83 protein-coding genes, 4 tRNA genes and 3 pseudogenes (2 of these 90 cut by a window edge) are annotated in these 115343 nt (G+C 31.9%); 17 read left to right on the forward strand and 73 right to left on the reverse strand.

Annotated features, from left to right (window positions below; genetic code table 11):
- The 8 genes from HMPREF1252_RS02215 to HMPREF1252_RS02250 form a co-directional block, all read right to left on the reverse strand.
- A protein-coding gene (locus HMPREF1252_RS02215; protein ID WP_023059275.1) for a recombinase family protein crosses the window boundary here: on the reverse strand, positions 1–979 show its 5' portion. The gene continues 542 nt to the left of window position 1, outside the view; only the first 979 of its 1521 coding nucleotides appear in the window; the start codon lies at positions 977–979; the stop codon falls past the left edge of the window.
- Positions 972–2717 (reverse strand): recombinase family protein, encoded by a 1746-nt coding sequence (locus HMPREF1252_RS02220; RefSeq protein WP_023059418.1) that lies wholly within the window; start codon positions 2715–2717, stop codon positions 972–974. Before HMPREF1252_RS02220 ends, HMPREF1252_RS02215 begins: the two co-directional genes overlap by 8 nt.
- Positions 2710–4428 carry a recombinase family protein gene (locus HMPREF1252_RS02225; RefSeq protein WP_023059187.1) on the reverse strand — a complete coding sequence of 573 codons (1719 nt, stop codon included), beginning with the start codon at positions 4426–4428 and terminating at the stop codon, positions 2710–2712. Before HMPREF1252_RS02225 ends, HMPREF1252_RS02220 begins: the two co-directional genes overlap by 8 nt.
- Before the next feature lie 98 nt (positions 4429–4526).
- Positions 4527–4694, reverse strand: coding sequence for a hypothetical protein (locus HMPREF1252_RS02230; protein WP_000332792.1), 168 nt, complete (start codon positions 4692–4694; stop codon positions 4527–4529).
- Between the two features lie 471 nt (positions 4695–5165).
- On the reverse strand, positions 5166–5573 hold the full coding sequence (locus tag HMPREF1252_RS02235; RefSeq protein ID WP_023059185.1) for a sigma-70 family RNA polymerase sigma factor: 408 nt from the start codon (positions 5571–5573) through the stop codon (positions 5166–5168).
- A 799-nt stretch (positions 5574–6372) separates the two neighbouring features.
- The gene (locus HMPREF1252_RS02240) at positions 6373–7716 is read right to left on the reverse strand and encodes an MATE family efflux transporter (protein ID WP_036746758.1); all 1344 of its coding nucleotides are present in this window, start codon (positions 7714–7716) and stop codon (positions 6373–6375) included.
- Between the two features lie 11 nt (positions 7717–7727).
- Positions 7728–9446, reverse strand: coding sequence for an ABC transporter ATP-binding protein (locus tag HMPREF1252_RS02245; protein WP_202898853.1), 1719 nt, complete (start codon positions 9444–9446; stop codon positions 7728–7730).
- Positions 9430–11184, reverse strand: coding sequence for an ABC transporter ATP-binding protein (locus HMPREF1252_RS02250; RefSeq protein WP_023059288.1), 1755 nt, complete (start codon positions 11182–11184; stop codon positions 9430–9432). Before HMPREF1252_RS02250 ends, HMPREF1252_RS02245 begins: the two co-directional genes overlap by 17 nt.
- 148 nt (positions 11185–11332) lie before the next feature.
- On the opposite strand from HMPREF1252_RS02250, the gene HMPREF1252_RS02255 reads away from it, so the two are divergent.
- Together HMPREF1252_RS02255 and HMPREF1252_RS10055 are read left to right on the forward strand one after the other, a co-directional pair.
- Positions 11333–12292 (forward strand): AraC family transcriptional regulator, encoded by a 960-nt coding sequence (locus HMPREF1252_RS02255; protein ID WP_004837815.1) that lies wholly within the window; start codon positions 11333–11335, stop codon positions 12290–12292.
- Positions 12293–12586: 294 nt separating this feature from the next.
- Positions 12587–13327 (forward strand): annotated as a pseudogene (locus tag HMPREF1252_RS10055) (transposase).
- A 438-nt stretch (positions 13328–13765) separates the two neighbouring features.
- Here HMPREF1252_RS10055 and HMPREF1252_RS02270 read toward each other — a convergent pair.
- From HMPREF1252_RS02270 to HMPREF1252_RS02320, 11 genes are all read right to left on the reverse strand, one after another.
- A complete protein-coding gene (locus HMPREF1252_RS02270; protein WP_023059220.1) occupies positions 13766–15160 on the reverse strand; it encodes an ABC transporter ATP-binding protein in 1395 nt (464 codons plus the stop codon).
- Positions 15153–15869: an energy-coupling factor transporter transmembrane component T gene (locus HMPREF1252_RS02275; protein WP_023059298.1), complete on the reverse strand. Its 717-nt coding sequence runs from the start codon at positions 15867–15869 to the stop codon at positions 15153–15155. Before HMPREF1252_RS02275 ends, HMPREF1252_RS02270 begins: the two co-directional genes overlap by 8 nt.
- The gene (locus tag HMPREF1252_RS02280; protein WP_023059402.1) at positions 15866–16465 is read right to left on the reverse strand and encodes an MptD family putative ECF transporter S component; all 600 of its coding nucleotides are present in this window, start codon (positions 16463–16465) and stop codon (positions 15866–15868) included. The genes HMPREF1252_RS02275 and HMPREF1252_RS02280 overlap by 4 nt, the downstream gene beginning before the upstream one ends.
- Entirely contained in the window at positions 16458–17537 is a 1080-nt protein-coding gene (locus HMPREF1252_RS09465; RefSeq protein WP_002842344.1) for a Gfo/Idh/MocA family oxidoreductase, read from the reverse strand. The genes HMPREF1252_RS02280 and HMPREF1252_RS09465 overlap by 8 nt, the downstream gene beginning before the upstream one ends.
- Before the next feature lie 3 nt (positions 17538–17540).
- Entirely contained in the window at positions 17541–18662 is a 1122-nt protein-coding gene (locus HMPREF1252_RS02290) for a saccharopine dehydrogenase (RefSeq protein ID WP_023059352.1), read from the reverse strand.
- Entirely contained in the window at positions 18659–24094 is a 5436-nt protein-coding gene (locus HMPREF1252_RS02295) for a condensation domain-containing protein (protein ID WP_023059371.1), read from the reverse strand. Before HMPREF1252_RS02295 ends, HMPREF1252_RS02290 begins: the two co-directional genes overlap by 4 nt.
- Before the next feature lie 8 nt (positions 24095–24102).
- Positions 24103–30297 carry a non-ribosomal peptide synthetase gene (locus HMPREF1252_RS02300; protein ID WP_023059188.1) on the reverse strand — a complete coding sequence of 2065 codons (6195 nt, stop codon included), beginning with the start codon at positions 30295–30297 and terminating at the stop codon, positions 24103–24105.
- 12 nt (positions 30298–30309) lie between these two features.
- Positions 30310–31896 (reverse strand): (2,3-dihydroxybenzoyl)adenylate synthase, encoded by a 1587-nt coding sequence (locus tag HMPREF1252_RS02305; RefSeq protein WP_023059270.1) that lies wholly within the window; start codon positions 31894–31896, stop codon positions 30310–30312.
- Positions 31896–32588 carry a 4'-phosphopantetheinyl transferase superfamily protein gene (locus HMPREF1252_RS02310; protein WP_023059150.1) on the reverse strand — a complete coding sequence of 231 codons (693 nt, stop codon included), beginning with the start codon at positions 32586–32588 and terminating at the stop codon, positions 31896–31898. Before HMPREF1252_RS02310 ends, HMPREF1252_RS02305 begins: the two co-directional genes overlap by 1 nt.
- Positions 32578–33330, reverse strand: a complete 753-nt coding sequence (locus HMPREF1252_RS02315; protein ID WP_002838525.1) for a thioesterase II family protein — start codon at positions 33328–33330, stop codon at positions 32578–32580. Before HMPREF1252_RS02315 ends, HMPREF1252_RS02310 begins: the two co-directional genes overlap by 11 nt.
- A gap of 162 nt (positions 33331–33492) precedes the next feature.
- Complete coding sequence (locus tag HMPREF1252_RS02320; protein ID WP_081695902.1) at positions 33493–33864, reverse strand: metal-dependent transcriptional regulator; 372 nt, start codon at positions 33862–33864, stop codon at positions 33493–33495.
- 663 nt (positions 33865–34527) lie between these two features.
- Here HMPREF1252_RS02320 and mobC point away from each other — a divergent pair.
- Both mobC and HMPREF1252_RS02330 read left to right on the forward strand, forming a co-directional pair.
- Entirely contained in the window at positions 34528–34896 is a 369-nt protein-coding gene (mobC, locus tag HMPREF1252_RS02325; RefSeq protein WP_023059257.1) for a plasmid mobilization relaxosome protein MobC, read from the forward strand.
- On the forward strand, positions 34896–36266 hold the full coding sequence (locus HMPREF1252_RS02330) for a relaxase/mobilization nuclease domain-containing protein (protein WP_023059258.1): 1371 nt from the start codon (positions 34896–34898) through the stop codon (positions 36264–36266). The genes mobC and HMPREF1252_RS02330 overlap by 1 nt, the downstream gene beginning before the upstream one ends.
- 160 nt (positions 36267–36426) lie before the next feature.
- On the opposite strand, the gene HMPREF1252_RS02335 is transcribed toward HMPREF1252_RS02330, so the two are convergent.
- From HMPREF1252_RS02335 to uvrB, 33 genes and pseudogenes are all read right to left on the reverse strand, one after another.
- Positions 36427–37569 (reverse strand): hypothetical protein, encoded by a 1143-nt coding sequence (locus tag HMPREF1252_RS02335; protein ID WP_023059179.1) that lies wholly within the window; start codon positions 37567–37569, stop codon positions 36427–36429.
- A 33-nt stretch (positions 37570–37602) separates the two neighbouring features.
- Positions 37603–46326: an SNF2-related protein gene (locus HMPREF1252_RS02340; RefSeq protein WP_369756211.1), complete on the reverse strand. Its 8724-nt coding sequence runs from the start codon at positions 46324–46326 to the stop codon at positions 37603–37605.
- 383 nt (positions 46327–46709) lie between these two features.
- A complete protein-coding gene (locus HMPREF1252_RS10060; protein WP_369756144.1) occupies positions 46710–47168 on the reverse strand; it encodes a TnpV protein in 459 nt (152 codons plus the stop codon).
- 1029 nt (positions 47169–48197) lie between these two features.
- Positions 48198–48604, reverse strand: a pseudogene (locus tag HMPREF1252_RS02345) (type III toxin-antitoxin system ToxN/AbiQ family toxin); the annotation flags it as partial.
- Between the two features lie 261 nt (positions 48605–48865).
- Positions 48866–50572 (reverse strand): DNA topoisomerase 3, encoded by a 1707-nt coding sequence (locus tag HMPREF1252_RS02350; RefSeq protein ID WP_023059217.1) that lies wholly within the window; start codon positions 50570–50572, stop codon positions 48866–48868.
- A gap of 69 nt (positions 50573–50641) precedes the next feature.
- Positions 50642–51481 (reverse strand): nucleotidyl transferase AbiEii/AbiGii toxin family protein, encoded by an 840-nt coding sequence (locus tag HMPREF1252_RS02355; RefSeq protein WP_023059396.1) that lies wholly within the window; start codon positions 51479–51481, stop codon positions 50642–50644.
- Positions 51474–52067 carry a type IV toxin-antitoxin system AbiEi family antitoxin domain-containing protein gene (locus HMPREF1252_RS02360; protein ID WP_005956659.1) on the reverse strand — a complete coding sequence of 198 codons (594 nt, stop codon included), beginning with the start codon at positions 52065–52067 and terminating at the stop codon, positions 51474–51476. Before HMPREF1252_RS02360 ends, HMPREF1252_RS02355 begins: the two co-directional genes overlap by 8 nt.
- A 313-nt stretch (positions 52068–52380) precedes the next feature.
- Positions 52381–53259 (reverse strand): CD1107 family mobile element protein, encoded by an 879-nt coding sequence (locus HMPREF1252_RS02365; RefSeq protein WP_019132978.1) that lies wholly within the window; start codon positions 53257–53259, stop codon positions 52381–52383.
- Positions 53260–53274: 15 nt separating this feature from the next.
- Positions 53275–55629, reverse strand: coding sequence for a leucine-rich repeat protein (locus tag HMPREF1252_RS02370; protein ID WP_023059227.1), 2355 nt, complete (start codon positions 55627–55629; stop codon positions 53275–53277).
- Positions 55626–55883, reverse strand: a complete 258-nt coding sequence (locus HMPREF1252_RS02375; protein ID WP_023059274.1) for a hypothetical protein — start codon at positions 55881–55883, stop codon at positions 55626–55628. The genes HMPREF1252_RS02370 and HMPREF1252_RS02375 overlap by 4 nt, the downstream gene beginning before the upstream one ends.
- A gap of 19 nt (positions 55884–55902) precedes the next feature.
- Complete coding sequence (locus HMPREF1252_RS02380) at positions 55903–58866, reverse strand: C40 family peptidase (protein WP_023059351.1); 2964 nt, start codon at positions 58864–58866, stop codon at positions 55903–55905.
- A gap of 9 nt (positions 58867–58875) precedes the next feature.
- Positions 58876–59841: pseudogene (locus HMPREF1252_RS02385) on the reverse strand (site-specific DNA-methyltransferase).
- Entirely contained in the window at positions 59813–62308 is a 2496-nt protein-coding gene (locus tag HMPREF1252_RS02390; RefSeq protein ID WP_023059401.1) for a VirB4-like conjugal transfer ATPase, CD1110 family, read from the reverse strand. Before HMPREF1252_RS02390 ends, HMPREF1252_RS02385 begins: the two are co-directional and overlap by 29 nt.
- Positions 62305–62643 (reverse strand): PrgI family protein, encoded by a 339-nt coding sequence (locus tag HMPREF1252_RS02395; protein WP_002838958.1) that lies wholly within the window; start codon positions 62641–62643, stop codon positions 62305–62307. Before HMPREF1252_RS02395 ends, HMPREF1252_RS02390 begins: the two co-directional genes overlap by 4 nt.
- A complete protein-coding gene (locus HMPREF1252_RS02400) occupies positions 62643–62900 on the reverse strand; it encodes a hypothetical protein (protein WP_023059134.1) in 258 nt (85 codons plus the stop codon). The genes HMPREF1252_RS02395 and HMPREF1252_RS02400 overlap by 1 nt, the downstream gene beginning before the upstream one ends.
- A 17-nt stretch (positions 62901–62917) precedes the next feature.
- Positions 62918–63781 (reverse strand): VirB6/TrbL-like conjugal transfer protein, CD1112 family, encoded by an 864-nt coding sequence (locus HMPREF1252_RS02405; RefSeq protein WP_004838430.1) that lies wholly within the window; start codon positions 63779–63781, stop codon positions 62918–62920.
- A 1-nt stretch (position 63782) separates the two neighbouring features.
- Positions 63783–63998, reverse strand: a complete 216-nt coding sequence (locus HMPREF1252_RS02410) for a Maff2 family mobile element protein (protein ID WP_002838961.1) — start codon at positions 63996–63998, stop codon at positions 63783–63785.
- A gap of 18 nt (positions 63999–64016) precedes the next feature.
- Positions 64017–64322 carry a single-strand-binding family protein gene (locus tag HMPREF1252_RS02415; RefSeq protein ID WP_023059387.1) on the reverse strand — a complete coding sequence of 102 codons (306 nt, stop codon included), beginning with the start codon at positions 64320–64322 and terminating at the stop codon, positions 64017–64019.
- Between the two features lie 190 nt (positions 64323–64512).
- Positions 64513–65379 (reverse strand): Abi family protein, encoded by an 867-nt coding sequence (locus tag HMPREF1252_RS02420; RefSeq protein ID WP_023059175.1) that lies wholly within the window; start codon positions 65377–65379, stop codon positions 64513–64515.
- A 156-nt stretch (positions 65380–65535) separates the two neighbouring features.
- Positions 65536–67338 (reverse strand): VirD4-like conjugal transfer protein, CD1115 family, encoded by a 1803-nt coding sequence (locus HMPREF1252_RS02425; protein WP_023059168.1) that lies wholly within the window; start codon positions 67336–67338, stop codon positions 65536–65538.
- 44 nt (positions 67339–67382) lie between these two features.
- A complete protein-coding gene (locus HMPREF1252_RS02430; protein ID WP_023059225.1) occupies positions 67383–67589 on the reverse strand; it encodes a hypothetical protein in 207 nt (68 codons plus the stop codon).
- 197 nt (positions 67590–67786) lie between these two features.
- Positions 67787–68278: a PcfB family protein gene (locus HMPREF1252_RS02435; RefSeq protein WP_023059397.1), complete on the reverse strand. Its 492-nt coding sequence runs from the start codon at positions 68276–68278 to the stop codon at positions 67787–67789.
- A gap of 14 nt (positions 68279–68292) precedes the next feature.
- On the reverse strand, positions 68293–69150 hold the full coding sequence (locus HMPREF1252_RS02440) for an ATP-binding protein (protein ID WP_023059284.1): 858 nt from the start codon (positions 69148–69150) through the stop codon (positions 68293–68295).
- 14 nt (positions 69151–69164) lie between these two features.
- Positions 69165–70142, reverse strand: coding sequence for a replication initiator protein A (locus HMPREF1252_RS02445; protein WP_023059400.1), 978 nt, complete (start codon positions 70140–70142; stop codon positions 69165–69167).
- Positions 70143–70228: 86 nt separating this feature from the next.
- On the reverse strand, positions 70229–70519 hold the full coding sequence (locus HMPREF1252_RS02450; protein ID WP_036746764.1) for a CD1845 family protein: 291 nt from the start codon (positions 70517–70519) through the stop codon (positions 70229–70231).
- Positions 70520–70562: 43 nt separating this feature from the next.
- Entirely contained in the window at positions 70563–70763 is a 201-nt protein-coding gene (locus tag HMPREF1252_RS02455; protein ID WP_155804238.1) for a hypothetical protein, read from the reverse strand.
- Positions 70764–70813: 50 nt separating this feature from the next.
- A complete protein-coding gene (locus HMPREF1252_RS02460; RefSeq protein ID WP_023059297.1) occupies positions 70814–72100 on the reverse strand; it encodes a metal ABC transporter solute-binding protein, Zn/Mn family in 1287 nt (428 codons plus the stop codon).
- Between the two features lie 11 nt (positions 72101–72111).
- Positions 72112–72774, reverse strand: a complete 663-nt coding sequence (locus HMPREF1252_RS02465; protein ID WP_023059406.1) for a ZinT/AdcA family metal-binding protein — start codon at positions 72772–72774, stop codon at positions 72112–72114.
- A gap of 1414 nt (positions 72775–74188) precedes the next feature.
- Positions 74189–74866: a DUF6873 family GME fold protein gene (locus HMPREF1252_RS02470; RefSeq protein WP_023059253.1), complete on the reverse strand. Its 678-nt coding sequence runs from the start codon at positions 74864–74866 to the stop codon at positions 74189–74191.
- Entirely contained in the window at positions 74863–75606 is a 744-nt protein-coding gene (locus HMPREF1252_RS02475) for an RNA methyltransferase (RefSeq protein WP_023059281.1), read from the reverse strand. The genes HMPREF1252_RS02470 and HMPREF1252_RS02475 overlap by 4 nt, the downstream gene beginning before the upstream one ends.
- Before the next feature lie 1390 nt (positions 75607–76996).
- On the reverse strand, positions 76997–77770 hold the full coding sequence (locus HMPREF1252_RS09195) for a L,D-transpeptidase (RefSeq protein ID WP_023059350.1): 774 nt from the start codon (positions 77768–77770) through the stop codon (positions 76997–76999).
- Positions 77754–80588 (reverse strand): excinuclease ABC subunit UvrA, encoded by a 2835-nt coding sequence (gene uvrA / locus HMPREF1252_RS02485; RefSeq protein WP_023059191.1) that lies wholly within the window; start codon positions 80586–80588, stop codon positions 77754–77756. Before uvrA ends, HMPREF1252_RS09195 begins: the two co-directional genes overlap by 17 nt.
- Positions 80585–82555 (reverse strand): excinuclease ABC subunit UvrB, encoded by a 1971-nt coding sequence (gene uvrB / locus HMPREF1252_RS02490; protein WP_008901648.1) that lies wholly within the window; start codon positions 82553–82555, stop codon positions 80585–80587. Before uvrB ends, uvrA begins: the two co-directional genes overlap by 4 nt.
- 279 nt (positions 82556–82834) lie before the next feature.
- Between uvrB and HMPREF1252_RS02495 the strand changes: the two genes are divergently transcribed.
- The 3 genes from HMPREF1252_RS02495 (at position 82835) to HMPREF1252_RS02505 (ending at position 83096) form a co-directional block, all read left to right on the forward strand.
- A tRNA-Ser gene (locus HMPREF1252_RS02495) sits at positions 82835–82925 on the forward strand.
- A 15-nt stretch (positions 82926–82940) separates the two neighbouring features.
- Positions 82941–83017: transfer RNA gene (locus HMPREF1252_RS02500), tRNA-Ile, on the forward strand.
- Between the two features lie 3 nt (positions 83018–83020).
- Positions 83021–83096, forward strand: a tRNA-Phe gene (locus HMPREF1252_RS02505).
- Positions 83097–83588: 492 nt separating this feature from the next.
- Here the strand turns inward: HMPREF1252_RS02505 and HMPREF1252_RS02510 are convergent.
- Positions 83589–85028 carry an amidohydrolase gene (locus tag HMPREF1252_RS02510; RefSeq protein WP_023059239.1) on the reverse strand — a complete coding sequence of 480 codons (1440 nt, stop codon included), beginning with the start codon at positions 85026–85028 and terminating at the stop codon, positions 83589–83591.
- Positions 85029–85157: 129 nt separating this feature from the next.
- Between HMPREF1252_RS02510 and HMPREF1252_RS02515 the strand changes: the two genes are divergently transcribed.
- A complete protein-coding gene (locus HMPREF1252_RS02515; RefSeq protein WP_023059299.1) occupies positions 85158–86552 on the forward strand; it encodes a YfcC family protein in 1395 nt (464 codons plus the stop codon).
- A gap of 101 nt (positions 86553–86653) precedes the next feature.
- Here HMPREF1252_RS02515 and HMPREF1252_RS09200 read toward each other — a convergent pair whose 3' ends face one another.
- From HMPREF1252_RS09200 to pyk, 3 genes are all read right to left on the reverse strand, one after another.
- Entirely contained in the window at positions 86654–88168 is a 1515-nt protein-coding gene (locus HMPREF1252_RS09200) for an S-layer homology domain-containing protein (RefSeq protein ID WP_023059309.1), read from the reverse strand.
- A gap of 130 nt (positions 88169–88298) precedes the next feature.
- Positions 88299–89588, reverse strand: a complete 1290-nt coding sequence (locus tag HMPREF1252_RS02525) for a serine dehydratase subunit alpha family protein (protein ID WP_023059271.1) — start codon at positions 89586–89588, stop codon at positions 88299–88301.
- Complete coding sequence (gene pyk, locus HMPREF1252_RS02530) at positions 89589–91343, reverse strand: pyruvate kinase (protein ID WP_023059394.1); 1755 nt, start codon at positions 91341–91343, stop codon at positions 89589–89591.
- 163 nt (positions 91344–91506) lie between these two features.
- Here pyk and nrdD point away from each other — a divergent pair, with 163 nt between their 5' ends.
- The 3 genes from nrdD (at position 91507) to HMPREF1252_RS02545 (ending at position 95253) form a co-directional block, all read left to right on the forward strand.
- Complete coding sequence (gene nrdD / locus HMPREF1252_RS02535; protein ID WP_023059167.1) at positions 91507–93627, forward strand: anaerobic ribonucleoside-triphosphate reductase; 2121 nt, start codon at positions 91507–91509, stop codon at positions 93625–93627.
- A complete protein-coding gene (nrdG, locus tag HMPREF1252_RS02540) occupies positions 93627–94124 on the forward strand; it encodes an anaerobic ribonucleoside-triphosphate reductase activating protein (protein WP_008901638.1) in 498 nt (165 codons plus the stop codon). The genes nrdD and nrdG overlap by 1 nt, the downstream gene beginning before the upstream one ends.
- A gap of 115 nt (positions 94125–94239) precedes the next feature.
- The gene (locus tag HMPREF1252_RS02545) at positions 94240–95253 is read left to right on the forward strand and encodes a PTS transporter subunit IIC (protein ID WP_023059322.1); all 1014 of its coding nucleotides are present in this window, start codon (positions 94240–94242) and stop codon (positions 95251–95253) included.
- Between the two features lie 73 nt (positions 95254–95326).
- Here HMPREF1252_RS02545 and HMPREF1252_RS02550 read toward each other — a convergent pair whose 3' ends face one another.
- From HMPREF1252_RS02550 to HMPREF1252_RS02600, 11 genes are all read right to left on the reverse strand, one after another.
- The gene (locus HMPREF1252_RS02550) at positions 95327–96562 is read right to left on the reverse strand and encodes an MFS transporter (protein ID WP_023059405.1); all 1236 of its coding nucleotides are present in this window, start codon (positions 96560–96562) and stop codon (positions 95327–95329) included.
- A gap of 74 nt (positions 96563–96636) precedes the next feature.
- Positions 96637–97065, reverse strand: a complete 429-nt coding sequence (locus HMPREF1252_RS02555) for a winged helix-turn-helix domain-containing protein (RefSeq protein WP_023059407.1) — start codon at positions 97063–97065, stop codon at positions 96637–96639.
- A 172-nt stretch (positions 97066–97237) separates the two neighbouring features.
- Positions 97238–97651, reverse strand: a complete 414-nt coding sequence (locus HMPREF1252_RS02560) for a C-GCAxxG-C-C family (seleno)protein (protein WP_051338877.1) — start codon at positions 97649–97651, stop codon at positions 97238–97240.
- The gene (locus HMPREF1252_RS02565) at positions 97641–98825 is read right to left on the reverse strand and encodes a CapA family protein (protein ID WP_023059240.1); all 1185 of its coding nucleotides are present in this window, start codon (positions 98823–98825) and stop codon (positions 97641–97643) included. The genes HMPREF1252_RS02560 and HMPREF1252_RS02565 overlap by 11 nt, the downstream gene beginning before the upstream one ends.
- Complete coding sequence (locus HMPREF1252_RS02570; RefSeq protein ID WP_023059384.1) at positions 98822–99445, reverse strand: epoxyqueuosine reductase QueH; 624 nt, start codon at positions 99443–99445, stop codon at positions 98822–98824. The genes HMPREF1252_RS02565 and HMPREF1252_RS02570 overlap by 4 nt, the downstream gene beginning before the upstream one ends.
- Positions 99446–99522: 77 nt before the next feature.
- On the reverse strand, positions 99523–99861 hold the full coding sequence (locus tag HMPREF1252_RS02575) for a histidine triad nucleotide-binding protein (protein WP_008901633.1): 339 nt from the start codon (positions 99859–99861) through the stop codon (positions 99523–99525).
- Position 99862: 1 nt separating this feature from the next.
- A complete protein-coding gene (mtaB, locus tag HMPREF1252_RS02580; protein WP_023059273.1) occupies positions 99863–101164 on the reverse strand; it encodes a tRNA (N(6)-L-threonylcarbamoyladenosine(37)-C(2))-methylthiotransferase MtaB in 1302 nt (433 codons plus the stop codon).
- Positions 101161–101844: a 16S rRNA (uracil(1498)-N(3))-methyltransferase gene (locus HMPREF1252_RS02585; protein WP_023059348.1), complete on the reverse strand. Its 684-nt coding sequence runs from the start codon at positions 101842–101844 to the stop codon at positions 101161–101163. Before HMPREF1252_RS02585 ends, mtaB begins: the two co-directional genes overlap by 4 nt.
- Positions 101837–102751 (reverse strand): 50S ribosomal protein L11 methyltransferase, encoded by a 915-nt coding sequence (prmA, locus tag HMPREF1252_RS02590; protein WP_023059148.1) that lies wholly within the window; start codon positions 102749–102751, stop codon positions 101837–101839. Before prmA ends, HMPREF1252_RS02585 begins: the two co-directional genes overlap by 8 nt.
- Positions 102752–102932: 181 nt before the next feature.
- A complete protein-coding gene (locus HMPREF1252_RS02595; RefSeq protein ID WP_023059193.1) occupies positions 102933–104327 on the reverse strand; it encodes a S1C family serine protease in 1395 nt (464 codons plus the stop codon).
- A 96-nt stretch (positions 104328–104423) separates the two neighbouring features.
- Complete coding sequence (locus HMPREF1252_RS02600) at positions 104424–105407, reverse strand: P1 family peptidase (RefSeq protein ID WP_023059378.1); 984 nt, start codon at positions 105405–105407, stop codon at positions 104424–104426.
- A gap of 200 nt (positions 105408–105607) precedes the next feature.
- Here HMPREF1252_RS02600 and nhaC point away from each other — a divergent pair, with 200 nt between their 5' ends.
- On the forward strand, positions 105608–107026 hold the full coding sequence (nhaC, locus tag HMPREF1252_RS02605) for a Na+/H+ antiporter NhaC (protein ID WP_023059207.1): 1419 nt from the start codon (positions 105608–105610) through the stop codon (positions 107024–107026).
- A gap of 1 nt (position 107027) precedes the next feature.
- Positions 107028–108014: an asparaginase gene (locus HMPREF1252_RS02610; RefSeq protein ID WP_023059311.1), complete on the forward strand. Its 987-nt coding sequence runs from the start codon at positions 107028–107030 to the stop codon at positions 108012–108014.
- Between the two features lie 75 nt (positions 108015–108089).
- On the opposite strand, the gene HMPREF1252_RS02615 is transcribed toward HMPREF1252_RS02610, so the two are convergent.
- A complete protein-coding gene (locus HMPREF1252_RS02615; RefSeq protein WP_023059355.1) occupies positions 108090–109436 on the reverse strand; it encodes a hemolysin family protein in 1347 nt (448 codons plus the stop codon).
- 243 nt (positions 109437–109679) lie between these two features.
- On the opposite strand from HMPREF1252_RS02615, the gene HMPREF1252_RS02620 reads away from it, so the two are divergent.
- The 3 genes from HMPREF1252_RS02620 to HMPREF1252_RS02630 are packed head-to-tail and all read left to right on the forward strand — an operon-like array spanning position 109680 to position 111932.
- Positions 109680–110132 (forward strand): DUF4230 domain-containing protein, encoded by a 453-nt coding sequence (locus HMPREF1252_RS02620; protein WP_255324964.1) that lies wholly within the window; start codon positions 109680–109682, stop codon positions 110130–110132.
- A 7-nt stretch (positions 110133–110139) separates the two neighbouring features.
- Entirely contained in the window at positions 110140–111249 is a 1110-nt protein-coding gene (gene ald / locus HMPREF1252_RS02625; protein WP_023059301.1) for an alanine dehydrogenase, read from the forward strand.
- A complete protein-coding gene (locus HMPREF1252_RS02630) occupies positions 111246–111932 on the forward strand; it encodes a protein TraX (protein WP_023059338.1) in 687 nt (228 codons plus the stop codon). The genes ald and HMPREF1252_RS02630 overlap by 4 nt, the downstream gene beginning before the upstream one ends.
- 77 nt (positions 111933–112009) lie before the next feature.
- Here the strand turns inward: HMPREF1252_RS02630 and HMPREF1252_RS09480 are convergent, their stop codons facing one another.
- Together HMPREF1252_RS09480 and HMPREF1252_RS02640 are read right to left on the reverse strand one after the other, a co-directional pair.
- On the reverse strand, positions 112010–113170 hold the full coding sequence (locus tag HMPREF1252_RS09480) for an S-layer homology domain-containing protein (protein ID WP_023059153.1): 1161 nt from the start codon (positions 113168–113170) through the stop codon (positions 112010–112012).
- Positions 113171–113307: 137 nt separating this feature from the next.
- A tRNA-Arg gene (locus HMPREF1252_RS02640) sits at positions 113308–113384 on the reverse strand.
- 101 nt (positions 113385–113485) lie between these two features.
- On the opposite strand from HMPREF1252_RS02640, the gene HMPREF1252_RS02645 reads away from it, so the two are divergent.
- Complete coding sequence (locus HMPREF1252_RS02645; RefSeq protein WP_023059199.1) at positions 113486–113731, forward strand: GlsB/YeaQ/YmgE family stress response membrane protein; 246 nt, start codon at positions 113486–113488, stop codon at positions 113729–113731.
- Between the two features lie 61 nt (positions 113732–113792).
- Here HMPREF1252_RS02645 and HMPREF1252_RS02650 read toward each other — a convergent pair whose 3' ends face one another.
- The 3 genes in view from HMPREF1252_RS02650 to HMPREF1252_RS02660 are tightly spaced (at most 8 nt apart) and all read right to left on the reverse strand, a layout consistent with a single transcriptional unit that may run on beyond the window.
- Entirely contained in the window at positions 113793–114179 is a 387-nt protein-coding gene (locus HMPREF1252_RS02650) for a hypothetical protein (RefSeq protein WP_023059411.1), read from the reverse strand.
- Entirely contained in the window at positions 114179–114832 is a 654-nt protein-coding gene (locus HMPREF1252_RS02655) for an L-fuculose-phosphate aldolase (protein WP_023059360.1), read from the reverse strand. Before HMPREF1252_RS02655 ends, HMPREF1252_RS02650 begins: the two co-directional genes overlap by 1 nt.
- Positions 114833–114840: 8 nt before the next feature.
- Positions 114841–115343: the final stretch of an S-methyl-5-thioribose-1-phosphate isomerase gene (locus HMPREF1252_RS02660; RefSeq protein ID WP_023059398.1), read on the reverse strand. 550 nt of this gene lie beyond the right edge of the window; 503 of the gene's 1053 nt are visible here — the last part of the coding sequence; its start codon lies beyond the right edge, outside the window — the gene reads right to left on this strand; its stop codon occupies positions 114841–114843.

A 115343-nucleotide genomic window follows, 5' to 3' on the forward strand; every position in this document is an offset into this window, starting at 1 on the left:
AAAAAATAGAGCGATTTTTCTTTCCTGTATAAACATAAAATTTCCTTTTTTCTTTTATTGACTTAACCTCATCAAAAACCTCTCTTGAAATAATTGCTTCATGAGTATTATGGATTACTTTCCACTCTTCTTCAGGAAGTAATATCTTTTTTCGCCTACCAATTCTTGTTTCTTTATACTTGTTATATACATAATCTCCTGTATATAATTCATTTCTTGTAATTTGTGATATGCAAACACTTGTCCAAACTCTTTTCTTTACTCTACTTCCTGTAATTAAATTTCCAGTATAATCAGAAAGTTTCAGTTCTTCTTTTCGCTCAGAGCGAGTTATATAGCCTTTTTCATTAAAAATATTAGCAATTTGAGTACAAGAATACCCTCTTAAAATTAAATCAAATGCTTCTTTTACTATAAATGCTGTCTTTTTATCAATGATGATATGATATTTATTATTTGGATCTTTGATGTATCCAAAAGGTGCTGCCCAGTTTGTATTCTTCCCCTGTGATTTAATTTGTTTTAAAGAATTGCTTACCTTCTCAGATAATTCTTTACTGAACAAATCATAATACAAGGTCTTAAACTGCATATCCATATCTAAGCCATTTCCATTTTCGTTTATGGAATCATAACAATCATTTATAGCTATAAATCGTATTTTTAAAAATGGAAATATATTGCTCAAATAATCCCCAAGCAAGATATAATCTCTTGAAAACCTCGACATATCCTTTACTATGATAGTCTTTACTCTTCCTTCTTTTACATCATCAATAAGTCTTAAAAATGCAGGTCTGTTTGTATTCGTTCCCGAATACCCATCATCTACATATTCCTTTATTTCACAACTCTTTAAAGATGATTCATTTTCAATATAATTTCTTATATAATCTCTCTGATTTACTATGCTTATACTTTCATCCATTTTGTTATAATCTTCGTCTGAGAGTCTTAGATAAATAGCCACCTTATTCATACTCTACCTCCAACTGCTCTTTTATATCTTTATCAAGATTAAACTTAAAATTTATGGTTACTTTCTTATTATGTGAAATTTCTATATGGTTAATGAGAGTATCAACCAATCCTTTATCCACTTCTATACTCTTATCAGCATCTAAGCAGTAAAAGAGAGCTTCTATGAATTTTTTCAGTTCCCTTTTCCTTTTCTTTATATTTCTTATTCTTTCATCAAAAACTTTTAATTCATTTTTTAAGGTTTTTATTTGATTATTTATTTTTTTACTTTCTATTTTAAAATCACTTAAAAGAACATCTCCTTTAACATAGTTTTCATATTGTTCTTGTAGATTGATCCTAAGAGAAGCAATCTTTTTATTATTTACATCTGTTTTTATAGAAACTTGATTTATCTTTTCAGCACTTATATTTTCTAAATATATTTTTAGTTGTAATATTTTATCCTTTTTATAAAAGCTTGAAACCAGTCTTTTTAAGGTATCTACTAAAATTTTGTCAAGTTCTGTTTCATATATTCTGACATGAGATTTTTCTAATTTTAATCTATCTCCACCTTTACAATAATAGCAATAGCAAATCTCATCATGATATTTCAGTCCTCGTGGTCCATATTGTTTTTTCAAATTTCTACCACAAACACTGCATTGTATGAGGTCGTCATACTTTCCTTCTTTTTTATAATCTCTTTGAATTTTTACTCCAACATTTTCTTTTCCGTCTTTTATTATGTTTTTCAGTGAATGGTAAGGTAGATAGTTTTGTTTTTTCTCCTTTATCTCTCTGATATTTTCAAATGTAGTTTTGTCTATTAACCCTTCATGGGTGTTCTCTGTTATAATCCACTCTTCTTTATCACGAAACTTACTTTTCCTACTTGGATCATGTCTATTTGAGTATACTCTTTGAATCAAATTCCCAATATATACTTCATCAGAAAGCATTTTTGATATATAAGAAATATCCCATTGTTTTGTATCTTCTTTATCCTTAAAAATTTTACCTGTTCTTTTATATTCATCAGGTGTCGTATATGTTTTAGTCAATTCTCTTGCTATTTGCATATTGGATTTACCTTGACTTGCCATATAAAAGATAAGTCTTACTACATCTGCTGCCTTTTCGTCCATCACCAGAACTCTTTTTCCATCAATTTTATCAACCTTATAGCCATACGGAGCCATCGCTCCTATAAAAGACCCTTGTTTCATTTTTATTTCTTTAGAGGCTTTTATTTTCTTTGAAATATCTTTTGCGTATAAATCATTGAAGATATTTTTTATTGCTATTTCATAACTCTGATCTGATTTTATACCGTCTTTGGTATCCAGATTATCATTTACGGAAATAAATCGAATTCCCAAAAATGGAAATACTTTTTCGATATAGTTTGCGATTTCCAAATACTCTCTACCAAACCTTGACATATCTTTTACTATGATACAATTTATCCTACCTGTTCGGATATCTTCCATCATTTCAATAAATGCAGGTCTTTTAAAATTTGTTCCAGAATATTCATAGTCCTTGTATACTCTTAAAATCTTTATATCTTTTTCGTTTGCAGCATTTATACAAAGTTCTTCCTGCATTTCAAGTGAATTACTTTTATCCCTATAAGCTTCCTTTCTTTCCTGTGATAATCTAGCATAAATACCGGCAATGTATATTTTTTCAATCACTTTTCCAACTTCTGTTTCTGATTGTGATATATGCCTATTTTTTGTTCTAGCCATAGCATACCTCACTTTCAGCACTTACAAGACTTTTATTCATAACAGTGGGTATAGTTTTTGACTTCCTGCTTATATCGATACTTTTCTTTTTTATGGTGTTAGATTTAATGCCAGACTTATCCATTTTTGTCATTTCTTCAAGTAAAGACAATTCTTCGGTATGATTAAACCTAACATCTATCGTCTTATTTTCAGAAATAAAAATTTTATCAATAAGCATCACAACAGACAATCTATCTATTTCAGATAAATTTTTATACTTGTTAATGTCGATGATCCAACTCTTATTTTTGTCAATCTTCTCCTTAGTATATTCCTGTTTTTTCAATCTATACTCGATACTTTCATCTAATTTAGTCAATTTCTCTGTATAGTTTTTTCTAAAAAGTTGATATTCTTCTTTACTAATAACATCTTCTTTTAGGTCAAGGTATAGAGAAGATAAGAGTTCTTCTGTCATCACTTTTTCTCGTTTTAGCATAGGAATTTGATTGTCTTTCAAATTTTTATTTATATCTATACGCTGAACTTTAGAATATAGATTTTCATTAAATTCAATGTAGGACTTCATTATTTTAGATACTGCTTTTATCAAGGTTTCTTCTTTTATGCTGTGTCTTGTGCAAGATTTTTCCTTGTTGTACTTTGAACAGATATAGAATATCTCTTCTCTTTTTTTATACTTTACAGTCCTTCTAATCAAAGAACTTCCACATTCTTTACAAAAAAGCATTCCTGTAAAAATATCAATTTTGTCCTTTCCACGAGAATTATTCAAATCTCTTTTTAACATAGTATTTGCAATAGTAAAAACTTCTTTACTTATAATTGCTTCATGGGTATTTTCTACTCTTATCCATTCTTCTTTCTCTTTTTCTATCTGCTTTTTATTTTTGTAACTTAAAGTAACACTCTTTCCTTGTAAGGTATTTCCAATATATACTTCATTTTCTATAATTCTATTTACTGTCTTTGCTGACCAGGTTCCACCTTTTGTGTTTTGAAATCCATTACACTTAAATCCTTGACTTTCTTTATATTTTCTTGGAGTTAAAACTCCTAAATGATTTAGTTCATCTGCAATTGCCTTTGAGGAATATCCCAAGAGTTTCATATCAAATATATTTTTGATAATATCTGATATCTCTTTATCAATCACTAACTTGTTTTTATTCTCCTCAGACTTTTTATATCCATAAGGTGCAAAAGCACTGATAAAGTCTCCTTTTTCTCTTTTTATCTTTTGAGAGCTTTTTACCTTATTGGAAATATCTCGGCAATAACTATCATTGATGAAGTTTTTTATAGGAAGTATAAGGTGTGTATCGTTTATATCTGCACTTTTACTATCGTAATTGTCATTTACTGATATAAATCTTATACCGTTTTCCGGAAATATTCTTTGAATATATTTTCCAGCTTCTATATAATCTCTTCCGAATCTTGATAAGTCCTTTACAATAATTGTATTGAACTTTCTATCATAGGCAGCCTTTATCATTTCTTTAAAATTGGGACGATCAAAATTTGCACCTGAATACCCATCATCCACATACTCTTTGACAATTGTAATTTGATTTTTTCTTGCATAAGAGTTTATAATTTCTCTTTGATTAGATATAGAGTTACTTTCTGTTTTTTCGCCATCTTCTTTTGATAATCTTAAATACATAACTGCCAAATTTTCTTTTGCTAAATTGTTTTTAAACATAAAAAAGCCTCCTTTAATTCAATTTACATACAATAAATCGAACCAAGGCTAGGCTTCCACAAAAATATTATAACGCTCCTTATATTTTCTGTCAGCCCCTAATAGACAGAAAATTTTTCTTTGATGTATTCCTCTACTAAATTTTCTAAACTAAATCCATTTTCATTAAATTTAACTTCTATATTCCAACCATCAATTTGATTTATCATCTGTTTATCTTTTTTATCTGTTTTCATTTCTGTATTTATATTATGTTCATCACACATAATATCTTCTCCTTATCTTCAATATTTTTAAGTTTTTTGACATTAACAGGCGTGTAGGTCACGACATTGGAATTTCACCACCGCCCCTTTTCAAGATGAGCCGGCAACAACTGTAGAAGTATCATTATCCCCATTTGTTTCAATGCATCAGTTTCCTAGGCTGAATATATAATTTCTTTTTGTCGCTCGTTTTCTTTTATCCTTCTTTTAACTAGAGTATTTATTTAAACCGAAATCCTTATCAGCAGAAAAGTTATGGCGAAGAAATTATAAAGCTCCACAAATGGTTAATGTCCTGTCTTGGTCTATTCAGTTGTCAAGGTTCAAAATCTATATATAACGAGGTTTTAAAAGTCCCTCTATATATAAACCTTACTTTCAGGACAATTTTTAACTACTTTTTTGAATATTTTTTTGTAAATTTTTTAAAAAATAGAGGACAGAGAGATTTTCCCCTGCCCTCTATTTGATTTACCTATCCAAAAGTTTTCTCAGTTTCTCTAAAATCTTATTTCTTAATCTACTGATTTTCATTGGATTTGTATCTTCTTTCTTTGCAACTTCTGTGAGAGTTTTATCCTCAAAATACAGTGATTTAATTAGGTTTCTCTCTTCGTCATTTAGACTGTCTAATGCACGATACAAATCTTCTATACGCATTTTGGTTTCAATGATTTTTTCAACATCAACTGTATTATCTGCAATATCTACAACACTTGTATTAAAATCTCCAAAATGAAATACACCATGCTTTATATCCAGTCGATTCAAATGAGCTTCATGATTAATCTCTTTTTTATATGCTCTATACACTTCATCAGGTACATATATTTTTTTACCCTTAACATAAATGTATTTTTCTTTATCATTATCTGACATCCTTTGGTCCTCCTTTTTTTACTCGTTTTTCGATTTTTGAGCATAAAAAAGGAGGACTACGGCATTTAGGCATGTCGAGTCCTCTGAAAAATAGGAGTTTTAAAACTAAAAACTGTTTTCTGTTAAACCTAAAAAGTTAACATAAACATGATATTAAAATAGATAGGTATTCTTATCGTGGTTTTATTTATAGTTTTATTCATTGATATATCTACCTCCATCACATTTATATATATCACTAAAAGTAGATATATTTGCATTAATTCTGCTTCATATCTAAAAATTCTACAGAAAGTGTTAATAGCTCTAGATTCTCATAAAATTTATTTCCTTCCAAGCATATGAACTTATCCAAGTTTTTCTTGTTAAAATAATCTATAAACCTTAGTTTTATTTGTTTATTCAATTTTGATTAGCTTCAGATTCAACTAAAAATATGGCATATATAAACCTAAATTCATGACATTTGAACATCTTATCTATAATTTTTTTCTAATGTTTGTATTAAAAACTCTATCTACCTCATTCAATGTCAATTCTAGAAAATTTATAAGACTAAATCTTTCAAAAATCAATTCAGATAAAATATAATTCTTATTTTTCAATAGTTATACAAACATCCTGCGCTTATTCCTGCTTGTTTATATGTCTGTCTTTGTTGTCTATGCAAAACCTTTAGAAATAAATACTTCTACACTAGTTTCTTGTATTTGTAATTTTCTTTTATTAGCAGGTAATCTTTCAATTTTCTTTACTGATATATTATTTTTCCCATAAAAATATTATAAAAATCAAATCTTTAATTATTTACATTCATATTTGAAAGAGCCTTGGCTTGCATTACTAAACCTACCATTATCATAGTAAAATCTACAACCGGTTCTGTCCACCAAACAGCCCCTGCTCCAAATATTCTTGGCAATATAAGTAAGGCTGGAACAAGTAGTATTAACTGTCTTAGCATTACAATCATTCCAGCTTTTTTTCCATCCCCTATCGCTTGGAAAAAAGTTATTGTCATAATCATAATTCCATAAAGAATAAATACTGAATAGAATATTCTGAAATTATTAACTCCACTTGAAATTATATCCTGACTTACTTTAAATAAACCAAGTAACTGTTTTGAAAATACTTGTGCTGGTAACCAAAAAATTGCTGCAAGTACTGTTCCTCCTATAGAAAATATCTTCATAGTTTCCTTTACTCTATCGTATTGTTTTGCTCCAAAGTTTGTACCAATAATCGGCTGTAACCCCTGACTCATTCCCCAAATTGGTATAAATGAAAATCCATAAAATCTCAAAGTTGCTGACATTAATATTGCATTTGGATCTCCTCCATATCTAAAAGCTTGTCTATAAAGCAATGTTTGCTGAACCATGAAAAATACTTGCATGATCATAGCTGATACTCCTACTCCAAACATTTCCTTTGATATATCTTTTTCTTTTTTTATTTTCCCTATTTTTACATTTTCACTTTTATTCTTAAAATAATAAAGAGTAATAACAGCTTGAATTATTTGTGCTGTTACAGTTGCTATAGCTGCTCCCTCAATGGCATAATCACCCATTAATTTCATTAGTATTGGATCAAGAACTATATTGATAAAGGCACCTAGTCCCATGATACTCATTGCTCTTTTCATAAGCCCTTCACCACGCATAACCATATTGGCTGACTGGGTAAAGTTTACAAAAATTGAGCCTAGAAATATTATTCTTAAATATCTTATACCTAATGCCTTTATTTCTCCTGTTGCTCCAATTAAATCTAAAAAATATGGTCCTAGAAGTATTCCTCCTATTGTTATAATCGTTGAAAAAAAGATAACCCAATAGATAAGATTTCCCATAAGTTTGTCTATAGTATCTTTATCACCTTTTCCCATGGCTCTTGATAAAATCGATGCCGAACCTATCCCTATAAGCGTTGCAATCCCATTATTAAAAAATGTAAGTGGCATGGCTATTGAACAAGCTGCCATGGCATTTTCCCCTATTATCTGTCCTGCAAATATTCCATCCATAAGTGGATATAGGCCTATAACTACCATCCCAATTACTGCTGGTATAGATAATTGAAACATTAAAGACAATGGCTTCTTGGTCAACAACTGTTCTTTCATGTTTTGTTTCATTTTTAATCCCCTCAATATATAAATTCTTCTGCTAATTTCGTTTTTTCTAATAAATTGTTATACAATTTTGATTCTTCTATCAGTTCTTTGTGATTGCCTTGGCTTTCCACATGTCCATTTTCTATGACTATGATTTTATCTACATTTTCAATAGATTTTAATCTATGGGAAATAATAATAACTGTTTTATCCTTTATTAATTTATTCAAACTTTCTTGAATTTTCTTTTCATTGTCCACATCAAGACTTGCTGATATTTCATCTAATATAAGAATTGGTGCATCCTTTAAAAAAGCTCTTGCAATAGAAAGCCTTTGTCTTTCACCACCAGAAAGCTCTGACCCATTTTCCCCTATAACTGTATCTAATCCATTAGGAAGTTTATTAATAAAATCCATACAATTTGCAAGGGTAGCTGCCTTGATAACTTCTTCATCGCTGGCATCTTTTTTACCTATACGAATATTTTCTAATATAGATGAGTTAAATAAAGTAACATCTTGAAAAACAATAGATATTTTCTTAAATAAAGAATCTGTGGAAATGTTTTTTATATCCTTTCCATCTATTAAAATTTGACCTTTATCATAATCATATAATCTTGATATTAATCTTAATATACTTGTCTTTCCAGAGCCAGAAGCTCCAACTAGAGCCGTTACCTCTCCCTGTTTCGCAGTAAAGCTAATGTCCTTTAAAACCTGATTATCATCATAAGAAAAAGCTACATTTTTAAAGACTATATCAAACATATTCAGTTCTACATCTTTACCCTCTTGAATTTTTGTTTCCTTAATCTCCCTAATCCTTTCAACACTTGGATCTATAGAGAACACTTCTAATAATCCTTCTTTTGATAAATCGAAAATATCTTTTATCTTTATGGCAGCCATTAAATAACCTAAGAGATATAAAATGTCAATCTCCCCAGATAGAATAAGGCTAATACCAACATAACTAACTACTGCTATACTTACGAAAGAAAACATAGTAGATAAACCTAATGTTATAATAGAACTCTCTTCCACTTTTAAATGTATTTTTTCACTTTCATCCATCTGTTTATAAAGTGATGTCTTCACTTCATCAGATAAGTTGAAACTATTTATTTCTTGTTGAAGTTCAATAGTTTCTTGGAATTTTTCTGAGTTTTCTCTAAGTACCTTGTGATATTTCTCGTTTCCTTTTACCTGCGACTTTTTAGCAATAGGTATTAGTATAAAACTTAAAATAGTTGGGATCATTACTGCTAGCCCCATCTTAAAATTGCCTATCATTAGCATAATTCCAATTAGTGGGAAAAATAAGACCATTCCTCCTACTTTAGGTATTGAATGACTCATAGCATGTTCTACTTTTTCCACATCAGCCATAATCGTTTGAGATATATCTGATAAATTATGTTTTGAAAAGTAGGATAGGGGAAGTTTTGATAGAGTTTCAGCAATATCTATTCTTAAATTAGCACTCTCTTCATAAGTTGTAGTATAAAGATCATCATATTCTTTGGCTAACAAAACATACATTATTACTAATGTAACAACAGAAACGCCAAAATATAAATAAGGGCTTTTAACATTTTTCAAAAGAAGCTGATCTGTTAACATCATTAAAATAAAGGCAGGAACCATATTAATACAGTAGACCAAGAAACTTGATATAGTAGATTTAGTAAGAGCTTTAGCCCCTTTATCAGTCAGACAAAAGCGTTTTTTATAAAATTTCCTCATCTTTAACCCTCCATTGATTTGCACTATCATAAAGCTCTAATAATTCCTTATATTTTCCACCTTTTGAAATAAGTTCTTGATCACTGCCTCTTTCAATTATTTCTCCATTCTCTAAAACTAAAATTTCATCAACAGAACGAATACTACTCATCCTATGGGCAATCATAATAACTGTTTTATCTTTCATAAGGTTTTTAAAGGCCTTTTGAAGCTCATACTCATTGTCTGGATCAATAGAAGCACTAGCTTCATCCATAATTACAATTTTAGATTTCTTGAGCATGGCTCTCGCAATAGCAATTCTCTGTTTTTCTCCTCCTGATAAATAGACTCCCTTTGAGCCAATCATGGTATTCTCCCTTTCAGGAAACTTATTTAAAATAACATTACAACCTGCAAGTTCCATAGCCTTCATAACTTCTTCCCTACTTGCCTTTCTATTAGCAAGAGCAACATTTTCGTAAATAGATGTCTTAAAAAGTTTGCTATCCTGAAAAACAAAAGAAATTGTGTTTATTAGAGCATCCTTACTATAAGATTCTAAGGGTCTCTCTCCAATCTTTATACTGCCACTATCTACTTTGTAAAAACCAGATAATAGCTTTACAATAGTCGATTTACCTGAACCTGAATGTCCAACTAATGCATATTTTTTTCCTTCTTCTAATTTAAAAGATAAATTTTCTAATACCTTATTTCCATTGTAGCCGAATGTTACATTATCAAACTCTATATTATAGTTTTTGAAATCACTAATCTCTCCATAATTTAATTTATCTTCATTCATTTTTTTATATAAGTCTTCTAAAGTATCTACAGCATACCTAGCGTTAAAGATGTTCATACTAGCCCACATAATTTTCATAAATGAAACCATCATTACTCCACTTAAAAACAAAATCATGAATAGTTCAACAATAAGCAAATTAGCATTATTAACTTTATTTATGGTAAAAACTAAAGGGATAGACAAAATTGCAATAATTCCAAAAAATATCCATTGATATAGTACATAAGGTTTTTTAGAACTAATTGAGTAATCAAGAGCATACTTAGAATAATCCTTAATCGCCTTATAAAGAGTTTTAAAAGACTCTACAGTAGCTCCGAATATTTTAACAACTTGCATGCCTCTGACATATTCAACTGTTTCACCACTTAAAATTTCTAAGGATTTTTGGTAGTATTCCATGAACTCTCCTCCACCCATCATGTTCTTTAAAATAAGAGCCCCTACTATTGTTAGTATAAGAATAACTATTCCCACTCTACTACTAATAGAAAAGGCAAGTATTAAAGATAAGACTGGAATTAAAAAAGCTTGTGAATTATCTGGTATCATATGTGCTACTGCCGTATGAGTTTTAGCTGCATTATCATCAATAGTTTTTCTTATAATTCCAGATGGATTTAAGTCATAAAAACGAAAACTTGCTCCTGTAAGTCCATCTATCCCTTTCTTTCTCAAATTAGTTTCTAAACGAAATCCGAGCTTATGGGAAAATAAACCTGATAGTAAATATACCAAAGCTCCCAACGTCAAACTCAAAACAGTTTGAATAGACATTGCTCTAGCAACTAATAAATCCTCCTCAACAATTGAACTTCTTAAAAATTTATACAACAATGAATATCCGTACACCATCAGAAACGCAGATAGTGCTGATAAGAAAACTGCTATATATCCATTATGTTTTCCCTCAGGCACATAGGAAAAAAGCCTTTTGTAAATTTTCATATTTACCCCCTTAATAATATTTTGATAAATTTCAAATAAAAAATACGACTTACTTGATAACTTTTATCATAAGTATATTGTAAAATATTTTCGTTTGTTTTACAATATATATAGGTTTATATGTCTAAACGTGTTATTGGAGGTTTGTATGGAAAATTTTGAAAGTTTAATAAATGCTTATGTTTCATCGGAATTAAAAGACGAGAATTATTTTCATCCTCTAGGGAGGTATTATATAGCTAATACGAAATTATATAATGGTTATTACTGGTATTACGAAAGTAGCGACTTTATAATAGACATTCATAATCTTTTCATAAAAGAAGATTTTGTAGAAGATGGCGTTGAATCAATGCAAAATTATGTTACATTAATTTCCAATTTTGTAATGTCTGGAAACGGAGAATGGTTTAATCCCTATCAGTCAATTGAACCTTTTTCTATGTTTGTTATGGATCCAAGCGACAAAAAGAATAGATATCTTATACATAAAAATTCTAGATTGTGTCTTGTAGGTGTAAAATTTAAAAAAAGTTTTTTAGAAAAATACTATCCACCATATTCTTACTCAAATAATGTAGATGATTTAAAAGATATGTTTTTTCAATCTAAAAATTCAATTATTAATCCAATAAGTAAGATTGCTAAAGATATTTTGACTTGTAAACTTGAAAATGCTGAAGCTAAACTTTTCTTTGAGGAAAAGGTAAAAGAGTGGTTTTATATAACTGTTGAGGCTAGTGAAGATTCGAAAAATTTTAAGCCTCTTTCAACCGAAGATGAAAAACTTATTGAGAATGTAGAAAGATATATTAGCGATCATTATTCTAACAACATACCTCAATCACTTCTAGAAAAAATCGCTTGTATGAGTGGAACAAAGTTAAAGGAAAGTTTTAAGAAAAAAAACAATTTGAGTATTACAGAATTTACCCAAAGAAAAAGAATGAATATAGCAGAACAATTATTAGTAACCACTGATCTTGAAATAAGACATATAGCTAAAACTGTTGGGTATACTTCAGCTAGCCGATTTAGCAAACTTTACAAAAGATATAAGGGAGTTTATCCTAATGAGGTTAAAATTATGATTAATTTAAATAAATAAATCTAAACCATATTCCTAAAAAGAGGACTAAGACGCCTCAATATGTCTAGTCCTCTTTTTAGAATTTTTAATACTATTAATTAACAATATAAATTTATATCTCATTGAAAATCATAGTGTAAAATATCTTGTGTAAACGTAAAGTTGTTCCTTGGATAGAAAAAGAGGATCCAATCTTGTAAGATTAAGTTAACACAACTAAATCACATGAATATTGGAGAACCTCATAACAAATTTTAACAAAGAATTGATTGAAGTGCTAGCCCAAGGAGTAGATGTTACAGAAATATTTCGCTGTCAACCGGAAGATGCGATGAATCTTCTTCTAGAAACAGAAAAAAACGTTTTTTAGGATTTGAGCCCTATGATACCAGTGAATACAACTCTGGGAATTCTAGAAATAGCTACTACACTAGAACCCTTAAAGGCAAATATGGTGTATTACATCTTAAGATGCCTATGGATAGGAAGGGGCTCTTTTCTCAAAAACCCCTATCTTTTTTTAACGAGTCAAATTCTACTCTTGAAGATAACATTAAATTGTTCCACCAAAATGGTCTAACAACCAGAGACCTATTGGAAATGATTGAGAAAATGTACGGTCAGCAAACCGTATCAAATAGTTCGAAGTCCACCCTAGAGGAACTATAGCTTTTTAAAAAGAACTCCAGACAGGCCGTTGTCTACTGCTATGTTACCTTTCTCTCTATAAGACGAGATTCGGTTAGCAAAGAAGCTGTTCATGATATTATAGGAATCACAAAAGAAGGCCACAAAGAGGGTCTAAGCTTTGCTATTTATCCCATAGAATCTGCTTCTAACTACAGAGAAATACTCCAAGATCTTAAATCCAGAGGACTAGAAGATATCGTTCTCTTTGTTAGCGATGAATTAACAAAACTAAAGCATACTCTCAATGATGAATGTCCCTTATCAAAACATCGATCCTACTGGATACATATCATAAGAAATATAGCCAATAAAGTAAGAGTCAATAATAAGTCACCCCTACTGGAAGACTTAAACTTCCCTTAGAAAATTTGTTTGATAAATGGGCAGACAAATATCCTAAAGTAAAAGAACAATTTCCACATGAAACATCTCTGGAAAAGTATGTGTATACCGATGTTTCAAAATACAACACGGCGTTTTCTTCTATGATCCATAAGGAATTTGGGATGGCACTATATGAACTAAGTAAACTGCTAAATAAAACATAAGGAAAGCGCCAAAGCAAAAATTTTTCATCCAATATATGGGATTAAGGTACAAAGCATGTAGCATTATCTAGTTAGGTACAATTTACTTAGTTTCACAAGAGGTTACACAATTTATTTAACACTACCTTGAAAACTCTATGCCTTAATAATTTTAAAGTGTAATACTGAACAATTATTAGTTAACTATAATAAAACAATTAAATTATCTTCTTATTAATGTGAATATTTTTTATAATTTCATTAAGATATCAAGTTAGACATATCTTATTTTTTCTAAATCCAATACACGATTGCAAATTAAACTTGCAAATTCAAAATCATGGGTAGCTATAAAAATAATTTTATCTTTTGAATGTGACTTTAATAATTCTACAGTTTTAATCATATTTTTATAATCAAGCCCACTTGTAGGCTCGTCTAAAATAAAAATTTCTTTGTTACACAATAGTCCACAAACTATGGCAAGTCTTTGCTTTTGTCCCCCAGACAAAGTGTTAGGGTGGCTATTTTTATAATTATATAAGTCAAAATCATTTAGCAGTTCATTAATTAAATCATCTTTTACGTTCTTTATTCCTAATTTACATTCAGCAAAGACACTATCGGCAAATAATTGATAATTTACGTCTTGCATAACCATATAAGATATTTGCTTTCTTGCTTTTTCATCAATTTCTTTAGATTTTAAAATAAACTCACCCTTATAATCAGTATAAAGTCCACAAAGAGTTCTTAAAAAAGTAGTTTTCCCTATGCCGTTAGATCCTAAAACAGCAATAATATCACCCTTGTTTGCAGAAAAACTAAGTCTATCTGTAAGGCATTTATCTTTCCTATAAATTGAAACATTATTTACCTGTAAATAGGACTTACCTATAATTGGTGATTTTTCTTTTATATTTAAACTAGGTTTGTTTCTTGTTCTTAAACCCATAGTCTTAATTTCATCTTCAGATAAACTTAAAAAATCTTTATTGGAAAAAATTTTATCAATTTTCCCATTCTTCATATAAATAATTCTATCAACTAAATCCATTATATAATAGATTCTGTGTTCAGATATAATAACTGTTTTACCACTCTCTTTCAACATGGATAAGTGTTTTTTTAATATATCTATTGTCGGTATGTCCAAATTAGAAGAAGGCTCATCAAGTAAATAAATATCTGGATTTGTTGCATAAACTGATGCAAAAGCAATTTTTTGTTTCTCTCCTCCAGATAAATGAAAAATATTTCTATTTTTTAGTTTATTTATTTCTAATTTATTGCAGGTTTCATCTAATTTCTTTTCTAAAATTTCTCTTTCTATTCCTTGGTTTTCTAATGCGAATACAATTTCACTATTTGTATCCACATTAAAGAATTGGGTTCTAGGATTTTGAAAAACACTTCCGACATTTTTTGAAAGTTCAAACATTTGATAGTTAGATAATAATTTATCATTTATTTTTACATCACCATTTAAATCTCCTTCATAATAATATGGTATCAACTTATTTATAAGCCTTGTAATAGAGGTTTTGCCAGATCCAGAAGAACCACATATTAAAATAAACTCTCCTTTTTTTATTTCTAGATTTATATTATCTAAGCTAATATCCTTAGTGTTTCTATATTTGAAACAAACTTCATTTAACTTAATCATAAAAATACCTCAAATATATTGTAAATGCAGTAATTATTACTCCAATTATTATAGATAAATAATCTAAAATTCCAAAATTAATTCTTATAATTGAAGTTCGTTTATTTGGTGATTCAATTCCTCTTGTGATGGAAGCTATAGTTAATTCATCTGCTGCTTTTGCTGCCATAATTATCATAGGAGAATAAATGCATTCTACGGTTAAAGAAGGGTTTTTTATAAATCCCAAAAAAGATGGAGAAATCCCTCTAAGCCCCATTGAATCTTTTATATATCGCCAATCTTCTTTTACTGTTGGCATATACCTAAGCATTACTGCTAGGGGAATAGAAATTTTTTTAGAAACATTAACATAATCCATAGCAGATAAAAATTCCCCCACTTTCGTTGTCCTTAGTATTGTCATAGAAAGCATACATACCGGATAAATTTTATTAACTAAACCCAAAAATGGCATAAATATGCTTCTAAAAGTATTACTTCCATATCTTACAGTTAAAATACTAAGAAAATATACTAATAGATATATTAATATCCCAGTAAAAGCAATTTTGATTTTTCTATTTATAAGACTAAAAATAGCAATTAATGCTACAAAAGCTAATTCATATTCTATTGAGGGCAAAATACTTGATATAATTATGCACAAAAATAGCAAAACTATTTTTGTGCATGGATTAATATGTGTATTCAATTCTCCTGAAATCATAAAATACCCGCCTTTTCAAATTGCTTTTTTAAAAGTTTAGAACCTATAAAAGCACTAAATAAAGCAACTAAAAAAGTTCCAATTACAATAACATAAATCATCCAATCAGCAGCTGCTGCATTCATAGACTCTATATATGTTATATCTGTCCCCTTTTCTATCATTGCATTTGACCAAGACTTAGGATCCATAAAATATACGACAAAAGTCCCTATATCTCCTAGTGCAAATACTCCAAAAGAAAGGATGTTTGTTTTTTTACTTTTATATGACTTGCTTCCTGCTATAAATTCAGCAATTATCCCCATAACTAAAGTTCCAAGACCCATAGCCCAATGCATGCCAGTTGCAAATCTCAAAATACAAATTATTATTGCCAAAATAGCAATAGTTCCTCTTTTAGCCACTTTCGAGATCAGAAACATAAATATTATTCCTGATAAAAGAGCACTACCCATTGGCTGATAAAAGGTTAATACAGGATTCATTCCAAAAGGCATTCCCCCAATCATATTAAATATAAAATAGAGAGCTGTAAAAACTCCTATAGTAATCAAATCCTTTGTTTTTAGACCATTCATATTATTTTTATTCATTTTTTCCTCCTTTTAAATCATTAATTTTAATTGCATTTTTTTTATACGGTTGAATTATTTTACTTTGTCCAAGCTCTCTAGATAATTCACCCCATGTCTCTATCGCTGAAATCAAGTATTGTTGCTCCACTATATTAGCCTTTTTACTATCTATACAATTTATAAATTCTATAATGGACTTTGAAATAGAATTAACCCAACTTAATTTCATCATACTACTATAAGTTTCTTCGTTATCTTCAGCTATTTCAAATGTTTTTAATTTCGAAAACTCATTGCTTTCTTCTAAATTAAATTTTCCATTTTTATCATGTGGCTTATCCAAACAGCTCTCCCATATTATAGGTCCATTTGTACCTGATAATGTCAAATTCCCTGAGTTCGTTATAAACATTATTTTATGCATTAATAACATGTAATTATCTGGATTTTTCGCAGTCATTTGATTTTGCACACTTATACATATAGGAATATCGTTTATATACCCTTCTATAATCTCAAAAGGTGATTCTATATTCTGCGTAGATATATTTCTAAATTCATAAGGTTTTAGTCCTCCCAAAGCTCTTCCCAAAATATCTATAAGAGGAAACAATACATGTACACTACATTGTGCAGAAATAAATCTAATTTTCGACAACTTATTTAGCTTTTTAGATAAACTCAAAAATGTATCTACACTTTTTAAATTTGGATAAAATGTGTTAAGTTTATAAAAACAAGAATTTTCTCTTGATAATTTCAAAAACTCTATATATTCTTTTAAATGAACTGGTTGTTCCTGAATTACATTTACTCCATTCTTTAACAGTTGCTTAACCAAATCACTGCCTGCCCCACCTATCAATGTTGACCCTATAACAACACAAGCCAAATCTATTTCATTAAGATTCACATCATTTAAGGTTGTATATATTGGTATTTTATACTTTTTAGCATAACTTTGAGACAATTCACTACCTTTTGACAAAATGCCTACTATCTGAAATTTTTCATTCATATTTTCGATAGCTTTTATATAAAACTGTCCAAATCCTACACCACAAACCAATACTCTATATTTGTTTTGCATAACTTATATTTCCCCCCTTTCTTGGCTAACACAAATTTCATCTCTTATTGATTTGCCATTTAATTTAATATCTAAAATAGCTTTTCTGTATAGCAACTCTTCTAAAACATCTTTACTATCCAAAATCTCAAACGCCCACATTGTTTTATTTATGTCATCTCTATCCAACAACTCTTTTACACACATTGCTGTTAAATAACCGTTTATAAGATAAGTATCTCCACATATAACTTCTAAAAACTCCTCATATTCCCCAAACCCATAGTCTAGAATTATAGAACATTGATACTTGTATTGAAATAAATTATCCTTAACTTTTCTTTTACTTGATATTTGCTCATTAATGTAATCGGCAACTTGATATACTTTCTCCAAGGAATATTCTTTCTGGATTTCTGAAACACCCTGTCGTAGAATCTTATCATGCTCTGGGTTGAGATACACATTATTCCAATAAACTTCATTATTAGGAAATTTTTCAGAAACATTTAATAACTCTTTAGAAATATATTTTATACATACAGAATTCAAAGGTAAAAAATCAACATTATTTTGTTCTTTTAAATCAACTTCTCTGCTTATTTTTTTCTTTTCTCCTTTAGAGATAAAACAATTGGTCTCAATATATCCATCTAATGAACTCATTAAAACATCAATTAATGCATTTAATGTCACTTTCTCATTTCCTCCAGCATACATGTAAATACGTTTTAAGTTTTTTGAATATTTTTCATTGAGCCACTTCAAAACAATTCCAGATAATCCTGGGAAATTTCCAGTACCTATTACAGATTTTGTATTTAAAATTATTTCATCATCCAATAAATTAACGCCAAATAAATCAACATATTTTAAATCAAGTTTTTTTATTGCATGTGCAATTTTAGGGCTTGTAACATATGAAGGTCCTGTCGCATTAACTATCAAGTCGCAATCCTTACAAAAAAGGTACAACTCTTTATCATTCAAAACATCAACGGATACGTGCTCAATATATTTATCTACGAGATCTTTTTTTATATATCTATGTCCACATTTTAACCTATACCCACTTTGCTTCAACTCCTCAAATACTATATTCCCGCAAAAGCCACTAGATCCCAATATACCTATCTTTTTTTTCATTGTTTTTTATCTCCAAAAATATTTTTAAATACTTCACTTGCCATTTCCCCATTTAAACATGTTAAGTGATTCCCTTTTATTTTTTGTAGCTTTATATCCCCTAAAGTTGCATTCTTCCAAAATTTTTCATTATCAATATTATCGAGCGGTAAAAAAGTAAATTTTTCATTATCACAATATAAAACTTTTACATCTCCTACATAATTTTCAGGCTCATATAGCATAGCAGCCTCAAAACTTTGAGAGAATATGTTGAATCTTTGCTTAATATTACTTAAAGTATTTATTTCATTAAGCTTTTCGTTTTCAATGCTATTTAACATCCTATTAAAACGCTCATTTTCATCTAATGTACTAAATTCTACATAACATTCTTTCACATTCTTAAATTTATCAATAGACTCTAAAAATAAATCATCCCTTTGCATTAATTTAAGATTATAATTCTTCGATAAGTATAGTAAGCTCTTTCTCACTTCTTCGTCTGAAACTGAATGACCAGCTTTATTAATATTCGCTCCTATGAGTTGTGCAAATGCCCTTTCTAATAGAAAATTATTTAGTATCATCTTTTTGCATATCATAGTATCTATTGTGGTCACCATATTTACCTTCAAACCTTTTTCTAATAGAACTTTACCAGTTTCAATAGCTATCAACCCACCCGTACAAAATCCTATTAATTCGAATTCTTTTTCTCCCGTCTGCTCTAATAGATTTGCATACTCGTATCCTAATGTTGATATCAAGTTATCTGGAGATATTGATAAAAAACTTTTTTCATCAATATTTCCTAATCCGTATAAATTATACTTATCACAATTTTCATTTATTAATGGTATCAAGCTCGAATATGGTCCCAAGCTTCCTAAACCATCATGAAATAAAACACATGCTGAATTCGTAGTCTTTTTCTCACTCAGTAAAATTATTTTTCCTATACTCTCATTATCTTCTTTTAGTTCTTCTTGCGAGTTAAATATAAAATTACTACACATTTCTCTTAAGGAATCTGATTGAATTAAGCCCAACATTATCTGATCCCAAGGGACTTCTTTAAACTCTGCTAAGTTTTGTTTCATTTTAGAGGCAATCTGTGCTGCTATTAAAGAATCACCTCCTAATTCGAAAAAGTTGTCATTAATGCTCAAACTTTCAACTTTCAATGTTTCTTTCCATATTTGAACTAAATTTTTTTCTAAATTAGTTGCAGGTCCAACTTCCTTCTTATTTATTTCTTTTATTTTTACTCTTTTATTAATTCTTTCCTTTAAATCATCTCTTAGTTTTCTTCTATTAATACAAGCTTCCCTTGTAAGAGGGATTGAATTAATAACATTAAATGTATTAACTCTAATAGGATAAGGCAAGAGTCTTAATATATTATTTAAAATTCTTTTTTTATCTAAATCAATAATACTTTCTCTAAATTTTACAATATATAAACATTGTCCCAAAATATCTCGTTCTCTGCTATTGTCTGGAAAACACTTCACCAAATCACCATTGCAATAATTTATGATTTTATTCATGTCATTCATTGATAAAAACACTTGATCCGTATCTTCTCTAAATCCTTTTATATGGTCTAAGCCTGCATGAAACTCCATTGAAGTTAATAACGCATAACTTCCGGGTAAACCTTCAAGAATTACTAGATGTCCATTTCTAGTAAGCATTCCCTTAAATTGTTCTAATACTTCAGATTCATCATTTGCATTATGAAATACATTATTGCAAATGATTAAATCAAACTCTGAATTATTCATTCCCTGTTCAAAATAATCTTTATTTATATCGTAAATTCCAAAATCTATATTATTATACTTTATAAAATTTTTTTCTGCTTCATTAATAAATGACTGAGAAATATCAGTAAATAAATACTTTATATTATAATTTTTAATTTGCTTCATTAAATCAATAGTGGTTCCTCCAACTCCTCCCCCTACTTCTAAAATCCTGAAATCCTTGTTAGGAAAGCGTTGATTGAAATCATCTATAATATCATTAATATATTTTATCGTTGCTTTATTCATTATGTTACTTATAGGATTGTTTTTATATGCTGCTAAAGCTACATCAAAAGAACCATTTGGGAAAAATAACTCAACTGGATTTATCTTTCCTTGTAGCAATTTAATTAGATTCACTCGTGATTCATAAAAATAATTCATCATTATATCGCTGTATTTAACGTGCAAATCTATCTCTTTCCATTTTTCCCATGCCTTTCCTATATTATCTACTCTACAACTATTTAATTTGTATCCTCTGTTTGCGTTGTATTTAATAATTCCCTCGGAAATAAGTGCATTAAGCCATCTTTTCAATAATCTTTTGTATATATCAACAACCTTTGTTTCATAATATATTTCTTTAATAGAATACCACTTGTTTTTATTAACAAATACTCCTAATTTTAAAAATGTTTGAAAAATATCCTCTATAGCCGTTTCGTTTGATGCCTGCATCCACCTTAAAAAATTATCCAAGTTAAAGTCATCCACATCTTTTATGTTGAACTCCGAAAATTTAATATTTCTGGTATCTTTGGTTGCTTCAGAAAAATTTGGTTGGACAAACACATCTACGCTACAATCATTTTTGTTGGGGACAATTGCAGACTTATGAATATCTTTTAAAGAATTAATTTTACTTTCAATTTCATAAACATTAATATCGTTACCCTCTAATTTTACATCACCAGTACTATCATGGGTTACTATTATACTATCTGATGTATACATTCCTCTAAATTTTGTTTTCGCAAGAACATTTTTTTGATCAGTACTGTTATATATGTCACTACTTGACTCATCGTTCGATTTTTTGTTGACGAATATATCACCTACAACCCATTCTGGGCACATAGACAAATGCTGATCCAAAATAGAAATTTCACCGCTCGATAGATTCTTGTTAAATGAAAGCAAATTATCTTCATGATCCATCTTTACATACTCTTTACATAAAATCATATACTGCTCATTATCTTGAATTGTAAAATCATCAATCATAAATATAATTCTAAAACTTTCTAATAACTCTGGAAATTGATTTATTAAGCTCATAGAGTCAATAGCAGTTATAACAATTAAAGTTTTAGAAATTATTGATTTTATTTTTGATTTACGAATATGATTTTTACATAACACTTCAAGTTGATGCATATTGACCTGTATGAATTCTGAGTCCATTATCATTTTATTATATTTTTGTTGTGAAATATTTTTGCACAGGTTTAATGTTGATTGAGATAATAAGCATATTAATAAATTCGTAATTAAAACACGGCTATTGTTATTTTCACAAACTAGTAATTCATCAGCTTTTCTTACTTTCAATAAATCAATTTGTTTTCTGACAAAAGAAAATATGTTTTTAACCTTGATAGGATAAAATCTCATTTCACCTAATTGATCCATCTCCTTTGAAATGAGTGTAGCCTTTGCTATATCAGTTATTTCAAATTTATCTGGTTTTTCATCATCAAAATCTTCTATCTGTTCCAAAGAAATAATTTTTAAATTTTTATAAATCTCTCCATCTAAGCAAAAATCGTCAATATCATTAATTAGAGCAAATTTAATATCATACTTCTTGTTTAGCGACTCTATTTCTTCTAAATCTTCCGTTTCATCAATAGGTAATGCTCCCCCTCCTATTGATAATATTGCTAAGATAGCTCCGACTTTTAAAAAAGCATCCGGTGAATTAATTAAAACAGTATCTCCAGATTTGCATTTATTTATAATTAATAAATCTCTAATATTTCTTACTAGCAAACCTAATTTTTTATACGTATATTTTTGATCATAATTATTCAATATTATTTTAGAAGCCATTTCTTCTAGATATAGATTTCCAATAAAAGATTCAAAATTCATATTGTCATTAAACTCCGATGACAATATATGACTCTGGCCAAATGTTCTTAACACTTCTTTATCTTTGCTAGAGTTTTCTTTACGTCTATTTAGTATAATATCAGAGAATCTTGTAAAAGCTGATTCAATCATACCTTTAGGGAATATATTATCTCTTACATCCCATGTAATCAATATTCCACCCTTGTCTCTCATTACCTGACAATCAAGTATTACTTGTGGGGTCTGTGTTATTTTATAAACCAATTCCCCAAAATTACTTATACTGTTACTTTTAATGTTCTCTTGAATGCCTAAAGCACTTGTAAAAACATATGGATATATTATATTCTGTTTTCTTGATTTTGATACTTCTCTAAGAACTTCAATACCTGAAAAACTTCTATTATCAATATCCTTCCAAAGTTGAAGCTGGATATTTTGTGCATTTTCCACAAATTCATTTTCGTTTAAATTGCTTATTTCTAGTAAATTGATATCAGTAAAATCCCCTACAATAGAACTAATATTAGGATGAATATCATCTCTCTCCGAAATTGTGACATTTATACAAAATCTTTTTTCGCTAGACCAACGGCTTAATACTTCTGCATATGCTGTTAATATAAACGCTGTTAGGGTTATTTTGTTTCTGCTACAAATATCTTGTATTTCTAATTCTCTCTTTTCAGTTATACGAAGATTAAATTGTTTTATTGATACATTTCCTTCACTTGATTTGGTTGTTAATGTTGGTCCTTCAGGTAAATCTTCAATTTTTTTCAACCAATAATCTTTCGCTTTATTATAGTTGATTCGATATTCACTTGTTTTTTTGAAGTTTTCATCGAATACTATAATATCTCTAAATGTTATTCCTTTGTTTTCTAACTTAATATCTTCAAAATATGAGTCCTCAAGATCTCTAATTATAACTCCAATGCTTGTAAAGTCTGCAATCAACATATCCAAAGACAAATGAATTATACTGTAATCATCAAATGATGTTATTTCTATGTCATATAGTGGCCATTTCCCTAACTCATAAGTCTTTGAAGATAATCTCTTTCTAACATTTTCCAAATGTTCGTCATTAAAATGGTATTTTGAACACCTTTTAGTATATCTTATATCTGGAATATTATAATCCTTTAAGATTTTTTGTTTTCCATCATTGTAAATTACAGCATGTAACATTTCATTTGCTATTATTACATCAGTCCAGGATTTCTTAAATTTAGCTATATCAATTACAGGATATTTTATTTCACAATAAATTTTACAGTTTGTTTGTCCATATTTATATAGCTCCCCTTTACCTACTGTATAAGCTAATTGCATATTTGTTAAATCAAATTCTTCATTTAAATTTTCCTTGTCAATTATTACAGGAGAGCAACTTTTTGCAAGAAAATCTATTAACTCATCTCTTATCTTAGAAAGTTCCTCTTGAATTGCTTTATTCATAACACCTTTTGGGGAATTATAGCATAGTTTTCCATTTTCTAAAAATAACCTTATGCCTTGCTTCTGATATTTTAGAATAGTTTTTTCTATCGACATATGCCCTCCTATATAAAACCTATTTCATTATCATTGTTATTGTTTTTATTCCTGTTATTTATTTCCTTAAAGACAGCATTAGAAAAATCTTGGAGCATAGGATTTTCTAATATTACAACCATAGATAAATTAATATTAAATGTTTCGTTTACTAAGTTTGTTAATTGCACAGCATTAAGCGAGTTGCCACCAGATTTGAAAAAATCATCTACCAACTCTAGTTTCTCTACTTTTAATACATTTTCTACAATCCTGACTATCTCATTTTCAAATGTTTGTATACTCTCTTCTGACTCACTATTGAGGTTTTTATCATTCCTGTTGTTTGAAATTGATTTTTTAATAAGGTCTTTTTTCTCAATATGGTTTATTGTCAAATCCATTTCTGTGTCATCATTTGAAATTCTTATTAATTCATCCACTTTTTTGTTGCTTGATTCTAAAAAATCATTTATTAATTCTACATATGCGTTGAAACATATATCTATCTCCTCATTTATGAATAAATTAGTTACATAATCCCATGTCAATATAAGGTCTTCATCTAATTCTATTACTTGATGATCTAACCATACTTGAGGCGTTTGGCTTATAGAGTAATTTAACTCACCGAGAAAATCTACATTTCTATTTCCTTTCATTCCTAAGCCACTTGTAAATATAATTGGAGCAATCATATCTGTATGTTTCTTCTCTCTTAAATCTCTTAAAAACTCTATTGAACTATATGATGAATGCATCATATCAGAAAGGAGTTGTTCCTGAATTTCCTTTGCATTTTCCAAAATAGTTTTGCTTTTATCAAGTTTTATTTCCAATAAACATAACTGAGTAAAGTCTCCCATAACTTTATGAATTTCAGGATGAATATCTTCCTTTATAAATTGTGTCACATTAACTACAAAATTATTGCTGTTACTATATTTGCATAATATTGTAGAAAATAATGATAAAAGTATAGTTGTTGGTGTTACCTCTACTTCAGTCGCTAATCTTTTAATTTCTATCCAATCGTCTCTCTTTATTCTAGCTTCTTTTCTTTTAAATCTTTGTTCAGAGTTATTTCCATCATTTTTCATAATGGATAATCTTGGCATGATAGGAAATGAGTCCAACCTGTTTATCCAATAATCTTTATCTCGTTCATAATGAAATCTGTCTTCTTGTTTTTTATATAAAACATAGTCTCGAAATGTTGGTTCAATAGTTTCCGAACTAAAATCTCCATCATATTTAAGCTTTATTTCTTTTAAAAACTCAAACATGCTCCAACCATCAAGTATTGCATTATCAATTCCTATAAATATTCGAAATAGAGTTTTAGTAATTTTAGTTACTTTAAAATCAAATGTAGGAAAATTACTCAAATCTATAATTCTATGCGAAAGTGATTCTCTCATTTGCAATAAAATATTTTCTTTAGCATCATCATCCAAAGTGCTTAAATCATTTATATTTAATAAATAGTATGGAACTTCTTTCAGAATTACTTGTTCTCCTGAATTTAATATTATTGTTCTTAAAGCAGGATTATATTCAATGATATCATTTAACGCTTTCTGTAGTTTATTGACATTTATATCCATACTATCGAATTCAAAATAACAATGTGTTGATACATTCCCTAAGTTATACGCCCCCTGTCTACCTATCCAATAAGCCATTTGTACATCAGTAAGTGGAAATGGCTCATATATGTTTTCTTTATCTGGCACTAAAGTTCGTATTTTGCTTCTATTGATAAACATTTTGTTTTTATCTATAAAATCCGACAAAGAAGCTACAGAGGCACTCTGAAAAATGTCTTTTATCGAAATTTCTATCCCCATTTTATTTTTGACTTTCCCGATAATGGATGCTGCTGTTAATGAGTCCCCTCCAACGATAAAATAATTATCATTAACTCCAATATTTTCATTGCATAAACATTCTTTCCAGATATTCAATAATATTTTTTCTGTATCTGATATGTCATTTGTTATTTCTTCTGAAATAACTCTAGAATGCTTGACATCCTTCAGTAAATCTTTTTTAAGCTTCTTTCTATCTGCTTTTCCATTCTTATTCAGTGGGATTTCATCCACATGATAAAAATAAGTTGGAATCATATAGCTTGGTATTTCATGTGACAAATAACTTCTTAATTTTTCAAAGGTAGGCTTGTTTTCTTTTAAATTAGCTATTGTAAAAGTTATAAAATTAGAGCATTCTGTCCTTTTTTCACTGTTTATATAGAGGACTTCACAATCATTATTGTCAAAATCAGCTGGTCTTACTTCGTTAAATGGCTGCTCATTTATTATATCTGCTGTAATTATAGGCAGTAGGTTATTATTTTTTAATTCATTACCAATAATAAGTCCTTTGACTTTCAACACTTTTAGCATTTCTTCTATAAGAGTCTTTTTGTCATTACTTCTGTGAATCGAGTTTAAAGCTATAACAATATCAAAATTATCTTCATCTAAAGAAGTTCCTAAGTTATCATTTATACAAACATATTTAAATTTACTATCATTCTCCAAGTCAGATAGATTATTTCTAAAGTAGATAGAACTATCAACATAAATATAATCACTAACAAACTCTTTAAGCTCTTTAAAAATAGTAGTAGTTAATTCGCTATTTCTAGTTCCATATTCTAAGATTTTTATATTTTTCTTATTATTTAATCTTGCATAAGCCTTTATTGAATTTATAATGCTATTAATTGATTCTTTATATCCTAAAAGTTCTTCTGTAAATTTTGACATATAGGATTTATTTGGATCCGAATAAAATGCTTCTATAGGATCTTTTTCTCCCGACAAAATCTTTATAAGCTCCAATTCTAAATTCATTAAATAATTACCTATTTCATTATTGCAATTATCCTCATTTATGAAAATCTCATCTTCTCTAAATGAATATTTTTCATTCTTAAATTCTAAATATTTTAAAGATAAAAGTTTATTTATCCAATTTTCAATTATAAATCTATTCCTTTTTGAATCCTTAATTTTATTATAAATATCAACAATTGAGTAGCTATTATTTACTAAATCAAGTTCAAAGCTTTTAAAGACATTTATAATAGTTTTGGCAACCAGATTATTTATTTTTTTATTTTGTGCCCCTATATCCTCATAACAGATTTCTTCTACTTCCTCAATAAAAGAAGTGTCTATTTTTTCTAAACATTTATTAGTATTAAAATTATCAGAATCCTTGTCAATTTTTACAAAGGCTACTAGATTTTTGCTGTTTACTTTTTCTATAAAATCAACTACTACTTTTTTAACACCATCAAATTTACTTATAGCATCTTCGATTTCCCCAAGTTCAATTCTATGACCTTTAATTTTTACTTGAGTGTCTTTTCTTCCAAGAAATTCAATAGTACCATCATTCCAAAATCTTCCATTATCTCCAGTTCTATACCATCTAAGTCCATCTTCTTCAAAATACTTTCTATTAGTTAGGTCTTCATCTCCATGGTAGCATTTAGCAACACCAACTCCACCAATTAGAAGTTCTCCCTTAACATAATTAGGGCATATTCTACCTAATTCATCTAATACTCTATAGACTTGGTTTTTAAGTGGTCTTCCATATGGAATTGATATCCAGTCTTTTGGTATTTCCCTTGGTACATTTAAATAATTTGACCATATAGATGCTTCTGTTGCTCCACCCATAGCAACAACTATAGAATTTTCTTTTTCGCTTATCTTATAAAATCTTCCTGGTAAGTCTTTTGCTATCCAATCTCCCGATAACATAACAATTCTAAGTGGCAGGTTTTTCTTTTCGCCCTCTGCCATAGTTACGAGCATGTCAAAAAGTATAGGTACAGAGTCCCATACACTTACCTTATATTTTTCAATAATTCTAATCCATTCATCAGGATTACGATAATTATCTTCATTAGTTGTTATTAGAGTTCCACCTACACCAAGTATTCCAAAAATATCATATACTGATAAGTCAAAGTCTATTGCTGACACCATAAGTAACGTATCATTTGAATTAATAGAATATTTTTCATTTAAATCATTAATAGTATTAATGGCACTTGTGTGCATGATTTCAACACCCTTTGGCACTCCTGTAGTACCTGATGTCATTATTATATAGGCGGAGTCAAAAGGACTTACTTCTATAGGATTATCAAGACCTAAGGATTTGTCTATAGCTTTGTCTAAGTCAATTAAAGAAACTTCTCCTATATCTAGTTTGCAATTTTCTGTTGTTTTATTATCACTGATTACAAACTTTATACCTATTTGTTCGTATATTTTACTTCGCCTTTCACTAGGTTGATTTATTCCGATAGCAATATATGCTGCTCCAGCAAAGAGTATTCCAAATATAGCATAAATTTGCTTGCTTGATCTCGGGAGAGTAATACCTACATATTCTCCCTTTTTAATTCCATTTTCCTTTAAATATCCTGCTATCTTTAAGGATTTTTCATATAAGTCCATATAGGATATTTCTTCTTTAGTTTCTGAATCTATAATTGCAATTTTTTCTGGATTTTCTTTTACATTTTTTATAAATCCGTCATATAATCTTTCATCAGGAAAGTTTAATGGAAGAATTGATTGAAGCTCTTTTTCTCTTACTTGTTTTTGATTTTCTGATAGCACATCAAATTTACCTTCCCAATTTTCTTTTTCTGTTAGTCTTAAAAGTTGTTCTTCTAAAGAATTTAACATGTCATCTAACATTTTTTCATGGAAAAGTTCATCTACACTGTCCCAACATAATACTAAATCTCCATTTTTTATATAAGATTGGAAATCTAACCATATTCCTGGAGTTTGTGATACCATATATGTAATTTTTCCCAAAGCTTTTCTTGAAATTTCAGTCTCTAGTGGGTAGTCTATGTTGCACGCAAAAACTACAGGTACTACATTAAGGCTTGTACCCTGTAATTTTGATATATCTCTTTGAACTTGAACTCCACTATAAGATGAATGACTAGCATTGTCTATAAAGGTTTTGCTTATTCTATTCAAAGTTTCTATGAAAGAAGTATCATTTTTTCTTTCATGCTCTACTAATAAGATATTTGTAAAGTCTGCTACCATAGCTTTTAAGTTTTCGTTTGAAAGATCTCTATTAAATAATGGTAAGTTTATAAAAAACTTATCTTGGTTAGTCCATCTTTCTAGAATTAAAGCATATGCAGTTAATAAAACCATTGATGGTGTAGATTTATAGCTTGCTGCAACCTCTTTTATTTTGCTCCATTTATCTTTTTCAATAACTCGTTTTCTTCTAGTAAATCTCGTTTCTTTAATTTGTTCAGGAGCTTTCTTTAATGGTAAATTGGGTCTTTCTATCTCAAATGAGTCTATTTTTTCTTTCCAAAACTCTTGATCTTTTTTATAAATTTCAGAGTCTACTTCAAGATTATTTATATAGTCTTTAAAGGTATAACTGTTTAGATTGTCTAATTCTTTTCCTAAATACAATTCTCCTAATTCTTTTAAAATAAGGCTCAAACTTATTACATCAGCAACTAACAAATCCAAATCAAAGAAAATTTTATTTCTATTATGTGATAGATTTGCAAGTTTTAATTCTGCTACTTCTCCTATTTCTACTCTAAATTTTCTATGCGATAAATTTTCTCGTATTTCATCTAATCTAATTTTTCTTTCTTTTTCATCTAAATTAGATAAGTCAAAAACTTCAATTTCTTCACTAAAAGGTTTATCTAATATTTCTTGCTTTCCATCTTCTGTGAATCTTGCTCTGAGCATTGGATGTCTATATTGAAGTTTATTCCACGCATCATTCAATCTTTTATAATCTATATCTTTTCCATCTATTTCAATATAGGCATGACAACCCACTCCACCTAGAGTTTGATCATCACTTCTGCCTATAAAATAAGAATATTGAACATCTGTAAGATTGAATGAATCTTTGCCATCATTTGATTTCTTATTATCTTTTGAATGTTTCTTAATAATTTTTGAATTAGCTACTAGGTCAAACCATGAATTAAGTGTAGGCTTCTCAATGAGCTTTGCGAAGGATATTCTAAGTCCTTCTTTTTTAAGAATTCCTGAAAGTTGCATTACTTGCATGGAACTTAAGCCTTTTTCTATTAAATTGTCATTTTCTTTTATGTCTGATTTCTTCAAGGTATCTTTTAACCATTTTTCAATTATTAGTTTAATTTCTTTTCTCGCATCAAATTCCATGTTCTGCTCCTTTCACTCTATTCTTTTTAATTTTTTTCTATCAATTTTCCCCAAAGCAGTAAGCGGCCATGAATCTATATATTTTATAGAATCTGGCAATTTAAATTCCGCTACATTCTTATTTGCTAGAAATGTCCTGATATCTTCTAATGAGAGTTTGTCCTTCTCATCTTTTAATATGAATACTCCTATTTTTTCTCCCAAAAGTTCATCAGGTACTCCTACAACTTGAACATTTCCTATATTCTCATTAGATAGTAAAATATCTTCAATTTCAGAAGGGGTGATTTTTTCTCCAGCCCTATTTATTGTTTCTGAAATTCTTCCAACCACCTGATAGTTCCCATCTTTTAGTTTTCTTGCCTTATCTCCAGTTTTGAAATGTAAATCTTTGTCTATACATCTTTTATTTACTTCTGGGAGCTTATAATAGCCATAAATTGTGTAAGAGCCTCTAACTATAAGTTCTCCGTACTCTTCATCTTTGACCTCTTCTCCATCTTCATCAACTATTAACAATTCATCAAACTCACTTATAGGCTTACCTTGAGTTGTAAATATAGTTTTACTATCATCATCTAAAGAAGTTGTCATAATCAGACCTTCAGCTATTCCAAAAATTTGTTGTAGTTTGCAACCAAATTCTTTTTCTATTTTTTCAGCAAGTTTTTCTTCTAAAACTGATCCTCCAACTTGAAGAACCTTTAATGAAGATATGTCGTAATCATCTTCCTTTATAAAATCTATACATATATTTGCCATAGCAGGAACTAAGCCCGTTATCGTAACCTCCTCTTCCTCAATTAAAGGCAAGATTTCATCTGGACTTGTTACTGGGCATAGAACAACTTTGCCGCCTATAAAAAATGTTCCTAATATCCCTGGGCAACATAAAGGAAAGTTGTGAGCAATAGGAAGAGAAGCTAGATAAATACTGTCTTGATCCATCTTACATCTCTTTGCAGTTTCTTTTGCTACATAGATATAATCGCAATGTCTCCTTGGTATCAATTTTGGTATCCCAGTTGTACCTCCCGATAAAAGTAATAATCCTATTTCTTTATAGTCAACATCTATATTTTGATATAGATAATCTTTATCATTAAAATTGTAAAAATTTTTATATCCTTGATTATCCCCAAGAATATAAACTCCAAAATCTATATTTAATTCTTCTCTTACTTCTCTAATCATATCCACATATGAAAAACCAAGATATTTATCCTTAGATATATATGCTTTTGCTCCTGATTTTTCTAATATTCCCTTTATTTCATTTTTCCTGTGAGCAGGAAGGGATAATACAGGAATCACACCAATCTTAAACATGGCAAAAAGGATAATAACAAATTCGTGACAATTAGGAAGTTGAAGAACGATTCTATCTCCCTTTTTAAATCCAGCTTTCAATAAACCATTGGCATAATGGCAAGCTTTTCTATTTAATTCTTGATATGAAAGTTCAACATCTCCATCTACTAAGGCAATTTTATCCCCATATTTTTTAGCACAATCTTCAATAAATTCTCCTAAGGTTATATGCGGCCACACTTGTTCATCATAAATTTTTTCTAATTTTTCTTTTAATTCAATGTTCATTATTTTTCCTCCAAGCATATTGCTCCGACATATTTGCCATCATAATTTAATGGCTGTAATCTACTTGTTATATTGTTTTTATTATCGCTAATTTCTATAACTTTATTTCCATAAGAAATTATTTCAATTTCTTTCAAATTTCTTATAAGACCAATCCCATCACATTTAAGATAGGCTTCTTTTGCAGTCCAATATCTATAGAAACTTATTATATTGTTATCTATATTTGTGATTTCATCTTTAGTAAAACAGTTTTCTAATATATCCTTAAACTCAAATTTATAATTTATTTTTTCAATATCTACCCCTACTTCTCTTTTAAAAAAAGCTAACAAAACTAAGCCTTCAGTATGTGAGATGTTAAACTTTAATCCTAGAGTGCTTTCTACGTAGGGTTTATTATTTTTATCTCTTTTGACTGTTAAATCATCAATTTCTTTTTCTAGTAAACCTTTTAGGGCTAAATTAAGTATTGCCCTTGATACTAGATAATTAATTTTTGCTATTTCTGATTTATAATCCTTTGATTTTATTATCTCCTCTTTAGTTAAGTAAGGAAGTAATTTTTCTTCTAATAATTTATCTGTATAAGCCTTAATTAGTATTAAATTATTACTAGCTAATTTATCTTTTAAATCTTCTAAAGTAAGAAAATCTTTAATTTTTCTTATCTCATATTCTTCAATTTTCATTTACTTTTATAAACTCTTTTATCTCTTTAATGACACTATCAGGAGATGTGTTGACAAACATATGCTTGCCATCTATATATCTATAAGTAAATTCTTTTGTTGTATAATCTTGCCATTTTGTAAGTTCATCTAGGGTCATTTCTTGATCTTTATCTCCCATAAGACCTAGTAAAGGTGATTCTAATTTCTCAAATTTTGTGTCTTGATAGTCTTCATCTATTACAAAATCTGCCCTAAGCGTTGGCAAGAAAATAGAAATTAAATCATTATTATCTAAAATTTCTTTTGGTGTTCCTTCATATCTTCTCAAGCCTTCTATAAATCCGTCATCATCAAGATGATAAATTGGAAGAGGTTCTTTATATAATGGTGCTCGTCCTCCTGATATTATTATTCCTCTTGGATTTATGTAATCCGAATTTTTAATTCTTAATGCAAGTTCATAGACTATTTTTGTTCCCATACTGTGTCCAAATAAATAATAAGGTTTTCTAAAATCAAAACTTTCTTTCATATCTTCAAATAAACTATCCACTAAGATGTTAATGTCACTTATAGCCTTTTCAGAAAACCTGTTTTCTCTTCCTGGATACTGGGCAACAAATAATTTTATATCTTCAAACTCATCTTTCCATTTTCTAAAGGCAGACACCCCGCCACCTGCAAATGGGAATATAAAAAGATTTGCTATTATATTATTTTCATTAATTTCTTTATTTAGTATTTCAAAGTTTTTTGACATAAATTCACCTTTTTATTTGTTTTCTATTAGCATCGGCTAACTCAAAACTATTATATACTATTTGATATCTTTTATCAATAGCTTTAAGATGTTCTTGAAAAAATAATTTTAAAGATAAAAATAGCATAGATATCTCATTATGCGAGTCATCTATGCTATTTATTATAAATTGTAATCGAAATGTTTTTTTAATTTTTCAAAAGTTTCATCAGAAATAACATGCTCTATAAGACAAGCTTCACTTTCTGCTTGTTTAGGATTAACTCCAAGTTTAATGAATACGCTAGTAAGATACATATGTTTTTTATACATCTTTTCACAAAATTTTTTTGATTCGTCTGTTAAACGAATTATTTTATCATCTCCATAAGTTATCCTGCCTTTATTGTCAAGTTTTTTTAGCATTCTTGTAACCGTCGGTCTTTTGTAATCCAAATAGTTAGCAATGTCTATATTTCTAACCTCTTCATTTTCCAAAGATAAAATATATATGGCTTCTAAATAATTTTCTTCAGCAAATTCCCTGTGTAAAATAAATTACTCCCCCTCTTAAATTGTTATTAACTAATAATTTAATTAAATATCTTTAAATATGATAATTTAAAATATTTTTTAATATCATACATATTATTATAGTTGTAAAAATATCTATTTCAAAGTAATTTTTTTAATTTTTTAAAATTTAAGTTATCATAAAATAGTGTATTTTTATTAAACAAAAATAGCAAAAATAGCAAAAATAGCAAAAATAGCAAGCACAGTAAGTGCATATGCACTTACTAAAAATGAAATAAGAATACTACGATCATATCGCTTATTTTTTCCATTTTACTTGTTGGGGAATATCCCCAAACCCCTAAATTTATAATAATTAAATTCAGCAACAAACGCTTATAATAGCTTCAACGTAAACTTGAATATTATCTCAAAAAGTGATAAAATACGAATAATAGAAATTAAATCAGGAGATTTCCAGACGAAATATATAGAATAAATTAAACCTGTAAGTCAAGTAATCCTACTTGAATTTACAGGTTTTTCTTTTTTATTTCTATTAATAAATTTATTAGGAAGAGGAACTTCAATGAGGTTTACTACGAGCTTTATATATACAATTATTATCCCGTAAGAAAGAGGGATTGAGAATAAAATGTAGTATTTTATTACTACAACTATAATATACGAGGAGGTTAAATTATGACAAGTAGATTTAGAAATAACGGAATTTATTTAATGTTATCTGACGAGGAGTTAAAATTGCTAAATGAAAAATATAAAGCATCTAAGTGTAAAACTCTTAGACAATTTATTATGAAATGTATTTTAGAAAAAGATATTTATGTATTAGATATGGATGTCTTTCGTGAAATGTCAACAAATATAAGTCGTACTTCAAATAATATAAATCAAATTGCTAAAAGGATAAATACTACATCAATTATATATAAAGATGACGTAGAAGATTTAAAAAGCTTATTAGAAAATCAGGCAAAAGATATTTTCTCTATACGTAAAAAAATATACTTTCTTACTAATTCTAATAGCATAAATACTGAGAAAGAATAATGGCAATTACTAAAATTCATCCTATAAAATCCACTTTAAAAGCAGCACTTGATTATATTATGAATAGTGATAAAACAGATGGAAAAATTCTAATTTCCTCCCTAAACTGTAACCCTATAACTGCTCATTTAGAATTTGAACAAACAAAAATAGAATGTAATTCTAAAGCAAAAGTTTTAGCAAGACATTTAATTCAATCTTTTTTTCCTGGAGAAACTACTGCTGAAGAGGCTCATCAAATAGGCATAGAACTATGCGATAAAATCTTAAAAGGAAAATATGAATATGTTCTTACTACCCATATAGATAAGGGTCATATTCACAACCATATACTATTTAATAATGTTTCTTTTGAAACTGGTAAAGCATATCAAAGTAACAAAAAAACTTACCACCAAATTAGAAATCATAGTGATGATTTATGTAGAAAATATAAGCTCTCTGTTATAGATGAAGATTATGTAAAATTTAAAGAAAAGTATAAAACCAATGGTAAATCCTACAAAGAATATATTGAATTTAATAAAGGAAAATCTTGGAAACATAAACTTCAAATTTCTATTGATCATGCTATTAATAAAGCAAATAGCTATGAGAATTTCTTAAAGCTTATGGAAGAATATGGCTATGAAATTAAACTTGGAAAATATCTTTCTTTCAGACATAAAAAACAAGGAGAAAAGGGGCGATTCATTCGTGCGAAGGAAACTACTCTTGGAAAAGATTATACAAAAGAGAAAATAAAAGAAAGAATTGAAAATAAGGTAAATGAAAATTACAAAAATAGTGAAGTATATTATGCTAAGAAATCTTATAAGAAATTTGATAATATAATAGACATAGAAAGCAATGAAAAGGTTAAATCTTCTAAAGGTTATGAAATATGGGCTAGAAAACATAATATGAATACTATGGCGAATACCTTAAATCAGCTTAGAAAATACGGTCTATCATCTAGTATGGATTTGGAAAATAAACTCCAAGAAGAGGCTGTTAATAGGCAAGAAATCCTAAATAAAATTAAGGATATAGAAAAAGTTATGAGCGAAATTTACGTAGCTATTGAAGACATTAACACAATAAAAATAAATAAGGTTATCTATAAAACCTATAAAGAAAATCCAAATGATAAAGATTTTTATAGTGAATATAAGCCTCAAATTATCGCATATGAAAAAGCAATAAATGCTTTAGAAAAGTGTCAATATAAAAATCCAAGTATAAAAGAGTTGTCAAAATTATATGATGAATACAAAAATAAAAAAGATATTCTTATGGATGACTACGCCAACGAGAATATATTGATAAATGAATTGACTCAATTAAGAAAGAATACTGATAAGTATATTTATAATGAATTATATAAGTAAGGATCTGGTGTATCAGTTCTCCGGTAGTGTGAAAAGTTTTGTGTATCAGCCCTCCTGATAGGATGTGGCTGATATTTTTCAATATGACCAATCATTTTCCCTTAAAGACAACCAATAAAAAAATACAGGAGGCAGACTAAAACCTGCCCCCTATAATCTTTTACCTTTCTATGCTATTATCCTTTTTCTTCTTTTCATCCACTTTCATGTTCCCTTTAGTCTTAAATTCCTTTAATTTTCCTAGTGTTGATGCTTTTGCTTTAGTATGCTCTTTAGCTTTTAATAACTTTGCAGAGTATACTTTTAGATTTGTGTATTCCTTATTATCCTTTCCCATACTTTTCTTTTCTTTGCCAAATAGGTGTACAAAATCTCCTTTTTTCAAATTTTTTACTTGATTGATTTTGTCATTATAGGCGTAGCAGCTGATGAATTTTGCATTTCCTTCCTCGTCATTTTCAGCAATAGAAAAGGAGGCTACTTTAAAGTCCCTCCCATCTTTTGATTTTAAATCTTTAATTTCTATATCAGTTGCTATATTTCCATCTATATTTAATGTATCCTTTTCTTTATTATCTATATCTTTCATTTCTTTATCTCCTTGTTCTTGATTAACTTCTAAATTTTCTTTTAACTCTTCTTCGTCTATATATTCAATAAACTTTTCATCAATAAGCCCCATAACTGAATCGTTCATATAATTATCATAGGCATTATTAAGAACATTTTCATTTTCTACTCCTGTTTCAAGAGATATAATACCTTTTACAAATTCTTTATGATTATATTCTGCTAAAAAATCTATTGTATTTTTCATGCTTTCAAAATTTGTATTTTCCATATTTGCTATTGTTTTTATATCACTTGCGTATCTAACAGAATCCCATTCATACTTTCCACTTTCTTTGTTAAACTCTACTCCTGTGGCTAAAATAAATTGATTTCCGTCAAATAAGGTAGCTTGATTATCTTTCACATCCAATACCATAGTGTCTCCAAATTCAGTTTCAATTACATTTCCCTTTTTTATATTCATTTTTATTCCTCCATTTCTATTTTTATCTTTCTTATCTGTTAATTCTTTTATTTCTTCTTCCTTTCCATCACTAATAATAAATTGTTTTATTTCTTCAACTGTTGGATCATCGATTGTAGTCTGAATAAATTCAACTAATTTATCTTCTGAAGTGGCAAAATTTTTAATTCCATATTCAACTATATTGTTAATTATTCTCTGAGTAGCACCATCAAAAGAAAAATTTTCTCGAATAAATTCATTAAAGCTATCTCTATCAAATTCCATATTCTTTGTCCTCTAATAATCACATTTAAAGCTTTATCTGCCACATGGTTCACTATTATTTATTTCTTTTATATTATTATTTACTGCTAAATTCCCCTTATATTCCTTTAATTTATCCATAATAGATGTTTTTTCTTTCCTTTCAAAATCTCCTATTTCCTGCACTTTACTATCTCTAAAGTCAGCATCATTTCTATCTATTATTCCATCTAAATCCATATCTTTAGATAATGGGTCATAGAAGTTGCCATCATCATCTATTTCAAATCCCATTACTTCTCTCAGTTTTTCTTCATTTACTGATACAAGCTCACTAAAATCCCAAAAGCCAATAGATGTCTTTATCTGTACTAGCTCTTTTAAATCACTTGCATCTAAGGGATCATAGGTGTATTGAAAGCTGTCAATTAGGTTCTTATCTACATAGGTGTTCATCTTGTAATTTATTAAATCTAAACTTACTTGTATTTCATGTTTTTCATCTGGTGTAGTTGTATAAGCTACTCCTATATCTGTTAAGTCAGGAAATATAGTATCAAAGTCCTCTAGTCTATTTTCTTCATCATATTCTCTGTTAAGGAAGTCTATCAATTCTTCCTTTACTTCTTCAAGTAATGGATTGTCTTGGCTTATATCTTCACTTTTTCCCATATCTAGTAAACTATTTACTTCTGCAAGTCTTAGGCTCTTATCCTTTAAAAGTTCAGCCTGAGGAAAAGTTTTTTGTATTTCAATTTTGGCTGTTTGAAACTGTTCTTCTGTATCTTTTAGTTTGGAAATTGTATCTTCCAATCGTTCAGGTAATTTATCTAATACATTATCCATTCTTGTTATATTACCTATTTCATCTGTTCCAAACTCTCCTCTATATTCTCCCTTACCTTTTAATATAAAGTTATATTTATTGAAAAAAGAATCATATTTTATGGATAAATCAAAATTTCTATATTCACCTATTTTTTCTCCATCTTTATCCATTTCCCTATATATTTTAACTCCCTTAATTTTGTTCAACAAAAACTCTCCAGCTATTTTCTTATCTATATACTTCTTTCCGTCAATAATTAGAGAGGTAAATTTATTATCTTCTTTTAAATTTTTATCTACTTCTCTATAAGGCTCAACATTTTTAATATCTGCCTTTAAGTTCTCTATCCTTTCTTTTAATCTTTCTATTTCCTTTGGATAAAATTTAACTACTTTATCTTCCAGCTTGTAAAGATTTGATTTAAAATTGGACTCTAGCATTTTAAGTTTAGAAACTTCAACATCAAGGTCCATCTTCTCCTTTATTAATGGATTTCCTGTTGCAAGAGCTTTTATTTCGGCATAGTTTAATGTGGCTTCGTCTACATCTTCTGCAACTCTTACAGGAGTCTTTGACGTCATAATTTGGGAAATATATTTTTGTTTATTCTCTAAGGTTTGGAATAGGTAGGCATCAAAAGTATTTTCTGTTACATATCTAAATATATGGACTTCCTTATTCTCATTTCCCTGCCTCACAATCCTGCCTGCCCTTTGAGAAAGATCAGCAGGTCTCCATGGTATATCAAGATCGTGAATTGCAATTAGTTTGTCTTGGGCATTAGTACCTGCTCCCATTTTCTGTGTTGAACCAAGTAAGACTCTTATTTCTCCCTTTCTTACCTTATCAAAGATAGCGTCTTTTTCCATATTGTTTTTTGCCTTATGAATAAATTCTATTTCATTTTCAGGTACTCCCATATCTATAAGTTTTGTTTTAATATCATCATAGATATTAAAATCATTACTTGGTGTAGACATATCACAAAATATTAATTGAGCAGATTTTTTATCTTTATATTTATCCCAAATGCTAAATACATTTTTTATACAGGTATTCACCTTACTATTAGGATCATCAGGAAGTAAAGGATTGATTAATCTTTGATCTAATGCCATCTTCTTCCCATCATTTGTTATTAATAGCATATTATCAACACTTGAATCTACCTGCTTATCACGAACCTTATCTGCTCTCTCGGAAAAAGTTTCAAGAATTTCTTTTTGTTCTTCGGTAGGCTTTGTTTTTATAGTTTCATAATGGGCAATTGGTGTAGGAAGATTTAAAACATCAGCTGTTTTAATATCCATAAATCCTTTTACAGTATTCATAAGTTCAGGAAGATTATAAAATTTTGCAAATCTGGTTTTGCTCCTATAACCATTACCCTCAGGATTTAATTCTATTGCCGTTATTGTTTCTCCAAAAGTAGACGCCCAAGAATCGAAATGTTGCAATTTCATCTTTTTTAATTCATCATACTGTAAATATCTCTGCATGGTATAAAGTTCAGCCATACTGTTGCTTACTGGCGTACCTGTGGCAAATACTAATCCTTTATTATTAGTTATTTCATCCATATAGCGGCATTTCATAAGCATATCTGATGATTTTTGTGAATCTGTAGAGGTAATTCCTGCTACATTCCTCATTTTAGAAAATAGATAAAGGTTTTTGTAGGCATGGGCTTCATCTACAAATAACTTATCTACTCCCAGTTCCTCAAAGGTTACAACGTCATCTTTCTTATAATCAGCATTTAATTTTTCTAACTTTGTCTCTAATTTTTTCTTTGTTTTTTCTAATTGCTTTACAGTAAATCTTTGATCCCTTTCTCTTTTATATTCATCTATATAGTCAATTATTTCATCAATTTGACCTTGCAATTCATATTCTTGTCTTTCTTTTGATATAGGAATTTTTTCAAATTGACTGTGCCCTATAATAACAGCATCAAAACTTCCTGTAGCAATGCGACTACAAAATCTTTTTCGTCTATCTGGTGTGAAGTCTTTTTCTGTAGCACATAATACATTAGCTCCTGGATAAAGTTCATTAAATTCTCTTCCAAATTGCTCTACAATGTGGTTAGGAACAACAAACATTGACTTATTACTCATCCCAAGTCTTTTTGACTCCATGGCTATACCTATCATTTCAAAGGTTTTTCCTGCTCCTACTTCATGGGCAAGTAAAGTATTTCCACCAAACAAACCTCTTGCTATGGCATCTTTTTGATGTGCTCTTAATTCTATTTCAGGATTCATTCCTTCAAAAGTAAGATTAGATCCATCATATTCCCTTTGTCTTATGGAATTGAATCTTTCGTTATAATCTTCTACTAATCTATTCCTTCTTTCCACATCATCAAATATCCAGCTTTTAAATTCTTCTTTTATCATCTCTTGCTTACTTCTTGCAAGCATTGTTTCTTTTTGATTAAGCACAGATTTTTTCTTTCCATCACTGTCTTCTACTTGGTCAAATACCTTAGTATCTCTTAAATTTAAAGTATCTTCTATCAATTTGTAGGCATTTACCCTATTTGTACCATAGGTAAAAGAAGCAAGGTCATTGTCCCTATCAGAGCTTTTTCCTTCAACTCTATATTCTCCTGTAAAGTCAGAATACTTAATATCTATATTCCACCTTGATGAAACTGGTGTTTTCAACAAATCAAACATAAATTTTTTGTAATCTTGTTCCGGTATCCATGTTGCACCCATTCTAACTGTAATCTCACTTGCATCTAGTGCTTTAGGCATTACTTCCACTAGCTTTGCTTTTTGAAAATGTAACTCTTCTAATTCTTTTTTTAAGAGTTTACTATCCTCTAGATTTTCTTCCTTTCCTAACTCTTTTTCGATGTTTTTAATATAAGAGTCTACAACTTCAATTTTATCTCTTATATTTCCTGACAAGTATTCATCAGCACTTACGTAAGGTCTTGAAAAATCTCCTAGCTCTTTAGCAGACTTAAATGGATTTATATCATTAGGTTCAAAGGAATCTAAATTTAAAAATATTTCTCCCTTTAATTCTTCTATTAATTTATCTCTTGTTTTTCCTGTCAATTCTTCCATATAATCAAAATTTATTTTACCTTTTTGACTAATAGAGAGTACCAGAGCATCTATTGCCCTATCTGTATGATCTATTATTACAGCTTTTTTTATAGTTCTCTTGTTAAAGATGTCAGATTTTCCTATAAAGTTGCCTTCTTTATCTAATTTCTCCAAAGTTGAAATTAAAGAAAAATTGGCATCTTCTCTAAATAACTTTTTATTGTTTTTTGAATTTAGTCTTCCATGTTTGCTATTGAAATCATCGTAGAATTTATTTAGATTTTCTTGTTCTTTTTTTATCTCTTCATCTGAATAGTCTTCTTTTTGATAGGTTATAACTTTCCTTAGACTTTCATTTAATCTTAAATATTCTTTTACCTTATCTTTATCCTTTTCATTTAAGGATATTTTTTGCATAATTGAATTTTCTCTAAAATATATTTCATCATCCACTAAAGCAAAAGAATAGTTTTTAACACTATCATCAGCTGGTATTGTTTCTTCTCCTAAATCATCATTTATTTGAGCTTCTTCATACCTACCTTGAATATTTTTAATGGCTTTTTTTAGTCCTTCTTCTAAAGAAATATCTTTATTTTCAATACATGCAAGGCTTGTCCCAAATCTTGACGGTATTTCTTCCATAGTCCCTATTACCATCTGAGGATTATCTACAAAGTATTTATTATATATTAGTCCTTTTGCATCTTTGTCTAGCTTTATCCAGTCTTCATCTATCTTTAATAGCCTATCTCTCTTTTTTAAAAAGATTATATCTGAAGTTACTTCTGTTCCAGCTACCCCTTTAAATGTAGTATTTGGTAGTCTTATTGCTCCTAAGAACTCTGCTCTTTCCGATATATATCTTCTAACATCTTCACTTTTTTTATCCATTGTTCCTGAAGATGTTATAAAAGCAATTATGCCTCCATCCCTAACCTTATCTAAAGTTTTAGCAAAAAAATAATCGTGAATTAGAAAGTTATTTCTTTCATACTCACGATCTGCTACTTTAAATTCTCCAAAAGGAATATTTCCTATGGCTACATCAAATAGGTTATTAGAAAAATTGGTTTCTTCAAATCCTTTTATTTGTATATTGGAATTAGGGTAAAGTTCTTTGGCAATTTGTCCACTAATGCTATCTAATTCAACTCCATAAAAGTTTGACTCTTTCATTTCTTCAGGTAGATTTCCTATAAATCTCCCTGTCCCAGCACTTGGTTCTAATATATTTCCTTTTTCAAATCCAAGATTAGAAAGACTTTCATAGATAGCGTCTATAACTACTTTCGGCGTATAAAAAGCTGTTAAGGTTGATTCTCTTGCCCTATTATATTCTTCCCCAGTTAGATTTTCTTTTAAAAAGTTTCTTGCATCAAGCCATTGACCTTCCTTTTCTTCATCAAATACATCAGAAAGTCCTCCCCAGCCGATATATTTTGCCAAAATTTCCTGTTCATCTTTTCTTGCACTTCTATTTTCTTTTTCTAAAACCTTTAAGACATTTATAGCTTCAATGTTGTTTTTTAATCTCTGTGAAGGTGGTAGGTTTTCTTCTTCATTAATAATTTTATAGTTTTCTAAAGAAACTTCAGAAACCCCTTCTATATTTTCTCTATCAGTCTTTTTGTCTTTTTTAACTTCTTCTTCGTTATTATTGTCAATATCTTCAAAGCTGATTTGTTCTACTAGTTCCCCTTTATCAATAGATTGTTTTTCTTTTTCACTAGATTTATATACTTCTAAATCAAGATTTTTGTAATCATTAAAAAGAATTGTTTCACTTCCGGTAATAAAACCATTCATTAGTCCTGTGCTATCTTCTAGTTCTATAGTTTTAGGACTTGTATTATCGTTAATGGCGGTTATAGTGTATTCTTTTCCTTTGTATCTAACACTCATACCTTCTTTAAATGGATTTTCTTCTTGCCTTGTTCTATCATTTTCTATTTGTTGATTTAAATATCCATTTAAAAGCACTTCTCTATGTTTGTCATCAAGTAAATAAGGTAAGTTACTTAATATGTCCTTATAACTTTTATATTTTATAGCTTGATTAGAATTTAAAATATACCCATTGTATCGTAAATTTTGTTTAAGAGATTTCCCCTTAACATCTAAGATTAGCTCTACCTTATACCCTTCTTTTCCATCTATAATATTTTCTGGTTTTTTTAATAATCCATCTTCTATTTTCTTTGACAGTAGTAAGTATTCTTCATTTTGAGGATCAAAATAGTATTCTCTTTTTTCTTTGATATCCTTATCTATTAACTTGGAAAGAACTTCTTTTTTATCTCTTATTTCTTCAATTTTTGATTTTTCTTCTTGAGATAAATTTATATTAAAAGTAATTTTATTTTCTTCATTTATATGTGCTAAATTTTGATATGCTCCATTGATTTCAAGATTTTTATTAAAAACATATATATCATTATAATAATCTGGAAATTGCTGATTAAAGCTTTGAACATCTATATCATAGCCTTCCTCAAATTTTGTAACTTTATCATCAGTAATTTCAAATAAACCTTCCCTTTCCAATTCTAATACATCATTTAAATTTGTAAGGTTTGCTTCTTTCATTTTGGCAGTAATTTCATCAAACAAATTGTCTATTTTTCTGCTATCTTCAAAAGATTTCCCTTTATATAAAGTATAGATCTTTCCTTGTGAGTTTTCCTTTCTTGGATAAACTCTAATTCCTGTTTCTTCTAGTTCTATATCCTTTGTTTTCTCTTTATCTACTAAAGCGTAATAAATCCCTACTTTTACTGCTATTTTATCTTCTACAATCTCTTTTGTTAATTTTTCTTCTACTTCATTTCCTAATACTTCTAAAGCTTTTAAATCGCTTTCTTTAAAGGAATGTGAGAATAGTTTTAAGTCCTTATCAAAATAGGCATCATATGAATAATATATTATTTGATTATGGTTATTATCATATCCACTGGAAATATTTTTTATTTTTAAATATTTATTATCCTCTGTTTTAACTATATCTCCCACTTTTATAGAGAGTATCTCCTTATCATCTTCTATATTGTTTTCAAGTGAATTATTTAAATATTCTCTATATCTATTTTCTATTCTAATGCCTAATTCTTTAACCTTATCTATTGACTTCATATCATCTGGAAGATTTCCCTGCTTATCGGCAACTTCTCTCATGATTTTTGCATATTCTCTTTGGAATACAGAGTTAAAACTTGCTAAGGTATTATTTCCTAAGTTTTCTCTTGCCTTTATAATTTCATTTTCTAAAGCTTTATCCTTAACTAATACATCGAAAAGTCTATCTTCAATTTGGTCTATGGAAATTATTTTTTCATCTATCTTATTTTCTTCTATAGTTTGATTAAGTTCTATCTGACTTTTTCCTATTTGTTCATAAAGAAATTCAAAGTCTCTTTGGTTGATCTCGTTCCCATCACCTATGTCTATCTTATAGTGATCAACTATTTTCCCATCTACTATATGGTTAAAATAGAATTTGGAATACCCTTCCCACTTATCAGTCATCTGCCCATATTCATCTTCTCCTAAGGTCTTATTATGAAGTCTTATCTTTTCATCTATTTCTCTTATTTCATCTAATAGTTCTTTGGTCAGCCTTTGTCCTGTATAATCTTTTTCTATTAGACTTGAACCCTCATTAAACTCAATTATCCAATAATCATCTTTTATATGGCTATCTAAATCAAAATCTATATTCTCTTTATTTTTATTAGTATAAAATTCCTTAAATTCTTCAAAACCATTTACTATATCATCATCTATAACTTCTTTGTTAGAATTAACTATAATATTTGGAATATCATCATATCGACTTTGACTTTCTAAAAGGTAATATTCTCTTCCTTCTATTTCTTCCTTTTCTTTAATATAAAAAGTGTCATGTATTCCCTCAAGAATAATTCCATCGTCTAACTGGTCTAATGGTATATCTAATTGTTTTTCAAAGGCTATGGAATATATATCTTCTTTTAAAAAGTTTGGTATAAATTCATCATAAATGATAAGTTTTCCATCATCACCTATACTTGCTACAGACTGTCCTTGATAATAATATATAGAACTATTATTTGTTCTTTCTATATATACATCATTATCAGTTGGAGGCAAATCATCTTGATAATTTATATACTCCTGGCTTTCTTTTTCTGTTTTATTGATTTCCTGATCTGTTTTTTTCTCCCTATTTTCTTCAAAACTTTCTTCATCTATATATCTATTCTTTTTAATAAGGTCATTAATTCTTCTTGCAACATTAGACCAAGATAGTAGTATTTCTTTTGCATTACCTTTATTATATTTTATTCCCTTCGCATCGTGCCACTCACCACTTTCTCTTGCAGCAGATAGTGCATGAGAACTTCCACCTACGCCATATTCATTTTTCAAGAAGTCTGCTTGTTCTTTCAAATCATGCTTTTTAGTAAAAAATTCATATATTCTTTTCTTTCCATCAGAAAACCCGCTTCCTCTTTTTAGGCTTTCATCTATTTCATCTTGTGTTATAAAACTCTGAATAGGTGCAATATCCTTTAAATTTGACCTATATAATTTTCTTTCTATTTCTAGATCATTGATATCATTGTAGATTCTAGATAATTTATAATGATGAAATCTTAAAATATCAGGATTAATCTTATATTCTTCTAAAAATACCTCGTATTCTTTTCTGAGTTTATTTATAAAATTTTTATCTTCAAGTTTTTTCCCGAGATTTTCTTTTTCATCTGGGAAGCCTATTCCTTTTATATCATTAAGAATCGCTAAATATCTATCCTTAGTTTCATCAGTAAGGTCTCTCTTTAAATACAATAATTTTTCTGCTATTTTTTCTCTTTCATATGTGGCACTTTCTATAACCTCCACATTGCTAGCAAATTCTCCTCTATCTAATAAATCATTAATATTATTAGCTAAATTTTTCCAAGAAACTATTTGCCCTTCTCTATATCTTGCCTCATCTCCATCTTTAAAAATTGCTCCTTCCTTTCCAAACCATGCAGATATCTTTCTTCCTTCAATTTCAAGACCATTGGCTCCCTTATATATTTCTTTCAAAAAGTTTATCTGTTCTTCTAAAGATTTACCCTTAGAAAATTCTGCTATTACTTCTAATCTTCCATCTTCATGATTTCCTCCATGAATTAAAAATGTATCTATTTCTCTTTGACTTATTGGATTTGAGAAGGATATTTGCTCTCCCTGATTTTTAGCAGAAAAAAAGGAAGTAGACTCTACCTCCTCATTTTTTAGATTAGGATTATCTCCTTTTCCCCTATTTCTTGTAGGGTCATATCCATGTTCTTCTTCAATCTCAGATATTTCAGATAGTCCTCTTCTTTCAGTTCTTCTGTCAGACCCCAAGTTTCCATCATTTTGACTTCTTCCCTCGTGATAAAGTCCTCTATCTCTTTTTCCTTTGATAGAAGATGATCCATCAATGTCCCTTGCAAATACATTGTCTGATAATCCTCTTCTTTGTTCTCCTTGAGAAAGTTCAATCTCATCCTTCCCCATCTGTTGAGTTTCTTTAAATCTATTTCCTTGGGAATTGCCATATTGGGTATTAGGACTTCCATGCCTTCCTCCAATTCTTCCATCTTGTATGTCCCTCCCTGTCTCTCGAAGGAATTCTCCTTGACGATTGGTGTGTAAATCCCCTCCTCCATGAGGTATTCCTTGCCTGCCAATGTTAATTTCTCTTTCATCTTCCAAGCCTCCTTTAAAATTTATTTCACCGTTTATATCAGAACTTAATTTATTATAACGCTCCTTAAGCTCTTTTGTCTGCTCCAAATCTTTTCTTTCTTGAATTTTCTCTAAAATTTCTAATCTTTTTATTTCACTTCCCAAATCAAGTAAGATATTTTTACTTATATTAGCACTTATACTTAATACTTTGTCTATGTCCGAACTTGATATTTTAGAAAGTAAAGATAAGTTTTCTTCTTTTAGCTGATATGAGACCTCCATTCTCTCGCTTATGGAAATTTTTACGGATTCTTTTAACAAATTAAAAAGGTCTACCTTTTGAATGCTTTTTAAACTTTCATCAGATAGACTTTCTAAAATTTTATTGAATTTTCCTCTAACATTACTTTCTACTAAGGCATCAATTTTATCTTCTTGGCTTAATAGAAGCTTACTATCTTTTTCTTTAAACTTATCTATCAGTTCATCTAGTAAGTTTAAATGCTTTTTGCTATCATATTTCCATAACTTTACCTCAGAAATATTATGATTAATACTTACTGTTTGCCTTATGTCGAATATATATTTTATCCTTCCACTATCTATATCTAAAAGTGGTATTCCTTTTTCGCCTCTTTTAACGCTTCTACCTATACTTTTCCAATAATCAAATTCTGCACAGGCTGTTGCTTTTGGATCCATATTGTATATAGATATTTGATGTATATATGGATACTTATAGTTATTGCCTGATACCTTTAAATATTCCTCATATTTTTTTATATCTTTCTTAAATTCTTCTTTTGCAAGATAGATTGTTCTACTTAAATCTACTATATCATATCTTGGCATTTTATCCCTCCTCATTATAGTGATAAAAATGAACTAAATTTTTATATATTTATTTATTAAACTTTATTTCTTTCTATTTTTTAAATTTCTGTAAGCAAAAGATAACTTTAAAATGTCATTTACGCTATCTTTTTATTGCAATAAAAAAACGATTGAAATTTTTTACTTTTCAAATCGCTCTAACTGCCTTTATTCTATTGCTTCCAATCCAACATTGCCTTTTCTAACTTTGAAAAATTGCAATTTGCTCTTCTTATAATTCCTGTTTTCTTTTGATTTTTGTATATTTTTTCTACCTTTATCAAGATCTTTGTTTTTATTTTTAAACAAAAAGCATATTCTTTTTGAAATAAGTCTTTATATCTGATATCTTCAAGTTCGTTAAAATCAATTCTTTCATAACAATCAGTCGGTACAGGAATCATTTTCTTAATATCCAATATAGATAATATGTGAATTTTTTCTTTATCAGAATAATATCTGTAAATATCTCCATCTATAGTAATACTATCATCGATCACTTCATAAATTAAAAAATGCTCATCAGAAACATTCTTTCATTTTTTGCGTTTTCCTTTGCAGAAGAAATTGGAATAAAAAAATAGAAAGGTTTTAACCTCTCTGTTTGCTTTAATATTTTACCTTTGGGATGTAGGTAGTGATACACCTTCTTTAATGCTCCACCTTTAACGGTAGCGGGACACCATCTTTATCTGATAAGAGTATAACGTATATTTATAGTAATGTCAAATAAGCAAATTTCCTAATGCCTACTCTTTTATCACTTATATTATACCCTATTTCTTTCATAAATCATTCCTTTCTTCATTCCTATAATTATATTCAAGTTTTTATAATCAATTTACTTATAATATTTACCTATAGTATTTTCTATTTCTTCTTCAATTTCTTTTAAAAAATTCTCTTTATATTCCTTACCCTTTGCTATATCACTTAATCTCATTTCCCATTTTGCTGTTGTCTTTGGAGATTTAAACTCATCTATAACTATAGTCACTAGGTTTAATCCCTTTCTAGTTGATATTAGATTTTTCTTTTCTCTTTTTATATAACCTTTGTATATCAAATTTTCTATTATTCCCGCTCTTGTAGCAGGAGTACCAAGTCCTTTTCTCTCAACTTCAACATCCTTAACTAATTCATCATTCCCAGCTATTTCCATTGCTTTTAAGAGTGTGTCTTCAGTGAAGTGTTTAGGTGGATTTGTATACTTCTCTTTTATATCTTTATTTTCAATATATAAAAAATCTCCTATTTTTACATCAGGAAGTTGTATATCTTCTTTCTTCTTTGATTTATATTCTTCTAAATATTTTGTAAATCCTTCTTCAGCAATTATTTTATAAGTGTTTATAAATTCAAACCCGTCAAATTCAGCCACTATCTTTGTTGTATTTTCTACAAGAGGATATCCAAAACTTGCATAGAGTTTATTTGTTATAAGTCTATATACTTTGGCTTCACTTTCCGGGAGATTTGAAATATCCTTATTTAATGAACTTATCGTTGGAATTATTGCATGATGATCTGTAACTTTTTTAGAATTAAAAACTACCTTAATTCTTTCTGTGTCAAAATCATTTTTCCCTATAATATTATTTACAGTGCTTTCTATCATGTCTACTGTCAAATATCTTGAATCTGTTCGTGGATAGGTAATATACTTCTTTTCATACAGGCTTTGGGCATAATCTAGGGTTTGTTTTGCACTGTATCCAAAATACTTATTACATTCTCTTTGAAGTGTTGTTAGATCAAAGGGCAGATTAGGCTTTGTAATCTTTTCTTTTTTAATTACATCGGTTATTTCAATTTTTTCTCCGATTAAATTTTTAAGCTGCTCTGCCACTATCTTGTCATCAATTCTATCTGTCGACAGTGTAAATCCATTCATAGAAATCTCCACTGTATAATATTTTTCTTTTTTAAAACTATTTATCTCATCATCTCTATTCACAATCATTGATAAAGTTGGTGTTTGTACTCTGCCTACACTATAATTTTCATTATATAGACAGGAGTAAAGTCTACTTATGTTCATTCCAACAAGCCAATCAGCTATGGCACGAGCCTTAGCTGAATCAAAAAGATTATCATAATTACTTCCATCTTTTAAGTTGCTAAATCCTTCTTTTATGGAAGAGTCTTCCATTGAGGAAATCCAAAGACGTTTCATTTTCTTCTTACAATTTGCCATCATATATACAAGTCTAAAGATAGCTTCTCCTTCTCTACCAGCATCACAAGCATTAATAATGGTGTCAACTTCATTACTATTCATTAGTCTTTTAAGAATATTAAACTGTTTTTTAGTTGTCTTCGTTACCTCATACTTGTATTCTTTTGGGATAATAGGTAAATCTTCAATTCTCCACTTCTTATATCTTTCATCATACACATCAGGATTTGCCATTTGTACTAAATGCCCAACACACCATGAAACAATGTATCCATTCCCCTCATAATATCCATTATTTCTATTTTTTGCTCCTATAACTTTTGCTATTGATGCTGCAACACTTGGTTTTTCTGCGATTACTAATTTCATTTTTCCTCCTTTAATTTTTTAATAAAAAAATGAGAGATTAAATTTTCAATCCCTCATCTTTTTATAGCTCTACTGATTTTTTATTTTTTCTATAATATTTATTCCATTATCTATTACATCTTCAAACTTTATGTCTCTAGCATAAAGATTTTTCTTCGAATAAGAATTCCATCTGTATAAAAAAGCTTGATCCGTTTTTAGCATTCTCATTAAATTTATGATTTTATCTATATCAAATTCCGTTTTTCTATAATCAAAAGTTCTAATACATGCTTCTTTTAATATCTTGGTATCAATTTCTTTATCTTTTAATTTATAAATTATATAAAGATCATAGTAATCCTTACTTCTGCTATTTAAAAACCCCCTAGAGTATATTGTTTGAATTTTTTCTGCCACAATTGTTTCAATAGGATAGGCTTTAATTAAAATATCTTCTTGCCCAAAAGCACTTATATATTTATAATCTATGGGATGTGGTGTGATAACATCACCTGTTGCAATATCAAGAGGTACAATTTGTCTTATATTCTCCATCCTACAAAGTATACTTACACGAAACCCTCCATACTGGTCATCTTCCTTGATTGTACTTATTCCATGTACTTTATAGGATATATCATCTGAATGACTTGCTTCTAGTAATTCTTGTATTATTTTTAATACATTTTCTTCTGATAAATGCATATTTCTTAAAAGAAGATCTATATCTACTGTACTTCTTGAATCTATGCCTACTACATTAGATAAAAGAAAACCTCCTTTAAAAATAAATTTTTCATGATACTTACTCTGTGCTAATTTTTTTAATATGCTTTCCAAAAAATAATATAACATTACTGAATTAAATGGGAGTCCTGATTCTTTGCTTATATTATGACAAATGGCGGTTAACTTTGCTTTATTCATATACCACCTCCATAACTTCCCTTACTTTATCTTCTATTCCCATTTTTCTTGCTATTTCATATAGAGAATGTATATCCTTATCCTTATATTTAAAATAGTAACGAATGAGTTTTACATAAACTTCAGTATCCATTTTTTCTTTGTTGGAAATAAAATCACAAAGTATTCTTTCGTAGGAGTAAACATTCACAATGTTTCCAAACATTGTCTTTTTCTGTATAATTCCTAGATTATAAATAGATTTTTTTACATAATTGATATTAAGTGTATTTTTCTTCTCATTAAATTTATATCCATTGTATACTGTAACATCTATTCTCCATGGAATTTTGTCCGTTACCCCAAGTAGAAACAAAGCTGTCTCATAGGAAAATATCGCCTTTTTATACTGATATTGGAAAAAATAGTACTCATCGTAATCACCATCTTCAATAATATATATTCCTTTTTGAACTCTAAACAATTTTCCTTCTTTTGCTAGTCTACTTAAATATACTGTAGGTATGTTATTTTCTCTGCAATAAGCAGATGTTATAATGCCACCTGATTTTTTTAGATGTATTTCAATTTGCTTTCTATAATTCATTATATTCATCCCCTTGTTGTGTTTACACTTATATTATATATTTTTATAAGTGTATTTGCAACAAGGCTTTGAATTTCTATCCCAATTTGTTTCAAAAATTATCAAGAAATTTCATATCATCAAATTCTTAATTATACAATCAATCATTTATACTTAGCTTTCCTTTTATATTAAGTTTGGGCTGCCGTTTTATTCGTCGTTTTTTATTAAAGTTCCAGAATTCTAATTGTACTTTTCTATCGTATGTTTATAAATTTACATGATAATTAAGTTTATTGTTGTCCTTAATCTACTGCTTAAATCATTGAGAAGATTAAAATTCATCTTCATCTGGAATAATTTCTGTATCTTCCTTATCTTCAAGATCATAATCCTCCCCTTCAGATTCATAATCATCTTCTAATTCATTATAATCTTGCTCATCTTCAAAACTTGCTTCTTCATTTTTTTTATAGATTTTGAAGTAATATCCTGCACCCATTACACCAACAATAATTAAACCCATAAATAAATAAAGTCCTATCCCTGATTTCTTTTCTTCTTTCTCCTCTTTCTTCGGTTTTTCCTCCACCGGTTCTTCTTTTTTCACTACTTCTTCTTTTGGCTTTACTTCACTTTCTCCTTCAATCATATTTAGTAGATCTTGTTCTCCAACTTCTGTTAGTAATTGTACATTTTCTTGATTTTCCGAATGATCTACAATGAGGTGCATAGTTTTTCCACTCTTTGTTTGAAAGGTTAAAAATTGTCTAACATCTATTGGATTTTCCTTTTTTTCATCTCTTGATGTTTGATCTTCTACTTTCGGTGTAATATCCTGTCCATTTTTATCTACATTTTCTATAACTGTTCCTCTTGCCTTATTTTCTTTTGTAGCTAATGGATTAATTGCTTTAGTATTGCCACCTTTAACAAGTTTAGATGGCTTTTCTTTTTTATCTACTTGCTCATTTTTTATGTTATTTTCTTGTATTTTCGGCACTTCCTGATAAGGAATTTTTTGACTCTCATTAGATGGTTCATATACATCTTCATCAAATAAGCTTTCTAATTCTTTACTTTTTTCTGGCAAATAAATATCATTTGACTGATTTTTTATTTCATTTTCATTGCTCTTAGCTATGGATATGCTTGGCATACTGAATAGTAAAAGGAGTAGCACTAAGGCTACCCCTAATCTTTTTTTCTTCATAATTCTCTCCTTTTCTTACTTTATATTCTTGAAGACATAAACTGCCTTTCTGCTATTATCCCATTCTATACTTTGATCTTTTTCATCTCTTATATCCCCACAGCTTGCATTAAAAGCTTTAGCTATATTGGAAATAGATGCGTGAATTCTTCCATTTATAATTACAGGTTTAGTGTCAGAATGATAAATGTTTCCTTGACTATCTTTCATAACACCAGTATCTATATTTAATCTTAGAGTTTTTTTAGGTAAGGCTGTATTTTCTTTATTTGAAAAGATAGCCTCTCTCTTACTATCATCATATTCTACATTAAACCCAAGAGTATAGGCTGCATATCTAACAGGTAGCATAATGCGATTATCCTTAATATATGCTTTTACATCCATATACACAGTAGTTTTCTTTCCATCTTTTATAATGTTATAAAAGTTTTTGTCTACTTGGAAAACTGCAAATTCTTTTTCATCTTTAACTTGTTTTTTGTCCTGTTTTTCTTCTTGCTTTTTCATCTTGTTAAGATCAAATTGATTTAGGATATTCTTATCATCAGCTTTCAAAATTTCGTCCCACTTTTTATCTTGAGATTTATTATCTTCTTTCTTATCTTTGTTTTCTTTTTGGAGTTTTAGAAGTTCATCTAATTTCTTAGATAAGTCTTGGTTTAGATTTTTGTCTTTTTCATCTTTAACTTGTTTTTCAAGTTCTTCTTTCGCTTTTTTATTTGCTTCCTCGATTAACTTCTTTGCTTCTTCAATTTTCTTATCTAATTCTTCTTTTAGCTTTTTAATTTCTTCTTCAGAAGCTTTTTGTTTTTCTTCTAGTTCTTTAATTTTTTCTTCTAATTCTTTTTTAGTATTTTCAGAAGATTCTTTTAAACTATCAATAGCCTTTTGAAGCTCTTCAATTTTCTTAAAGCATTCTGACTTAGAATTTTCTGTCTCTTTCTTTTTATTCTCTAATTCTTTTATCTTAGTATCTTTTTCTTCAAGAACTTTTTCTAAGTCCTTAATTCTATTATTTTTATCCTCAATTTCTTTAGTCTTCTTTGAAAGTTCCTCTTCTAAAGACTCGAGCTTTTCTTGCATTTCTTTGACTTTATTTTCGTTTTTATCGGTCTTTTCTTTCTCAGCTTCTAACTCCCATTTTGTAGATGAATAATCTTCTTTTAGTTTTGCATTTTCATCTTGTAATCTTTTTAATTCATCTTTAAGTTGAGTAATTTCTGCTATTAGTTCATCATTATTGGAGTTTCTAAGATTCTCAATTTCTTTATTCAATTGAACAATCTTATTATCTTTATCTCTAATCTTTTCTTCTAATTTAGCCTTTTCTTGTTTCAGATTCTCTCCATTATCTTTGCAAGATTCTAACTTTTCCTTTAATTCATCTATCTTTGTTTGGTCTTCTTGTTTCTTATCATTTAAGTCTTTGATCTGATTTTCCAAGTCCTTAATATTTTTAGTTAAATCATCAATCTTATTGTCCTTTTCATCAATATCTTGCCCTGTTAAATCTGTTTGAGTATCAATGGAATATTTATTTGGATTGTATATAGTCATCTTTCCTTGATACAAATCATTGTTATAATCAAATTCAAGTTCTACACTATCTACATTCTTATCAAAGACAAACTCTCCATTTTCATAACTTAATCCATTAGGAATAGATTTGAATCCTTGATTTCCGTTGAAACCAAAATGATTTTCGTAAAATGGATTTTGTTTTGGTCTATATTCAACTTCTTGATTATGAAATACTCCCTTACTGTTAATATTTGGATTGCCTAAAACTTTTATAGTGTGCAATTTATTTCTTGAAAAAGCATACTGTTCAATTGTCTTCACAGACTTCGGTATAGTTATTTCTTGGAGGTTATTTCTTTCAAAAGCATTATGTTCAATATTTACCAAAGTATCAGGTAAAGTCACTTCTCTAAGTCCACAATTGAAAAATGCTAAACCCCCAAGATAAGTTAGACTATTTGATAGTTTTACCTCGTCTATACTTGCATCGTAAAAGGCAGCATAGCCTAAATGCTTAACAGAATCAGGAATAATTACTTTATCCCAATGTTTGCCACGTCCAAATTCTCTTTTATATCTAAGTTCATCGTTTGAATGACTTAAAGAATAATTTCCATTTATAGACTTAGTTCCTTCAGGAAATACTAGAATATTTGTCTTTTCTTTCTTTTCTAAGCCTTTATCACTAAAGGCAATTATATTTCCCTCAGAGGAATACATAAAATCATCTTCCGTCCACTCTACCTTATAATCTGTACTTGCATATACAGGACTTACAGCCACTATATTCACTAGACTTACAAGTAGCATTATCACAGCTAAAATTCCACTGGTTATTTTTTTCATAAATTTTCCTCACTTTCATTTGTATCTTTTCTTTTAAGTTCTTTTCTTTCTCTATTTTCTTCTTCCTTATTTTTTCTAACAATAAATAAAAATTCATCAAGAGATATTTTTCGACTTCGAAATTCCATGATGACCTCTAAATTTTCTATTTCTTCTTGTTCCTCTACTAATAACTGAAGTTCTATTTCAATTTCTTCTTTTTTCTTTCTTAAATTCTTCTGTTTTTCTATGTTTCTGATTAATTTTTTATTCATAGATTTTTACTCCTTCCCCTTATTTTGGTCTACCAAAGGAATAAAAGTGATTTTTCCAATACCTTGAGTTTATACTGGTATATTGGATAGGATCTCCTGCATGGAGCATCATTCCATTTCCGGCATATATCCCTACGTGAGAAATTGGCGTACCCGAATTATATGTGCCTTTAAAGAAAATAATATCCCCAGGTTTTGCCTCGCTTGGAGATATTGGATTACAATAGTTTTTATAAATAAGCCAAGCTGTAGTTCTTGGCATTTTCTTTACACCAGACTTTGTAAATGACCAACATACAAAACCTGAACAGTCAAAGTTAGATGGTCCACTTGCTCCAAACACATATCTTTTGCCTATGTGTTTTTCTGCTTCATTAAATAAGGCTTTGGCAGTTTCAGAATCAAAAGCAAGACCGGGATTTCCAAAGTTTGGATTGTCTATAATCTCTCCCAAGTTCCCATAGCTTGATCCAAAATATCCACTCATATTTCCCTGACTCTCAAGTAAAGCTAAATAATGAGCCATATTTGTTTCATAGTTTGCAAATTCTTCTCTTGCTATTTCATCAATACTTTTCTTTTTTATAGTTAATGTTAGAATTCTATAGGTATATGGATTTCCTTCACTGTCATATTTTGTAATAGACTTTGAAGTATATTTTTTCTCATACATTTGATTAAATAGTTTTTTTAATTCCTTTTGTATCTCTTCAGCTGACTTAATCTCTCCATATCTTGCTGTTAAATAGCTAAAAAGCTCGTGTAGATCATGACCAACAGAATCTCCTTTTATATGATATTCATCATAATTTGGATAATTTTCTTTAATACTATCTATTTCATCTTGTAATGCATATTCATAACTTGTAAATTCATTATTAATATCCATTAAAACTTCTTCTTTTGATAGATAGCTTGTAGCTATAACATTACTTGTTAATCCTGAAGTAAGACTGCCAACATTGCTAATTCCTTGAAATAGCATAAAAAAAAGTCCTAAAATACAAAGGGCAATTAAAATTTGCTTATATCCTTTGTTTTTTAAAACTTCCAATGTTTTCTTTCCAATATTAGCGAAAGATTTCTTTATTCTATTTACTAAACCTTCCCCGTGTTTCTTCCTAAAATCTCTCTGAAACTTCTTTTTCATAAAAAATCGATTCAATTTATTAGAGTTTTGATAAGCTTTAGTCTTCTTCAATTCTTCAAAATTTCTTTGAAAGAGGAGTTTACTTTCTTTCTTATAAATTTTTCCTTCTAAAGATTTTATTTTTCTCTGAGTTTTTAAAGGTTTTTTTCTTCTAAGATGGCTAATTTCTCTGCCAATAGCTTCAGTAGTTCTACTAAGCTTATAAGCAGCGTTAACGCCTGCATTATCATCTTTCCCACTATATAGATAGTTTGCCGTCATAGCACTCGCAAAAGTAATAGGTTGTTCTAAACCCGCTTTTTTTGACTTTTTCTTATCCTTAATTAACTCTTTTTCCTTTTTATTCTTTTTCTCATATAGTTTTGATATTTTATCTTCCTTTTTATAAAACTTATCTTTTTCACTTTTGTTATCTTTTTTAGAATGGAATTTAGTTTTATTTTTTGTATCTACCTTATTTTTTTCAGATACATTTTTAGAATCCTGTACTTCTTTTTTTGTCCTGGTGTATTCTTTCTTTGGATCAAAGTTGCTTTTCTTTATAGTATTATCAAAAGCGTCTTTTATTTGTCTTTTCTTTACCTTGTTTTTATTAGAAATTCCACTATGATTTAAATCAAGTTCATCTACTTCAAGATTCTCATTTTTTATTACGTTTTTTTCCTGTTTGAAGATTTCTTTTTTCGTGCCTATTTTTTCTTGATTCTTTTTATTTATATTATATTTATCTTTATTTTTTTCAGATTCACTTTTAAATCCTTCAGATAGGCTATCCTGTCTAAATTTCCCACTAGAAACCCTACCCATTAGCATATTTTTTTCTTCTAAATTTCTAACTTTGCCTTTGAAATATTTGCTATTTTGTTTTTTATTAGTATTCAGGTCTTGAATTATTTTTTTATCTTCTTCATTTGCCTTATATGATAGACCTTTTCTTCTAAACTTCCCATTTAAAGATTTTAATTCTACTTTTTCCCCTTTATCCTTAAACTGCCTTTGAGATTGATAAAGTTTTTTTAAGGTATTTTTTTGAAAGCTTTCTTTCCCTTTCTTACCAAGAATAGAATAACCATCCCAATTTTTTCTTTGCACATCAGAAGATGGTAAATACTTATAGTCATCTCTTGTATCCCTATAGGATACATTGCTATCACTAAAGTTCATGTCATAGCGATCTATGACACCATCATTATCTGAGTCCTGTGATAATGGATCATATGTCGAACTTACCTCTCTATTAAAATTCTTATCTTCTTTTCTAAATCTCCTTATTTTTTTCTCTGGAATATCATTAAAACTTTCACTCTCAACGTTTTTCTTCCATTTTAAATTACTATTCCCCTTGCAATTTTTTTGGGGAGAAATGCTACTTTTTATATTAGAATTAGTTGAAATTGGTCCATCATTAAAATTTTCTTTAAAATTACTTAGCCTGTATTCTGTTTCTTGCCCGTGATATTCACCATATCTACTTTCCTCATTTTCTTCCATTTTTCTATGCTGCCGTTGCGAATATTCCGGCTGATATTCATTATGATAGGAGGCTTCTGCAAATTTTTCCTCATGGATTTTTCTTTGTCTTCTTTCTCTATTTGGCTTTTCTTTTTCTTTGAATAAATTCTGACTATTTTCTTGCAAATGATCTGAGTAATATTTAGAGTTTTCAACATTATTGTCTATGTTGTTCCTGCTTTTTACTTTATTTATTTCTTTTTTTGAAAAATCTGATGGACTCTCTATATTACTGAATTTTTCATTACTTTCTTCTTTCTTTTCTGATATAAGCTTGGTCTTTGGTACATCTCTTGGGTTTACTTTCCCTTTCTTTTTCATATACACCTCCTATTTAATATTTTTCTCAATCCTTTCTTTAGCTATTTGACAGTAATCTTTGTTTATGTCGATTCCAATATATTCTCTGTCCATCCTAATAGCTACCATTCCAACAGTTCCTGAACCCATAAAGGGATCAAGAATCAAGCCTTTTTTAGGACATCCTGCTTTTATACAAAGTTCTACCAGTTTTGGTGGAAATACCGCATAGTGTTTTCCTTTAAATGCACTGGTGTTAATAGTCCAAATATCTCTATTGTTTCTAAACTTAGGGACATTATCTCCTATATATTCTCCATACTCTCTTGCTTCATTTATGCTCTGTCTTTTAGCTCCTGTACCTTATTGTAAATACTTATTATTTTTTCCTCTTGCCCTCATATATCTTTTCTTGCTTATTTCTTTTATTGGTTCTTTCATAGCGTCAAAGTTATAGAAATACTTTCTTGCTTTTGATAGTAGGAAGATATGTTCATAAGACCTTGATGGTCTATCTCTACAAGACTCAGGCATGGCATTTTCCTTATGCCAAATAATATCACTTCGCAAATACCAACCGTCCTCTCTTAATTTTAAAGCTAGTTGCCAAGGTATCCCCATTAAGTCTTTTGCCTTGTAGCCACTGAGTTTTTCTGTAATAGACTCTTTTTGACCACTTCTTCCTTCTATGTTTTTAGGATCTTTATATTCTTTTTTGCTTCTTGTCCCTGCATAAGAATCTCCAATAACTACCCAAAGTGTTCCTTCTTTTTTTAATACTCTTTTTACTTCTCTAAAGACTTCAATTAATTTATTTAAATATTCCTCTGGACTTTCTTCTCTTCCAATTTGTCCTTCTGCTTTATAATCTCTAAGTCCATAATATGGAGGAGATGTAATACAGCAATCAAATGTTTTATCTGGAAATTCCTTTAGAGCAGAAATTGCATCTAAATTAATAATATAATTAGTTTTTAACTTCTCTATGTCTATCAATTTCTATCCCTTCCTTTAATTCTTCTGGTTTAGTTGTCATTAACTTATACAATTTTGTATCTTTAGGAAATCTATCTACAAAAGGTACTATTGTGTTTCCATAGAATAGTAATCCCTCTCCCTCATTGGAATTTGTGACGTAGGATAACTGATAAAGAGATATATTTAACTTGTTAGCTAAAATTTCCCTATCACCACTAGCTTGATTAAGCATTAAGATAAAATCTGTATTATCAAATATATTTTCTATTTCGGGACTGGCTAAAAGGTCCTTTACATTTTGTGTTAATCCTGTTGGAATCCCGCCCCATTTTCTAAATCTCTTCCAAATTTCTATGGAATATGAGGCTGTTTGTTCTTCTCTTAAAAGCAAATGGAATTCGTCACAATAATATCTGGTTTCCTTCTTATTTCTATTAATAGTTACTCTATTCCACACTTGATCTTGAACAATTAACATACCTATTTTTCTAAGTTGCTTTCCTAATTCCTTAATGTCATAACAAAGAATTCTATTTCCTGTATCTACATTAGTCCTATGGTTAAATACATTGAGGCTGCCTTTGACATAAATTTCCATTTCTACAGCTAATTTTTTCCCTACATTTTCTTCTTGTTTTAAAAGTAAATTATATAAATCTTCTAAAATTGGCATATTTTCAGAAATGGGATTGTCGAAGTAATCCTTATATAATATTGGAAGACATCTATCAATTACGGAAGTTTCTTCTGCACTTAACCCTTCCTTTCCTACTACAAGTTCAAACAGTGAAAGAATAAAATCAGACTTTAAAGATAAGGGATTGTCTTCATCGGCATAGTCTACATTTATATCCAACGGGTTTATATAATCCTTACTTGTTGGCGATATTTTTATAACTTCTCCGCCTAGTGCCTTAGTTAAATTTCCATACTCACCTTCCGGATCACAGATAATGATGTCATCTTGTGTAATTAAAAAAGCATTGGTAATTTCTCTTTTAGCCGAAAAAGATTTACCGCTACCAGGCGTTCCAAGTATTAAACCGTTTGGATTCTTTAAAAGCTTTCTATCCGTCATAATGATGTTACGACTTAAAGCATTTAATCCGTAGTATAAGCTCTCTCCTTCTAAGCACAACTCTTCTGTTGTAAAAGGAATAAAGACTGCTGTAGAGCTAGTTGTAAGTCCTCTTTTTATTTCGATTTCATTTTTTCCAAGTGGCAGGGAGGAAATTAGTCCTTGTTCCTGTCTATAGTTAAGATTTTTCAATACACAATTATGCCTACCTGCTATTGAATTTAGTTGAAAGATTATATTACTCAATTTCTTTCTACTTTTTTCCATATTTGTAAACAAAATAGTTATGACAAACATTCTCTCATTATGATTTTGAAGTTCTACCAATAGTTTCTTAGCATCATTACCATAGGTAATTAAATCGCTTGGAAGAATATCAATATCATATCCTGATCTTATAGCCTTCTTATTTTCTTCAATTTTCATTTTATCCAAGTCCGTTATTTTTCTCTTTATCATCTTTATAGCTTCTGTTTGATCAATGGAATTTATATGAAATGTTACAATCATATTTTCTTCAACCCCTAAAAATTCTGATAATAATCTATCTGATAATTCAGGTGCTAAAATTTGCAGAAAGTTTACTTCTCCAAAGTATTCTCCAATTTTAAATTGATTGTGAGATGAAAAGTTAAATGATGCTGGTACTATATAATCCTTAGTAGATAGTCCACTATATTTTAGGTCTTCAAAGGAAAAAACAAAATTCTTATTCGGATTTAAGATATCGTGAATAACCTTTAACCTTTCATATCCACTTAATACATAAGCTTTTACTCCCATCTGCTTAAAGTTATTTAATATATCCATTTCCATTCTTTCAAGTCTTGTAGTTGCCTCTTTTAAATCTTGTGCTTGTAAGCTAAAGGTGATATACATATATTTAGTAAGTCCATTATTTCCTTTTTGACTCTGATTTTTTAGCATTTCCCTGTACTCTTTTCGTATTTCATTATATGAATCGTTTCTATCCGGAACATTGATGTTTTTTTCTACTTCTTCATTTTTTCCTATGCGATTAATATATGAAAGTTCTATATCAACACTTGGATCAAAATAGTTTAAAAAACTTGAAAATTCATTAAATATACTTTCCTTATCTTCTTCTGTTGAAAGCTGGTAGTTAATATCTAAAAAACGTATCATTTTATTAAATTTGTTCTTCTCAACTTGGCAAATCCCATTTCTCAACATTCTTAAATAGGGGATTGTTTCCTGAACGCTCTTTTTCTTCTTCCCACCAAAAAAGGAAAGCTTCTTTTTGGGCTTTCCTTTTTCTTTAGAAATATTTGCTTTTTTCATCTTTTTTTGACTTATACTAATGCTTTTTAAATCTTCTTTTTGTTTTTTTAAATTTCTTTTTTCTTGATTTAATTTTTTCTGTTGTTTTTTCTGTATTTGATTCATTTACTCCTTTCCTTTCTTTGTTTCTTTATATCATAAATACATTCTGTCTTGTATATCCTTATACTTGTCTGTCTTTTCTTATCTATAATATACTTTAAATATTTTTCAAAATAGATCCCGTCCTTTTCATAAAGGGTTGCAAATATTATAGGAAAAGACACACCTATCATAATTAACATAGATAGGTCATTAGGAAGCACTTTTTTTACCATTAAATATACTGGAAAGCCTATTAGACCTGCAATTGTAAAGCCAATTAATTGCCTTTTTGTTAAATTTAGAGCTACCTTTGTTTTTACTTTTGTTAAGTCCTTTGGAACATTTACATAAGCCATTATTCTAAACCCTCTAAGTAAAATCCATATATATCTTCTCTGTTCAGATCTTCTAATGATTTTCCCATATTCACTGCTATTTCTAAGACTTTTTCATTCGTTTCTTCTCTATTATCTAAAACTTCCAATGTTTTTCTTATAATCATTCTATTTTGTATTTCTCTTGTAATATATCCCCCTATTAAAAGTATTGGGAGTCCTATTGTTCCAAGTGTTTTAAAATTAATTTTTTTGTCCTTTTTTCTTCTAATTTTCATCATCTTCTCCTTTTTTATTAATGAGCATTTAAAATTGATTTTGCAATACTTCCTGATTTCATCATAGTTATACCAAGTATTAAGGTGTATCCTAGTAATTCAAAAATACTTTTGTGTATGTCTGATATATTTAAAGTCTTAACAAGTACGGCATAAATTCCTACGCATATAAGTAGGAATAAACCTTGCAAGCCAAGTGCGAAGAGCCCTCTTATATAGTTTGTTCCAATACTTCCCCATTCTTTATTGCCCATTGTGGCAAAAGGTATGGCGCAAACTGAAGTATAAATATATATTTCTATCATCCTGCCGTATAGAATAACTGTAATTAGTATTGATATCCCTTGAATTATCATCTTTACAATTGATGTCTCTAGTACTATAGTCATTAATTTTCCTATTGACTCTCCTTTTAGGCTATCTACCATATTAGCTATATCACCTGGAGAAACTTTTGCACTAGCATTTGCCACACCTGCTGCCTTTCCTATTAAATTCTGTGCCACATCAAATACTGCCATAGAAAAGTCAAAAGCATGAGATACAAGCCATACTGCTATCCACATTTTTATCATATATTTAAAAAAATCAAAGGTATCTGTGTCATGCATATTATTTTTGTTCATTACCATTTGAATTAATTCAATACATAGTACAGCCGTTATGATAAGACCTGCTATGGGAAGTATAACATTTTCTGAAATAGACTTTATGAAGTGGAAAACCTCCGAGTTCCATCCACTCGGAGTCTTTCCTACCTCATTTGCTATCGTTGATACTTTATCATTTATATCAAGGAGCATTCCGCTTAAATTTTCCTTGATCATATCAATAAGTATCTCCGAAAAAAACTCTTTGATCTTATCTACTATATTAAACATTTTATTTTAACACGTTTGCTAATAGCGGTATTAGTTTTAAACCTATGAGTACAATTCCCCCTCCAGCCATAAGCTGCTTAATACCTTGAGATTTAGCACCAGGGTTGTCATTCCCATAACCTTCCATCAGGTTGATAACACCCCATGCTCCAAGCCCTGCACCAATTGCTGTAACTAATATTTTTAATACATTTACTGCTTGTGTAAAAAATTCCATTTATATTTCCTCCTCTTTTTATTCTTTTTCAATTTTATTTATGTGCTTTACTATAAAATTTTTAAATGTCTTGTCTTCTTTTTTTGTTTCCTTAAAATATCCAAAAATATGGATGTATTCTCCACTTTTAAATTCCTTCACACTTTTTGCCTTTTCTCCGTAGAGATTACAGTAGATATATTCTTTTTTAACCTTTCCTTCTTCTTTGTTCTTTCTAACTATTGTGAAGTTAGCTACTTCTTTTTCTCCTTCCTTTGTATCTATTGCAGTTGTTTTTATTTCTCCTACTAGATTTCCATTAATATTTAGCATTTCTCTTTCCATTTGTTCTATCTCCTTTATTCCATAAAAAAAGCGATAGTTTTCTCTATCGCTTCTACTTCTAATTCATTAATATTTCATTTTTCTCTGTATCTTATTTTTTCGGCTCATCTCGTATATATTTCATTCTTCCTCCTTTGGGCATAAAAAAACACCGAAATGTTTTTTTCGGTGTAAATTTCTCTATTTAATTTTATGGTTTTAGTAATTCTTTCCAGTTTTCTATAAAGCCAACATGCCTTAGTTCAATATTTTCATATCTTGCTATTAGTTCCGTTAGATCATGATAAAATTTTTTGTAATTTTCTTCTTCAGAAACTATTTTAAGATTTACTAATGTAGCAAATATTGTGTTGTTTGAAATATTCTTTTTTAAATATTCTTTATATAGCTTTGGTGATTTTGTAAGCTTTGCTCCATATAGCCTGCCATAATGGGCACATATATTTCTTATATAGGCAAAATTTTCTATCCAAGATTCAAAGTAATGGTAGTCTGTATTAAAGACTTTTGCAATTTTACTTTTATCTTCATTTTTCATATTTTTATACATTTTAGATAAAGTTCCAAAACTTGCTACTTCTATCACTGCATAGAGTGGAATTTCTCCACCTTCATAATTGTCTTTAAAGTTTTTTATAAAGGGTGAGCGTCTATTTCTTTTTGTTTCTCTTTCTAAATCATTTAATGCTTCTTTATATCTGTTTTTATATTTTCCCACATTTGACAAATCTTTGTAGCCAAAATTTCCATATTTTAAAGAAAAATAGTTTGTGATAACTGCTCTTAAAGAAACTTCAATATGTTCTATTATTTCAAATATGAGTTGTCTAAGTTCTCTATCAAATTTATATAAACTTACAATATCTTCAAAACTTATTCCTGATATATATCTTCCATCTTTTTTTAATGTGATACTATAAGCTTTAATCAGCCTGTAATAGGATATTCTTTCAAGAATTTTCTTAGCATAAGTTTTATCTTCTACTAAAAGTCCTAAGTCTATTAAATTTTTTACTTGATTTTCTATACTAATCGGTTCTTGATAGATTTTTTTCATTTTTTCTCCTAAAATCAAATGACCCGACTTGGTCCGCATTGTTAAGAGGCGTGTCGGGTGCTGTTGACGTTATTATATGTTATAAAATATTTTTTGTCAAGTATTTTCTTTTAATCTTTCCTAAATATCTATCTTACTTCTTATTTAATTTTAAATTTATTCATCTAATATTTCAACTACCATACTCTCTTTTAACTTAACCTCATCTTTTCTCTGTAGGTATTTCTCTATGTCAAATATATTTCTCTTATCATAATCTTCCAATAACTTGTAATTCTTATGCTTTGTAATATCAAATTTATCAGATAGAAAAGGTCTTACTCCTCTTAGCTGGTATATACACTTACCACCATCCATTACAGTTATTTCATCTTGACTCATAAGTTCCTTGCCAGTCTTTTGATAATTTAGTCCAAAACTCTTTTGATTCGATCTTGTTTCTGATGTGTTATATAGGTCTATGGTTTCTTTGCCTAGGCTTTCAGATAATTCTTTTAATGTTGTTCTTTCTTTGCCTCCTAAAAATAACGTCGAATCACAATTGCCAACTATGGTATCTGCATTATCTTTATAGATACTTTTTAGTTGTGATTGTGCTTGTAATATTATACAAGCTGATATTTCTCTACTTCTAATAGTTGCTATCAGCTTTTCAAATTTAGGAATTAAGCCGATATTTGCGAATTCATCAAGTAGGCATCTCACATGAACAGGAAGTCTTCCGCCATATTCATCATCTGCTTTATCACATAATAGATTAAATAATTGTGAGTACATTATAGATACTACAAAATTAAATGTATCATCTGTATCCGATATTATTACGAATAAAGCTGTTTTCTTTTCTCCAAGTGTATCAAGCTCCAGTTCATCTTCTTTCATTAAGTCACTAAGTTCCTGAATATCAAATGGAGCAAGCCTTGCTCCACAGGATATAAGGATTGATTTGGCAGTTTTTCCTGCTGCAAGTTTGTATTTCTTATATTGTTTTACTGCAAAATGATTTGGCTTTTCTTTTTCTAATGCTTCAAACATATAGTCTACTGCATTTTTAAAATTTTCATCTTCTTCTCTTACCTCACTTGCATCTATCATAGCAAGTAAAGTTGTAAAATTCTGTTCTTCTTTAGGAGCTTCATAAAAAATATATCCAATTAAGGCTGTATAGTAGAGTTTTTCAGCTTTTACCCAAAAATCCTCAGTTGATTTTTCTCCTTCTCCCTTAGTATTTGCAATTATTGTTTGTACTAATTTCAAAATATCTTTTTCACTTTTCAAGTATGCAAATGGATTATATCTCATGGATTTTTTAAAGTTTATTGTATTTAGTATTTTTATCTCATATCCATTTCTTTCCAACATTTTTCCGCATTCCAAGACTAATGTTCCTTTTGGATCGGTTACTACATATGAAGAGTGCATTTGCATGAGATTTGGCTTTACAAAAAACCTTGTTTTACCACTACCAGAACCTCCAATTACCATTACATTTTTATTTCTCGCATATTTTGGATTTTTAGGTCTATTGTTCATGGTAAGTCTTTCAGTTTGAGTTAGTAGCACATTGTTTTCAAACTTCTTGTCAATGTATGGCTCAATGTCTTTTTCATTTCCCCATCTTGCCGACCCATATTCTCTGCCCTCTCTAAACTTTTTTGCATTTTTCTTTTTCTGTATAAGGATTAACTTAATAACTACTGATAGAATTAGACCGGGTATCAGGTTTTTTATTTTTAATGATGGAATATATTTTAAAGTATCTATTTGACTAAAAGCTACTAGAATTCTATCTATTATATTTCCTCCTACATAAGAGTTGACATGGCTTGCAAAGATATTTCCTATATAAAAAAATAAGAGGTAAGGAAAATTTTCTAATACAAATTTCTTCTTATCTCTTATCTTAAAAACATTTTTTATATCTTTTATTATTTCATTTAGTATTTTCGAATCAATCACTTCCTCTCCATAAAAAAGAGTAGATTTCTCTACCCATTAGCATCTTATTTATCTTTTTTATATCTTATTACTGGAACTTGTTTTATTTTTTTACCTATCTTTTTTCTTTCCAAGACAAAAATCATATTTTCATTTCTTTTAAAATATCCTAAATCTTTATGATAGCTTATACCACACTTGCAATGTAATAGACCTCTAAACTGTTGCTTCATCTTTGAGTTACATATGGGACATATTCTTTTATGTGTCATTTTAAACCACCATTATACTTATATTTTACTTTCAAAGGTATTTTTTAGTTTCTTTCCTAATGCTTCTGCTCTCATTTTTTATCTATAGATAAGAGAAATTCTTCTACTGGATGATTCCAATCTTCTTTTTCATAGTATTCAACAATAAAGCTATTCATGCCTTCTCATCATATATATTATATATCCAAGTGTTTTTATTATAAACTTTGTTCCTGATGCTTATGTTTAATCTTATCTCTGTCAATAGTATCTTTGACTTTATCCTTGAAGTTATTAAGCCTTTCTATTACAGATTTCCTTTTTCTTGACTTATCTTTAGTAAATTTCTGGACTGTCTTTTTAAAAGCTTGTTCCATTACTTTTATATCTTTTGCTTGAAAAAAGATAATGTTGTTTCCATTTTCTAAATCTTTCTTTATGGAAAATTTCACCCCATATCTTTTTAATTCTTTTTTCAATGCTTTTAAGTCTATGTCATTTAATTCTAAGGTTTCTACTTTACCTTTTTTTACAAGATCTTTTACTTTTACTTTTTTAAATTTTTCTAAGGGTCTTGACTGTTCTGTCTGCGCTTTATGTTTATTTATTTCTAATATTTTCTTCATCAAATTTATAACTTGCTTGGCTGTAACTATCCCCGCTTTTTTTACTATGGCTATTGTTCTGCTATTTATATCATCATTTTGCATTCACTCACCTACTTTCATTCTTTTTTTAATATTTCATAGGCTAATTTTGATTTCTCCTTCATTTTTTCTATTCTTCTATTTTCTCCTGTAAATATAATGGGACTGCATATTTCAAGTATCCTTGAGTAAATTCTTTTATCTTTTATAGTTTCAGGATTAGTTAAAGCTGATATATTTAAGTTTGTTGTTATAATTAGAGGTTTCCCACTTCTATATCTACTATCTATTATGTTAAAGATATGCTCAGATGCAAAATCTGTATCTCTTTCCATTCCAAAATCATCAATAATTAATAGTTTCTTATGATTTAGGTTATCTATATACTTACTCTTATCAATCTCAAAGTTAGTCATATCATTTAAAATTACTGAAAAATTTGTCATTTTGACTGATATTTCTTTTTCTAGTAAAGCATTTGCTATAGCACTTGCAAGATATGTTTTTCCACATCCCACATTCCCTGTGAGAATTAACCCTATATTATTTTCATATATTTCATCAAATTTTTCCACATAGTTTTTTGCTACTTTTTCATGCTCACTATCTTTGTCCATATTTTTAAAATTCCAATTTAATAAGATAGGATCAGAAAAACACTCTTTTTTTAAGTGTTCAATTTTCAAAATCCTTTTATTTTCTTTTCTTTTTTCTTCCTCTAATTTTTGTCTTTCTTTTTTACATTGACATAAAATACCAACTTTTTTTATTTCTCCAAAGAAGTCTATTTCTTTTTCAATTGGTGTTTTACATTTTGCACAATATTTTAATCCTGTTTCTTGATCTATATAACTCCTATTTTCTTCATCTTTTGATGGACTATTTGTTTCTGCATTTTTTATTTTCTGTTCTAGGATTTCTTTTATTAATTCCATATACTCATCTCCTATCAAGTATTTAAAATTTCTCTCCAGATATCCTCATCATTACTATAGTCATAATTTTCTCTTTTCTGATCTTCTCTCTTTATGACTTCTATGTTTCTAATATTTTCATCTGCATTATATAAGAGAGTCAGTAGATAGGCATTAATGTTTTTAATATCCTTTGGAGCATTTTCTCTTAGGTATTTCAAAACATAGTCTATGTGTTTATAGTTAAGACTTAGAAATCTTTCTTTAAAATTTTCATTGGATATATGCCTCCCTCCTATTTTAATCTTTGTAAAGCTAGTTAATGCCTTTACAAGTACATTTATCATTACATCTACTTGCTTCTTTTCTTCTATTCTTACTTTTTCAAAGGTTTCATAAGATATATTCTTTTTTATAGTTTCTTTTAATTCTTCCTCCTCCAAAGTTTTTTTTGATTTTTCTCCTAGCTTTTCTAAGGGGGATATGGGGGTGGTATTATTATAATCAGTATTATTAGTTTCAGTATTATTAATATTAGTATTATTAGAGTCCTCTTTTGAAACTTCTTGAGGTTTGTTTTCTAAACTTCCTGAAGTTTGTTTTTTAAACTTCTTGAGGTTTGCTTTTGAAACTTCTGTAGTTTTATTATTTTCTGTGTAAATAAAGTTCTTTACATAGAGTAAATTTGGCTTTCCAAGTCCTAACCTCTTTTTTTCTAATAATCCTATCTCTTCAATTTCTTTCATTACTTTGACCGATTTATTTCTCCCCCAATTTAATACTTCCATAATTTCTTCTATGGTATAGATGATGTATACCTTGTTTTCTTCATCTAACCATTTATTCTTAATTGACAAGCTCATTCTATCGAGTAGAATTCCATAAAGAATTTTTGCTTCTACGGATAGTTTTTTAAAGTTTAAGTCGGTAAATAAAGTTTTGGGAATCCTAAAAAATGAATATTGTTCTGCTTCATTGCCATAATAGTATTCAAATTTAACTATTTCTTTCATCATAACCCCCTTTCTTTTCATATAAAAAGAGATAGCTTTGATTTTGCTATCTCTTTTTCATCGTTTTAATCTATTTATTTTTATATTTAAATTACTTTTATTCTTTCATTCACCCCTTCTATCACTTCTATAATAAAATATCCTAGCACTGGTAAACCATAAGGACTAAAAAGATATGCTAGTATAAACGCATCTATAGCAAGTGCTTTTTCTCCATGATAAACAGATCCTAAAAATCCCATAATAGCGATAAATGAAATCAGTTTGAAAAATATTGTGCTGAGTCCTAATACAAACGTTAAAAATAGAATTATGATACTTAACGCTATCCTAATAGGAAAAAATATGATTTTGAAAAAAACTCTAAATATTATCATATTCTCTTCAATCCTTATTACTTATGTTTTCTTTTCTTTTTTGTTAATTTAATAAAAAAGATGACAGACTTAATCCTAAATCGTCTTGTTTAAAAGTTTTGTGGAAGCCTTTAAACTTTGATTTTAATGGATTTATTGTATCTGTCATCATTATATCACTGTCCCCGGAGCCGTTTTCTCCAGTGATAACCACAACTTCTTTTTCTTCAAGATGAAAGTTTAAATCCTTTAAAACATGTGCCATTCCATAGGAAAAAGAAAGATTATTTATTTCTAAAATATTCAATTTCCACCTCATTTCAGAGAATTATATAATTTTTCTAAATTCTCTCTCATTATATCAACGTAGTCCTTACTGTCATCTAAAATATATTCCATTGAAGTCAAGTAGTCGGTCTTGCCTCCTATTTCACTTGCCAAGGTATCTGCGCCTTTGGTTTCGTTGTTAGCTTCGTAGAAAATAGTGTTTATATGTTTTGCCTTGCAGAACATAATCGCCTTACGAATGGTCTTAAGACTTGGCGTTTCTGTAGATACAAGCCCTTGCAAAGGATATTGTATAAGACCAAATTCTCTCGCCAAGTATTCATAGGCATAGTGAGTCACTACAAACTCTTTGTTCTTTAAATCTTTGAACTTATCCCTGTACTCAACCTCTAAATTGGTTAAATCTTCTATTGCATCTACCTTATTCTTGTAAAATTTTCTCTTAAGATCTGGATACTTCTTTTCAAGAGCTTCAAAAATCGTATTGTAGTAAGATTTTGCATTTTTTAGACTTAGCCAAGAGTGAGGGTCATAAGTCACTCTGTCAAGAGAAGAAGTCGATCCACTTAGATGAACTTTGAGATCAATCTTTTCACCAGTGTTATCCAAAATTTGGTAAGGAAGAATCTTTTCAGAAACCCTGTCCGCTATGAACACCCAGTCGCCACCCTCTGGCATCTTGTAGTAGATAGCGCCGCTTTCGTGACCCATCTCAAGGGAATAAACCTTGTCCTCTTCTACATCAATAGTTTCCTTTTGACGAACGAGCACTCCTTTTTGTTCCATAATCTTCTTGCCCTTCTTGATTAGCTCATCCTCTTTCATGCCATTCTTCTTTAAAAAAGCAACCCTCATCAAATCTTCGTGGGTGTGACCGAACTCAATCTCATACTTCATCTTAGGATCGGAATTAAACTCCGCCATGTAAGCAAAGTCGCCGATGGCAGCCTGACCCTTGTAAGTAATAAGTTCAATATTTTCAGAAAGAGTTACAATCTTAAGATCAGGAAATGTCTTCCTAACCTGAGGCAAGAACTTCTCCATATTCGCACCGTTAACAAAGAAAATATCCGCCTTCTTAAGCTCTCTTAAATCCTTTGGAGTCGGCTCCCACATGTGTGGGTCCTTGTCAATGGGCATAAAATATCTAACATCTAAAGCATCCTTAGCAATATTTTTTGTCATTGTGTATATAGGATAAAAAGAGGTATAAACAATAGGTTTCCCTCCTTGTTCTACCTCTTTTCTTTCACATCCAACTAATAAAACGACAAATAAAAAGACTAAAGATAAAACTTTTCTTTTTATTTTCATGTTGTCTCCTATTATTCAGCTATTTCATTTGAAATTTGTTCTAAAGTTGAGTCAGGTTTTACATAAGTAGGGAACCATTTGTCCATACCTAGTAATTCATTTTCGTCGCTACCATATCTCATGTGGAAATGGATAAGCTCTTCTTCTGGGTCAACACGCATCAAAAGTAGAATAGGGAATTTTGAATCTGGGTTCTTAGATTTGAAAACAAACCATTCAAGATCCTTGCTGCCGAATTTAGTCTTTTGTTCGTGGACAAATTCGTACTCAGAAGTTTCTATAGCCTTTCCGTCTTTATCTTCGAAATTATCAAGGAAAGTAACATTGTTACCTTCTATATTCATACCTAAGAAATCAGAATGTCTTTTTTCTTTGTAAGCAGCCTTAGCTTCTTCGGCAGACTTGCCATCTTTCTTTCCAAGAGCTTCATAAGCACCTTGTACTTCTTCAGCATCTAAGTAACCTTCCATACTATTCCAAGTACCTTCCCAATCAGCAAGAGTTACGCTGTCTTCAGATTCTTTTTCAGAACCTTGGTTCTTGTTAGCATCACTTTCTACATTAGTTTTATTATTTTTTTCGTTAGCAGCTCCATTATCATCTTTTTTACCACAGCCAACAAGTAGAGTTAGGCAAAGTAAAAAAACTGCTATAAATTTAAAATTATTTTTCATTAAAATCCTCCTGGTATAAAATTTTATGGATGTGAATCATCAACAATTGAAATTATAAAGTACGTAATTATAGTTGTCAAGCTTTTTGATAATTTTTATCATTTTTATTTTAAAGTAAAGTAATATATTTAAAAAAATCTGTTTTTGTTACAAGAAATTATCGGAAGATAGATAAAATTTCTAAAAAATTGGTTCTAGGAAAAGAGATTCCATGAATTTTATATTAAACTCTTTTTACTTAGGCGAAGCCGTACAACAACAATTGCTACTACATAAATTCGTAGCGGAAGCATCTTGCTTCCACAGCCGAAGGCTACAATAAACTTTGCAAATAGTTAACACCTATCTAGCGAAACCTCTCCCAATTAGTCATCCTGAGTGTCAAAGGATCTCTGTACAGATTAGCCACCCAATTGCAGTCACCCTGAGCGGAAGAGCCGAAGGCTCTGGAGTCGAATGGGTATAACCTCCGAGGGTCAAGTCAAGACAAGTGAAATAATTTCAAAAATTATGATAAATGTAAATAAATATCCTATACTTCTTTAAAACCATATTCTTTCTCCTTCATATCTTTTTTTACGAGGGAGAGGGAGGGAATTAACGTCTCTCGAAAAAACCTGCGGTTTTCTCTTCGAGACTCGCAGTTTCCTCCCTTCTCCCTCGAGCTCCCTCTACCCACCTCGCATTAGGAGGTTTTTGTAGTGATTTTTTTTATCCGGCTAAAATTTTCCAAACTCGCTACGCTCAAACAGTGGAAAATTTCTTAACGCCGGAAGCAAAAATCACTCGTGGTGGCTTAGAATTTAATCTGTAGTAGTCATCGAGTAAGGATTCTATGGAGTAAGTCGAAGAAAGGTTCTAAATAAATCATGAAGAAATCTTATGCAATTGCATCGTAGCTGAAGTATCTTGCTTCCACAGCCGAAGTGATAAAGTCTTTAAAATATACCGATGAATGTCATCTATCGAGCGAAAGTATGCCCAATAACAGTCATCCTGAGCGAAGACGACAGAGTCGTCGTAGTCGAAGGATCTGACCTATATTTAACTTAACTAGGCAATTATTTTAAAAATCTCCCAACTACAGTTACCCTGAGCGGAAGAGCCGAAGGCTCTGTAGTCGAATGGGTATAAGCTATATTTAACCAAGACGCATTGCAAATAAAAAATAATTAATTATTTTGATGCTCTACATAGAGCATGAGTTAATTTTTTATTTTCTGGTAAAACTTCTGTGATAATAAATATCTTTTATATAATCAATTTTTTCTTTTCCCTTCAAAATTTTTTACGAAAGACACTATATTCTACTGCAAAAGATTTATACTTTAGTAATAATACTTATTATCATCTCAAAAAATTCCATACAAAAAAACCTGCCTTGCGACAGGTTAATTTAAATATTTATTTTTTATCAATATATTTCCATTAGAGTTCCGAAATCTTCCAGCTCTCCTTTGGACAACACTATCGGTCTTGCCACTCTTGCGATGGTTTCCCTCGAAGTGTGATGGCTATAATTTCCAGTCAAGTAGTGGTAGTTGAATACTTTGCCCGATGCTCCGCCGATAAATCCATACTCATAATTTTTTAGTTTGATTTGCCCTGGATCGATGAGGAAGATTCTAACTTTGTCTCTTAATTTCTTAAATATTCCCATGTCCGAAGTGATTAAAAAATTGGATCCCACAAAGGTGGAACACTTGCTATATCCCTGTTTCACGTCCACCATAATATAGTTGTGCCTCTTGTAATATTCTAGGAGCACATCATCTGTCAGACTCAAATTGTGAACGAAGTACTTGCCGAAGCAAAACGAATTTAGTCCCACGTATTCACTGTAGGTGGATCCGATTTTCTTTGCCGATGGGATTACCTTCCTATCGTGGAAAAGTTTTTTGTAATAGTCGAGATTATCTTTGTCAACTACCATGGTTCCGTCGGGAAGCTGGTGCACCAACAGGTCCGGATGCCCCTTTAACCCTTCTGGCAGGTTTTCATTTGGCGTGGTGTAGATGACATTTAAATTAAAACTTTCCAATTTTTCCACGATTTCTCGATTTATTTCATAATTTACTAGTATTCTCTTCATTTTGTCATCTCATACATAAATAGCGATGCCGCCACCGCTGCATTTAGGCTGTCAATATTTTTATCCATAGGAATCAGAACAGCTTCGTCGCAAATTTCTAAAATTCCTTTCGATACTCCTTGAGCTTCACTGCCGATGACCACAATAGTGTCATCCCAATCCGTCTTTTCCCTTATACTTTTTCCCTTTAAGTCGGCACAGACGATTTTAAATCCATTTCTTATGTCCATTAAGTTTATATCTGAATACACCTTAGTTCTAAAAATAGATGCCATGGTGGAACGCACCACCTTTGGTGAGTAGAGTTCCGCACATTCGCTGGAAAGTAGCACTCCATCAACGCCAAAGGCTTCTGCAGTTCGAATTATAGTACCAATATTTCCAGGATCCTTCACCCCATCGAGGTAAAGATACTTTCCAGGTTTCGGCTCGAAAGTTTGATTTTCTACTTCAAAATATCCGATGATGCCTTGAGGAGTCTTGGTATCAGAAAGAGTTTCGAAAACTTCTCTGTCATAGATGTCGTAAGGGATATTTTTCTTTTCTAAAAGATTTATAATTTCGCCAAAATCCTTCTTATCTTCTATAGCCACATACTTTGGATCTATGAAGTCCAGTGCCTCCCTAATGACTACAGCACCTTCAGCTAAAAATAAATTTTCTTTTATTCTATATTTTTTTTGAAGCAAACTTCTATAATACTTTGCTTTTTTATTCTGTCTACTTTTTATAATTTCCATAATTTAATTATACATGAAATAAAGGGAGTTTTCACTTAGGTTGTTTTATGTTTGTATGGAATTTATTTTTTATATTTGTATCTTCTGAAATTATTTTATTTGCAAAGACTTGACCCTCGGAGGTTATACCCGTTCGACTCCAGAGCCTAGCGGCTCTTTCGCTCAGGGTGACGACCACCTATAAGTTTTATTAAAAGGATAACATAAAGGAATACAGTCACCCTGAGAGGCAGTCAAGTTCTGCAAATCATACTTCGCAATGCTCGTCTTCTTTGGAACTCTTTGCACAAGACCTGCTGCGAAATCAAAGATTTCGGCTAGGGCTTCGAAGGATCTCTCCACTAGTGGGATTGGATTATTGATGTGGTTGACATGTTTATAGCTCGAGATGTGTTAATCATCGTTATAGTTTAAAAACTTTACGCCTTCGGCTGTGGAACCTGGAAGGTTCCGCTACAGGTTTTACATATAAGGATTGGTTTTTCCACGGCTACGCCTGAGTAAAGATTTCTCTTATTTTTATATTTTAATTTAATGATTATTTATTTTTCGTAGCGGAAGCTATTAGCTTCCATTAACCTAAATACTAAATTCTTCTCCCTCAGCCGTTAGGCGTGCAAAAATATAAATTCTAATTCATCTCATAGAATCCTTAATCAATGTCTACTACAGATTTAATTCTAAGCCACCACAAGTGATTTTTGCTTCCGGCGTTAAGAAATTTTCCACTGTCTGAGCGTAGCGAGTTTGGAAAATTTTAGCCAGATAAAAAAATCTCTACCAAAACTTCCCCAATGCGAGGTGGGTAGAGGGAGCTCGAGGGAGAAGGGAGGAAACTGCGAGTCTCGTAGAGAAAACCGTAGGTTTTTTCGAGAGACGTTAATTGCGTTAAAGCCCTAGCCGAAATCTCCGATTTCGTAGCAGGTCTTATGCAAAGAGTTCCAAAGAAGCCGAGCATTGCGAAGGCTGATTTGCAGAACTCGACTGCCATTCTCCCTCGTAAAAGAAAATTTGAAGGATAAAGAATTGGTTTAGGTTATACATAGAATACTTATTTACATTTATTTTTTTATAATCTTTGAAAATTTTTTCACTTGTAAGGATTTAACCCTCGGAGGTTATACCCATTCGACTCCAGAGCCTTCGGCTCTTCCGCTCAGGGTGACTGCAATTGGGTGGTTAATCTGTACAGAGATCCTTCGACTTCAAAGGCTAACGCCTTTGCCTCTCAGGATGACAAATTGCGATGGTTTTCGCTAGATAGGTGTTAACTATTTGCAAAGTTTATTGTAGCCTTCGGCTGTGGAAGCAAAATGCTTTCGCTACAAATACAAGACACTTTTTCCCAAACAAAAAAGTCCAAGACTTATTCTTGAACTTTCTTATATTATTAATATTCGTATAGATCCTCTGTTTCGTAATTTTCTACCACTGGTTTTTGGGGTGTATCTTTTGGTGCTGCATTAGGATCTATTTCTTCAAAATATTGGTAAACTCCCCAGGAATTTAATTCTTCATTTCTTCCTATATAAACTGGCATACCCACCTTAGATGCTGGGAAGATATAGTTTTCTATATCGTGATTGAACATTCTTATACATCCGTTGGACACATACATTCCTATTTGATGTGGTTTTATGGTGCCGTGGATTCCATATCCGCTGTACTTACCAAGGTTTAGACCCATCCATCTCTCTCCAAGTGGATTGTACGGATCGTCTGGAGAGGTAGCTTTGTACTTGCCGCCCATTCCTCCCCAAGCTGGGTTCACATGTTTGTTCATGATCTTTCCCTTTACCGCTGGAGTTGGTGTTGCTGATGCGCCTACCGCTACTGGAAATTTATATAGAACTTCATTTCCCTTGTACATAGTCAAGATCCTATTGGTTAGGTTTACTGTGATCCAATTTCCATTTGTCGGTGGTTTTACATAGTCCCTCACTCTGATATTTTCAGTGTGAAGTACTTTTTTCGTCATCGCATCTATAACTCCCGTAGTTGGCACGTTTAACTCAGCTTGAAATCTCTTTATTCCTTCAATCCTTGCTGCACCTTTTAAATTTGAAAAATTATTTGGTCTTGTGTAGGCAAGTGATGAATTTGGTAAGGCTGCTGAGATTATGATTAGTGCCGCTAATACTATATTTTTAATTCTTTTTTTCATTGTCACCAAGCACTTTCTTTAAATATTTTCCTGTGTAGGAATTTTTATTTTTAACTATTTCTTCCGGGCGTCCCGTTGCCACAATCGTCCCTCCTCCAGAACCTCCTTCGGGTCCTAGGTCGATTATGTGGTCCGCCGTCTTTATTACATCTAAATTGTGTTCGATTACCACAACTGTGTTGCCCCTGTCCACCAATTCTTGGAGAACTTCTATAAGCATGTGGATGTCCGCAGTGTGAAGACCTGTTGTCGGTTCATCTAAAATGTAGATGGTGTTTCCCGTTCCCCTCTTGGATAGCTCCGTTGCAAGTTTAATTCTCTGTGCTTCTCCTCCAGAAAGTTGGGTGGATGGTTGTCCTAATTTTATATATGATAGTCCTACATTTTGTAGTGTTTCTAGTTTGCGAAGTACCCTTGGATGGTTCTCGAAGAATTCTATCGCTTCTTCCACGGTCATGTCAAGCACGTCAGAAATATTTTTGCCTTTAAATAATACTTGCAGTGTCTCCCTATTGTACCTCTTGCCTTTGCAGACTTCGCAAGGTACGTATACATCTGGTAGAAAGTGCATCTCTACTTTTATTATTCCGTCTCCACTACAAGCTTCGCATCTTCCGCCTTTCACATTGAAGGAAAATCTGCCCTTCTTATATCCACGCATCTTGGCTTCGTTGGTCATGGCAAATATATCTCTTATTAAATCAAAGGTTCCAGTGTAGGTTGCTGGGTTTGAACGCGGTGTCCTGCCGATAGGACTTTGGTCAATGTCTACAACCTTGTCTATATTTTCTAATCCTTCGATTGATTTATATTTTCCAGGCTTGATCTTCGATTTATTTACCGAAGAAGCGAGGGCTTTGTACAGAATTTCATTTACCAAGGAACTTTTGCCTGAGCCGCTAACTCCAGTGACACATACGAATTGTCCTAGTGGTATCTCAACATCTATATCTTTTAGATTATTTTCTGCTGCTCCATGAATCTTTATGGTCTTGCCTGTATATTCACGCCTTGTTTTCGGAACTTCTATTTTCTTCTTGCCAGATAGATACTGTCCAGTTATGGATCTTTCGCACTTTTCTATGTCTTCCACCGAGCCTGTTGCGACTATCTCTCCACCGTGGATTCCCGCCTTCGGACCGATATCTACAATCATATCACAGGCTCTCATAGTATCCTCATCATGTTCAACTACGATTAGTGTATTTCCAATATCTGTAAGCTCTCTAAGAGTTTTCAAAAGTCTGTCGTTGTCCCTTTGATGAAGTCCAATGCTCGGCTCATCAAGGACGTAGATAACTCCCACCAAGTGAGATCCTATTTGAGTGGCAAGACGAATTCTCTGTGCCTCTCCACCGGAAAGTGTGCCCGCCATTCTAGACATGGTTAGATAGTCGAGACCGACATTTTTTAAAAATCCTAGACGCTCTCTTATTTCTTTTAGCACCTGTTTTGCGATTATCTCTTCCTTTTCAGAAAGTTTTAGATTGTTGAAAAATTCCAGTGCATCAACGATGGACATATCCGTCACTTCTGCAATATTTTTTCCATTTACCTTTACTGCTAAAGAAGCATCTTTTAGCCTCTTGCCATGACATTTCGGACATGGTTCGTCAGACATAAATTCATCAATCTTGTCAATAACTCTGTCAGAACTAGTCTCAGTATACCTTCTCTTTAAATTATAAATTACGCCTTCCCAGTTGCCTTTGAAACCAGTCATGCCGCTAAACATTGACTTGTACCTTATATTTACATTGTACTTCGTTCCGTAGAGAATGTCATTTATCATTTCAGGAGGAGCATCTTTAATCGGTGCTTTCTCGCTGAATTTATAATGTTTTGCAATCTGTTTAAAGATCTCCATGTAGTAGGTGCCGTCCACATTTGAAAATGATGCGATGGCGCCTTCGCTGATGGATAGGTCCTTGTTTGGGATGATCAGTTCTGGATCTGGTTCCTTTGAAAATCCAAGTCCATTACAAACTTCGCAGGCTCCTAGTGGACTGTTAAATGAAAACGAACGAGGAGTGATCTCTTCTATTACAATATTACATTCTGGACAAGCTAGCTTAGATGAAAACACAAATGTTTCCCCATCTATAACATCGACATTTACAATTCCGTCGCTGGCATTTAGAGCAAGCTCAAGGGAATCGCTAAGTCTTGACTCGATTCCTTCTTTAACTATAAGTCTATCTACTACTATGGAAATATCGTGGAATGTATTTTTGTCCAGTTCCACTTCTTCGGCGGTTATGTCAAGCATCTCACCATCTACAACCGCTCTTATAAATCCATCTTTCTTTATCTTATCAAGAACCTTTTTGTGGGTTCCCTTTCTTCTTCTCACTACTGGAGCGAGGATTACAATCCTACTTCTCTCCTCCAGTTCCATAATTCTGTCCACCATTTGATCTACTGTATAGGAAGTTATTTCCTTGCCGCAGATTGGACAGTAAGGATGACCTACCCTTGCAAAGAGAAGTCTCAAGTAGTCGTAAATCTCCGTTACGGTTCCAACGGTTGAACGAGGATTCTTGCTGGTGGTTTTTTGGTCAATAGAAATAGAAGGACTCATCCCTTCTATGCTCTCAACTTCTGGCTTATCCATCTGTCCCAAGAACTGTCTCGCATAGGAGGATAAACTCTCAACATACCTTCTTTGCCCTTCCGCATAGATGGTATCAAAAGCCAGTGAGCTCTTGCCCGATCCGGATAGCCCTGTAAAAACTATAAATTTATTTCTCGGCAGAGTTAGATTCACATTCTTTAAATTGTGTTGCCTTCCGCCTTTTATAACAATATTATCTGTCAATCAATCATCTTCTTTCTAAGTTCTTCTATTTTATCACGAATCTCGGCAGCAGCTTCGAAGTTCAAGCCTTCTGCCTCTTTGTACATTCTAACCTTTAAGCCTTCAATCATGGCTTCTATTTCATCATTTGTAAATTCATCGTCCACTTTGTAAGTTTCGTTACTTTCCGATGCAATTGTGGTGGCGATGACATCCCTAATTCCCTTTTCAATGGTCTTAGGAACTATATTGTGATCTATATTGTACTGATTTTGAATCTTTCTTCTTCTTTCTGTCTCGGTTATGGTTACATCCATTGACTTGGTGATGGTATCCGCATACATGATTACTATACCGTCCACATTTCTCGCAGCACGACCAGATGTCTGTATAAGAGAAGTCTCAGAACGAAGGAAACCTTCCTTGTCCGCATCTAAGATTGCAACGAGGGAAACCTCTGGTAGGTCCAGACCTTCACGAAGAAGGTTGATTCCGATTAGCACATCGTAAACACCGAGACGAAGATCTCTAATAATTTCCATTCTCTCAATAGTATCCACGTCGGAGTGCATATAGGTAACCTTGATTCCAAGTTCTTTAAAATACTTGGTAAGATCCTCCGCCATTTTTTTCGTAAGAGTAGTGACAAGAGTTCTCTCGCCCTTTTCTGCCCTCTTATTTATTTCAGAAACTAGGTCATCGATTTGACCTTTAATAGGTCTTACCTCAATCTTTGGATCGAGAAGTCCAGTAGGTCTTATGATCTGTTCCACATAATTTTCTTGATGTTCCTTTTCGTAAGGCCCAGGTGTGGCACTGACGTAGATTGCCTGATTGACCATGGACTCAAACTCGTTAAACCTAAGAGGTCTATTGTCTAGGGCAGATGGAAGTCTAAAACCATAGTCCACCAAGGTCTGCTTCCTAGATCTATCACCGTTGTACATTCCTCGAATTTGAGGAATCGTAACGTGGGATTCATCGATGATTAAAAGAAAATCCTTAGGAAAATAATCTATCAAAGTGTATGGACGACTTCCCGGTTCTCTACCGGAGAGATGTCTCGAATAGTTTTCTATTCCAGAACAAAATCCCATCTCTTGAAGCATTTCCAAATCGTAGTTGGTCCTCTGTTCAAGCCTTTGAGCTTCCAACAGCTTTTCCTGACCACGAAGTTCTTTTAATCTCTCGTCCAGTTCAATCTTTATAGTTTCAATCGCCCTGTCCACCTTTTCAGAAGAAGTGGCAAAGTGGGATGCAGGAGTAATAAATGCGTGGTTTAAATATCCAGTTATATTTCCAGTTAGAGTATCTATTTCAGTAATTCTATCGATTTCGTCACCAAAAAATTCAATACGAATGGACCTGTCGGAGCTAGATGCAGGAAATACTTCCAAAGTATCTCCCCTAACTCTAAAGGTACCCCTTATGAAATTTATATCGTTTCTAACGTATTGAATATCCACAAGCTTCGACATGATTTCGTTTCTGTCCCTTATCATACCAGGGCGTAGAGAAATCGCAAGATGCTCATAATCAATCGGGTCTCCCAGACCATAGATACAAGATACAGACGCCACAATAACCACGTCTCTTCTTTCAAAAAGAGCCATGGTGGCTGAATGTCTCAGTTTATCGATCTCATCGTTTATAGAAGAATCCTTTTCAATAAAAGTATCCGTTCCAGGCACATACGCTTCCGGTTGATAGTAGTCGTAGTAACTGACGAAGTATTCAATTGCATTTTCCGGGAAAAATTCCTTGAACTCGCTGGCAAGTTGGTATGCAAGAGTCTTGTTGTGTGCGATTACAAGAGTCGGTCTCTGCACCTTTTCAATTACATTTGCCATGGTAAAAGTCTTGCCCGAGCCAGTAACTCCCAGCAAAGTTTGATGTTTATAACCTTTGTTTAAACCCTTGACCAAACCATCAATAGCTTCCGGTTGATCTCCTGTTGGTTTAAATTTTGAATGTATCTTAAAATCCATAATCTAACCTTTTATATAAATATATTCTTTCTAATATATTATATCTTAATGAGAAGAAAAATATTTGTCAAATGTATGTTCCTTAGGTAAAAAACTAGTTTTCAAGGAAATAATCCCCCCCAAAAAATTTTTTCTTTACTTATATAATTTAAAATGTTAAAATAGAATAGCAATTCCAAAGAGATAGATTTATCTCAAATTTTTCTGTTGACAATTCTTAGATGGTCATATATACTATTAAGAGTGATGCGGAAAACATAACCGTAGGGAATTGATACTGGAGAAATACTCAAGAGGCTGAAGAGGCTCCCCTGCTAAGGGAGTAGGGCTCATTAGGGTCGCGAGGGTTCAAATCCCTCTTTCTCCGCCAAGACTCTTTAAGTAGGGGCCTTTAGCTCAGTCGGTTAGAGCGCCCGGCTCATAACCGGTAGGTCCGGGGTTCGAGTCCCTGAAGGCCCACCATATGCCCAGATAGCTCAGTCGGTAGAGCAGTAGACTGAAAATCTACGTGTCGCTGGTTCGATTCCGGCTCTGGGCACCAAGAAACTGTTAAGACATTGTTCTTAACAGTTTTTTTATTTTTTGTTATGTTTGTTTTAATCGGTAAAATATTCTAAATAGGATAACTAACTTCCCTTTAATGAAAGAAATATTAACAAATCTATTCGTCTGATCGAAAATCTGGATTTTACAGTAAAACTTTCAACTACATTCATCCTGATAGACAATCGACTTCTGATGCGAAATCAAAGATTTCTGCTATGGTTTCGAACGATCATAACATTTAAAGAAAAGTTTATGCAATCGCATTTAACAATAGTTATCACAATTTATATAACTCGTAAAAATAATCTCATGCTATCCGGATAGCATTTAAAATAATCTAATGCTCTACGTAGAGCATTAAAAAATAATATAGGTTTATACCCATTTTTAAATAAAAAAAGCTTAGTAGCTCTGCATTTATCTGCAACTACCAAGCTTCTTTTTTATGAAGTTTTTTTAAAAACAATTTATTCTAAATATCTTTTACTTATTTACTAATCTTTGGATCTCGTATTACTATATCATCTTTTAATGGTGTTTGATATTTTTCTCCTCTAAATGCTACCAATTCTTCTTTTGCTTCTTTTAATATTTCAGGGTTATTCATAGCTTTTATAGCTGTTAGAGCTAAGACTTGGATTGCCTTTGCAGTTGCTTTTTTTGCGTATGGTGTGAGTCCTTGCGCTGTCATTTGCCATGTATGAAGACTTGTTCCAAGCGCAGCTGTCGCCATATTAAGTTGGATTGTTGGCGCTGCATAGCTTAAATCTCCAACGTCTGATGTGATGGTCATGGTTCTTCTCTTAAAATCAAGCGGTTCGACTTTTGTTTGTATACCACACTTTATCATTTCTTCTACTTCTTTAGTTTCGAATTCATCTAAAAGTCTTTCTTTTGTAGCTTCTTTTACTGATTCTGCTTGTGTTTCATAGAATTTTCTTGCTAGCTCAAAATCTTTCTCATCAAATTCTGGAGCACCTATTTCTTTAAATGCTTCGTCCATAACTTTTGCCAATGTTTTATTTGAATGGTAATCGGAAATTGCAACGATCATTTTTACTTCAACTTCAGTTTCGCACATCATCGCTGCAGCTTTTGCAATATTGTCCCCTCTTCTTGCTATGTCTAAGGCTTCTTTTATTTTTGGAGCACGATAAAAATATCTAAGTCCTGCATGAGATTGCACGACGTTTGGAGCACTTCCTCCCACATCTTGGTAAGCATAGTGAATTCTAGCTTGCTCAACAACGTGTTCTCTTAAGTAATTTACACCTACGTTCATAAGTTCGCATGAATCTAGGGCACTTCTTCCATTTTCCGGTGCATCTGATGCGTGAGATGATATTCCTTTGAACTTATAATCCATAATTACATTAGCTAAAGTTCCTTCTGTCCATACGGCATTTCGATCTTTTGGGTGCCACGTCAAAGCCATGTCTAAATCATCAAAATAGCCGTCTCTTGCCATAAATGTCTTTGCTCCATCTCTTTCTTCAGATGGTGTCCCGAAAAATTTAACGGTTCCATGTCCTATTTTGTCAATGTAGTCTTTGATTATTAGAGCTGCTCCCAATGCTCCTGTTCCTAAATTATTATGTCCACATCCGTGACCATCAGTCTTTCCTTCTTCTGATTTCTTTTCTGTAAGGTTGGCAACTTGACTTAATCCTGGTAGAGCATCATATTCTCCTGTGAACCCTATTACTGGAGATGTGTCTCCATAGCTTGCTACAAATGCAGTTTCGATTCCTTTAACAGGAGTAATTGTAAAACCGTTTTCTTTTAAAATTTTTCTAAAAGCATCCGCGCTTTTATATTCAATTAATCCTACTTCTGAAAAATCCCAAATTTCCTTACTTAGATTCCATGTTAAATCTTCGTACTTTTCTTGTAAATCAATTACTAATTCTTTTAAATTTTCTTTCATATTATCACCTAAGACTATTTTATAATATTTATTTAAAAAATCAAATAAAAAAACGTTTTTTTCAAAAAAAGATGAAAATTTCTTTTTTTTGTTCTATAATTAAATTAATAAATTTAAGGAGGTAATCCAATGAAAAAGAAAAAATCGTTCAACATTAACCCATACATACTTTTATTTTCAGTAATCTTTGTATGTGGACTTTTAAGCTACGTAATCCCTGCAGGAAGTTTCGAAAGACAGGTTGTAGAAGGTAAGACTATGGTTGTTCCTAATTCCTACAAGGTTGTGGATCCACATCACGCAAGTATAATCGATATCTTCCGTGCTGTTCCATATGGTTTTATAGGTTCAGCTCCCGTTATTGCAATTATACTAATAATCGGTGGTACACTTAAAATTTATGACAAAACTGAAGCTATTCCACTTGCAATCTACAAACTTATTTCTAAACTTGGAACCAATAGCAGCAATTTATTGATCATAGCTTTCTATTTAATATTTGCAATGCTCGGTGGTTTTTTAGGATGGATTGAAACTATGCTTCCATTTACCCCTTTGGTTGTTGCTATAATGCTAGCATTAGGCTTGGATAGTTTAGTCGCTGTTAGTATTGTAATCGTAGGATTGATGGCTGGTTTCTGTGCTGGTCCAACAAACGTATTAACAGTAGGAATTGCTCAACAAATTTCAGAACTACCTCTATTCTCTGGTTTTTCTTTGAGATTTGTTGTTTGGATAATATTTTTAGTTGGCTCTCTAGCTTATATTCTTGCTTATGCAAATAAGATTAAGAAAGATCCTTCTAAAAGTCTAGTTGCGGACGTAGATACTTCAGATCTAAAGTATGATTTTTCTACATATGAAGGTAAGAATTTAAATGCTGGTCAATCTCTTTCTCTACTCGCTCTTTTAGGTGCTTTCCTACTTTCTCTATATGGAATGTTTAAGCTTAAATGGAGCATCAACGACATGACTGCTGTATTCCTACTTTGTGGAGTTATCGCCGGTCTTCTAAACAAGATGAGTGGAGATGAAATAGTTAATTCCCTTATAGAAGGTGCAAAGTCCGCTATGGGCGGAGCTCTTATCGTTGGTATCGCAAGAGGAGTTCAATGGATTCTTGAAACAACTAGTATCGTAGATACTATTATCAACTCAATGGCAAATGTTTTATCTAACACATCTGCTCTTACCGCAGGTATTGGTATAATAATTGCAGTTTCACTTTTAAATGGTCTTGTGCCATCAGGTTCAGGAAAGGCTATGGCTCTTATTCCTCTAATAATTCCTCTTGGTGATTTAATTGGACTCAATAGACAAATTACAACTCTTTGCTATCAATTTGGAGATGGTATAACTAACATGATTTGGTTTACCTATGGTTCACTTCTTATGTTTTTATCTTATGGTAAGGTTCCATATAATAAATACTTGAAGTTTATGGCACCACTTATAATATTTTTCTTTATTGTTGCAATAGGTGCAGTCTATGTAGCTGTAAAAATTAATTATGGTCCATTCTAGACAATTTTTATCCCTGCTTCGGCAGGGATTTTTTCAACAAAAAAACGGGTTTAATGTTCTTAATCCCGTTTTTGTAATTCTTATTCAATAATATAATTAAATTAGTTGTTCAATATATTACTTGATCCATCTATACCTGTATTGTTGTAGTAAGTGCTATTTCCTTGTAGAATCAGCCCTTCATTTAAGCATCCATTGTTTGCTTCCGGATAATTTTTTCTTTCCCATATATGGTTTAAAGACATGGTCTGATCATCAATTAAGAAATATTTATACCTTAATAAATCTCTTCCATCACTTGATACTGGATCGTCCCAGGTTGTGTCTATATGGTATAACTTTCCGTCCACATTTACTAAGTTCCAAGCGTGTCCTCCCGTACCTAAACTATTGGTTGCTTTTCCTGAGATTAGGATTGATGAAAGTCCCACTTCTTTTGCCAATAGATCAAATGTTTCTGCATAGGCTTGGCAAACTCCTTTCCCATATTTAAAGATAGATATTGGCATGTAGGCAGTTATATTCTTGTCTATTTGATAATTTCCTGATTTATATTCATCGTAGGCATACCTTGTGTTATTCACTATCCAATCGTGTACTAGCTTTACTTTTTCATAATCGTTTTTGCCTTCTGCTTCTTGCTTGATACTATGGATAGTACTCATAATGGTCCTTGCATATTCTTGAGATACACTGTATTCGAATTTGAATTTGATATCTCCTGATGGGTATTCGTTAGTTAATACATAGCTTTTTAAAAACATTCTATCCGGACTTTCTTCTATTACTCTTTGCAAGTCCATAATAAGGTCGTTTGTATCTATTCTAAACTTTTTATTTTTTTTGTAGGTAAATCCTGGATTTTGTCTGTCTAGTTCTCTAAATAATGCGTCTATCTGAGGATCTGTTTCTTGTGGAGTTGCCATGAGTTTTATATATGTTCTATCATATTTTTCTCTGCTAAATGTTTCATCGAAGTCAAAGTTTAATTTATTTTCTTCTCTTGCTCTTTGTACCAATTGTTTTTCAACTTCTATGTTTTTATTTGACATGATGTAGAGTATGGTTGCTATTTCTGCTCTAGTTATGCCTTCGTGAGCGATTACTCTATTGTATTCATCTCCATTTACTATTCCTAGATCTTTTAAAACTCCTATATCTCTATGTCTTTTGACGGTGAAATTATCTTCGAAGCTAAGCTTCATATACTGTTCCCTATATGGAAATAGCTGTCCCAATAATCCAAACGCTTCGTCCCTTGTTATTTTAGAATCTGGATTTATGTAATCTCCATCCTTTACGATTTTCCATCCCACCAAATTTTCTATTATTGGCTTGTACCACATCTTGCTTGGAACGTCTTTGAAACTAATTGGACTTCCTGTGTAATCCATACCAATCATGTTGGAAATTATTGTAAGAAACTCAGCTCTTGTTGTCGCTCTTTGAGGTTTAAATGTTCCATCTGGATATCCATTGAATAGTTTCTTATTAACTGCCCATTCTATCTGTTCCTTTGCCCAATGTTTCTTCATATCTTTAAAGGTTTGCGCTTCTACTTTTGTGCCCAATAATATCAGCACAGTAAGGGTAATAATTATTATTTTCTTTTTCATACTCCCTCCATATTATTTATTTATATATTTAATAATATACTATAGTAAATTGAATTGTAAACATTATACTTTATAATTATAATTTTTCGCATAAAAAAACGGGCTCCATGCCCGTTTAGTGTTTTATATTTTAGTATGCTTCTATTATATCTAGCATTACATTATCTACGTCTTTGAATCCTTCTCTTGAAAGTCTTCCTATGTTGGAGATGGTATCTTCTATGGTTGCTCCTACTACTCCTACACTTTCTTTAGAGATCATTCCGTTTACTGCAAGGTATGCTGCAAGGATCGCTTCTTCTGCTGAGGTAGATAATTTCATTGAACAAGATTCTTTTGCTCCGTCACATACCATTCCTGTTAGGTTTGCGTAGATATTGGTTGGAGCTCCTGCTATTTGTTCATCTGTGCCGCCTAACATCCAGGTTATTGCTGCGCTGGCTCCTACTGCTGCTCCTATTGCACATCCGCAAATACCTGAAAGTTTGCCTGAGTATTCTTTTACATATCTATTTATGATGTGTGCAAAGAATAGTGCTCTTCCTAATCTATCTTTATCTATTCCTTCTTCATCTGCTACGATTGCTATTGGTAGGATTACTCCGATTCCTTGGTTTCCTGATCCTCCTGAGGTAACTATCGGACAGTCTCCTCCAGTCATTCTCATGTCAGCTGCTGCTGCGGTCATGATTCTCGCCTTGGTTACAAAGTTATCTGCTAGGATTCCCTTTTCTTTTAGTCCTTTTAAAGTTGCTCCTAATTTACCTTTTTCATTTAGTCCTTGTTCTGATGCTCTGAAGTTGACTTCGATTCCTTCTAGTGTGAAGTCAAATGTGTGTTCTGGAGCTCCTTCTACGATTTCTCTAAGTTCTTTGAAGGATAGTGACTTGATGTCGATTTTATCGTCGTCATCTTTTGCAACTATTTCTTCTTCGTTTCTATATACCACTTCCCCATCGACTTTTACTTCGCTGATGTTGGTGTGGGCGTGAGATACTACTGCTATTGCTTCCTTATCTTTTGTTTTTATCTTTACATCTACATAGACATTTTCTTTGGTTGGGATGTGTTTTACGGTTAGTTTACCTGACTTTAATAATTCTTTTGCCTTTCTTATTACTTCGTCGTCTATTTTGTCAAACACCATAAATCCATCGTCCACTGTTGGAGCAAATATTCCAAGTGCTGCAGCTAAATCAAGTCCAGTTTCTTTTACTACTGGAATATAAACTGCTTTTCCATTTTTGAAAATATTTTTGGATGTTCTTACTTCTACTGATTCAATCTTTTCATTTTCGCCTGCGCCTAAGTAACTATTGCACACATTTGCACAGTAGCCTACAGCTACAGGCTCGGTACAGCCAAGGGCTTTTTCTGAATCTTGTTTTACTACTTCGATTAACTTTTCTAATGTGCTCATTTAATTTAATACCTTTCCTTTTCTTATTATACCTTCCGATGATGACAATGTTATTATGTCTCCGGATTTTATTTTTTGGGTTATGTCTATATTTCCCACTACTGTTGGTAGTCCCAATGTGATGCCCACTATTGCAGATGGACTTGTGAAACCTTCTTCTTCCACTACCAGGCCCGCTGCTCTACTTAGATACTTGGTCATTTCTTGGGTCACTGCTTTGGTTACTACAATATCCCCATCTTTGAACTTCCTTATAAAGTCACCTTCATCTTCTATTACTACTGCTCTTCCAGTCACTTCTTTGTCGCCAATACCTATACCCTTTGATAGGATCTCTCCTATTATTTCGACTTTAATTAAGTTGGTTGAGCCTGCTAAACCCACAGGAACTCCTGCGGTTATTATAACCGTATCTCCTGGAGACACAAGACCTTTTTTCACCGATGTTTCTATGGATGCATCAATGACATCATTACTTATCTCTTTACTTTCCACAAGGATGGATTTTACTCCCCATTCCATATTCAGTTGCCTTCTCACTTTTTCAGAAGTGGTTGCTCCTATTATAAGTGACTTTGGTCTAAATTTTGAAATGGATCTTGTGGTATATCCAGAAGTTGTCGCTGTGATTATAGCTTTTGCATTTAAATCCCTTGCAATTGTGCAGGTGCTCTTGCCAATAGCATTTGTGATAGTGTTTGAAATTTCTTCGATCTTCTTACTTAAAATTTCGTCGAAGTCCATGGAGTCTTCAGTCACTTCTAAAATCTTTCTCATGGTTATAACAGATTCAATTGGATACTTTCCGCTTGCAGTCTCCCCACTTAACATTACACAAGATGTGCCATCCAGCACAGCATTTGCAACGTCGTTTGCCTCTGCCCTCGTAGGACGCGGATTTCTAATCATCGAGTCCAGCATCTGGGTGGCAGTGATGACTACTTTTCCTTTTTCGTTGCATTTTTTGATCATGTTCTTTTGTGCGATTGGCACTTTTTCAGTGTCTATCTCCACGCCAAGATCTCCTCTAGCCACCATGACTCCGTCTGAAGCTTCTATAATTTCATCTAAATTTTCAAGTCCTTCTTTGGATTCAATCTTGGAAATGATTTTGATATCGTAGTCTCCTTCTTCTTCGAGAATCCTTCTGATGTCTAGTACGTCCTCCGCTTTTCTAATAAATGATGCGGCAATGAAGTCCATATCGTTTTTAACTGCAAATTTTATATCTGAAATATCTTTCTCCGTCAGTGCCGGCAGATTCACTTGTGCATCGGGAACGTTTACACCTTTTCTAGAAGATATCTCTCCACCGTTGAAACAACTACAGTGAATTTCTGTTCCTTCTATGGATTCTACCCTCAGTTCAACAAGTCCGTCGTCGATTAATATTCTCGATCCTTCCTTTACATCATGTGGTAGATCTTTATAAGATACAGAGGCGATGTGTTCATCTCCTTCCAAATCTCTAGTAGTAAGAGTAAATCTATCTCCCGATTCCAGGTTAATCCTCTTTTGGTCTTTGAAAATTCCCAGCCTTATCTCTGGTCCCTTGGTATCAAGCATGGTTGCTATCGGTAAATTAAGTTTTTGTCTAATGTTTTTTATTCTCTTTAGTCTTTCAAGGTGCTCTTCCTGAGTCCCATGGGAAAAATTAAGTCTACAAACATCTAATCCTTCTTTAAAAAGTGCTTCTAGTACCTTTTCAGAATCTGAAGCAGGTCCTATGGTGCACACAATCTTTGTTCTTCTCATAATCTCTCCTTTAAAATTTATTATAACATTTATAATAGCCCATCGTCTAGTAAAGTTACACAAAGTTGCTACACTTTATATAGTATTTATTTTAAATTTTGATTGATTAAAAACACAACATATAGTATTATATATTTATGATTAAAAAGTGAGGGAGATAAAAATGTATGTAAGAAAGAGAAATGGCGACAGGGTGCCTTTTGACAAAAGCAAAATAGAAATTGCTATTAACAAGGCTATGCATTCTTCCAACGGAGTCTTCGTAGAAGGACAAGCAAAAGCCATAGCCGATGAAATTTATGAAGATGCAAAGGCACTTAATAAAGAATTATCCATCTATGATATTGAAGAACAAGTCTACTATAGACTTATAAATTTAAACAACCCTGCAACTGCTAGGGCTTATGAATCATATAAATCTGTTCAGGCTTTTAAGAGAGAGTCCAACACCACAGATGACGAAATAATAGGTCTACTTGACCAAACCAATATCGAAGTTATCGATGAAAACTCAAACAAAAATGCAATCATCGCCTCTACCCAAAGAGATTTAATCGCGGGAGAAGTTTCAAAGGACATTGCAAAGAGAAAGATGATTCCGGCAGATTTAGTTGAAGCTCATGACAGTGGTGCAATCCACATCCATGATTTGGATTATTTCATCCAACCGATTTTCAACTGCTGCCTAGTAAATATGAAGGATATGCTTGACAACGGAACGGTTGTAAACGGCAAGATGATTGAAACTCCTAAATCTTTCCAAGTTGCATGTAATGTTATGACACAGATAATAGCACAGATTGCTTCCAACCAATACGGCGGACAATCAATAGATATTTCTTGCCTTGGAAAATATCTAAGACGTTCCTACGAAAAGAATCTAAACCTATGTGTTGAAATGATAGGCGACGTAGAAACTGCACAAAAGATGGCTGACGCAATGACTAAGAAGGATTTGCAATCAGGTATTCAAACCATCCAATACCAAATAAATACCCTTATGACTTCCAATGGACAAGCACCTTTTGTAACGCTATTTATGCACGTAAAGGACGAAGATCCATACGTAGACGAAGTTGCACAAATCATCGAAGAAATACTAGTGCAAAGAATACAAGGAATCAAGAACACAGCAGGCGTATATGTTACACCAGCATTTCCAAAACTAATCTATGTTCTTGACGAAAATAATATACACAAAGATTCAAAATACCATTACCTAACTGCCCTTGCTATAAGATGTACTGCAAAGAGAATGTACCCTGACTATATCTCAGCGAAGAAAATGCGCGAAAACTACGAAGGCAATGTCTTCTCACCTATGGGATGTAGAGCATTCCTATCACCATACAAGGACGAAAATGGCAACTACAAGTTCGACGGAAGATTCAACATAGGCGTGTGCACAATAAACCTACCACAAATAGGAATCCTAGCTCGTGGCGACGAAGAAAAATTCTTTGAAATATTAGAAAAGAGACTAGACCTAGTTAAGCGAGTTGGTCTTTTAAGATATAACCATCTAAAGGATGTAACATCAGAAGTGAGTCCAATCCACTGGCAACACGGAGCCATTGCAAGACTCGGTCACAACCAACATATAGACCATCTTCTAAAAGGCGGATACGCAACAGTAACCATAGGATACATTGGAATCTACGAAGCATCCATGCTCATAAAGGGAGTTCCACATACAGATCCAGAAGGATTTGACTTTGCCATGAAGATTATGGACAAACTAAACGAAAAGAAAGAAGAATGGACCAAAGAAACAGGACTTCAATTCGCAGTATACGGCACACCAGCAGAATCACTAACCCATAGATTTAACACCATTGACAGAAATAGATTTGGAATCATAGAAAATATTACGGACAAAGGATACTACACCAACTCTTTCCACGTAGACGTAAGACAAAAGATCACCGCATTCGAAAAATTTGCCTTCGAATCTAAATTCCAAGACAAATCCCAAGGCGGATGTATTTCCTATGTAGAAATTCCAAACATGAGTCACAACTTAGACGCAATAGAAACCATAGTAAAATATATCTACGACAATATCCAATATGCAGAATTTAACACCAAGAGTGACTACTGTGCAAAGTGCGGATTTGATGGAGAAATAAAAGTCAACGAAGAAGGACAATGGGAATGTCCACAATGTCACAACAAAGATAAAGACACCCTTACAGTAGTTAGAAGAACCTGCGGATACCTTGGCGAAAACTTCTGGACAGAAGGAAGAACCAAAGAAATAAAAGACAGAGTTCTACACATCTAATGAACTACGGACAAATTAGAAAATACGACGTGGCAAACGGAGAAGGCATAAGAACCTCCATCTTTGTCACCGGATGTAACCACCACTGTAAAGGTTGTTTTAACGAAGAGTACCAAGACTTTGACTTCGGAGAAAAGTGGACGGACAAAGAAACAAGAGAAGTAATAGAAGATTTAAAACTACAAGAAGTATCCGGACTCACACTAATAGGCGGAGAGCCAATGGAACATCCTCATGAACTAAAAGAAATCGTAAAAAAAATAAAAAGAGAAGTGGATAAATCCATCTGGGTCTACTCAGGCTTTACCTATGAAAAAATCTTAGAAGACGAAGAAAAACTGGCACTACTAAAAGAATGTGACATATTGGTAGACGGATTATTTATAGAAAAAGAATTGGACTTAAGCCTTAGATTTCGAGGCTCAAGAAACCAAAGAGTAATAGACATACAGAAATCCCTCGCAAATGGAGAAGTAACCATTTGGGACAAACTATAAACCTAGGACAACCTAGGTTTTTTTGTTTAGAATAAACGACAACAATTTAGTTTAAAAATTAAAACACTCATTCAAAAAATAAAAATTGTACTATAATATAAACAGGAGGTAAACCTTGAACAAATTTTTAAACAGAAAGAAAGTAAACATCTCTTTCAAAACTTATTTTATCGATGCAATGGGCGCCATGGCATATGGACTATTCGCATCATTACTCGTAGGAACAATACTTAACACCATAGGGCAAGAATTTAATATCGAATTTCTATCCAAGACCCTATGGCCAATAGTACAAGCTGCAACAGGACCAGCCATAGCAGTATCCATTGCGTATTCACTAAACGCACCGGACCTAGTCCTTTTCTCATCAGCAGTAGTTGGTGTAGCAGGATACCAGCTAGGAGGACCAATAGGAGTATTTATATCCACCATCTTCGCAGTGGAATTTGGAAAACTAATCTCTAAAGAAACGAAGATCGACATAGTCCTAACCCCGGTGGTAACAGTCTTAGTAGGAGCGATCATCGCCACATTTATAGGACCATATATCCAAGCTATGATGGTTGCAATAGGAAATGCAATCATGGCAGCCACAAAACAACAACCGCTAATCATGGGCATCATCGTATCAGTAGCAATGGGCATGATACTAACCTTGCCGATAAGTAGTGCTGCAATCTGCATAATGCTTGGTCTATCAGGCCTAGCAGGAGGAGCAGCAACCGTTGGATGTTGCGCAAACATGATAGGATTTGCAGTAATCTCATACAAAGACAACGGCTTCGAAGGACTACTAGCACAAGGAATCGGAACCTCAATGCTACAAATGCCAAACATCATAAGAAAACCAGTCATCTGGCTACCATCCATCGTTGCATCAGCAATCCTAGGCCCAATATCCACAATAATCTTTAAGATGGAAAACACCCCACTGGGATCAGGCATGGGCACCTGCGGATTCGTAGGACAAATAGGAACACTAAACGCAATGGAATCCATCTCAAAAGGAACAGTACTACTAAACATGGCACTACTCCACTTCATATTGCCAGCGATAATATCCTATGTAGTATACCTACTACTTAAAAATAAAGGCATAATAAAAGACGGCGACATGAAACTAAGTTAAAAATATTAATCGAATTTAAAATGAAATCAAAAAAGGCTACGGAAAATCCATAGCCTTTTTTTATCTTTAAATTCTATTCAAACACCTTATTAAAATTATTTACAGCTGGCAACTTTCTAATATTTTCATTCAACACCCAATATATAGCTACAATAAGTATTATAAAGCTTGATATAAATACAGTCTTCGAACTAGATAAGTATTCTCCTAAGAATCCGCCTAACAATGCTCCAAGCGGTGCCATAAAAGTTGATATTCCTACCATCGCTCCCATTGCAGAACCTATTCTGTTAGAAGGTACTATCATTTGCAGCATAGTTTGAGCATATACATTTACGACTCCTACCACAAACCAACCTACAGCATAAAAACTCACAGCTATTTTCATATTGTCTGAAGAATAAGAAACTCCAAACCAAGATAGGGCTACAATTATCATTTCATAGATATATAAGTTTCCTAAGGATATATCTTTTAATTTTGGTAATCCTGCAAATAAAGATCCTAAGAGAACTCCTCCTCCCATGCCTGCAAGCATTAGACTATAAAATATTTCATCTTTGCCGAATGCTGGTAAGACAGCACTTATAGATGTGGCTGAAAAATTGATAAAGACTACTCCGAGTACCAGGGCAAAAATTCTCGAATCTTTAAACAATACAAGTCCTTCCTTAAGATCTTTGAAGTGATTTTTTATTAAATTTTTTTCAGTATGTTTTTCTCTTTCGTTATATTGGCTAAGATTTTTTGATAATAGGCAAAACAAAAGTCCAGTTAAGATAAAACTCACACTATCAACATAAAAAGCTGTCATAAATCCAAATATTGAAATCATAATACCTGCCAATGTATCAAAGATCGCATTTGAACCTTGGTATGCCATGGTCATCAAGGAATTGGCTGAAACAAGTTCGTCTTCTGATAATATTTTCGGAAGTAGAGATATTTGACCAGGATAAACTAGCTGGTTTATCAATGAAATTATTGGCATTATTATCATGATGTGGTAAACATTAAGTCTTTCTACATAGTATAGCGCTGGAATTACAAGTATCAGTACCGCTTGAAAAAGTTGGCTAAAAATTAAAAACTTTTTCATATTAATCTTATCCAAAATTGGACTTAAAAATAATTGAATTATGGCTGTTGATGAGGTTAAAAATAGGGTTATACCTGAATAAACAGTCGAGCCAGACATCTTATAAACCAATAGAGTTGAGGCTATAGCGTATAAACTATCTCCAAAATTTGTAATCAGTCGTCCTATAAGCAGGACATAGAAATCTTTATTTTTAATCATTTTTAACATACTCCTTTTATTTAACGTTTTGTTTATTTTGACAGTCGACCTTTTTTAAACCAGCAAGGTTTAACTTGCTGGATCTAAGATAATTTATATATTTGCACTTGGAAGCTTTCAGAATCTTCTCCATTGTTACTATATTTTTTTATTAGTTCATTCAATTCTTTTTCAAAAGGCTCATAAGATTTTTTTGGAATTTTGAAATTGAATTGTTTTTCTTCCAAATTTTTATTAAATATTTCACTGTTTGGAATAAAAGCTTTGGCTACTGGTAGGAAATATTTTTGCGTGATTCCATTTATAAGCTCCGTATCTACTACCTCTATAATTCCATTTTGTTCCAAAATTTTTAGGTGATAATGGATTTTAGAACGACTAACACCTATGGCATCAGATAAATCTTGAGCTGTCTTGGGTGTAGTTCCTAAGGTCATGATTATTTTAAGCCTTATTGGATCACTTACAATATTTATTTCTTCTAATGAATTTAAAATATGCACTTCTTTCATACTCTTGCCCCTTTAAATTTATTATATACACTTTAACATGAGTAAAACTCATTGTCAAATATTTTTTAACGTTAAATTATTTATTTAAGTATTATATTTTTTAGATATGCTTTCAAATAAACTAAAAAAAATATCACGAATAATAAACCATATCCGTGACAAATCTTAATTTTTATTTAGTTTTATTCTGCTCGATTACTTCCTGAAGTAGGTCCAGACTCTTTACTCCTAGATCGATACATGGTGGGTTTTCTGCTATTAGGTCGACGCAATTTATGGTACTACCCAGTTTTTCAAAATTTTCTACATATATGGCACATATTCCTGCAAGATCCATGGTACCATAGGGCGGCTCTTCTGGTCCAAAGATAAGCGACAGTGCTGAGATTGCTCCTGTTAAGTAGCCACAGGTTGAGCCTGCTCCCATACCTCCTCCGAATCCTGCCACTGATTTCAACACTTCTTCTGGTAGATTTAATTTATATTCTTCATCCACCGCAAGGATGATGGCTTCTGCACAGTTGTACATGGGACCACTGTGGTTTTCGGCTTCATCCATATATCGTAAAAATATTTTACTTAACATATTTTTCTCCCATGATTTCCTTGGCTCTTTCGTAAAGCATGTGGACCTTCTGTCTCTCTTTTTCGTCGATGTCTCCTTGGTATTTTCCGCCTTCAAAGAGGTCCGTCATCTTGTAGACGTAGTATCTATTTCCGCCTTCTTGTCTAAATCTTGCCACATATGTGGGATGAAGCGCCACTTCAAAGTTTATTTCTTCTGCTTTTGTTATATCTATCTCCACCAGTACTCCCATTTCCGTGTCATAGGTGCCCATCCATGGTTGTCTTTGGTTGGAGATGGAATTTCCCATGGAATAGATTAAGAATTTATTTTTTCCTCCCACTTCCCACATTCCCGCTCTTCCAAGGACGTGTGGGTGAGATCCAAGCACAAGGTCCACTCCATTATCTAACATAAATTTCGACGCTTCCTGTTGTAATGTCGTCGGTTCTGTCTTGTACTCAACCCCGTAGTGAGGCATGGAGATGATTATATCTGCTCCATTTTCTTTTAAGTAATCTATATCCGATTTTATTTTTTCATAATTGATTGGACTTATGACATATTTTTTATCTGCAGGGATTACGCCTTCCATTCCATTGAAAATTTCTGAATAGGAGATAAATCCAACTTTTATTCCCTTTAAATCCACGATTGGTGGTTTTTCATCTTCAGTCTTCCTCGTGCCGAAGTGTATAAATCCATTGGCATCTAGTTCGTCAATTGTAGTAAATATTCCTTCTAATCCTGTGTCGATACAATGGTTGTTCGCAGTGGACATTCCCTTAAATCCAGCTTCCTTCAAATACTTCAAGGCTTCCTTAGGCGTGTTAAACATTGGATAACTGGCAAGAGGTCTATTTGGATTTATTGTTGTTTCCAAATTTGCAAAGGCAAAGTCCGCTCCTTTTAGATCTTCGCTTACTTTTTCGTAAAAGCTGGTGAAGTCGTACTCGCCTTTTTCCTTATTAAATGCACTTTTATAGGTAGGCATGTGAAACATTACATCCCCTGTTGCCATAAGCTTTACATGGACCGGCTCGATCTTTTCCGGTTCTTTCTCTTCGATTGTATCTGTTTTTTCTATTTTTGTAGTTTTTTTACTTGCACTATGTTGTCCGTAATAAAAGTATGCATAGGATAGGCATAGGGCTGCCGCAACGATAACTAGTAGTCCTGCCATTAATTTCTTCATTTCATTCTCTCCATCGCTTCTATTTTTGAAAATTCACATCCGCAGTAATCTTGTCTGTAGAGATGCAGTTCTTCTGATATCTCTACTGAGCGTTTAAATCCATTCTTCTTTTTAAAGTCGCTCATCAGGTAGCTTACCCCGATCCTTTCTCCCAAGGCAATGCCCATCTTATTTAAAACTTGAGAATTCTTATGAGGGCTTATGGATAATGTGGTGGTGAAGTAGTCGTAGCCCTGGGCTTTTGCATACTCTCCCGCTTTTTTAAGGCGGAGGTAGTAGCACCTCATGCATCTCTTGCCCCCTTCTCTCTCCCTTTCAAGTCCACTTGCAATGTTTAAAAATTCATCGTGATTATAAGGCACGGCAATAATCCCTATCTTGGATTGATTTTTATCTTCCATATGGGCGATTACTTTTTTCTGTTCGATGACCCTCTTGTCAAATTCCTCTTCACTATCCAGGTTTGGATTGAAAAATAAAATATCTATTTCAAAATATTTTACCAGCCTTTCAAGCACCGCAGTGGAGCAAGGTCCGCAACAGGAATGGATTAAAAGTCTCGGCTTTCTATCTAATTTTTCTATTATTTTATTCATTTCTATGTCGTAATTGATTTTCATAGTCATATTATAACATGTAGAGCATTTATTTTATATTTGGACATAAAAAAAGAGTGGTCTCCCACTCTATTTCTAAATCAACCTGGTGGCCAATTTAAACTTCTGCCTGCAAGCACATGGAAATGTAGGTGATCTACAGTCTGTCCACCGTCTTCTCTCGCATTGTTTACGATTCTAAATCCATTTTCAATTCCCATATCTTTTAAAACTTTTTTCGCTACAAGGAATATATGTCCTATTAATTCTTTGTGTGCTTCATCTAGTTCGTAGGCACTTTTAATATGTTCCTTTGGCACGATTAAAAAGTGAACTGGGGCTTCTGGATTTATGTCTTTAAAAGCATACACTAAATCGTCTTCGTACACTTTTTCTGATGGGATGTCCCCATTTATTATTTTACAGAATAAACAATCCATACTAACTCCTTTCTATTTCTACAATGGCGCTTTCGCCATCAATTGCAACTATTTTTGCATCGCGAACCTGGTTTTTAAGTTCCAAGTCGGTCTTAATCTTACAATCTATATAATTTGTGCTATATCCTCTCATATACCCGTCTTTTTCTTCTTCAAAGAGGATTTCTAACGTTGTGTTTTTATTTTTTTCTATAAATCTTTCCATCATCTTGTCTGAAAGTTCGAGAAGTCTGTTGGATCTTTCGATCTTTATATTTCCATCAACCTGGTTTTTCATTTCCGCCGCAGGAGTTCCAGATCTCTTTGAATATTTAAAGACGTGAATCTTAGAAAATTCAACCCTCTTAACTAGGTCCACCGTATCTTCAAAATCTTCATCAGTCTCTCCAGGAAATCCAACGATGATATCTGTAGTTAGACCAACATAAGGATAGTACTCTCTTATTAAATCACAGGTTTCTATATATTCTTCCCTCGTGTAGCGTCTGTTCATAGCTTTTAAAACTGCATTGGATCCGCTTTGTAAACTCAAATGGAAATGGTCGCAGACTTTTCCCGTCGCCTTTATCCTCTCGAGAAAATCTCTTGTGATAGTTATCGGTTCAATGGAAGATAGACGTATTCTCTCAATACCATCCACCTTAGCAATCTCTTCTATAAGGTCCACAAGTCTTTCATCTCCGAGATCTTTTCCATAGGATCCGATGTGAATCCCAGTTAGCACCAATTCCTTGTAGCCAGCTTCACTTAGCCTTTTCGCTTCCTCCACAGAATCTTCAATGGTTCTCGATCTAATCGGACCTCTAGCATATGGAATGATGCAGTAGGTGCAATATCTGTTGCATCCGTCCTGAACCTTCATGTAGGACCTGGTCATCTCCGATTCCTTGTCGATTTCAATATGTTGAAACTCTGTAAAACCTTTAAGGGATTTGACGATGGAGATTTGATTCTTGTCCTTCTTAAAATTTTCTACCAACTCAAAAATTCTACTTCTGTCGGTGGTACCCATTATGATGTCCACGCCTTCGATAGCCTTTACTTCATCTGGGCTAACTTGGGAGTAACATCCAACCACACAGACGATGGAATCGGGATTTTCCCTCTTGGCACGCCTAATATACTGTCTCGATTTTCTATCTGAAAGATTGGTAACTGTGCAGGTGTTCACCACGTACACGTCTGCCACATCCGTTTCACTATCTACTTCTATATATCCATTTTTTTCAAAGATTTCTTTCATAGCTTCTGACTCGTATTGGTTGACCTTGCAACCGAGGGTCAAAATTGAAAATGTCTTCAACGAACCACCTCATTTATACCGACCTGGTAGCAAGCGACAATTGCCGCAGTCTCCGCCCTTAGGATTCTAGTTCCAAGGGTTACGATTTTGCATCCCAAAGTCTTTAAATATTCTATCTCCGAATTTTCAAATCCGCCTTCCGGGCCGATTAATATGGAGATTTCTTCTATACCTTTTATATTTTTTAAAACATCATCGATGTAGAGATTCTCTGCACCTTCGTATGGAACGATCAATGTCCCTTTAAAATTTATATTTTCTAATTTTTCTGGGTTATTTATAGTTGGAATTATATCTCTCTTAGATTGTTTCGCAGCAGATTCCAAAATCTTTTGCCATCTCAGTAGCTTCTTATCTTCCTTGCCCTTTATATTTACAACAGTTCTCTTAAATATTACAGGAGTGATAGAAGATACACCCACCTCTGTGGTTTTTTCCAAAGCAAGTTCGAACTTATCCTGTTTGATAAGCGCCATGTAGAGATTGATACGAACTTTGGCCTCGTGGGAATTTTCCACTTCTCTTAAAATCTTAAGTTCACCGTCATAGATTGCTCTATAAACTTTGCCAGAAGAGACAATCTCAAACTCTTCATCTGGATTTAGCCTCACCACGTTTAAAAGATGGTGTCTGTTTTCTTCAGAAAGACTTTCCAAACTGTCTTGAAACACTCTAAACATCGATACTTCTACCTATGATTAGAGACCAGCCATTTTTCTTCTTGATATCTAAAATTTCAAACTCATTTCTTTCAAGCTCGTCCACAACCATTTGAATCTTTTCTTCGATAATTCCAGAAGCGATGAAAATTCCATTTGGAACTAAATGTTCTCTCAAATCGAATACTAGTCCGGTTATGATTTCAGCAATGATGTTTGAAACGATAATATTTGCAGTACCATCCACCACATCTAGAAGATTTCCAAGATGGACTTCCATTTTGTCATCAACATGATTAAGTTTTGCGTTTTCGATACTTGTTTCGACGCATTTTTCATCGAGATCTACCGCCACTATTTTCTTAGCACCAAGTTTTGCCGCAGCGATACCCAAAATTCCAGAACCGCATCCAACGTCAAAGACAACATCATTATCTTTAACATATTTTTCGAGAGCTTCAAGACACATGTAGGTAGTTTCGTGAGTCCCGGTGCCAAAAGCCATGCCAGGATCGATTTCCACAATTAATCTATCTTTAAACTCTTCTTCCAAATCTTCCCAAGAAGGTTTGATTAAAAGTTTATCCGCAATAGGCACTTGGTGGTAGTATTTTTTCCAGTTATTTGCCCAATCTTCATCGTCTTTTATAAGATAGCTGGTCTTAGTATTTTCAATATCTTTAAAAAGATTTATAAGACTCTTCGCCATCTCTTCATTTTCAGGAAAAGCAGTGAGCTCCACCGCATCAGAATCAATATTTAACACATTTTCGTCAACGAAATCCCAGCTGTCCTTTGAACGACCGAGCTCGTCTATAACTTCCTTGCTAGACTCCATGTACTCAAACAAATTGTTGTCATAGAGAATATTTAACACTTCCTCCTTGTGAGAAGTGTCCGTTTCTATTTTAAATTCAATATATTTCATATAATCACCTGTATAAATTATATCATAAATGGATAAACTTTCGATTTATGATTTGTGATGGAAAGGACAAAATCTGATTGATTTTTGTAGTGGGAGCTATTAATGAGTAATCACAACACAAAAAATAGAAAAACTCTGCCGAAGCAGAGTTCTTTTATTCTTATTAAGTTTTTTACATCTATTAATTATTAAATAATCCATTGAAGAAATCTAGGAAATCATCCATGTCGCCGTATCCATATCCACCTTGATCTCCTTGTCCTGGATTTCCTTGTCCACCGTTAAATCCGCCATCTTGACCTTGGTCATTTTGGTTTCCATCGTCTTGACCTGGTTCTACTCCATTTTGTCCTGGGAGTCCTTCTTCGACTTTTTGTTTTGGAACCTTGTAATCTGTAAATGTGATTTCAATTTTTACTTCTTTTCCATTTCTCAAGATGGTTGCCTTTGCTACATCTCCTGGATTGTACTTGTAAAGTAATGCTCTTAATACTTCGTTGGTTACAACTTTTGTACCATCGATTTCCATAAGGATATCACCTTTTTTGATTCCAGCTTTTTCTGCAGGGCTTCCACTTTCGACTTTGGCAATGAATTGTCCGTAATTTGTTCCAAGAGATTTATTTACCATTCTTTGAACTGATTGAACAGGCATGATGGTAGCTCCCAATGCAACTGGTTGATATTCTCCAGTCTTTAAAACAGATTCTATTATTGGTTTTATTGAATTGATTGGAATTGCAAATCCCATACCTTCAGCACTTTGAAGTTTCACGGTGTTTATTCCGATGATCTTACCATTTTGATCTACTAGAGGTCCACCAGAGTTACCTCCGTTTATAGATGCGTCTGTTTGGATAAGTCCAACCATGTATCCGCCGCCGTCTACTTGACCGATAAATCTGTTAAGTCCAGAGATAACTCCTTTGCTTAGAGATCTTTGGAATGCAAGGTCAATTGGGTTTCCAATGGCGATAGCAGTTTGACCTACTTCAAGTGCATCTGAATCTCCAAGTTCAGCTGGCACTAAGTTGTTCGCCCCTTCAATCTTTACGATGGCGATATCTACAGCCTTGTCAGACCACACAACTTTACCCTTTACTTTTTGACCGTCATTTAGAAAAACTTCCACATCCTTAGCAATATTTTCGCCGATTCTAATTACGTGAGAGTTAGTCAAAATATATCCGTCCTTGGAAATTATAACTCCTGATCCAGTACCTGTTATTGCTTGGGTACCAAAGATTGTTCTTTGATATCCCTTGGTAGTGATACCAACTACAGATGGCACTACCTTCTTAAAGACTGCACTACCCACATTTTCTGAATCACTGGCGTTTATCTTAACAGGTGTGGTGCTTCCTGGTTCAGTTTCTGTCACAGAAGAATTCATATTGCTTCTGATTAAAAAATTATATGTGATAGCAGATCCTAAGATTGAACCTATAAGTGAAAAACAGATTGCTAAGAAAACCACGGACTTGCCGGATTTTTTTCTGTTTCTCCTTTTATTTTCTCTTCTAACTTCATATTCATTTAAAGGTTTATTTTCTAAATTGTTGTTAAATTCGTCCATTTTCTTACCTCCAATTTTTATTATACCCATTGTATCCTTGTTATGTGATAATGGGGTTAAGTTTTTGAGTTAAGAAAAACATTAAATTCTGAATGTTTATGGAAGATAATTTTCAAATAGAGAGATTTCTTTTAGAATATCTCTTAGACTTTCAGCTTTAAAACCGCTGTATCCAACCATACTTTCTGCATGAAGCATAGAACTTAAAATTGCCTCATGAACCGCATCAATGGTTGCGTTAAATACAGGATCTATCTTGTCATCGAGAAGGCATTTAACTTCTGTGAAATTTCCACCATCGTGAAGAATCTTGTTGCAGGTTGAAAAAGCAACAGCTACCTCTCCACTTCCATTTCCTGAGTTGGCACCAGTTCTTGAGATTCCAGACATCGCCCTCTTAGCAACACGTTTAAGTTGTCTTGAAGAAAGAGGGATATCCGTAGCAATGATAACTATGATGGAGCCCTGTTCCTTTTCCTTGGAACAATTCGTCCTTTCATTATTTAAATTGTCTCTATAGTCTTTTATGTTTACTCCCTCGATGGTGAGCTCGTCATACTTTGCATGGTTTGTAAGTACAAGGACCCCGACGGTATAATCTTCGCCTATGTTTACAATCCTAGAAGCAGTGCCTATTCCACCTTTAAGCTCATGACATCTCATGCCACGACCAGCTCCAACAGCACCTTCTTCCACCACACTACCAGCAGACTCGATCGCCTTTAGCACATCCTCTTCCTTTACATGAAGAGCACGAATATCGTTTAGCCTCATGTCATTGCACTCAAGCACTGGACAGTTAACCGTACCAGTGGTCCTTCCAATCTCAGGATTTTTACTAAGCATGTATTTCACTGAAGCAGTAAGTGCATTTCCAACAGAAAGAGTGTTGGTTAAGATAATTGGAGCCTCGAGAGTTCCTAGTTCTTCTATTTGCACAAGTCCTGCAGGCTTCGCAAAACCATTTATTACATGGACACCGGCAACAAGTTTTTCTTTAAAAATATTTTTCTTAGGAATGATTGCAGTGACACCAGTATTTTGACCCTCTCCATTCAAAGTCACATTGCCAACTGCCACTCCTTCTACATCGGTAATACTATTTTTTTACCTTTTTTAAATCTTCCAATATTTATACTAAGTCCCATAATTCCTCCTTTTTTAAAAGTAATTATAGCACAATTTATTTGAGAAATTAATACGGTATCAACTTAAATTTTTTGATTGACATCTAATAGTTAAGATACTAATATATAATTAAAATAATAAGGAGGAATCAAATGAATAATGTAAAGACAAAGAAAAAACCAGAATTTGGTTATGCAGTACTATTACTGCTCGTTCTTGCAGCAATACTCGTTTGTGGGCTTAGTGTAATCAAAGCACCACTAGCAGTAATCATGTTTATCTCGTGGCTTGTAGTGAATTTATTTGCAATAAGACTGGGATATACATATAGTGAACTAGAAAAAATAGCGATAACTCAAGTAGGACACTCCCTACAATCAGTAGTTATAATGTTGGCAGTAGGTATGCTTATCTCTTCATGGATAGCATCTGGAACCGTTCCAACCATAATCTATTATGGACTACAAATAATTAATCCAGACTACTACCTAGTTACAACTCTAGTTATCTGCGCAATAGTATCTATGTTCACAGGAACTTCATGGGGAACCATAGGAACAGTAGGGGTAGCTTTACTTGGAATAGGAATAAGTTTAGGAATCCATCCAGGCATGATAGCAGGAGCATTGATTTCTGGATCATGGTTTGGCGACAAACTTTCACCATTATCAGACACCACCAACTTCCAATCAGGAGTAATGGGAGTGCCTCTAATGACTCACGTAAAACATATGCTATACACAACCGTACCAGCATTTATAGTATCAGGAGTATTATTCTTTATTCTAGGAAAAGGAAATGTGCAATCATTTAATGATTCCGTAATCCTAGAAATAACATCAAAGTTAAGTACATTTTTCAAAATAAACCTACTAACATTGGTGCCATTAATAGTTGTAATCATACTACTAATCAAACAAAGACCTGCATCACAATCAATTCTAATAGGAGCAATACTAGGTATGGCAATCGCAATATTCTACCAAGGTTTTGATGTAAAAATGGTAATCGGAAGTGGACTTACAGGATTTAAGTACGAATTTAATGACGACTTCTTCAACAAACTATTAAATCGTGGAGGTATGGACTCAATGACTAGAACTATCCAAGCCCTTATCTTTACCACAGGGCTAGGTGGTATGCTTAGAGAAATGGACATACTAAAAGTAATAATCGATCCACTATCACACAAAATAAAATCAACATTTGCACTTATTGCATCAGGAATATTCATAACATATCTATCAATAGCTCTAACAGGTTCTCATATGTTTGCAGCAATAATGGTTCAATCAACCATGTTAGATCTATACAAGAAAAATGGATTAAAACCAGAAAACGCATCAAGAATAACAGAGGACTGCGGAACTCTTGGAGTAACACTTATCCCTTACGGAGTAACAGCCCTATTCATAGTAGACACATTGGGAATAGACTTTGGAACATTCTTCCCATACGTATTCTTCTGCTTCCTATGCCCAGTATTTAACCTACTATGTGGCTTAACAGGCATCGGAATCGCAAGATACACAGAAGAAGAAATGAAAGAAATGGATTTACAAGAGGTATAAAATGGAAAAATTAGCTATTACAACCCGTGGCAGTCTTGAAGATATGTACACCTTCGGGACTGTAGTAGTTGTAGACGAAAAAAACAATATCGTATACGAAAAAGGAAACAGCGAAGAAATCGCCTATCCAAGATCATCTGCAAAACTAATGCAAGCAATCACACCGCTTAGCTTAGGAGCAAAAGAAAAATTTAATCTTACGGAAAAAGAAATTGCAATAATCTGCGCTTCCCACTCAGGAGAAGACTTCCACATAGAAACTGTAAGAGGTATCCTAGAAAAAGCGGGACTAGATGAAAGTTATTTAAAATGTGGTCCCCACTATCCTTTCAAAGAAGATGTAGCAGAAAGAATGAAAAAAGAAGGCATAAAGCCAAGAGACATCCACAACAACTGCAGTGGTAAGCACACAGGCATGCTACTTTCCTGTTTAATCAACGGTTGTAGTCTAGGTGATTACTATAAAATAGATCATCCAGTACAACAAAAAATAACAGAAAATATTGAAAAAATATGTATGTGTAAAATACCGAGAGAACACATCTCAGTAGATGGATGCGGAGTGCCAGTACATGCAATGACCATGAGGGAATTTGCCCATGGAATGGCAAGACTATCTGACTACGAAAATCTAGATGGATATGAAGAAGCAGCAAAAGATATCATCCACGCCATCACAAACAATTCTAAATACACTTCAGGATCAGACAGAATAGACCATAAATTAATCTCAAAATATCCAGGAAAAATCATAGTAAAATCAGGAGCAAATGGATATTTCGGAGGATTCTTGCCAGATAGAAAACTCGGCATAGCAATAAAAACCTATGATGGAATCAGCGAAAAGAGAAATCTAGTTTTAATAGAACTTTTGAAAAAACTAGAAGTTATACAAAAAGAAGACTATGACTACTTCGATAATCTATATAGCAAAGACATTAAAAATCACAGAGACGAAGTAGTAGGAGAAGTTAAACTCTGTTTATAATAATTAAATAAAAATTTCTCTTTAAAGAACTCTGCGTTTTGCAGAGTTTTTTATTTTTCAATAAAAAAGAAGAGGTTATTCCTCTTCTTCCTCTTCACCTACTGGTGGTTCTTCAATTTTTAGTTCTATTTTTTCTATTCTCTTATCTTTTGCTGTTAATTCTGTAAGTGTATATATGTCTTTGTATTTTACTGAGTGCATGATCTTGTCGCTATCGTCTGGAATAAATCCAAGTAGTTCTACCATAAGTCCTGAGATTGTTTCGTGGTTGTCTGATTCTAAGTCTGTTCCTAGTTCGTCGTTTATATCCTCTAGATTCAACCTTCCATCGATTATAAATGTATTTTCATTTACCTTTTCAATCTTCGGTTCGTCCTTGTCGTATTCGTCTTCGATTTCACCGACTATCTCTTCTACTATGTCTTCCATAGTTACCATTCCAGAAAATCCACCGTACTCATCTATAAGTATTGCAAGATAGCTTTTATTTTCTTGAAGTTCTTTTAGCAGTGAGTCAATCTTCTTGGTTTCTGGCACGAAGTATGGTTCTTTCAGTACGTTGTCGATGTTTACACTCTTGTAGTCGTTTCTTGCGTATTCCAAGAATAGATCTTTTATATAAATCGTTCCTACTATATTATCTGTGTTTTCTCTATATACTGGCACCCTTGAGTAACCTCTAGATAGAATCTCTGGAATTACATCTGCGTTAAATTCATCGTAGTCTAGCATGTAGATATTGGTTCTCGGGGTCATGATTTCGTAGGCGAGTCTATCGTCAAAGTCCATTATTTTAACGATCATCTCTTCCCCTTGAGAATTGATTACACCCTGTTCTGTGGATACTTTTATATATCCCTTTAACTCTTCTTCTGAGATCTTTTCTTCAACATCTTCGCTATACTTACCCATGATTTTAAGTGTTATTGTCGTTGCAAAGGATGCAAGTTTCACAAATGGATAGGTAAGCATTGTAAAAATTTGGATTGGCTTTGCTGAAAATAGTGCTACTGATTCTGCATTTTGTAGTGCAATTCTCTTAGGTACAAGTTCTCCAAACACCAATGTGAAGAATGATAGTACAAATGTTACTATTATAAGTGCCAATGTAGGTCCATAATAAATTCCCAATTCGACAAAATAATGACCTAACATTTTAGATACGGATGTTGCCGCTGATGCAGATGAGAAAAATCCTGCCAATGTTATACCAACCTGTATTGTTGACAAGAATCTAGTCTGATCTTCTGTGACTCTTAAGAGAGTCTTCGCTCTCTTATTTCCATCATCTGCTAGATTTTCTATCTTAGTTTTATTAGCCGATACTATCGCCAGTTCTGCTGCTGAGAAAAACGCATTTATTAGCGTAAGTATAAATATTAAAATAAGCTGAGGTATTAACCCTCCACTTCCATCGTCCATATATTCCTCCTTATTATTTTATTATAGCAAGTTTTATTTATTTTTTCTATTATCTTAAAAATTTATCCATTTTATGATAAACTTATATAAATTATTAAAGGAGATGATCTTATCAAGAAGAGAACTATAGTTTTAATTTCTATTATATTAATTGGTGCCAGTTTTGCCGCAGGGATTTTCTATGGCGGCAAAAAGGACAATACCAAAGTCGACTCCACAATTCTTACCAATAGATTAAATAGTATTAGAGAACTTTCGACGCTGGAATACAAGTACACAAAGATGGTTACCTATTCCAATGTCAAGACTTTTTATGGTTGGGAAGTTCCTTTTACTGAAAAGAAATTTATAATAACCTATAACGGAAGTATAAAGTCTGGCATCGACTTAAATGATGTAACTGTTGCCGTTGATAATAATAAAAAAGAGATCAAGGTAAATCTTCCAGAGGCGAAGATTTTGTCCCACGAAATAGACGAAGATTCAATCAAGATTTTCGATGAAAAGAATTCAATCTTCAATCCTCTAAAAGTTGAAGATTTTAAATCTTTTGCTACTGACCAAAAGGACAATGTTGAAAAGGAAGCTATCAAAAAAGGTCTTTTAACTGAAGCCGAAAAACATTCCAAGGATGCACTCCTAGAAACCTTTAGTATCGACGGATTATTAGACGATTATAAAGTAATATTTGAGTGAGGTTAATATGAAAATATCAATTCCAAAAGAAATAAAAGACAATGAATTCCGTGTTGCCATTACACCAGGTGCTGTAAACACTCTTACCCTAGCTGGTCACGAAGTCTATATAGAAGAAGGCGCCGGCATATCTTCAGGTTTCACAGATGAAGAATACAAATCTCAAGGCGCTAAGATTGTAGATCAAAAAACCTGTTGGGAAGTAGCGGATATGATTTACAAAGTTAAGGAACCTCTAAAAGAAGAATATAAATTCTTCCGTGAAGGACTAATTATATTTTGTTACCTTCACCTTGCTGCCAACGAAGAACTTACAAAGGAACTTTTAAAGAACAAGGTTACTGGTGTTGCATTTGAAACTGTTGAAGTAAATGGAAAGCTTCCACTACTTCGCCCAATGTCAGAAATCGCAGGTAGAATGGCAATCACAGAAGGATCTTTCTACCTTTCTAAACAAGCTGGCGGAAAGGGAATCTTACTTGACGGAGTGCCTGGAGTTGCTCCTGCTCACGTAGTAATAATCGGTACCGGTGGTGTAGGAAGAAGTGCCGTTAAAGTTGCAACAGGAATGGGCGCAAGAGTTACCGCAATCGGACACAATATGGAACAACTTTCTCAACTTATAGATATATTTGGAAACTCAATCGAAACACTTTATTCAGATCCATACAATATTTCAAAAGCAGTTGAATCAGCAGATCTAGTAATATCTACAGTACTTGTACCTGGATCTAAAGCTCCATGTCTAGTGACAGAAGAGATGGTAAAATCCATGGGAGAAGGATCAGTAATAGTGGACGTGGCAATCGACCAAGGCGGTTCAATAGAAACCACCAAGAATCATCCAACCACCCACTCCAATCCAACTTTTGTAAAACACGGCGTAATTCACTATGCAGTTGCAAATATCCCAGGCTCAGTTCCAATGACATCCACCAAGGCACTTTCAAACGCAACTTCTGAATTTGCAAACTTAATTGCAAAAGACGGAATTAAAAAGTCAATGGAAAATCACGGACTAAAACTTGGAATAAATACCATGGGCGGATATATAACCAATGCCGCTCTAGCAAAAGTATACGAAGAAGACTACAAGGATCCACAAGAAATCATATGAATAAGATAAGAACCAATGGATTTATTTTAAAAATTATCGCCATAGTTACCATGGTCATCGACCATTTTACTGCGGCATTTGAACTTTCACTACCGGAAAACATCTACCACTTAGGCAGAAATATCGGAAGGACATCATTTCCTCTCTTTGCCTACATGATTGCAGTGGGATATATACACACTAAAAATAAAAAAAATTACCTACTGAGGCTAGTAGGCGTTGGACTTATCTCTGAAGTTCTATTCGACTACCTTCTTTTCGATAAGTTTTTTGTAATGAGTTATAACAATATTTTCTTTACCCTGGCGCTTGGACTTCTTGCCCTTATCATAAGTGGCTATGTAAGAGAAAATATTAAAAATCTATATGTAGCAGCAATAGTAGAATATGCAGCAGTATTTCAAATAGGATACCTTGCACAATTTTGCCACACCGATTATGGATTCTACGGAGTATTTTTGATATATACATTCTATATCTACCTAAGATCAAAGAGCAAAATCACACTTCTACTGCCTATGCTTTTTGGAATGATACAGACACCATATGTACTTCCAGCATATCTTCTAATCTACTTAGACGATGGCACCCATGGAAGGCATCTCTCCAAGTACATCACCTACCTGTTCTACCCAGCTCATATCTTGGTGGCGATACTTCTAAGAGGATTTGTCGGGGCATAAATTTTATAGTATTAAATATAAAAAATATTAAAAAACACACAAATCAACTGACTTGTGTGTTTTTTGATGTATTATCATTACATTATTGGTTCCCAATGATCTCCAGTCCATTCATATTGTCCATTACTAGTATAGCTATTGCCAGTTAATGGATCTGTTGCATATATTGGTCTATCGCCTGGTTTTACTACTTTTTCCCATGGGATTGCTTGCTTATTCTCATTCCACAATGGTGGCTGTATTGCACCAGCAGTTCTTAATATAACCCATTCATATTGAAAATGCCCTTCTCCAGTTTTTGGGTCTATTTTATATGGTTGTCCACCCATTGACATTTTTTCTTTTCCATCCGCAAATCCATCATACCCATAAAGTGAATACCAACCATCCAATGCAATATCTCCTTCTTTGAAAATTGAACCATCTTTCATAATTAGTCCTGTATAAGGGTCTACTCCTTGTCTTGCTCCTAGAATTCCTGCTGCTCCACTTTCAAGGGTTACTCTTGTGCCATCGGCTTTGATTACTATATCGCCTTCTTGTGGTTGTCTTACATATTTTCTTTTCATTTTTTCTTTCCAAATCATTGGTTTGGATGGGTCTGTTAATTGTAGTCCTTGTTCATCTACTGTTGGCTTCTTAGCTTCTTGTGTTGTTCCACCTAAACCTTTTATAATAATTGCTGTTTCTGCACGAGTTAGTGATTTAGCACCATTGAAGTTTTGTTTTTCATCGCCTTTTATTAGTCCAGCATTTACTACATTTGCTACAAAATCTTTGTATTCGTTTGGGATATTATTAAAGTCTTTTATTGTTGTTGGCTCCGCTTTATTTAGCTTTTGATTCTTTAACTTTTCTAATCCTAGTGATAGATATTTTGCCATTTCATTTCTTGAGATTTCTGCATTTGGATTTGCAATTTTTTCTGTTATTACACCCTTACTTTTTAGTTCATTAAGAGTTGGATTGTACCATTCTCTTGGATTTTTATTGTCTGGCCCTTGTTTAACGCCGAGTGTATTGTTTAGAAGTGTCAAGAACTCTGCATAACTTACCTTTCTACTTGGTTTAAATGTGTTGTCTTGGTATCCATTTATTATTCCAGCATCTGTTAGTTCTGTTACAGCTTCATAGAACCAGTCGCCTTTTTTAACATCTGTAAAATCCTTCGCAAAAATATTTGTCGGTGATAATAATATAGCTGTTAATGTTACTATTGTTATTAGTTTTTTCCTCATTTGCTACTCTCCTTTGTATTTCTTAATTAAATTATACATTAATTCTAAGTTTTATAGAACTATTAAGAAGTATAATAATTCCATTAACTTAGATGACCCCAAGCATAAAAAAAGCACCTTCAAGGTGCTAATTTTTTTGGTGAACACGAGAGGAGTCGAACCTCCGGCCTAGGCTTTAGGAGAGCCTCGCTCTATCCTGCTGAGCTACGTGTCCGTATTTATTTATTATACCAAAATATTGAAAATTTTTCACTTTTTCTGGTAGAAAATTTAAATTTCGATTATTTGGGTATATAAAGTATAAGGAGGAATATTATGATTTGGAGTATAATCGTCGGCGGTGTAGCCGGCTGGATTGCTAGTATTATAATGGGTAAGAACGCAAGCATGGGAATATTTAAAAATGTCATCGTAGGTATCGTAGGTGGATCCATCGGAAGATTCGTACTTGGTATGTTTAATATTATCCAAGGTGAAGGCACCAAAGCATCACTTGCAGTAGGCGTGTTCGGAGCAGTAATTCTACTAGCAATTGTAAACGCAATTACTGGAAGAAAATAAATATATTTTATTTGTATTAAAATTAAGAGAGACTCGCGGTCTCTCTTTTTTTGTTTATTACTTAGTCACCTAAGCCTACTATGTCATCGCCGTTTTTCTCTGCAAAGTCTAGTATTTTCATAAGTTTACCGATATAGTTTCTTATTTTTTTCATGGATAGATTATATTTTTCTATTATTTTATTTTCTAGTTTCGCATTTTCTTCTAAAAATCGAGTAATGGATTCTAAAAATTCTTTTATAAATTTAATTTCTCCATTATCTATCTTGGATATTCCATAGAGATTTAATTCCAAATAGTTTTCGTAAAATTCAAATTCATTTTTATAATCGAAAATAAAATCCTGAAATCTTTTTGGTTCTTCCGTATAGGCTTCTTTATTCTTAAGTTTTATAACTTTGTAGTGAGCATCTTCTCTATCTTTTGCAGAAACTATTATAAGCGCCATTACAGTTCTCTTTTTACTTGTCCGTAGGTTTTAAATCCTTCTAGCACTTCGTCCATCTCTTCTTTGCTTAGCACTACCGGCTCTCCTACGCTCATGGCTGTTACTTGGATCTCTGCCACATATTCCATTCCCTTTGCAAGTCCGTAAGCAGATTTTAAACTCTTGCCACATACTACTATTCCATGGTTTGCAAGGAGGACTGCGTTACTTTCTCCTGCAGATTCTACCGCAACTTTTGCAAGTTCTTCTGTGCCGTATCTTCTATATGGTGCACAAGGAACTTCGTTTGTTCCTGCATCTGCTATGACATAGTGGACCGCCTTTATCGGCATCCTAAGGGTCGATAATGTTGTGCAGAATTTGGAATGGGTGTGGACTACGGCTCTAGCTTCCGGTTTATTTTTATAAAATAGTGTATGGAGATGCCATTCGCTGGATGGTTTCCTCGTGCCTTCTATAATATTTCCCTCAAGATCCATGACAACTATATCTTCTGGTGTCGTGTCGAAATATCCAATCCCAGATGGCGTAATAAGCACAACTTCTTCTTCTTTTAAATAGATGGAGAGGTTGCCGCTAGTGCCTGAGGATAGTCCTTCTGAAGACATCTTTTTTCCATATTCAACTAATTCTTTCTTCTCTTCTAAATACATCTTAACCTCTAATAAAATTTCCCGTCGCTATCTTTGAAATAATTTTTAAGTTCTTTCGGACTAAAGATTCCCTTGTCTGTTACCACTCCCTTTACAAGTTCAAATGGAGTTTTATCAAAGGATGGGTAGTAACCTTTCACACCTTTTTGAGTCTGTTTTACTCCTCCAAGTAGCAGTGATTCCTCTGGGTTTCTCATTTCAATCTTCACATCGTCAAGAGTCTTCTTTCCTAAATCTGGAATTCCTGTAACATAGTATGGAACGCCAAAGTGTTTACAAAGTAGAGCAATCTGTAATGTGCCCACCTTGTTTACCACAGATCCGTCTTCTGTAATTGTATCTGCTGCAGAACTAAATACGTCCACCATATTCTTGGAAAGTATCTCTCCAATCATATTGTCTGTTACCACGGTGGTGTCGAATCCTTCTTCTGCAAAACATGATGCGGTGAGTCTCGCTCCTTGAAGGAATGGTCTAGTCTCTGGACAGATTACTTTGAACATTTTATTTT

The organism is Peptoniphilus sp. BV3AC2 (assembly GCF_000478945.1).
Taxonomy (GTDB): domain Bacteria; phylum Bacillota; class Clostridia; order Tissierellales; family Peptoniphilaceae; genus Peptoniphilus_B; species Peptoniphilus_B duerdenii.

Coding starts and splice junctions, on each gene's coding strand:
- HMPREF1252_RS02375 (WP_023059274.1), bottom strand. CDS start 55,883: ATGAATAAAAAATTAATCAGAAACATAGAAAAACAGAAGAATTTAAGA.
- HMPREF1252_RS02290 (WP_023059352.1), bottom strand. CDS start 18,662: ATGAAAAAAAAGATAGGTATATTGGGATCTAGTGGCTTTTGCGGGAAT.
- HMPREF1252_RS02630 (WP_023059338.1), top strand. CDS start 111,246: ATGAATAAGATAAGAACCAATGGATTTATTTTAAAAATTATCGCCATA.
- uvrB (WP_008901648.1), bottom strand. CDS start 82,555: ATGGATTTTAAGATACATTCAAAATTTAAACCAACAGGAGATCAACCG.
- HMPREF1252_RS02295 (WP_023059371.1), bottom strand. CDS start 24,094: ATGTCGATAGAAAAAACTATTCTAAAATATCAGAAGCAAGGCATAAGG.
- HMPREF1252_RS02570 (WP_023059384.1), bottom strand. CDS start 99,445: ATGAAAATCAATTACGACATAGAAATGAATAAAATAATAGAAAAATTA.
- nrdD (WP_023059167.1), top strand. CDS start 91,507: ATGTATGTAAGAAAGAGAAATGGCGACAGGGTGCCTTTTGACAAAAGC.
- HMPREF1252_RS02400 (WP_023059134.1), bottom strand. CDS start 62,900: ATGAAAATTAGAAGAAAAAAGGACAAAAAAATTAATTTTAAAACACTT.
- mobC (WP_023059257.1), top strand. CDS start 34,528: ATGACAAGTAGATTTAGAAATAACGGAATTTATTTAATGTTATCTGAC.
- nrdG (WP_008901638.1), top strand. CDS start 93,627: ATGAACTACGGACAAATTAGAAAATACGACGTGGCAAACGGAGAAGGC.
- HMPREF1252_RS02450 (WP_036746764.1), bottom strand. CDS start 70,519: ATGATAATATTTAGAGTTTTTTTCAAAATCATATTTTTTCCTATTAGG.
- HMPREF1252_RS09200 (WP_023059309.1), bottom strand. CDS start 88,168: ATGAAAAAGAAAATAATAATTATTACCCTTACTGTGCTGATATTATTG.
- HMPREF1252_RS02220 (WP_023059418.1), bottom strand. CDS start 2,717: ATGGCTAGAACAAAAAATAGGCATATATCACAATCAGAAACAGAAGTT.
- HMPREF1252_RS02420 (WP_023059175.1), bottom strand. CDS start 65,379: ATGAAAAAAATCTATCAAGAACCGATTAGTATAGAAAATCAAGTAAAA.
- HMPREF1252_RS02465 (WP_023059406.1), bottom strand. CDS start 72,774: ATGAAAAATAATTTTAAATTTATAGCAGTTTTTTTACTTTGCCTAACT.
- HMPREF1252_RS02475 (WP_023059281.1), bottom strand. CDS start 75,606: ATGGAAATTATAAAAAGTAGACAGAATAAAAAAGCAAAGTATTATAGA.
- HMPREF1252_RS02410 (WP_002838961.1), bottom strand. CDS start 63,998: ATGGAATTTTTTACACAAGCAGTAAATGTATTAAAAATATTAGTTACA.
- HMPREF1252_RS02245 (WP_202898853.1), bottom strand. CDS start 9,446: ATGAGGAAATTTTATAAAAAACGCTTTTGTCTGACTGATAAAGGGGCT.
- HMPREF1252_RS02445 (WP_023059400.1), bottom strand. CDS start 70,142: ATGAAAGAAATAGTTAAATTTGAATACTATTATGGCAATGAAGCAGAA.
- HMPREF1252_RS02275 (WP_023059298.1), bottom strand. CDS start 15,869: ATGATTTCAGGAGAATTGAATACACATATTAATCCATGCACAAAAATA.
- HMPREF1252_RS02430 (WP_023059225.1), bottom strand. CDS start 67,589: ATGACACATAAAAGAATATGTCCCATATGTAACTCAAAGATGAAGCAA.
- HMPREF1252_RS02470 (WP_023059253.1), bottom strand. CDS start 74,866: ATGAAGAGAATACTAGTAAATTATGAAATAAATCGAGAAATCGTGGAA.
- HMPREF1252_RS02330 (WP_023059258.1), top strand. CDS start 34,896: ATGGCAATTACTAAAATTCATCCTATAAAATCCACTTTAAAAGCAGCA.
- HMPREF1252_RS02525 (WP_023059271.1), bottom strand. CDS start 89,588: ATGAGCACATTAGAAAAGTTAATCGAAGTAGTAAAACAAGATTCAGAA.
- HMPREF1252_RS02335 (WP_023059179.1), bottom strand. CDS start 37,569: ATGGAATTTGATAGAGATAGCTTTAATGAATTTATTCGAGAAAATTTT.
- HMPREF1252_RS02305 (WP_023059270.1), bottom strand. CDS start 31,896: ATGAACATTGAATTAAAAGAAAAATTAGAAAAAATTTATGATGAACAA.
- HMPREF1252_RS02380 (WP_023059351.1), bottom strand. CDS start 58,866: ATGAAAAAGAAAGGGAAAGTAAACCCAAGAGATGTACCAAAGACCAAG.
- HMPREF1252_RS02230 (WP_000332792.1), bottom strand. CDS start 4,694: ATGTGTGATGAACATAATATAAATACAGAAATGAAAACAGATAAAAAA.
- HMPREF1252_RS02225 (WP_023059187.1), bottom strand. CDS start 4,428: ATGTTTAAAAACAATTTAGCAAAAGAAAATTTGGCAGTTATGTATTTA.
- HMPREF1252_RS02255 (WP_004837815.1), top strand. CDS start 11,333: ATGGAAAATTTTGAAAGTTTAATAAATGCTTATGTTTCATCGGAATTA.
- HMPREF1252_RS02370 (WP_023059227.1), bottom strand. CDS start 55,629: ATGAAAAAAATAACCAGTGGAATTTTAGCTGTGATAATGCTACTTGTA.
- HMPREF1252_RS02315 (WP_002838525.1), bottom strand. CDS start 33,330: ATGTCAAAAAACTTTGAAATACTAAATAAAGAAATTAATGAAAATAAT.
- HMPREF1252_RS02280 (WP_023059402.1), bottom strand. CDS start 16,465: ATGAATAAAAATAATATGAATGGTCTAAAAACAAAGGATTTGATTACT.
- HMPREF1252_RS09465 (WP_002842344.1), bottom strand. CDS start 17,537: ATGCAAAACAAATATAGAGTATTGGTTTGTGGTGTAGGATTTGGACAG.
- HMPREF1252_RS10060 (WP_369756144.1), bottom strand. CDS start 47,168: ATGAAAGAGAAATTAACATTGGCAGGCAAGGAATACCTCATGGAGGAG.
- HMPREF1252_RS02510 (WP_023059239.1), bottom strand. CDS start 85,028: ATGAAAGAAAATTTAAAAGAATTAGTAATTGATTTACAAGAAAAGTAC.
- HMPREF1252_RS02650 (WP_023059411.1), bottom strand. CDS start 114,179: ATGGCGCTTATAATAGTTTCTGCAAAAGATAGAGAAGATGCTCACTAC.
- nhaC (WP_023059207.1), top strand. CDS start 105,608: ATGAATAATGTAAAGACAAAGAAAAAACCAGAATTTGGTTATGCAGTA.
- HMPREF1252_RS02300 (WP_023059188.1), bottom strand. CDS start 30,297: ATGGAATTTGATGCGAGAAAAGAAATTAAACTAATAATTGAAAAATGG.
- HMPREF1252_RS02405 (WP_004838430.1), bottom strand. CDS start 63,781: ATGTTTAATATAGTAGATAAGATCAAAGAGTTTTTTTCGGAGATACTT.
- prmA (WP_023059148.1), bottom strand. CDS start 102,751: ATGAAATATATTGAATTTAAAATAGAAACGGACACTTCTCACAAGGAG.
- HMPREF1252_RS02575 (WP_008901633.1), bottom strand. CDS start 99,861: ATGGATTGTTTATTCTGTAAAATAATAAATGGGGACATCCCATCAGAA.
- HMPREF1252_RS02550 (WP_023059405.1), bottom strand. CDS start 96,562: ATGTTAAAAATGATTAAAAATAAAGATTTCTATGTCCTGCTTATAGGA.
- HMPREF1252_RS02240 (WP_036746758.1), bottom strand. CDS start 7,716: ATGAAACAAAACATGAAAGAACAGTTGTTGACCAAGAAGCCATTGTCT.
- HMPREF1252_RS02645 (WP_023059199.1), top strand. CDS start 113,486: ATGATTTGGAGTATAATCGTCGGCGGTGTAGCCGGCTGGATTGCTAGT.
- HMPREF1252_RS02615 (WP_023059355.1), bottom strand. CDS start 109,436: ATGGACGATGGAAGTGGAGGGTTAATACCTCAGCTTATTTTAATATTT.
- HMPREF1252_RS02610 (WP_023059311.1), top strand. CDS start 107,028: ATGGAAAAATTAGCTATTACAACCCGTGGCAGTCTTGAAGATATGTAC.
- ald (WP_023059301.1), top strand. CDS start 110,140: ATGAAAATATCAATTCCAAAAGAAATAAAAGACAATGAATTCCGTGTT.
- HMPREF1252_RS02250 (WP_023059288.1), bottom strand. CDS start 11,184: ATGAAAATTTACAAAAGGCTTTTTTCCTATGTGCCTGAGGGAAAACAT.
- HMPREF1252_RS02415 (WP_023059387.1), bottom strand. CDS start 64,322: ATGGAAAGAGAAATGCTAAATATTAATGGAAATCTAGTAGGAGAAATA.
- HMPREF1252_RS02455 (WP_155804238.1), bottom strand. CDS start 70,763: ATGGCACATGTTTTAAAGGATTTAAACTTTCATCTTGAAGAAAAAGAA.
- HMPREF1252_RS02560 (WP_051338877.1), bottom strand. CDS start 97,651: ATGTTAAGTAAAATATTTTTACGATATATGGATGAAGCCGAAAACCAC.
- HMPREF1252_RS02395 (WP_002838958.1), bottom strand. CDS start 62,643: ATGGCTTATGTAAATGTTCCAAAGGACTTAACAAAAGTAAAAACAAAG.
- pyk (WP_023059394.1), bottom strand. CDS start 91,343: ATGAGAAGAACAAAGATTGTGTGCACCATAGGACCTGCTTCAGATTCT.
- HMPREF1252_RS02585 (WP_023059348.1), bottom strand. CDS start 101,844: ATGTTTAGAGTGTTTCAAGACAGTTTGGAAAGTCTTTCTGAAGAAAAC.
- HMPREF1252_RS02565 (WP_023059240.1), bottom strand. CDS start 98,825: ATGAAGAAATTAATGGCAGGACTACTAGTTATCGTTGCGGCAGCCCTA.
- HMPREF1252_RS02435 (WP_023059397.1), bottom strand. CDS start 68,278: ATGCAAAATGATGATATAAATAGCAGAACAATAGCCATAGTAAAAAAA.
- HMPREF1252_RS09480 (WP_023059153.1), bottom strand. CDS start 113,170: ATGAGGAAAAAACTAATAACAATAGTAACATTAACAGCTATATTATTA.
- HMPREF1252_RS02310 (WP_023059150.1), bottom strand. CDS start 32,588: ATGAAAATTGAAGAATATGAGATAAGAAAAATTAAAGATTTTCTTACT.
- HMPREF1252_RS02515 (WP_023059299.1), top strand. CDS start 85,158: ATGAAAAAGAAAAAATCGTTCAACATTAACCCATACATACTTTTATTT.
- HMPREF1252_RS02270 (WP_023059220.1), bottom strand. CDS start 15,160: ATGATTAAGTTAAATGAAGTTTGTTTCAAATATAGAAACACTAAGGAT.
- HMPREF1252_RS02460 (WP_023059297.1), bottom strand. CDS start 72,100: ATGAAAATAAAAAGAAAAGTTTTATCTTTAGTCTTTTTATTTGTCGTT.
- HMPREF1252_RS02365 (WP_019132978.1), bottom strand. CDS start 53,259: ATGAAGAAAAAAAGATTAGGGGTAGCCTTAGTGCTACTCCTTTTACTA.
- HMPREF1252_RS09195 (WP_023059350.1), bottom strand. CDS start 77,770: ATGAAAAAAAGAATTAAAAATATAGTATTAGCGGCACTAATCATAATC.
- HMPREF1252_RS02355 (WP_023059396.1), bottom strand. CDS start 51,481: ATGAATAAAGCAAAGTTAACCGCCATTTGTCATAATATAAGCAAAGAA.
- HMPREF1252_RS02360 (WP_005956659.1), bottom strand. CDS start 52,067: ATGAATTATAGAAAGCAAATTGAAATACATCTAAAAAAATCAGGTGGC.
- HMPREF1252_RS02655 (WP_023059360.1), bottom strand. CDS start 114,832: ATGTATTTAGAAGAGAAGAAAGAATTAGTTGAATATGGAAAAAAGATG.
- HMPREF1252_RS02350 (WP_023059217.1), bottom strand. CDS start 50,572: ATGAAATTAGTAATCGCAGAAAAACCAAGTGTTGCAGCATCAATAGCA.
- HMPREF1252_RS02595 (WP_023059193.1), bottom strand. CDS start 104,327: ATGGACGAATTTAACAACAATTTAGAAAATAAACCTTTAAATGAATAT.
- HMPREF1252_RS02440 (WP_023059284.1), bottom strand. CDS start 69,150: ATGGAATTAATAAAAGAAATCCTAGAACAGAAAATAAAAAATGCAGAA.
- HMPREF1252_RS02235 (WP_023059185.1), bottom strand. CDS start 5,573: ATGTCAGATAATGATAAAGAAAAATACATTTATGTTAAGGGTAAAAAA.
- HMPREF1252_RS02555 (WP_023059407.1), bottom strand. CDS start 97,065: ATGAAAGAAGTGCATATTTTAAATTCATTAGAAGAAATAAATATTGTA.
- HMPREF1252_RS02390 (WP_023059401.1), bottom strand. CDS start 62,308: ATGAATCAAATACAGAAAAAACAACAGAAAAAATTAAATCAAGAAAAA.